The organism is Kitasatospora sp. NPDC015121 (assembly GCF_055562955.1).
On the sequence record NZ_JBVHEH010000004.1, the window covers coordinates 245558 to 355171 of the forward strand.

The window sequence follows — 109614 nt, forward strand, 5'->3', positions numbered from 1 at the left end:
CGCGCAGCGGAACCTCACCGCGCCCGCACCCCGCGCATGATCGCGCGGTCCAGCGCCGCCGTCCCCTCCCCCGTCCCCCGCCGCGCAGCGGAACCTCACCGCGCCCGCACCCCGCGCATGATCGCGCGGTCCAGCGCCGCCGTCCCCTCCCCCGTCCCCCGCCGCGCAGCGGAACCTCAGCGCGCCTGCAGCCTGCTCATGATCGCGTGGTCCAGCGCCGCCGCCGTCTCCGGCACGCTCAGGTTCGAGTTGTCGATGATCGGGAGGCCCGAGGTGCGCCAGCCCGCCATCCGGCCGTGGATGCGGGCGACCTCGTCGTCGGAGAGGCGGCGGTTGCCGGAGCGTTCGGCGTTGCGGGTGAGGACGCGGTCGAGGCCGGGGAGCAGGACGACGGGGATCATGCCGGGACCGATGTGGCGCTTCCAGCCGCCGAGGCCGATCGCGGGTCGGTCGGGGAAGACGGCGTCGTCGATGATGCAGGAGATGCCGTTGGCGAGGTAGTTGCGGCAGGCGAAGCCGCAGGTGCGGCGGGCCAGCCGGTACTGGGCCTCGGAGGCGGTGTTCCAGCCGGACTGCGGGTTGGCGAAGCCGGCCTGGACCCATTCGCGGACGTCGTCGAGGCTGATGTGCGCGGTGGGGGTGGGGCGGCGTTCGGCCCAGTACCGGGCGACGGTGGTCTTGCCGGCGCCGGCCGGGCCGATCAGCAGGACGGCGAGCGGACCGGTGGGCAGCGGGGCCGGGAACGCGGGTTGCGGCGGCGGGGCCGGGAGTTGGACGGTGCCTCCGGTGGGGAGCAGGAAGTGACCGGTTCCGCCGGGGACGACCGGGGCGACGGCCTTGAGCGGGACGGTCGGCCGGTCCGAGCCGGGGGCCGGGGCCGGGGCCGTCGGTCCCAGCGTCGGGATCGCCTGGGTGCCGCCGTGGTACGGCGGTTGAGGACCCGTCGGCTGCGGGGACACCACCGGTCGGGGCGGCACCTGGCCCCCCGCGTGCTGGCTCTGCGCGTACTGGCTCACCGTCACCTCCCTGCGCCGAATGTACACGTCGGCCCGGTGGCGGGCACAAGTCCGCCACCGGGCCGGAGGGCCGCTCAGCGGGTGGTCAGCTGCTCGGCGAGGGCGCGCAGCGCGAGTTCGTACGAGCCGAGGCCGAAGCCGGCGATGGTGCCGGAGGCGACGGCGGCGATGACCGAGGTGTGGCGGAAGGTCTCGCGGGTGTACGGGTTGGAGATGTGCACCTCGACCAGCGGCGCGGTGCGCTGCGCGGCAGCGTCCCGCATCGCGTACGAGTAGTGCGTGAACGCGCCGGGGTTGATCACCACGGGGGTCTTGGCGTCCGCCGCTTCGTGCAGCCAACCGACCATCTCCGCCTCGGAGTTGGTCTCCCGCACCTCGACCTCCAGACCCAGCTCGGCGCCGAGCTCCCTACACCGCTCGACCAGTCCGGCGTACGAGGTGGAGCCGTACACGTCGGGCTCGCGGGAGCCCAGCCGGCCCAGGTTGGGGCCGTTCAGGACGAGGACGCGGGTGCTCATCCGGAGACCTCCCCGTAGGCGGCGACCAGCACGGACGGGTCGGGGCCCTCCAGGATGGAGGTCTTGGCCAGGCCGTCCAGGACGACGAAGCGCAGCAGGTCGCCGCGCGACTTCTTGTCGATCTTCATGGCGTCGAGCAGCTTCGGCCAGGCGTCCGCCCGGTAGGTCAGCGGCAGCCCGACGGAGGCCAGCACGGTGCGGTGCCGGTCGGCCGTGGCGTCGTCCAGCCGCCCGGCGAGGCGGCCGAGTTCGGCGGCGAACACCATGCCGATGGAGATCGCCGCGCCGTGCCGCCACTTGTAGCGCTCGTTGCGCTCGATGGCGTGGCCCAGGGTGTGGCCGTAGTTGAGGATCTCGCGGCGGCCGGACTCCTTGAGGTCGCCGGAGACCACGTCGGCCTTGACCTGGATGGCGCGCCGGATCAGCTCCAGGGTGTGCGGGCCGGCCGGGCCGGTGGCGGCCTCGGGGTCGGCCTCGATCAGGTCGAGGATGACCGGGTCGGCGATGAAGCCGGCCTTGATCACCTCGGCGAGGCCGGAGACGTAGTCGTGCTTGCCGAGCGTCTCCAGGGTGCCCAGGTCGGCCAGCACGCCCGCGGGCGGGTGGAAGGCGCCGACCATGTTCTTGCCCTCGGCGATGTTGATGCCGGTCTTGCCGCCGACGGCCGCGTCGACCATGCCGAGCAGCGTGGTGGGCACCGAGATCCAGCGCACCCCGCGCAGCCAGGTGGCCGCGACGAAGCCCGCCAGGTCGGTGGTGGAGCCGCCGCCGAGACCGACGACCACGTCGCTGCGGGTGAATCCGGTCTGGCCGAGCACCGACCAGCAGTACGCGGCGACCTCGGCGCTCTTGGCGTCCTCGGCGTTCGGCACCTGGAGGGCGATCGCCTCGTAGCCCTGCGCGGCGAGGTCCTCGCGGACCGCCTCGCCGGTGGCCTCCAGCGCCTCCGGGTGGATGATCGCGACCCGCTTGGCCTTCGGGCCGATCAGCGGGGCGAGTTCGCCGAGCAGCTGGTGGCCGATCAGCACCTCGTACGGGGCGTGGCCGTCGCTGCCGGCGACCTGGATCCTGACGATGTCGGTGTCAGACATGGGGGTTCTTCCACTCCAGTGCTTCGAGTACGGCGTCGGCGACCTGCTCGGGGGTGCGGCCCTCGGTGGCGACCACGGCGGTGGCGACCTCCAGGTAGAGCGGGCGGCGGGCCTCCATCAGCTCGCGCCAGCGGGCCCGCGGGTTGACCGCGAGCAGCGGGCGGGGGGCGTCCAGGCCGACCCGCTTGACCGCGTCGCCGAGCGCGACCTCCAGGAACACCACGGGCAGCGGGGCGAGCAGCGCCCGGGTCTCCTCGGCCAGCACGGCGCCGCCGCCGAGCGCCAGCACGCCGGGGTGGCCGGTGGCGGCGGCCCGGACGGCGTCCCGCTCCAGCTGCCGGAAGTGCGGCTCGCCCTCGTCGACGAAGATCTCCGGGATGGGCTTGCCGGCGGCCTGCTCGACGTCGGCGTCGGTGTCGCGGAACGGCAGGCCGAGGCGCTCGGCGAGGACCCGCCCGACGGTGGACTTGCCACTGCCGGGCGGGCCGACCAGCACCACCGCCGGGGTGGCCGGCGTGCTCATCGGACGATCAGGTTCTCGAGGTACGAGCGCACGTTGCGGCGGGTCTCGGAGACGTTGTCGCCGCCGAACTTCTCCGCCACCGCGTCCGCCAGGACGAGCGCGACCATCGCCTCGGCGACGATGCCGGCCGCCGGGACGGCGCACACGTCGGAGCGCTGGTGGTGCGCCTTGGCGGGCTCGCCGGTGCGCACGTCCAGGGTCCGCAGGGCGCGCGGGACGGTCGCGATCGGCTTCATCGCGGCCCGGACCCGCAGCAGCTCGCCGGTGGACAGGCCGCCCTCGGTGCCGCCGGAGCGGCCGGAGGTGCGCTTGACGCCCTCGGGCGTCGGGACGATCTCGTCGTGCGCCTGCGAGCCGGGGACGCGGGCCAGCTCGAAGCCGTCGCCGACCTCGACGCCCTTGATCGCCTGGATGCCCATCAGCGCGGCCGCGAGCCGGGCGTCCAGGCGGCGGTCCCAGTGCACGTGCGAGCCGAGGCCGACCGGCACGCCGTACGCCAGCACCTCGACGACGCCGCCGAGGGTGTCGCCGTCCTTGTGGGCCTGGTCGATCTCGGCGACCATCGCCTCGGACGCGTCGGCGTCCAGGCAGCGCACCGGGTCCTCGTCCAGGCGGGCCTCGTCGGCGGGCAGCGGCAGCACGCCGGCCGGGGCCTTGGCGGCGGCCAGCTCGACCACGTGGCTGACGATCTCGATGCCGCAGGTCTCCTTGAGGTAGGAGCGGGCGACCGCGCCGAGCGCGACCCGGGCGGCGGTCTCCCGGGCGCTGGCGCGCTCCAGGATCGGACGGGCCTCGTCCAGCGAGTACTTCTGCATGCCCGCCAGGTCGGCGTGGCCCGGGCGCGGCCGGGTCAGCGCCTCGTTGCGGGCCAGGCCGGCCAGCACCTCGGGGTCGACCGGGTCGGCCGACATGACCTGCTCCCACTTCGGCCACTCGGTGTTCCCGACCATGATCGCCACCGGGGAGCCCATGGTCTCGCCGTGCCGGACGCCGCCGAGGAAGGTGACCTCGTCCTGCTCGAACTTCATCCGCGCGCCGCGGCCGTAACCGAGCCGGCGGCGGGCCAGCGCGTCGGCCACCATGGCGGTGGTGACGGGCACCCCGGCCGGCAGGCCCTCCAGCGTCGCGACCAGAGCGGGGCCGTGCGACTCCCCCGCCGTGAGCCAGCGCAAGCTACCCACCGAAAGCTCCTTCGTCAGCGGCCCGCCGCGCACCCGCGGCCGACCCGGCCTCGTCCTGCCCGGCCGCTGGGAAGCGGCGGGGTGACTCCGATCTTTTCACGTCCCGCAGGTCAACGGGGCCACGGTCCGTGTGCCGGACAGCCGCCGCCGGCTGGTGGACGCGGCGCCGGCCGGCGGGGCGGTTCAGCCGGCGAGCGCGGCCTCCCCGGCGGCCCGCATCGCGGCCAGCGGCCCGCGCGGCACCCCGGTGAAGTGCTCGAACTGGAGCACCGCCTGGTGCACCAGCAGGTCGAGTCCGCCCAGCACGGTGCCGCCGCGCTCCAGGCAGGCGGCGGCCAGCGCGGTCGGCCACGGGTGGTACAGCACGTCGAACAGCACGCCCGGCGCGGCCGTCAGCCCCGGCGCGAAGCCGTCCGTCGCGCCGACCGGCGTGGTGGAGACGGTCAGCGGCCCGGCCAGCGCGTCCGCGCCCGCCGCCCAGTCGGCGGTGCGCACCGGCACGCCGAGGCGCTCGCCCAGCGCCCGCATCTCGGCGGCCCGCCCGGCACCGCGCACGTACGCGGTGACCTCGCCGTCGCAGACCTCGGCGAGCGCGGCCAGCGCGGAGGAGGCGGTGGCCCCGGCGCCCAGCACGGCCGCCGACTCGACCCGGTCGACGCCGCGCTCGCGCAGCGCGTTGACCAGGCCGGGCACGTCGGTGTTGTCGCCGTGCCGCCGCCCGTCGCGGTCGAGGACCACGGTGTTGACGGCGTCCACCGCGCGGGCGGTGTCGCTGACGGTGTCCAGCAGCGGGCGGATCGCCCGCTTGAGCGGCATGGTCAGCGACAGCCCGGCCCACTCGGCGGGGTCGAGCCCGGCGAGGAACCCGGCCAGCGCCGCCTCGTCGACCTCGTACCGGCCGTACTGCCAGCCGGTCAGCCCGAGCGCGGCGTAGCCGGCCGTGTGCAGGGCCGGGGAGAGCGAGTGGGCGATCGGCGAGCCGAGCACGGCGGCCCGGTGCGGGGTGGTCACGAAACGGCCTTTCCGGAGAGGGGACGGGCGGGGCGGTGCAGGTACACGTCGACCGGGTCCTCGGACTCCGGCGCGAAGCCGTGCCGCTCGTACAGCCGCCGGGCGGGGCTGCCGTTCAGCACGTTCAGCCGGACGGCCAGGCCCTCGGCGTCGGCCCGCTCCAGCGCCGCGCGCAGCACGGCGGTGCCGAGGCCGCGGCCGTGCAGCGCCGGGTCGAGGTAGAAGTGCTCCAGCAGCAGGGTGCCGGGGCGCTCGTCGGGGGCGAGCGCCAGGCAGCCGACCGGTCCGGGCGCGCCGGCCAGCTCGACCACCGAGGTGTACTCGGGCCGGTACGCGTCGCGCAGCCGCTGCCGGACCCGGTGCGGGTGGTAGCGGCCGAGGCGTTCCAGGTCGGGGCGCATCGCGGCGGCCCGCAGCTCGACCAGCGGTTCCAGGTCGGCGGCGGTGGCGGGGCGCAGCGTCCAGGCCGGGGTGGTGGTCACGCGGCGCCCCGGCGGGTGCGGGCGGACCAGCGGCCCTCGCTGCGGGTGATCCGGATCGGGTGCCGGAAGCACTCGGAGACCAGCTCGGTGGTGAGCACCTCGGCGGCGGGCCCGGCCGCGGTGGTCAGGCCGTCGCGCAGCAGCAGGGCGTGGGTGGTGGTCTCGGGCAGCTCCTCCAGGTGGTGGGTGACCAGCACGGACGCCACCTCGGGGTAGCGGGCGCGCAGTTCGTCCAGGCTCTCCAGGAGCTGTTCGCGGGCGGTCAGGTCGAGCCCGGTGGCGGGCTCGTCGAGCAGCAGCAGCCGGGGTTCGGGCATCAGCGCGCGGGCGATCAGGACCCGGCCGCGCTCGCCCTGGGAGAGCGTGGTCCAGGCGTGCTCGGCGCGGTGCCCGATGCCCAGGGTGCGGATCAACTCCTCGGCGTGGTCGAGCTGTTCGGCCGTCGGCTTGTTCCACAGGTCGGGCTCGATGGTCTGCGTGGCGCCGGTCAGCACGACCTGCCGCACGGTCAGCGGGGAGCGCAGCGGGTGCCGCGGGTTGACGTGCCCGAGGTGCGCGCGCAGCTCCCGGACGTCGACCCGGCCGAGCTGCCGCCCGAGCACCTTCACGGTGCCGGCGGTGGGGTGCTCGACCGCGCCGAGCAGCGACAGCAGGGTGCTCTTCCCGGCGCCGTTGGCCCCGAGCACGGCCCAGTGCTCGCCGGCCCGGACGGTCAGCGAGACGTCCCGCAGCAGGTACTGCCCGCCCCGCACCACGTCGACGCCGGCGGCCTCCAGCAGGGCCGGCTCGGATCCGGGAAACGGAACGGTCAGGGGCGGGGTGCTCTCCGGTGTCTCCATCCGGATCACGCTACCCGCCCCACCCGCACCGCCCGCAAAGCCGTATCGTCCAACGGACGCCGCCCGTCCGCGCCCCGGTCAGGAGGAGGCGCAGGTGACGTGCTTGGCGTCGAACTTCAGGCCGCGGCCGGTGCACCACTCCTGGGTGTTCTTGGCGTGCTCCGCACCGGTCGCCGCGAACTTGGTCTCCTGCGGCGAGGTGGCCAGCCAGAACACCCAGTCACCGGGCGTCGGGTTCAGCACGGCCTCGATCGCCTCCTCGCCGGGGTTGCCGATCGGGGTCGGCGGCAGGCCCGGGTTGACGTACGAGTTGTACTTGTTGGAGCCGTCGTTGATCTCCTGGTCGGTGAGCTTGGTGCGGCCCAGCGCGTACTGCAGGGTGGTGTCCAGGCCCAGCCGGTGCTGGGTGGCGTTGGTGGTGAGCCGGTTGGAGATGGCGCGGGCCATCTTGCCGAAGTCCTCCGAGTTGTTGCCCTCGGCCTGCAGGATGCTGGCCTCGGTCACCACCTCGTACGCGTTCTTCAGGCCGAGCTTCTGCGCCGCCTCGTCCAGCTTCAGGTCGCCGTAGCGCTGCACGGCGTTGGCCACCATCTGCTTCAGCAGCTCCTCGGGCTTCATGCCCTCGGCGACCGAGTAGCGGGTCGGCCAGAGGAAGCCCTCGGGGTTGTTGTTGGCGTAGCCGGGCAGGCCGAGGCCGCCGGCCTGGTCCTTGGCGACCTTCGCGGTGGTGCCCGGCGGGAGCTTGAGCTTGCCGTCGATCTTGGTGTAGACGTCGACGGCCTTCAGGCCCTCGGGGATGATCAGCGCGTTGCCGCCGTTGGACTCCACCAGCTGCTTGAGCGCCGCCTCGGCGGACATCTGGTGCTTCAGGGTGTAGACGCCGGGCTGGATGCCGCGGCCCCGGGAGTCCTTCTCGTACGCGGAGCTGAACGCCTTGACGCTCTTGACCACGCCCGCGTCGACCAGCGTCTTGCCGATCGACTCGCCGAGGGCGCCCTCCTTGACGGTGATGTTCACCGAGCCGCTGCCGTCGCCCTTGAAGTCCGGCGGCGGCCCGAAGTGGTCCTGGTAGAAGCCGTAGCCCCACCAGCCCGCGCCGCCCATGCCGCCGAGCAGCACCAGCGCGACCACCAGGCAGGCGCCGCCGTTGCGGCGGCCCGACTTCTTGCCCTTCTCCTTGCGCTTGCGCTCGGCCTCCCGGGAGTCGTCCGGCTCGCGGAGGAACGAGTCGTCCTCGTCCTCCTCCGGGTACTCCTCCTCGGCCCACTCCTCGGCCTCGTCGACCCGCTCGTCGGCCCGTCGCCCGCCGCCCGGGTTCTCCAGCGCGGCGGCCTCCGCCTCCCAGTCGATCCCGTCCGGCCCGGGCCCGCTGACCGGCTCCGGCCGCACCGCGGCCCGCGGCTGCTGGGCCTGCTGCGGCTGCTGGACCTGCTGCGGCGGCACCTGCTGCGGCGCCTGCCCGGCCGGGAAGCCCTGCTGCGGGTACCCCTGCTGCTGCGTCCCGGGCTGCTGCTGGACGAACTGCTGCTGCCCGCCGAACGAGCCGCCCTGCTGCTGCTGCTGCTGCGGGTACCCCTGCTGCTGGGCGAACTGCTGCTGGCCGCCGTACGACCCGTCCTGCTGCTGCGGGTACCCCTGCTGCTGCATCCCGGGCTGCTGGACGAACTGCTGCTGCCCGCCGAACGAGCCGCCCTGCTGCTGCGGGTACCCCTGCTGCTGCATCCCGGGCTGCTGGACGAACTGCTGCTGCCCCCCGTACGAGCCGCCCTGCTGCTGCGGGTACCCCTGCTGCTGCATCCCGGGCTGCTGCTGGCCGTAGTCCTGCTGCCGGCCGTACGGGCCCTGCGGCTGGGGCTGCTCGCCCGGGTACCACGGCTGGTCGCCCTGGGAGCCGTAGCGCCCGCTCTGATCAGTCATCGATCCCCTCACCGGGTGTGTCCAGGGTGCCCGTCGAACCGGCGTGCTATCCGCGCAGCACGTGGTGGGAGACGCTACCGTACCGCAGCGTAGCCAAGGACCGGGACGACCTGGACTCAGGGGGAGGGGGTCGCGGAGCCGTCGGGGGCGGTGGTGGCGTGCTGGGCCCGGTAGGAGTTGAACTCGTCGACGTTCCGGCGCTGCTGCTCCTCGCTGTCGGTGAAGCGGGTGTCGCCGGGCTGGACGGTGACGAAGTACAGCCAGTCACCGTCGGCGGGGTGGACGGCGGCGCGCAGCGCGTCGCGGCCGGGGTTGCCGATGGGGGTGGGCGGCAGGCCGGGGTGGGCGTAGGTGTTGAACGGCGAGTCGAGCCTGGTGTCGGCGTGGGTGGTGGTGAGGGTGGAGCGGCCGAGGGCGTAGTTGATGGTGGAGTCGAGCTGCAGCGGCATCTTCTTGGCGAGGCGGTTGTAGACGACCCGGGCGACCCTGGCCATGTCCTCGGGGTTGTCGGCCTCGGCCTGGGCGAGGCTGGCGACGGCCAGCAGGCCGTACGGGGAGACGCCGTTGGCCGCGGCGGCCTCGGCGACCGAGGGGTCGTCCAGGGCGCCGCCGGCCTCCTTGACCATGTCCCGCAGGAGGGTCAGCGGGGTGCTGTCACCGGTGACGGGGTAGGTCGCGGGGTAGAGGTAGCCCTCCAGGTGGCCGGCCGCTTCGGCCGGGAGGCCGAGGTCGGCGAGGTGCTGCTCGGCGGCGGTCTTGGCGGTGCCGGCCGGCAGGCCGAGCCGGGTGTCGATCGCGCTGAGGACCTGGGTGGAGCGCCAGCCCTCGGGGATGGTCAGGGCGTTGGCGTTGGACGGGTCGAGCAGCACGTTGAGCGCGGAGGCCGCCGACATCCGCTCCTTGAGGGTGTACGTGCCGGGGTGGATCCGGTTGCCCGCCGGGCTCTTGGCGGCGGCCTCGGTGAACGCCTGGGTGGAGGCGACCACGTGCTTGGCGGTCAGCGTCTTGCCGATCTGGGTGAGGCTGGCGCCCTGCGCGACCGAGACCTGCACCTGCCCGGTGCCGCCGCCGGTGTAGTCGGGGGCGGGCTTCTTGCCCTCGGGCCAGAGCACGACCAGCGCGAGCCCGGCCGCCAGCAGCACGCCGAGCAGTCCGGTGACGCTCAGGCAGCACGCGGCGCGGGTGCGCAGCTGCTCGGGGTCGGGCGGTTCGACGCCGTACGGGAGGCCGGGCGGGGCGGCCTCGGGCTCGACGACGGGGGCGCCGAGGTGGCCGGGGGTGAGTCCGGGGGCGGTGTACGGGTCGGTCACGGGGGCCCTTCCGGCGGCGGGCAAGGAGAGAGGGTCCGTGCGGACGCGCGTCCGCACGGACCCTCTACCGGGAAGCTAGCCCGCGCCGATCAGCCGACCGGCTCGACACTCTCACCGGGCGCCCGACCGCTCACCCGTTCGGTCTCAAGGGCCGACTGCAGGATCACCACGGCGGCGGCCTGGTCGATCACCGAGCGGCCCTTCTTGGTCGACCGCCCGGAGGCCCGCAGCCCGGCGGCGGCGGTGACGGTCGTCATCCGCTCGTCCACCAGCCGCACGCCGACGGGGTGCAGCAGGCCGGCCAGCCGGCCCGCGTACTCGCGGACCTTGGCGGCGGCCGGGCCCTCCTTGCCGTTCAGCGAGCGCGGCAGGCCGACCACCACCTCGATCGCGTCGTACTCCTCGACGATCGCCCTCAGCCTGGCCTGCGAGCGGCCCCCGGCGGGGACGGTCTCCACCGGCGTGGCGATCAGCCCGTCGGGGTCGCAGACCGCGACCCCGATCCGGGCGTCGCCCATGTCGACGGCGACCCGCCGGCCGCGCCGGAAGACCTTCTCCTCGGGCTGCTCGGGCTCCATCAGGACGCACGCTCCGCGACCAGCGCCCGGACGGCGGCGATCGCCTCGCCGACCGCGGCCGGGTTGGTGCCGCCGCCCTGCGCGACGTCGTCCTTGCCGCCGCCGCCGCCGCCGAGGGTCTTGGCCGCGGCGCGGACCAGCTCGCCGGCCTTGATGCCGCGGGCGCGGGCGTCCTCGCTGGTGGCGATGACGGTCAGCGGGCGGTCGTTCGCGACGGTGAACGCGGCGACCACGGCCGGGCGGTTGCCGAGCCGGGCGCGGACGTCCAGCACCAGCTTGCGCAGCTCGTCCGCGCCGGTGCCGTCACCGACCCGGGCGGCGACCAGGGCCACGCCCCGGACGTCCTCGGCACCCGCGGCCAGGCCGGCCGCGGCCGCGAGGACCTTCTCCGCGCGGAACTTCTCGATCTCCTTCTCGGCGTCCTTGAGCTTGGCGAGCATCCCGGAGATCTTCTCCGGCAGCTCCTCCGGGCGGCCCTTGACCAGCTCGGTGAGCTGGGAGACCACGGTGTGCTCGCGGGCCAGGAACTTGTACGCGTCGACGCCGACCAGCGCCTCGACCCGGCGCACGCCGGAGCCGATCGAGGACTCGCCGAGCAGCTTCACCAGGCCCAGCTGGGCGGTGTTGCCGACGTGCGTGCCGCCGCACAGCTCCTTGGAGAAGTCGCCGATGGTGACGACCCGCACCGCGTCGCCGTACTTCTCGCCGAACATCGCGATGGCGCCCTGCTTGCGGGCCTCGTCCATCGTCATCACCTCGGCGGTGACGTCGAGTTCGCGGACCAGCACCTCGTTGATCTTCTGCTCGACGTCGGTCAGCACCGAGCCCGGCACCGCGGCCGGCGAGCCGAAGTCGAAGCGGAAGCGGCCCGGCGCGTTCTCCGAACCCGCCTGCGCGGCGGTCGGGCCGAGCGCGTCGCGCAGCGCCTGGTGGGTCAGGTGGGTGGCCGAGTGGGCGCGCGAGACGGCCCGGCGGCGGTCGGTGTCGATGGTGGCGTACGCGGCCGCGCCGAGCACCACCTCGCCGAACAGCACCCCGCCGGAGTGCACGATCACTCCGGGCACCGGCTGCTGGACGTCCCGGACCTCGACGACCGCGCCGGAGTCGAGGCGGATCCGGCCGTGGTCGGCGAGCTGGCCGCCGCCCTCGGCGTAGAACGGGGTGCGGTCGAGGATCAGCTCGACCTCGTCGCCCTCGGTGGCGGCCGGCGACGGCACGCCGTCCACCAGCAGGCCGACCACGGTGGCCTCGCCCTCGGTGTGGGCGTAGCCGGTGAAGACGGACGCGCCGGCCCGGTCGGCGACCTCGCGGTACGCGGCGACGTCGGCGTGGCCCATCTTCTTCGCCCTGGCGTCGGCCTTGGCGCGGTCGCGCTGCTCCTGCATCAGGCGGCGGAAGCCGGCCTCGTCGACCTGGAGGCCCTGCTCCTCGGCCATCTCCAGGGTCAGGTCGATCGGGAAGCCGTAGGTGTCGTGCAGCTTGAACGCCTGCTCGCCGGAGAGCACCGCGCCGCCGGACTGCTTGGTCTCGGTGACCGCGGCGTCCAGCAGGCTGGTGCCGGAGCGCAGGGTCTGCAGGAAGGCGTTCTCCTCGGCGACGACGACCGTCTCGATCCGCTTGCGGTCGGCCTCCAGCTCCGGGTACTGCGGGGCCATCGCCTTGATCGAGACGTCGATCAGGTCCTTGGCGACCGGCTCGGTGGCGCCCAGCAGCCGCATGTTGCGGATCGCCCGGCGCAGGATGCGGCGCAGCACGTAGCCGCGGCCCTCGTTGCCGGGGGTGACGCCGTCGCCGACCAGCATCAGCGCGGTGCGGAAGTGGTCGGTGACCACGCGCAGCGAGACGTCCGACTTGTGCTCGGCGCCGTAGGTGTGGCCGGTGAGCTCGGCGGCGCGGTCGAGGATCATCCGCGAGGTGTCGATCTCGAAGAGGTTGTCGACGCCCTGCAGGACGGCGGCCAGGCGCTCCAGGCCGAGGCCGGTGTCGATGTTCTTGCTCGGCAGGTCGCCGAGGATCTCGAACCCGTCCTTGCCGTCGCCGTGGCCGCGCTCGTACTGCATGAAGACCAGGTTCCAGATCTCCAGGTAGCGCTCGCCGTTGACCGCCGGGCCGCCCTCCTCGCCGTACGCGGGGCCGCGGTCGTAGTTGATCTCCGAGCACGGGCCGCACGGGCCGGGGACGCCCATCGACCAGAAGTTGTCCTTCATGCCCAGGCGCTGGATCCGCTCGGACGGGACGCCGATCACGTCGCGCCAGATCTGCTCGGCCTCGTCGTCGTCCCGGTAGACGGTGATCCAGAGCTTCTCCGGCTCCAGGCCGTAGCCGCCGTCCGCCACCGAGCTGGTCAGCAGCTCCCAGGCGAACTTGATGGCGCCTTCCTTGAAGTAGTCGCCGAACGAGAAGTTGCCGCACATCTGGAAGAAGGAGCCGTGCCGGGTGGTCTTCCCGACCTCCTCGATGTCCAGGGTGCGGACGCACTTCTGCACGCTGGTGGCGCGCGAGAACCGCGGCTTGATCTCGCCCAGGAAGTACGGCTTGAAGGGCACCATGCCGGCGTTGACCAGCAGCAGGGTGGGGTCGTCGGCGACCAGCGAGGCCGACGGTACGACGGTGTGGCCGCGCTCCTCGAAGAAGCGCAGCCAGCGGCGGCGGATCTCTGCCGACTCCATCAGTGGGGGTCCTTCCGATCGGTCGTGCGGCCCGGCAGCTCGCGCTGTCGGGGCTTGGCAACGATGGTCTGGGGGGTGGTGCGGCGCTCGGTGCGCGGGGACGGGGGCAGGGCGGCGGCCGGGGAGCCCGGGGCCGCCGAGATAGCTCGGCCCCCGTCGTCGGCGGCCGCCGGGACGCCCAGGGCGCGGCGGCGCGGCGGCTCGACCACCGAGGTGCCGTCCAGGCCGAGGTCGGCGCGCAGCTCGCGCTCGCGCTCCTCCATGCCGGTCCGGACGTCCCGGGCGAAGCGCTTGGCCGCGTCGCCGAGCTGCAGGGCGCCGCGGGCGGCGGTGCCGGACAGCGAGTCCGGGGTGAGGCGGTGCACCGCCTCGTTGGCCTTGCCCATGGCCCAGACCGCGGCGCCCGCGCCCACGGCCATCCAGAAGATCCTGCGCACCATCGCCGTCAGCCCCTCACGGCCCGGCGGACCCGGGCCAGCAGCCCGCCGCGCGGCGCCGTCGCGGCCCGCACCTCGGCCCGGATCATCCGGGCCAACTCCTCGCGCTCACCGGCCTGCTGGGGCACCCCGACCGGCCCGGCCTGCTGCCGGGCGACGGCCCTGCGCACGCCGTGGCTGAACGCCGCCACCTTCACCAGCGGCCCGCCCAGCGTCGCCGCCACGGTGGACGACAGCGCCTTGGCGTCGGCCGCCGCGTCCTGCACGTTGGCGGTGATCTCGTCGACCCGCTCCAGCTGCTCGTGCGCGCTGCGGACGGCGGTGTGCGCGTCCCGCAGCAGCGGCACGGCCTGCTCGGTGACGGCGGCGACCAGGCCGGTCGCCTCCCGCAGCACCTTGGACAACCGCACCAGCACCACGGCGAGCAGGGTGACCAGGACCGCCCAGAAGACGGCGACCAACAGTCCGGCCAGCTCTCCCACGGACACCTTCGCGCGCTCCCTCGGCAGTGGTCGTTCAAGTCGATGATGTTCAGTCGAACCCTATCGCGCCGGCGGCTCGTTCCCCGACCGGTATATCCGCCGGTGGGCCCGCCCCGGCCCGGCCGGACGCCCGGCCGGAGGCCCGGCCGGGGGTGAGTCCGGGGGTGCGGACACCGCGCGTAACCTACCGTCAGGTCACCTCGTTGGGGGTTTGGCTCGCGGAACGCGGGCCGGCAGGTTGCGGGTTTCCTAGCGACGGGGGCGTCCATGGGCAGCACGTCGGCAGCGCCCGGGGGCCCGGGCGGCCTGCCCGCCGAGGTCAGCAGCTTCGTCGGCCGGGCCGCCGAACTCGACGCGCTGGCCGGGCTGGTGGCCCGGTCCCGGCTGGTCACGGTGACCGGCCCGGGCGGGGTCGGCAAGTCGCGGCTGGCGCTGCGGGCCGCCGCCCGGCTGGCCGACGGCTTCCCGGACGGCGCGCACCTGGCCGAGGTCGCCCCCGTCCGGGACCCGCTGCTGCTCGGCCACGCCGTGCTGGAGGCGCTCCGGCTGACCGACCACACCGCCCGTCCGCCGCTGGACGTGCTGGTCGAGCAACTGGCCGACCGCGAGGCCCTGTTGGTGCTGGACGGCTGCGAGCACCTGGTCGACGCCTGCGCCGGGCTGGTGGACGCGCTGCTGCGCGCCGCCCCCGGCCTGCGGGTGCTCGCCACCTCCCGGCAGTCGCTGCGCGCCGCGGGCGAGCACCTGCTGCCGCTCGCCCCGCTGGCCTGCGTGCCGGCCGACGGCCGGGGCGAGGCGGAGGCGGTGCTGCTGTTCGCCGACCGGGCCGCGGCGGTACTGCCCGGCTTCCGCCTGGAGGGCCGGGTCCGGGACGGCGTGGCGCTGCTCTGCCGCCGGCTGGACGGCATCCCGCTGGCCGTCGAGCTGGCCGCCGGCCGGCTGCGCGCGCTCTCCGTCGAGCAGGTGGCCGCCCGGCTGGAGGACCGCTTCCGGCTGCTCACCGGCGGTGACCGGACGGCCCCGGCCCGGCACCAGACGCTGCGCACCGCGATCGGCTGGAGCCACGAGCTCTGCACCATGCAGGAACGTTCCCTCTGGGCCCGGCTCTCCGTCTTCGCCGGCGGCTTCGACCTGGACGCCGCCGAGTACGTCTGCGCCGGGGACGGCCTGGACGCCGACGACGTGCTGGAACTCGTCGACTCGCTGGTCGACAAGTCCGTCCTGGACCGGCTCGACGGCGACGGCACCGTCCGCTTCCGGATGCTCGACACCCTGCGCGAGTACGGCGCCGGCTGGCTGCGGGCCGGCGGCGACGAGCGGCGGCTGCGGCGGCGCCACCGCGACTGGTACCTCGGCCTGGCCGCCTGGGGCGAGGTCGAGTGGTTCGGCCCCCGCCAGGTCGAGACCGCCGCCCGCACCCGGCTCGCCCACCCCAACCTGCGCGCCGCGCTGGAGTTCTCGCTCGCCGAGCCCGGCGAGGAGCAGCCGGCCCTCGTGCTGGCCGGCACCCTCTGGTACTTCTGGGTCGGCACCGGCCACCTCGGCGAGGGCCGGCACTGGCTCGACCGCGCCCTCGCGCTCGCCCCCGACCCCACCGACGCCCGGGCCAAGGCGCTCTGGGTCACCGGCTACCTGGCCACCCTGCAGGGCGACCTGGACCGGGCCCGCCCCGCCCTGGAGGAGTGCCGCCGCCAGGCGCTGGCGACCGGCGACGACCGGGCCCTGGCCTACGCCGTCCACCGCCAGGGCTGCGCCGCCCTGATCGGCGACGAACCGGCCCGCGCCGCCGAGCTGTTCGAGGAGGCGCTGTGGCACTACGACGCGCTCGGCGAGCTCAACTCCAACGTCCTGATGGCCATGTTCGAACTCGCGCTCGCCCACCTCTTCCAGGGCGACGAGGAGAGCGGCCGGGCCTGGACGGAACGGGTCCGGGAGACCTGCGAGGAGCACGGCGAGCAGTGGGCGTACGGGTACTGCCTGTACGCGATGGCCTTCGCCCGGCGGCAGGCCGGCGACCTGCGGGTGGCCCGGGCCCTCGCCCGCGAGTCGATGCGGCTCAACCACCTGTTCCGCGACCTGCTGGGCATCGTGCTGGCGATGGACCTGCTGGCCCTGCTGGCCACCGAGGGTCCGGACGCCGACCCGCGCGAGGCCCGGGTGCTGCAGGGCGCCGCGCACCGGCTCTGGCGGGCGGTCGGCACGCCGTTCTTCGGCTCCCGCTCCTTCAACGGCCCGCACCTGGAGTGCGAGCGGCGGGCCCGGTCCGGCCTGACCGAGGAGGAGCAGGCGGCGGCCTTCCGGCTCGGCTCCCGGCTCGACCTGGACGCCGCGGTCCGCCGCGCCCTCGACGGCGCCCCCGCCGGCCGGGAACGGGAAACGCCCTCCCGGTCCGAGGACCGGGAGGGCGTTCCGCTCGCGGGTCAGCGCGAGTAGTACTCGACGACGAGCTGCTCGTCGCAGACGACCGGAACCTCGCGGCGCTGCGGCGCGCGGTCCAGGCGGAAGGCCAGGGCCTTCAGGTTGACCTCGAGGTACTTCGGGGTCTGGCCCTCGCCGGCGTTGCCGCCCTCGCGAGCCACCTGGAAGGGGACCTTCTCCTTGGACTTCTCCTTGACCGTGACGACGTAGCCCGGCTTCAGCTGGAACGACGGCTTGTTGACCTTCGAGCCGTTGACCTCGATGTGACCGTGCACGACCATCTGGCGGGCCTGGTAGATGGTGCGGGCGATGCCCGAACGCAGGACCAGGGAGTCGAGGCGGACCTCGAGCAGGCCGACGAGCGCCTCGCCCGTCTTGCCCTCGACCTTCTTGGCGGCCTCGAAGGCACGCGCCATCTGCTTCTCGCTGAGGTCGTACTGCGCGCGCAGACGCTGCTTCTCGGTCAGACGGACCTTGTAGTCAGAGTTCTGCTTGCGGCCGCGGCCGTGCTGGCCGGGCGGGTACGGGCGGGCCTCGAAGTACTTGACGGACTTCGGGGTCAGCGGAACGCCGAGAGCACGGGCGATCTTGACCTTGGGGCGCTTCTGGTTCGCCATGTTTCCTTTTCCTGTTCAGTTACGGCTGTCACCAGGTGTTGACGGAGGACGCTTCTCGCGGTCCGGAGAAAAACCGCCCGTTGCCGGACGGTCAGCCGCTCTCCGCGACCGGGCACTACGTGCTTGCACACGAGGAGCCCACCGACCGACGAGGGTGGTGGGCCGCCCGCGACACCGAAGACCGGTGCGCGCCGCTCCTGGGGGAACTCCCTGTCGGGAGGCCCCCGTTCGGTGCCCCGCTGGTGCGGCCGGTCGTTCCTCGCGGAACCCCGGGCCCGGGACACACCCCACCACTATACGGGAATCCCTACTCGCCCTTGAGCCGGGCCCTGGTCCACTCCGCGATGTCCGCGTACCGGGCCTCGCCGCCCCGCCTGGTCGGCCGGTAGTACTCCTTGCCGTGCACCTCGTCCGGCGCGTACTGCTGGGCGGCGATGCCCTCCGGCAGGTCGTGCGGGTACTGGTAACCCTTGCCGTGCCCGAGCCGCTTCGCCCCGCCGTAGTGCGCGTCCCGCAGGTGCGCGGGCACCGCGCCGGCCAGGCCCTGCCGGACGTCCGCCAGGGCGGCGTCGATGGCCAGGTAGGCGGCGTTCGACTTGGGCGCCAGGGCCAGCGCGATCGCCGCCTGGGAGAGGATGATCCGCGCCTCCGGGAAGCCGATCAGCGCGACCGCCTGGGCGGCGGCGACGGCGGTGGGCAGCGCGGTCGGGTCGGCCAGGCCGACGTCCTCGCTGGCGGAGATCATCAGGCGGCGGGCGATGAACCGGGGGTCCTCGCCGGCCTCGATCATCCGGGCCAGGTAGTGCAGCGTGGCGTCCACGTCGCTGCCGCGGATCGACTTGATCAGCGCGCTCGCCACGTCGTAGTGCTGGTCGCCGTCCCGGTCGTAGCGCACCGCGGCCTGGTTCACCGCGGTCTCGGTCACCGCCAGCGTCAGGACCTTCTCGCCCTGCTCCAGCGCCGCCCCGGCCGCCGCCTCCAGCGTGGTCAGCGCCCGCCGGGCGTCGCCCCCGGCGAGCCGCACCAGGTGGTCCTCGGCCTCCGGGCCCAGCTCCACGCTGCCGCCCAGGCCCCGCTCGTCGGCGGCGGCTCGGCGCAGCAGGATCCGGACGTCCTCGTCGGTGAGCGACTCCAGGGTCAGCAGCAGGGAGCGCGACAGCAGCGGGGAGATGATCGAGAAGTACGGGTTCTCGGTGGTCGCGGCGATCAGCGTGACCCAGCGGTTCTCCACGGCGGGCAGCAGCGAGTCCTGCTGGGCCTTGGAGAAGCGGTGGATCTCGTCCAGGAACAGCACGGTCTCCCGGCCGGTCATCCCGACGGCGCGCCGGGCGCCGTCGATCACCGCGCGGACCTCCTTGACGCCGTGCGTGATCGCCGAGAGCTCGACGAACCGGCCCTCCACCGCCCGGCTGATCACGTGCGCCAGCGTGGTCTTGCCCGTCCCGGGCGGCCCCCACAGGATCACCGAACTGGTCGCCGCCGGGCCCTTCGCCCCGGCGACCAGCCGGCGCAGCGGCGACCCGTCCTTCAACAGCTGCCGCTGCCCGGCCACCTCGTCCAGCGTCCGCGGCCGCATCCGCACCGCGAGCGGGGCGCGCCCCGGCTCGGTGCTCTGGCGTTCCTCGGCGGCGTGCGTGAAAAGGTCGGGCTCGTCCACGCTCCGAGCCTATGCGACGCCGCCGACAGCCCCTCGCCCGCGCCCCGCCGCTACTCGAACCGCTCCGGGTCCCCCGCCCCGTACCGGACGATCTCCGCAGTGCCGTCCGAGAAGTCGACGACCGTGGTGGGCACCGTCCCGCAGTCGCCCGAGTCGACGACGGCGTCGAGGACGTGGTCGAGGCGCTCCTTGATCTCCCAGCCCTGGGTCATCGGCTCGTCCTCGCCGGGCAGCAGCAGGGTGCTGGAGACCAGCGGTTCGCCGAGCTCGGCGAGCAGCGCCCGGGTGACCGGGTGGTCGGGGATGCGGACGCCGACGGTCTTCTTCTTGGGGTGGAGCAGCCGGCGCGGCACCTCCTTGGTGGCGGGGAGGATGAAGGTGTAGCTGCCGGGGGTGGCGGCCTTCACCGCGCGGAAGACGTTGTTGTCGAGCTGGGCGAACCTGCCCAGCTGGGCGAAGTCCTCGCACATCAGGGTGAAGTGGTGGCGCTCGTCGAGCTTCCGGATGGTGCGGATCCGGTCCAGCCCGTCCCGGTTGTCCAGCCGGCAGCCGAGCGCGAAGCAGGAGTCGGTGGGGTACGCGATGAGGGCGCCGTCCCGGACGCTCGCCACCACGGTGGCGATGGTGCGGGGCTGGGGCGTCTCGGGGTGCACGTCGAAGTACTTCGCCATTGCTCGACCCTACTGCCCGCACTACTGCCCGCGCTGCGCCAGCACCGCCGCGGCGTGGTCGAAGACGTACTTCTGGAGGTCGCGCGGGGGCCGCTGGTAGCCGCGCGACGCGGGGCGGGGCGGCAGGGTGACGGCGGGCTTGACCACCTCGTGGTACGGGACGCTGGAGAGCAGGTGGGCGATCATGTTGATCCGGGCGCGGCGCTTGTCGTCGCTCTCGACCACGTTCCAGGGCGACTCGGGGACGTCGGTGTAGACGAACATCTCGTCCTTGGCCCGCGAGTAGTCCTCCCAACGGGTGAGGGACTCGACGTCCATCGGGGAGAGCTTCCACTGCCGCATCGGGTCGTCGAGCCGGTCGCGGAAGCGGCGCTCCTGCTCGACGTCGCTGACCGAGAACCAGTACTTGCGCAGCAGGATGCCGGCCTCGATCAGCATCCGCTCGAAGGTGGGGCACTGGTGCAGGAACTGCCAGTACTCCTCGTCGGTGCAGAAGCCCATCACCCGCTCGACGCCGGCCCGGTTGTACCAGGACCGGTCGAACAGGACCATCTCGCCGGCCGCCGGGAGCTGCTCGACGTAGCGCTGGAAGTACCACTGGCCGCGCTGCCGCTCGGTGGGGGCGGGGAGGGCGGCGATCCGGGCGATCCGGGGGTTGAGGTACTCGGTGACCCGCTTGATCGCGCCGCCCTTGCCGGCCGCGTCCCGGCCCTCGAAGACGATCACCATCCGGACGCCCTCGGTGCGCACCCACTCCTGGAGCTTGACCAGTTCGCGCTGGAGCCGGAGCAGTTCGTCCTCGTAGGCCTTCTTGGGCATCCGCGGCGCCCGCTTGGCTCCCGCGCCCTTCCCGCCCGCCTTCTCACCCTTGCCACCCTTGGCTGCCGCCACTGTGTGCCTCCGCTCAGCGCGCCGACGACGATCCCCCAGGCTAAGCCGCGGCGGGCGTCCGCGCAGGTCGGGCGGCCTTCCCCGGACGGGCACCGACGGACCCCCGTGCCGCCGGTGCCGGTCGCGCCGGGGAAGGCCGGACAACTGTGCGACACCCCGGTGCTCCCGGTCCAATGCATTGGTCCATAACCTGGTGGCATGGATGTGGACACCCGGATGTTGCGCTGTCTCGCGGTGGTCGGCGAGGAGGGCCAGCTGACCTCGGCGGCGGCCCGGCTGGGCGTGAGCCAGCCGACGCTGACCAAGCAGGTGCGGGCCCTGGAACGGGAGCTGGGGGTCGAGCTGTTCCTCCGCTCCCGGGCCGGGATGACGCCGACGGCGGCCGGCGCCGAGCTGCTGGCGCACGCGGCGCCGCTGCTGGCCCGCTGGGAGGAGGCGCTGCGGTCGACCCGGCGGGCGGCGGCCGAGGCGGGCGGGGAGCTGCGGGTCGGCTTCGAGGGCTCGACGATCAACCTGCTGGGCCGGGCCGCGGTCGAGGACTTCTCCCGCCGGATGCCGGGCTGGCGGGTGCGGATGCGGCAGAACAACTGGTTCGACGAGTCCTCCGGCCTGGCCTCCGGCGAGCTGGACCTGGCGCTGTGGCACGCCCCGGCGGCGATCGCCGAGCGGTACGCGTACGCGCTGCTGGGCACCGAGGAGCGCTGGGTGGTGCTGGCGGCCGACCACCGGCTGGCCGACCGGGCCGAGGTGGACGCGGCGGAGCTGTGGGACGAGCCGTTCGTGGCCGTCCCGGAGCAGGCCGGGGCGTGGCGGGACTACTGGCTGGGCGGGCCGGAGCGCGGCGGGCGGCCGGTGCGGGTCGGCGCGGTGGCGCACAACTCCGAGGAGTGGATGGCCGCGGTGGCCTGCGGGCAGGGGGTGGGCTTCGCGCCGCGCTCGGTGGGCCGCTGGGCGGGCCGTCCGGACGTGCGCTGCCTGCCGGTGCGCGGGCTGAGCCCGAGCCTGGTGGGGCTGTTCCGGCTGCCGGGGCGGCCGGCCACGCCGGCCATGGCGGCGTTCGCCGAGTCCTGCCGGCTGCACCTGGAGGTGCAGTTCCGGGCGACCGGTGGCGGCCGGTCCCCCGCTGCGCCGGCCGCTCAGACCTCGGCGAACGGCGCCGGGTAGCGGCACACGCCGTGCGGGACGCCGTCGGCGCCGGGCAGCGGCAGGGCCTGGAAGTACTTCTCGGGGACGTCGAACGGGCCGGTGATCCGGTGCCCGGCGGCCGGGGTGAAGCCGAACCGGCCGTAGTAGCCCGGGTCGCCGAGCACCACCACGACGCGCTCGCCGGCCTCCGCGGCGGCGGCCAGCGCGGCCCGCACCACGGCGGTGCCGACGCCCTTGCGCTGCCACTCGGGGGCGACCGCGACGGGCGCGAGCGCGAGGCCCTTGCCGTTGCCGATCCGCAGCCGGGTGAGCAGCGCGTGGCCGATGACGACCTCGCGCTCGTCCACCGCGACCAGGGAGAGTCCGGGCAGCCAGGCGGCGTCGCGGCGCAGCGCGTCCACCAGGTCCGCCTCTTCGGGGCCTGGGAAGGCCGCCATGTGCACCCGCCGCGTCTCGGCGGTGTCGGAGGGGAGTTCGACTCTGGTTCGTACGGTCATCCTTGACCCTTCTTGCGCTCTGCACCCCGTCGTGCAGCCCACCGGGTGGTGCAGCGTTCCGGCCCCGGGCGGTGGCAGCCTACTCCTGGTGGCCGCGCACCGGCCGGGGCCGGGACGAATCGTGATCTTTGTGATGCGCCGTCAGGATCGGACGGTCACCTGACGGTGGGTCAGGCGCCGGTCTCCGCCTCGGACTTGGCGCTCTCCTTGGCCTTGGGCTGGGCGTCCACGCCGGCCTCCCGGCGCTGGGCCGGGGTGATGGGGGTGGGGGCGCCGGTCAGCGGGTCGCCGCCGGTGGAGGTCTTCGGGAAGGCGATGACGTCCCGGATGGTGTCGTAGCCGCCCAGCAGGGTGACCACGCGGTCCAGGCCGAGCGCGATGCCGCCGTGCGGCGGCGGGCCGTAGTTGAAGGCGTCCAGCAGGAAGCCGAACTGCGAGGCGGCCTCCTCCTCGGACAGGCCGATCGCGTCGAACGCCCGCTTCTGCACGTCGCGCTGGTGGATGCGGATCGAACCACCGCCCAGCTCCGAACCGTTGAGCACCAGGTCGTACGCGTTGGAGAGCGCGCTGCCCGGGTCGGTGTCGAAGGTGGCGAGCGACTCGGCGGTCGGCGCGGTGAAGGGGTGGTGCACGGCGTGCCAGCCCTGGAACTCGCCCTTGTCGTCCTCGATCGGCTCGAACATCGGGAAGTCCACGACCCAGAGGAAGGCCCACTGGGACTCGTCGATCAGGTTGCAGCGGCGGCCGATCTCCAGGCGGGCGGCGCCCAGCAGCTCCTGCGAGGCGGTCTTCTTGCCCGCGGCGAAGAACACCGCGTCGCCGGGCTTGGCACCGGCCGCGGCGGCCAGGCCGGCCAGGTGCTCCTCGGACAGGTTCTTGGCGACCGGGCCGCGCAGCTCGCCGGTCTCGGCGTCCACCAGGACGTACGCGAGGCCGCGGGCGCCGCGGGCCTTCGCCCAGTCCTGCCAGGCGTCGAGCTGCTTGCGGGGCTGCGAGGCGCCGCCGGGCATCACGACCGCGCCGACGTAGGGGGCCTGGAAGACCCGGAACTCGGTGCCCCGGAAGTACTCGGTGAGGTCGGTCAGCTCCTGGCCGAAGCGGACGTCCGGCTTGTCGGAGCCGTAGCGGGACATCGCGTCGGCGTAGGAGAGGCGCGGCAGCGGGTTCGGGATCTCGTAGCCGTGCGTCTCCTTCCAGATCCGGCCGACGATCTTCTCGCCGAGCGCCAGGACGTCCTCCTGGTCGACGAAGGACGCCTCGATGTCCAGCTGGGTGAACTCCGGCTGCCGGTCGGCGCGGAAGTCCTCGTCGCGGAAGCAGCGGGCGATCTGGTAGTAGCGCTCCATGCCGGCCACCATCAGCAGCTGCTTGAACAGCTGCGGCGACTGCGGCAGGGCGTACCAGTGCCCCGGCTGGAGGCGGACCGGGACCAGGAAGTCGCGGGCGCCCTCGGGGGTGGAGCGGGTCAGGTACGGGGTCTCGATGTCGAGGAAGTCGTTCTCCTCCATCACCGTGCGGATGATGTGGTTGACCTTCGAGCGCAGCCGCAGCGCGCGGGCCGGGCCCTCGCGGCGCAGGTCGAGGTAGCGGTAGCGCAGCCGCACCTCCTCGTTGACCGAGCCGGGCTCGTACTCGGCGACCTGGAACGGCAGCGGCGCGGCCTCGGACAGCACCTCGATCGACTCGACGACGACCTCGACGGCGCCGGTCGGGATCTCCGGGTTCTCGTTGCCCTCCGGGCGGACCCGGACCTCGCCGACCACCTTGACGCAGTACTCGGAGCGCAGCCCGTGCACCGACTCCAGGTCGCGGACCACGACCTGCACGGTGCCCGAGGCGTCGCGCAGGTCGATGAAGGCCACACCGCCGTGGTCGCGGCGGCGGGCCACCCAGCCGGCCAGGGTGACGGTGGTGCCGGCGTGCTCCGCGCGGAGCGTGCCCGCGTCGTGCGTGCGGATCACAGCTGCTTCTCCTTCAGGGTGGTGACGAGCGCCTCAAGGGCGACGGGGGTCTGCTCGCCGGACTCCATGTCCTTGAGCTGGACGACGCCCTCGGCGAGGTCCCGGTCGCCGGCGATCACGGCGAACCTGGCGCCGGACCGGTCCGCCGACTTCATGGCGTTCTTGATGCCCTTGACGCCGAACGCGAGGTCGGTGGCCACACCGAGCCGGCGCAGCTCGACGGTCTTGGCGAACAGGACGGTCTTGGCCTCCTCGCTGAGCGCGACCGCGTACACCGCGGTGCTGGAGGGCAGGTCCAGGACGACGCCCTCGGCTTCCAGCGCGAGGTAGGTGCGGTCCACGCCGAGCGCCCAGCCGACCGAGGGCAGCGCCGGGCCGCCGATCATCTCGGACAGGCCGTCGTAGCGGCCGCCGCCGCCGATCGCGGACTGCGCCCCGAGGCCGTTGTGCACGAACTCGAACGTGGTGCGGGTGTAGTAGTCCAGCCCGCGGACCAGCTTCGGGTCGTCGGTGAACTCGACGCCCGCGAGGGTCAGCAGCTCGCGGACCTTCTCGTCGTACGCCTTGCAGTCCTCGCACAGGTAGTCGCGCAGCCTGGGCGCGTCCACCAGCTGGGCCTGCACCGACTCGCGCTTGTCGTCCAGCACCCGCAGCGGGTTGATCCCGGCGCGGCGGCGGGTCTCCTCGTCCAGGTCGAGGCCGGCCAGGAACTCGACCAGCGCGGCGCGGTAGACCGGGCGGCACTGCTTGTCGCCGAGGCTGTTGAGCAGCAGCGAGTAGTCCGACAGGCCGAGCGCGCGGAAGGCGTCGTCGGCCAGGATGATCAGCTCGGCGTCCAGCGCCGGGTCCTCGGCGCCGATGGCCTCCGCGCCGACCTGCGAGAACTGCCGGTAGCGGCCCTTCTGCATCCGCTCGTAGCGGTAGTAGTTGCCGGAGTACCAGAGCTTGACCGGCAGGTTGCCCTGCTTGTGCAGGTTGGCCTGGAGCGCGGCGCGCAGGACCGAGGCGGTGCCCTCGGGGCGCAGCGCGAGCTCGTCGCCGCCCCGGGTGGTCAGGTTGTACATCTCCTTGGTGACGATGTCGGTGGACTCGCCGACACCGCGGGAGAAGAGCTTCACGTCCTCGAAGACCGGGGTCTCGATGTAGCCGTAGCCGGCTCGGCGCGCGGGGGCTGAGATCGCCTCGCGGACCGCCAGGAAGACCGCCGAAGTGGGCGGCAGCAGGTCGTAGGTGCCCTTGGGGGCGGTGAAGGTGCTCAACTTCTCTTCCGTCACATTCCTCGTCGCGGGAAGGCCGGCGCGCCCGGCGCACCGCCCGCCTGCTGGAGGTAGGGGTTGGTGGCGCGCTCTCGGCCGATGGTGGTCTGCGAGCCGTGGCCGGAGAGCACCACGGTCGCGTCGTCGAGGGGCAGGCACACCCGGGCCAGCGAGCGCATGATCGCCGCGCTGTCTCCGCCCGGGAGGTCGGTACGCCCGATGGAGCCGGCGAACAGCAGGTCGCCCGAGAACAGCACCGGAGGGATGTCCGGGGTGGCGGGCGTCCTGAACGTCACCGACCCCCCGGTATGGCCGGGGGCGTGGTCGACGGTGAGGTGCAGTCCGGCGAGCTCCAGCACGCCGCCGTCGGTCAACTCGCGGACGTCGTCCGGTTCGCCGACGGTGATCGAGCCCATCAGCTGCTGTCCGAGCGAGCGGCCGAGGGCCTTCTCCGGGTCGGCCAGCATGTAGCGGTCCGCGGGGTGGATCCAGGCCGGGACGCCGCGCGCGCCGCAGACCGGGACGACCGAGGCGACGTGGTCGATGTGCCCGTGGGTGAGCAGCACCGCGACCGGCTTGAGCCGGTGCTCGCGGATCAACTCCTCGACCCCGGCGGCCGCTTCGTGGCCCGGGTCGACGATCACGCACTCCTCGCCGGCGGCGGGTGCGACCAGGTAGCAGTTGGTGCCCCAGGCCCCGGCGGGGAATCCGGCGACGAACACGCGAGTCCTTACGTTCCATGCGGTGGCGGTCTGCTTTTCCCCCGCAGCCTACCGGCGGCACCGGGCCGCGGGCGAACCGGTTGTCCGGTGCGTTCAGGCCTTTCTCATGTCGCACTGATCCCGTCCTGACGCGCGGGGTCCTTACACTGGGCCGCCTGTGGGTGCGATGATCCGCACACGACAGCAGCAACTCCCCCATCCACACCGTCCAGCAGGAGAAACGTCCGGTGGTCACCAGCGAACAGCGGCGGCGGCAGCTCGCCCGCGAGAAGTACGAGCGCCAGGCCCAGGCCCGCGCCCAGGCCGCCACCAAGCGCAAGCAGCGCAACGCGATCGTGGCCGGTGTGCTGGCCGTCGTGGTGGTGGGCGGCGTGGCGACCGTCGCCAGCGGCGCGTTCGACTCGAAGGACGACAAGAAGGACGTCGCGGCCGGGGCCGCGCCGACCCCGTCGGCCTCCGGCAAGCAGTGGGCCGCCGAGCCGGCCATGTCGATCGACACCGCGGGCAAGTACACCGCGACGATGGACACCTCGGCGGGCAAGGTCACCTTCTCGCTGGACGCGGCGAAGGCGCCGCACACGGTCAACTCCTTCGCGTTCCTGGCGGGTCAGCAGTTCTGGGACGGCACCAAGTGCCACCGCCTGACCACGCAGGGCATCTACGTCCTGCAGTGCGGCGACCCGACCGGCACCGGAACGGGCGGCCCCGGCTACAAGTTCGCCGACGAGAACCTGGAGGGCGCCACCTACCCGGCGGGCACCGTGGCGATGGCCAACTCCGGCGCGAACACCAACGGCAGCCAGTTCTTCCTGGTCTACAAGGACACCCAACTGCCGCCCAGCTACACCCCGTTCGGCAAGATCACCGGCGGCCTCGACGTGCTGCAGAAGATCGCCGACGCGGGCGTCCAGGGCGGCGGCGGCGACGGTGCGCCGGCCACTGCGGTCAACGTCACCAGCATCACCACCGCCAAGGGCTGACCCGCCGCGAAAATCGACCGGCGCCGGATGCGGACAGCACCGGCGCTGGTCGCCTATGTTGCTGTTGTATAGGGTGCCCTGACCGTCGGCCGTCACCCTCGGCGCGACACCACGACGGCTCGGGACGGCGGACTCCATCGGTCCGCCGCACATCAACTGTGGACGACGCTCCCGCCCGTGGGCGTGGCGTCATGTGGAGGAGGCGCTGTGAGCAGCGACCCGTGGGGCCGTGTCGACGAGCAGGGGAACGTCTACGTGAGGACGGCCGACGGCGAACGCCAGGTCGGCTCCTGGCAGGCCGGCTCCCCCGAGGAGGCCCTCGCCTACTTCGAGCGCAAGTTCCAGGGCCTGGAGGCGGAGATCGCCCTCCTGGAGCACCGGGTGCGCAAGACCGACCTGGCCGCCAAGGAGGCGCAGACCGCGCTGGAGCACCTGCGCGCGCAGGTCGTCGAGGCGCACGCGGTCGGCGACCTGGCCTCGCTGGCCGCCCGGCTGGAGACCCTGGCGGGCGAGATCGAGACCCGGCAGACCGAGCGCAAGGCCGCCCGGGCGAAGGCCCAGGAGGAGACCCGCGCCGCCAAGGAGGCGCTGGTCGCCGAGGCCGAGCAGCTCGCCGAGTCCAACCAGTGGCGGGAGGCCGGCGACCGGCTGCGCGCCCTGGTCGACAGCTGGAAGGCGCTGCCGCGGCTGGACCGCAAGAGCGACGACGAGCTGTGGCACCGCTTCTCGCACGCCCGCTCGGTCTTCTCCAAGCACCGCAAGTCGCACTTCGCGGCGCTCGACTCGGAGCGCGAGTCGGCCCGTTCGGTGAAGGAGAAGCTGGTCGCCGAGGCCGAGGCGCTGTCCGGCTCCACCGAGTGGGGTCCGACCGCCGCCGCCTACCGGGACCTGATGACCCAGTGGAAGGCGGCCGGCCGCGCCCAGCGGGACGCGGAGGAGGAGCTGTGGGCCCGCTTCCGCGGCGCCCAGGACGTCTTCTTCCAGGCCAGGTCCGCCGCGTTCTCCGAGCGCGACGCCGAGCAGGGCGAGAACCAGAAGGCCAAGGAGGCGCTGCTGGTCGAGGCCGAGGCGATCCTGCCGATCACCGACCTGAAGGCCGCCAAGGCCGCGCTGCGCGACGTCTCCGAGCGCTGGGAGGCGATCGGCCACGTCCCGCGCGACGCCCGTCCGAAGCTGGACGGCCGGCTGTCCGCGGTGGAGCGCGCCGTCCGCGAGGCCGAGGAGGCCGAGTGGCAGCGCTCCAACCCGGAGGCGCGGGCCCGGGCCACCGGCATGACCGCCCTGCTGCAGGCCGCGGTGGACAAGCTCCGCGCCGACCTGGACAAGGCCCGGGCCGCGGGCAACACGTCCAGGGCCGCCAAGCTGGAGGCCGAGCTGGAGGGTCGCCAGGCCCTGCTCGACCAGGCGCAGAAGTCGCTGCAGGAGTTCACCTCCTGACCGGGTGAACCGCCGCGAGGGCCCCCGTCCGCACCGGGCGGGGGCCCTCGCGCGTCCTCAGACCACGCTGGCGGAGGGCTCGGGCGAGCCGAGCCGGTCCAGGTCCAGGCTCTCGTCGGGGCCGGGGGTGGCGCTGGGCACCGGGGTGCCGAACTCGCTGAAGTCGACCGCGCCGGTGCTCTTCTCCAGCTTCAGCGGCACCGGGTCGCCGGTGGCGGCCACGTACAGGGTGCCGGTGCCGTTGCCGGCGTCGCCGCTGAGCGGGAGCGCCGGGCGGCCCTGGACGGTGGTGGGCTCGCCCTTGGCCAGTTCGCTCCGCGCGCTGCCAAGCTGGTCGGCGAGCGCGTCCAGGTCGCACAGTTCGGCGATCTCGCCGAAGTCGGGGTCGTCGGCGGTGGTCTTCAGGTAGCGGTCGCCGACCAGGTCGGACATCGCCGGGCCGCCGTGGCTCGCCCAGAACGCCGCGTCCGGCTTGACCCACAGGTCGGAACCGGCCTTGACCACCTGGAAGCCGCCGGTGCCGGACTGGCTGAGCGTGCCGGTGCAGTCGCCGGCGGTGTTCATCCGCAGGTCCATCTCGATCCGGCCGCCCTGGCCGGTGACCGCGCCGGCCACCCGCACCGTGCCGGCCGCCCTGAGCGCCGCCACCGAGCGCTCCAGCGCCTCGTCCGCGGTGAGCCGGTCCACGCCGTTGCCGCCGCCCTGCGAGGCCGCCAGCGGGGCCGCCGTCACCGCCGGGGCGGTGGCGCCGGGGTCCGCCCGGTTCGCGGCGCCTCCGGAGCTCCCGCAGCCGGCCGCCAGCACCGCGGCGGCCACCGCGCCCGCCACCGTCGTCGCCACCCGTATCCCGTGCACGCTGCCTCCCGGAAAGCCGACCGCCCCCACCCGGCCAGTGTCGGCGGGGCGGGGGCGGGCGGCGACCCGAGCGGGCGGGGGCGGGCGGGGCGGCGGCTACTTGTTGCGCGCCGAGGTGACCCGGTAGACGTCGTACACGCCCTCGACGCCGCGCACCGCCTTGAGCACGTGGCCCAGGTGCTTGGGGTCGCCCATCTCGAAGGTGAACCGGCTCATCGCGACCCGGTCCCGGGAGGTCTGGACGGCCGCCGAGAGGATGTTGACGTGCTGGTCGGAGAGCACCCGGGTGACGTCCGAGAGCAGCCGGGAGCGGTCCAGCGCCTCGACCTGGATGGCGACCAGGAAGACCGAGGACTGGGTGGCGGCCCACTCGACCTCGATCATCCGCTCGGGCTGCTGCTGGAGGGACTCCACGTTGACGCAGTCGGCGCGGTGCACCGAGACGCCGTTGCCGCGGGTGATGAACCCGACGATCGGGTCGCCGGGCACCGGCGTGCAGCAGCGCGCCAGCTTCACCCAGACGTCGTCCACGCCCTTGACGATGACGCCGGGGTCGCCCTTGGCGCGGCGGCGCATCGCGCGCGGCTGGTGCGAGGGGGTGGCGGTCTCGGCGAGGTCCTCGACCGCGCCCTCCTCGCCGCCCATCGCCTGGACCAGCTTCTGCACGATCGCCTGCGCGGCGACGTGGCCCTCGCCGATCGCCGCGTACAGCGAGGAGATGTCGGGGTAGCGCATCTCGTGGGCGAGGGTGACCAGCGAGTCCCCGGTGAGGATCCGCTGGATCGGCAGGCCCTGCTTGCGCATCGCCCGGGCGATCGACTCCTTGCCCTGCTCGATCGCCTCCTCGCGGCGCTCCTTGGAGAACCAGGCGCGGATCTTGTTGCGGGCCCGGGGCGACTTGACGAAGCTCAGCCAGTCCCGGGACGGGCCGGCGTTCTCCGCCTTGGAGGTGAACACCTCGACGGTGTCGCCGTTCTCCAGGGTCGACTCCAGCGGCACCAGCCGGCCGTTCACCCGGGCGCCGATGCAGCGGTAGCCGACCTCGGTGTGCACCGCGAACGCGAAGTCCACCGGGGTGGCCTGCGCGGGCAGCGCTATCACGTCGCCCTTCGGGGTGAAGACGAACACCTCGTTGCTGGACAGGTCGAAGCGCAGCGACTCCAGGAACTCGCTGGGGTCCTCGGTCTCCTTCTGCCAGTCCAGCAGCTGCCGCAGCCAGGCCATCTCGTTGACCGCGTCGGCCTTGTCGTGCTGCCGCCCGTGGGTGGGCGTGTCGGTGCGCACCTTGGACGCGCCGGCCACTGCCCGCTGCTTGTACTTCCAGTGCGCGGCGATGCCGTACTCGGCCCGCCGGTGCATGTCGAAGGTGCGGATCTGCAGCTCGACGGGCTTGCCCCCGGGGCCGATCACCGTGGTGTGCAGCGACTGGTACATGTTGAACTTGGGCATCGCGATGTAGTCCTTGAACCGCCCCGGCACCGGGTTCCACCGCGCGTGGATGGTGCCCAGCGCCGCGTAGCAGTCGCGGACGGTGTCGACCAGGACCCGGATGCCCACCAGGTCGTAGATCTCGGCGAAGTCCCGGCCCCGGACGATCATCTTCTGGTAGACCGAGTAGTAGTGCTTGGGCCGGCCGGTCACCTGCGCGGTGATCCGGGCCCCCCGCAGGTCGCCCTGCACCTGGTCGATCACGGTGGCCAGGTACTCGTCCCGCTTGGGGGCGCGCTCGGCCACCAGCCGGACGATCTCGTCGTACATCTTGGGGTAGAGGATGGCGAAGGCCAGGTCCTCCAGCTCCCACTTGATGGTGTTCATGCCCAGCCGGTGCGCCAGCGGGGCGTAGATCTCCAGCGTCTCGCGGGCCTTCTTCTCCTGCTTCTCCCGCTTCAGGTAGCGCATCGTGCGCATGTTGTGCAGCCGGTCGGCGAGCTTGATCACCAGCACCCGCGGGTCCTTGGCCATCGCCACGACCATCTTGCGGACGGTCTCCGCCTGCGCGGCCTCGCCGAACTTGACCCGGTCCAGCTTGGTCACGCCGTCGACCAGCAGCGCCACCGAGTCGCCGAAGTCGACCCGGAGCGTCTCCAGGCCGTAGTCGGTGTCCTCGACCGTGTCGTGCAGCAGCCCGGCCATCAGGGTCGGCGCGTCCATCCCCAGCTCGGCCAGGATGGTGGCCACCGCCAGCGGGTGGGTGATGTACGGGTCGCCGCTCTTGCGCTTCTGCCCGCGGTGCCACTTCTCCGCGACGGCGTACGCCCGCTCGATGTCCTTCAGCAGCCCGGGGTCGGCCTTGGGGTCGTTGGCCCGGATCGTCCGGAACAGCGGTTCCAGCACCGGGTTGACCATCGAACTGCGCTGACCGCCCAGCCGCGCAAGCCGAGCCCGCATCCCGCCCTGCGAGGAACGGGAACTGGCGGCAGCGGCCGTGGGCACAACCTCGTCGGGCAAGGACACTCCTACGTCGGATCAACCTTCATCGTACCGACAGCGCGCCCCCGCGCGGCGGCGCGTCCGCCCGGGAGCGCGACCGCCCGGGAACGGATCCGTTCCCGGGCGGTGCTCGAACGGCGGGCCGTCAGACCACGACCAGCGTCTCCAGCGGCGCTCCGTGCAGGTGCGGGACGAGCTTCGCGCGCCCCGGCAGGAAGCCGAGCTCCATCAGCACGACCACGCCGGCCAGCTCGGCCCCGGCCTCCTGGACCAGGTCCAGCGAGGCCGCGATCGTCCCGCCGGTGGCCAGCACGTCGTCCACCACCAGGACCCGCTCGCCCGGCTCGAACGCGTCGCACTGCACCTCCAGCGTCGCCGACCCGTACTCCAGGTCGTACGAGCGGGCGAACACCTCGCCGGGCAGCTTGCCCTTCTTGCGGATCGGGACGAACCCGAGGCCCGCGGCGAACGCGGCCGGCGCGGCCAGCACGAACCCCCGCGCCTCCAGCCCGACCACCTTGGTGGCGCCGAGCTCCCGCGCCCGCCCGGCCAGCGCCCGGGTCAGCGCGCCGAACGCCTCGGCGTCGGCCAGCAGGGGGGCGATGTCCTTGAACAGGACACCCGGCTTCGGGTAGTCCCGCACGTCCCGGATCCGGCTGTTGAGCAGCTCGGACAGGGCGGGGTCGGTGGTGGAGGTCACGGGGGTTCCTTCGCGGAGGGTCAGTGCTTGCCGGACGTCCGTCCCTTGCCGCGGGCGCGGCTGACCGGCTGGTTACGCTGTCCGACCATACCGGCCGCGACCTGCTCCTCGTCGCCGTCCTCACCGTCGGCCCGCTCGCCCGGCACCTCGCCGCGGGCCTCGGCCTCGGCCGCGGCCTTGGCCTCCGAGGCGCGCCGCTGGGCGACCCGCTTGGCCAGCGCCTTCATGTCCGGCGCCTGCTCCTTGAGCTGCGCGAGCAGCGGGGTGGCCACGCAGATGGAGGAGTAGGCACCGGCCGCGAGGCCGATGAACAGGGCCAGCGAGATGTCGTTCAGGGTGCCCGCGCCCAGCAGGCCGCCGCCGATGAAGAGCAGCGCCGAGACCGGGAGCAGGGCGACGACCGTGGTGTTGATGGAGCGCACCAGGGTCTGGTTGAGGCCGTGGTTGGCGGCCTCGCTGTAGGTGCGGCGGGACTGCTTGGTGAGGCCCCGGGTGTTCTCCTTCACGGTGTCGAAGACGACGACCGTGTCGTAGAGCGAGTAGCCGAGGATGGTCAGGAAGCCGATCACGGTGCCCGGGGTGACCTCGAAGCCGACCAGGGCGTAGACGCCGATGGTGATCAGGAGGTCGTGGATCAGGGCGACCAGGGCGGCCACCGCCATCCGCCACTCGAAGGCGATCGCCATGTAGACGGTGACCAGCACCATGAAGACGATCAGGCCGGTCAGCGCCTTCTTGGAGATGTCGGCGCCCCAGGAGGGGCCGATCACCTGGGCGTTGATGTCCTGCTCCTGGACGCCGACGGCCTGCGAGAACTCCTTGGTGAAGGTCGCGGCCGGGATCGACTCCTGGGCGCTGACCTGGACCCGGACGTCGCCCTTGTCCGTGGTCTGCACCAGCGCGGTGTTCGAGCCGATGATCTTGTCGGCGGTCTCCTTCGCCTGCGAGGCCGACAGGCCGGGCTTGTGCACGGTGTAGACCGAGCCGCCCTTGAACTCGATGCCCAGGTGCAGGCCCATGGCCAGGCCGATGCCGGCCACCAGGACGATCACCGCCGAGATCGAGTACCAGATCTTCCGCTTGCCGACGAAGTCGAAGGAGACCTCGCCCTGGTAGAGGCGGTGACCGATGTTGCGGAGCGACATGGGTCAGACCTCCTGGGTCGTGGTGGGACGGCGGCGGGAGCCGCGGATCGGCGGGCGGGCGCCGAGCCGCTTCGGGTCCAGGCCGGACATCGGGTGACCGCTGGCGAAGAACTTGGTGCGGGCGAGCAGGGTGATCAGCGGCTTGGTGAACAGGAAGATCACCACGACGTCGAGCAGGGTGGTCAGGCCCAGGGTGAAGGCGAAGCCCTGCACCTTGCCGACCGAGACCAGGTAGAGCACCGCGGCACAGAGGAAGGACACGAAGTCCGAGACCAGGATGGTGCGCCGGGCCCGCGGCCAGGCCCGCTGCACGGCGGCCCGGAGCTGGGCGCCCTCGCGGACCTCGTCCCGGATCCGCTCGAAGTAGACGATGAAGGAGTCGGCGGTGATGCCGATCGCGACGATCGCGCCGCAGACCGCGGGCAGGTTCAGCGCGAAGCCGATGCCCGCGCCGAGCAGGCTCATGATCGACCAGGTCAGGATCGCCGAGACGACCAGACCGGCGATCGAGATCAGGCCCAGGCCGCGGTAGTAGACCAGCGAGTAGGCGACCACCAGGACCATGCCGATCAGACCGGCGATCAGACCGGCCTTCAGCTGCTCGGAGCCGAGCTGCGGGGAGACGGTGGTGACGTCGCTCTTCACGAAGTCCAGCGGGAGGGCGCCGTAGCTGAGCACGTTCGCCAGCGACTTGGCCTCGTCCGAGGTGAAGGTGCCGTTGATCACCGCGTTGCCGCCGGTGATCGACTCCTGCACGTACGGGTGGGAGACGACCTGGCCGTCCAGCACGATCGCGAACTGGTTGGCCGGGGAGGACTGGGTGGCCAGCTGGCCGGTGGTGGACGCGAAGGCCTTGGAGCCGGTGTCGTTGAACGACAGGTCGACCATCCAGCCCTTGCCGGTCTGGGTGTCGTACACGGCCTGGGCCTTGGTGACGTCCTGGCCGTTCACCGCGACGCCGCCGAGCACGAACTTGTACCAGAGGCCCTGCTCGTCGTCGTAGGAGCAGGCGAGCGCCGGGGCGGCCGGGTCGTTGGTCTTCTGGTAGTTCAGGCGCTGCGCCTTGTCCGTGCAGTCCAGCGCGGCGTACTTCTGCTGGAGCGCGACGGTCTCGGCGTCCGGGGTGGGCGCGGCGCTCGGGTCGGCGGCGGGCGCCGAGGCCGGGGCGGACGGCGAGGCCGGGGCCGAGCCGGACGCGGACGCGGTGGGGTCGGCCTGCAGCGCGCCGGAGAGGGCGCGGCCGGCCTTGGTGGCCGAGGCGGACGCGGTGGCGCTCGCGGAGGCGCTCGGCGAGCCGGCCACGGCCGAGGCGCCGGCGGACGGCGAGGCCGAGGCACCGCCGGAGGCGTCGGCGGACGGGCTCGGCTGCTGGGCGACCGCGCCGGACGGCTCGGCGGCCAGCACCGGACGGAAGTAGAGCTTGGCGGTGTCACCGACCTTGTCGATGGACTGCTGCGTGTTACCACCGTCGGGAATGTTGACGATGATGTTGGCATTGCCCTGGGTCTGGACCTCCGCCTCGGAGACGCCCATGCCGTTGACACGCTTCTGGATGATGTTCACCGCGGTGTCAAGATTGGTCTTGTTGATCGCGGAAGGATCATCCGACTTCGCGGTCAGCGTGACGCTGGTACCACCGGCGAGGTCGATACCGAGACGGGGCTTGGTGTTGTCCGTCCCGAACATGAGGGCCACAAGGCCGACGGTGACCACCAGGATGAGCGCCAGCGCCCGTCCCGGGTATCCGTCGCGCGACCGCGACTTGGGTGTTGCCACCTTGCTCGTTTCTCCCTGTCCATGCCGACCGGCGGCCGGCCTCCGCCCCCGCGCGCGGCGGGGGCGGAGGACGACGGACGCACGGCGGCCCAAGAGGTCCTGTTGGGCTTGCGGCGGGTGCCGCCGGTCGAGGGTCCCCCGACCGTACTACTTGCTCTCGGGAGCCTCGGCGTCGGCCTTCGCCTCGGCCGCCCCGTCCTTGGACAGGCTCAGCGGCTTCTCCTCGGCGTCCGCCTCGACGGCCTCGTCGGACACGTCCTCGGCGGGACGGCCGTTGATGATCGCGTCGTACTCCAGCGGCTCCAGGACGGCCGCGATCGCGCCCTTGGTGTAGTGGGCCACCACACCGGGCGCGACCTCCAGCTCGACGGTCTCGTCGTTGACCGCCTTCACCAGTGCGTACATGCCACCGATGGTCCGCACTCCCGACCCCGGCTGCAGCGCGGTCTGCATGCTCTGCATCTGAGCCTGACGCTTCTTCTGCGAGCGCATCATCATGAAGATGGCGAGGAGCGGGAGGAGGAAGATGATGTATTGCACAGCCAGGGTCCTTTGTAGGCCGCCGGTGCGGCGGCCAGTGCGTGTACGTCGGCCCGTCGGGTGACTGGGGCGGTCCGGCGGAGTCTAGGCGACCCGCACTGAACGGACAACGCCAAGCATGCCAGTGTGCCGCCGAAAGTGGCGAGCCTTGGCATGCACATAAACCCCCGATAAGGCTGCCGAGTTATGCCTGGCCGTCAGCCCATAGGCCGTTCTGCTGAACGTTCCGCGCCGACCTGCCCGCCGCCGGGGTCTGCGGCGGGGTCAGCCCCAGGTGCTGCCAGGCCGCCGAGGTGGCGATCCGCCCGCGCGGGGTGCGGGCCAGCAGGCCCTCCCGGACCAGGAAGGGCTCGGCGACCTCCTCGACCGTCTCGGCCTCCTCGCCGACCGCCACCGCCAGGGTCGAGAGTCCCACCGGGCCGCCGCCGAACAGCTTGAGCAGCGCCTGCAGCACCGCCCGGTCCAGCCGGTCCAGGCCGCGGGCGTCGACCTCGTAGACCTCCAGCGCCCGGGCCGCGATCTCCCGGGTGACCAGGCCGTCGTGCCGGACCTGGGCGAAGTCCCGCACCCGGCGCAGCAGCCGGTTGGCGATCCGGGGCGTGCCGCGCGAGCGGCCGGCGATCTCGGCCGCGCCGGCCGGGTCGATCTCCACGTCCAGCAGGCCGGCCGAGCGGCGCACCACCTGCTGGAGCTCGGCCGGGGCGTAGAACTCCATGTGGCCGGTGAAGCCGAACCGGTCGCGCAGCGGCGGCGGCAGCAGCCCGGCCCGGGTGGTCGCGCCGACCAGCGTGAACGGCGGCAGCTCCAGCGGGATGGCGGTGGCGCCCGGGCCCTTGCCGACGATCACGTCGACCCGGAAGTCCTCCATCGCCATGTAGAGCATCTCCTCGGCGGGCCGGGACATCCGGTGGATCTCGTCGAGGAACAGCACCTCGCCCTCGGTCAGCGAGGACAGGATCGCCGCCAGGTCGCCCGCGTGCTGGATGGCCGGCCCGGAGGTGATCCGGATCGGGGCGTTCAGCTCGGCAGCGATGATCATCGACAGGGTGGTCTTGCCGAGCCCGGGCGGGCCGCTGAGCAGCACGTGGTCCGGCGCCGCGCCGCGCTTGCGGGCCGCCTGCAGGACCAGCGAGAGCTGCTCGCGCACCCGCTCCTGCCCGATGAACTCGTCCAGCAGCTTGGGGCGCAGCGCCGCCTCGACCGCCTGGTCCTCGCCGTCGGCGGACGCCGTCAGCAGGCGGTCAGCGGGGTCGGACTCGTACGGGCTCATCGGGAAACCGCTCTCCATGTCGACTTGGTGACGTGTCGTCACATTTCCTCGGCGCTGTTCAGCGGGCCCGGTTCAGCCCGCGCAGGGCCAGCCGCAGCAGGGCGCCGACGTCCGGCACGGACTGCGCCTCGGCCTCCGGCGTGACCCGGACCACCGCCTCCTCCGCCTCCCGCGGAGCGTAGCCCAGGCCCACCAGGGCGGAGTGCAGCTGCTCGTGCCAGGGGGCCGGGCCGGACGCCACCGGCTTCTGCGCGGGGACGCTGCCGTGCGGGGCGCCGAGCTTGTCCCGGTACTCCAGCAGCAGCTTGGCGGCCTTCGCCTTGCCGATGCCGGGCACCGCGATCAGCGCCTTCTCGTCGCCGCCGGCCACCGCCACCCGCAGCGCCTCCGGCGAGTGCACGCCGAGGATCGCCTGGGCGAGCTTCGGCCCGACCCCGGGCGCCGCCTGCAGCACCTCGAAGGTGGCCCGCTCGTCGTCGTCCACGAAGCCGAACAGCGTCAGCGAGTCCTCCCGGACCACCAGCGAGGTCGCCAGCCGGGCGACCTCGCCCACCCGCAGCGTCGCCAGCGTGGTGGGCGTGCACTGCACCGCCATGCCCACCCCGCCGACCTCCACCACGGCCACTCCGGCCCCCACCACGGCGACCGGACCCTGCACGAAGGCGATCACGGTGAAGTCGTTCCTCTCGATGGTTCCGATGCTTGGTGCGTCCCCGACCCCGTCAGGGGCGCGGGGAACTGCGCGAGCGGCCCGGCGCGCCGGCGCCGTGCCAGGAGCTCCCGCCCGCAGCGTGCGCCTTGACGGCCGCGGTCAGCCGGTTCGTGGTGCCGCCGCGCCAGATGTGGCAGATGGCCAGGGCGAGGGCGTCCGCCGCGTCGGCGGGCTTGGGCGGGGCGTCGAGCCGCAGGATGCGGGTGACCATGGCGGTGACCTGCGCCTTGTCGGCCCGGCCGGAGCCGGTGACGGCGGCCTTGACCTCGCTGGGGGTGTGCAGCGTGACGGGGATGCCGCGGCGGGTCGCGCACAGCACGGCGACCGCCGAGGCCTGCGCGGTGCCCATCACGGTGCGGACGTTGTGCTGGGCGAACACCCGCTCCACGGCGACGAGTTCGGGCTGGTAGCGGTCGAGCCAGGTCTCCAGGCCCTGTTCGATGGCGAGCAGCCTCGGGCCGATCTCGTCCTCGGCCGGCGTGCGCACCACGCCGACGCCGAGCATGTCGAGCCGCCGCCCGGGCAGTCCTTCGACCACCCCGACGCCGCACCTGGTCAGTCCAGGGTCCACACCCAGCACTCGCACGGCCCCGCCTCTCTCCGATCTGCGCAGGTTACCCCCGGCCGCTGACAAGCGGTCCCGGACACGCCTCCGCCCGGCGGCCAGCAGCGGCCGCCGGGCGGGAGGAACGAGGAGCGGGCTCAGGCGTCCAGCTCGGCCATGATCTCGTCGGAGACGTCGAAGTTGGCGAAGACGTTCTGCACGTCGTCGCTGTCCTCCAGCGCGTCGATCAGCTTGAAGATCTTGCGGGCGCCGTCGGCGTCCAGCTCGACCTGCATGCTGGGGACGAAGTTGGCGTCGGCCGAGTCGTAGTCGATGCCGGCGTCGACCAGCGCGGTGCGGACCGCGACCATGTCGGTGGCCTCGGACATCACCTCGAAGGCCTCGCCCAGGTCGTTGACCTCCTCGGCGCCGGCGTCCAGCACGACGTCCAGGATCCGGTCCTCGTCCACGCCGTCGGCCTTGGGGACGATCACGACGCCCTTGCGGTTGAACAGGTAGGAGACCGAGCCCGGGTCGGCCATGTTGCCGCCGTTGCGGGTCATCGCGACGCGCACGTCGGAGGCGGCGCGGTTGCGGTTGTCGGTGAGGCACTCGATCAGGACGGCCACGCCGTTCGGGCCGTAGCCCTCGTACATGATCGTCGAGTAGTCGGCGCCGCCGGCCTCCGCGCCGGAGCCGCGCTTGACGGCGCGGTTGATGTTGTCGATCGGGACGGAGCTCTTCTTCGCCTTCTGGATGGCGTCGTAGAGCGTCGGGTTGCCGGCCGGGTCGCCGCCGCCGGTGCGGGCCGCCACCTCGATGTTCTTGATCATCTTGGCGAAGAGCTTGCCGCGCTTGGCGTCGATCGCGGCCTTCTTGTGCTTGGTGGTAGCCCACTTAGAGTGGCCGGACATCGCCAGCTCCTTTTCGTCGCCAATGGGAAATGAACAGGGGAGATCTTACCGGTGCCGCACCATCGGGTGGCACACGGTCACCGCGCCGCCAGGGGGCTTTCAGCGCCCGGCGGCCTCGACCATCCGCACGAAGTACTCGTGGACGCGGTGGTCGCCGGTCAGCTCCGGGTGGAAGGAGGTGGCCAGCAGGTTGCCCTGCCGGACCGCGACGATCCGGGCGTCCGGGCCGTCCGCGGCGGGGACCTCGGCGAGCACCTCGACGTCCGCGCCGACCGCCTCGACCCAGGGGGCGCGGATGAACACGCCGGTGACCGGGTCGCCGGGCAGGCCCGCGAACGGGATGGCGGTCTCGAAGGACTCGTTCTGCCGGCCGAAGGCGTTGCGGCGGACGGTCATGTCGATGCCGCCGACGGTCTCCTGGTCGTCCCGGCCGTCCAGGATCTTGTCCGCCAGCATGATCATGCCCGCGCAGGTGCCGTAGACCGGCATGCCGGCCGCGACCCGCTCGCGCAGCGGGTCCATCAGGCCGAACAGCACGGCGAGCTTGGAGATGGTGGTGGACTCGCCACCGGGCATCACCAGCGCGTCCACCTCGGCCAGCTCCTCGGGGCGGCGCACCGGGCGGGCCAGCGCGTCGGCGGCGGCCAGCGCCACCAGGTGCTCGCGGACGTCGCCCTGGAGGGCCAGCACGCCGATGGTGGGGATGCTCACGGTCTCACTACCTCTTCGTTCTCGAACTTCGGGGCCCGGACTCCACGCAGCGGCCCGCCGTGCCGGTACCTCGCACGGCGGGCCGGTCGCGCGGGGTGCCTACCAGCCGCGGTTGGCGTAGCGCTCGGCCTCGGGCAGGGTGTCGCAGTTGATGCCGACCATGGCCTCGCCCAGGTTGCGGGAGGCGTCCGCGATGATCTTCGGGTCGTCGTAGAAGGTGGTGGCCTTCACGATGGCGGCGGCGCGCTTGGCCGGGTCGCCCGACTTGAAGATGCCGGAGCCGACGAACACGCCCTCGGCGCCGAGCTGGCGCATCAGCGCGGCGTCCGCCGGGGTGGCCACGCCGCCCGCCGAGAACAGCACGACCGGGAGCTTGCCGAGCTCGGCGACCTCGCGGACCAGCTCGTACGGCGCGCGCAGCTCCTTGGCGGCCGCGTACAGCTCGTTGTTGTCGAAGCCGCGCAGCTTGGCGATCTCGTTCTTGATCTGGCGCAGGTGGCGGACGGCCTCGACCACGTTGCCGGTGCCGGCCTCGCCCTTGGAGCGGATCATGGCCGCGCCCTCGGCGATCCGGCGCAGCGCCTCGCCCAGGTTGGTGGCACCGCAGACGAAGGGGGTGGTGAACGCCCACTTGTCGGAGTGGTTGACCTCGTCGGCCGGGGTGAGGACCTCGGACTCGTCGATGTAGTCGACGCCGAGCGACTGCAGGACCTGGGCCTCGACGAAGTGGCCGATCCGGGACTTGGCCATCACCGGGATGGAGACCGCGGCGATGATCTCCTCGATCATGTTCGGGTCGGACATCCGGGCCACGCCGCCGTCCTTGCGGATGTCGGCGGGGACGCGCTCCAGCGCCATGACCGCGACCGCACCGGCGTCCTCGGCGATCTTCGCCTGCTCGGCGTTGACCACGTCCATGATCACGCCGCCCTTGAGCTGCTCGGCCATGCCGCGCTTGACCCGGGCGGTGCCGACCTGGGGCTGCTCGGCGGAAGTGGGGGTGGTGGACACGTGAAGACCTCACTCAGAAATGAACCGGTGCTATCGATCTATCGTAGGCCCGGGGGCCCCTCGACCCATACGCCACATGGTCCAGGGCCGTACCCGCCATACGACAATCGGGCCAGCGATCCGGCTGGGGCGGGAAACGGGGTTCAGCCTACGCGGGCGCGCCCTCGGGCGTGAGGGCCACCGGGGGCTCGTCGTCCATCTCGAAGGCCATCGGGAACGGCGCCCGGCCCGCGAGCCGGAAGTAGCGCACCAGCCGGTGCTCGCGCACCGCGCGCGCCGCCCGCACCGCGTCGTTGTGGAAACGCCTGGCCATCGGCACCCGGCGCACCGCCTCGACCAGGTCGCGCACCGCCTCCTCGCCGCCCGGCGCGGCCCGCACCTCGGCGACCTGCGCCGGCTCGTCCAGCACGGCGCGCAGCGCCAGGCTCAGCGCGCTCTCCGCCACCTCGCGCTGGTCCGCCTCGGCCTGCCGGGCCTCGTGCGCGGCCTCCAGCAGCAGGATCGACGCGGCCGGGTCGAGCAGCGAGGAGGTGGCCAGCTCCACCGCGACCGAGGCCCGGCGCAGCAGCTGGGCGTCCAGCGAGGCCCGGGCCGCGTCGATCCGGGCGTGCAGCCGGTCGAGCCTGCCCGCCGTCCAGCTCAGGTAGACGGCGAACAGTGCGACGGCCGCAACGGCCCAGATCCAGGTAGCCACGGGGCGCTACGGTACCGGCTCAGCCGAGCCCGAAGGTGGCCGAGCGGTAGGCGAGGCGGTCCAGCTCCTCGACCTGGACGGTGGCCTGCACCGGCCCGGCGACCGCCCCCAGGTAGTCCGGCAGCGCCGCCAGCACCGCCTCGGCCAGCGCCGCCTTGGCCTCGGCCGAACGGCCCGGGAAGATCGCGAACTCGATCGCGACCAGCGCGAAGGTCTCGGCGTCCGCCCCGACCACGGCCTCCTCGGTGCGCCGGAACCGGGTCTTGCAGCCGGCCGCCTTGGCCTCCAGCAGCTTCACCGCCAGCCGGTTCAGGGCCAGGCCGAAGCCCCGCCGGTCGAATGCGCCGGCGAGCCGGTCGGTGTAGTCGACGGTGATCAGCGGCATGCGGGGCTACCTCTTCCTGACGGGACGGGTCAACGATTCGGACGCGCACGGCGGGCGGACGGTTCGACCTCGGCCACCGGCGGACGCCCGTCGGTCACCGTCTCGTACACCGACAGCACCTCGGCGCCGACCGTCTCCCAGTCGAAGCGCCGCACGTGCCGGGAGGCCGCCTCGCGCAGCGCCAGCAGCCGCTCCGGACTGCCGAGCAGCTTCACCGCCGAGGCGGCCAGCGCGTCCGCGTCCCCGACCGGGAACAGCTCGCCGGCCGCGCCGCCGTCCAGCACCTGGCGGAACGCGTCCAGGTCGCTGGCCAGCACCGGGGCGCCCGCCGACATCGCCTCGACCAGGATGATGCCGAAGGACTCGCCGCCGGTGTTCGGCGCCACGTACAGGTCGACCGAGCGCAGCAGCCGGGCCTTGTCCCGGTCCGAGACCATGCCGAGGAACTCGACCCGGGCCCGCGCCTCGGCGGGCAGGCCCGCGACCGCCTCCTCCTCGTCGCCCTTGCCGGCCACCAGCAGCCGCACGCCCGGCCGCTCGGCCAGGATCCGCGGCAGCGCGGCCAGCAGCGTCGGCAGGCCCTTGCGCGGCTCGTTGATCCGGCCGATGAAGCCGATCGTGCCCGGCCCGCCCCCGGCGGCGCCGCCCTGCCACTCCGGGTTCGGCTCGGCGTCCGCGAAGAACCGCACGTCCACGCCGTTCGGGATGACCACCGCGTCGCCGCCCAGGTGCTCCACCAGGGTGCGCCGGGCGTACTCCGACACCGCGATCCGGCCCGACATCTTCTCCAGGCCCGGCTGCAGGATCGGCGAGGCCGCGATCATCGCCCGCGAGCGCGGGTTCGAGGTGTGGAACGTCCCCACCATCGGCCCGGTCGCCGCCCACGCGGCCAGCATCGACAGCGACGGCGAGTTCGGCTCGTGCACGTGCAGCACGTCGAACCGGCCCTCGCGCAGCCAGCGCCGCACCCGGGCCGCCGACAGGAAGCCGAAGCTCAGCCGCGCCACCGACCCGTTGTACGGCACCGCCACCGCCCGCCCGGCCGAGACCACGTACGGCGGCAGCGCCTCCTCGTCCTCCGCCGGGGCCAGCACCGACACCTCGTGCCCGAGCCGGATCAGGTGCTCCGCCAGGTCGCGGATGTGGAACTGCACCCCGCCCGGCACGTCCCAGTCGTACGGGCACACCACGCCGATCCTCATGCCCCGGCCCGCCTCGGGGTCAGGTCGGCCAGCCACAGCTTCTGCAGCATGTGCCAGTCCACCGAGTGCTCCCGGATCGCGCCCGCCCACACGTCCGCCAGCGCCTGGGTCATCGCGGCGGCCTGCTCCTGCCGGGTGCCCTCCCCGGACGGCACCACCTCCGGGTGCACCTCCGCCCGCAGCATCGGCCCGTCGTACCAGAGCGACACCGGGAACAGCGCCGCCCCGGTCCGCTGGGCCAGCGCCGCCGGACCGGCCGGCATCCGGGTCGGTTCGCCGAAGAAGTCCACCTGGATCCCGGCCTCCGAGAGGTCCCGGTCGCCGACCAGGCACACCAGTTTGCCCTCGCGCAGCCGCCGCGCCAGCGTCCCCACCACCGAGACCTGGGAGCCGGTCAGCGCCAGCACCTCCATGCCCAGGCTCTCCCGGTACGCCACGAACCGGTCGAACAGCGACTCCGGCTTCAGCCGCTCGGCGACCGTGGTGAACGGGAGCCCGCCCGCGGAGGCGATCCACGCGCCCGCCAGGTCCCAGTTCGCCATGTGCGGCAGCGCCAGCACCGCGCCCCGCCCGGCCGCCATCGCCTCGTTCAGCTGCTCCAGGTTCTTCACCGTTATGGCGCCGGCGATCCGCTCCCGGCTCCAGGTCGGCAGCCGGAACGACTCCCTCCAGTACCGCATGTACGAGCGCATCCCGGCCCGGGACAGCTCCCGCAGCCGGATCCCGTCCGCGTCCGGGTGGACCCGCGACAGGTTGGCCTCCAGCTGCCGCACCCCCTTGCCCTGCCGCCGCCACGCCACGTCGGCGATGGTGTCGAACAGGCCGCGGGCCACCGGCTCGGGCAGGTGCCTCAGCCCCGCCCAGCCGGCCGCGTACGCGGCGTCGACCAACCGTTCCCTCACTTGACCCCCTCGGCGGCGGCCGCCGCCTCCAGTTCCGCCGACTCCCGGCGCACGGTCAGCATCCGCTGCGCCACCGTCACCAGACTGCCCGCCGCGACCACCCACAGGGCGATCGGCAGCAGCCACTCCACGTACGGCACCCCGAACGTGTGCAGGCCGGCGACCCCGGCCGCGGTCAGGCTGATCACCAGCCGCTCCGCCCGCTCCACCAGCCCCGACACGTTCACCGGGAAGCCCAGCGACTCGCCCCGCGCCTTGGTGTACGACACCACCTGGCCGCTGGCCAGGCAGAAGATCGCCACCGCGCACAGCAGCCCGTCGTCCCCGCCACCGGCGTACCACATCGCCAGACCACCGAAGATCGCCGCGTCGGCGACCCGGTCCAGCGTCGAGTCCAGGAACGCGCCCCACTTGCTGGAGCGGCCCGCCTGGCGGGCCATGTTGCCGTCCACCAGGTCGGAGAAGATGAACAGCGTGACGGTGATCACGCCCCAGAAGAACTCCCCGCGCGGGAAGAACACCAGCGCGCCGGCCACCGAACCGGCCGTGCCGATCAGCGTGACCGCGTCCGGACTGACGCCCCAGCGCAGCAGCAGCGCGGCGAACGGGGTGAGGACACGTGTGAAGAAGGCACGCGCGTACTTGTTGAGCATGGCCTTCCGGTCCGCTCCGCTCCTCGGATTGGCACCCGCGAGCCGCATGCCCGCCGGGCGGCCGCGCGAATGCACCCGCCCGGCCGGACAATGGTATCCACGCTGATCGAGCGGCAGGAGGCCAGCCATGCCGGACCGGACGGCCCACACCCCCGCACCGCCCGCCGACCGCCCCGACCTGCTGCGCGACGTGGCCCTGGTCGGCGCCGGCGGCACCGGGAAGACCACCCTCGCCGAAACGCCCCCGACCTCGCCGCCGAACGCGCCCGCCTGGTCGAGGCGCTGGCCGGCGAGGACGACACCCTGCTCGCCCGCTACCTCGACGGCGAAGGGCTCGACACCGCCGCCCTCGCCGCCGGCCTGCGCCGCGAGGTGCTGGCCGGCACCCTGCACCCCGTCCTCGCCACCGCCCCCGACGGCACCGGCTGCGACGCCCTGCTCGACCTGCTCGCCGACGCCTTCCCCTCCCCCGCCGACCGCACCGACCGGCTCCCGGCCGCCGACCCGGACGCCCCGCTCACCGCCCAGGTGGTCCACACCGGCGAGGACCCCTACCTCGGCCGCCTCAGCCTGCTCAAGGTCTTCGCCGGCACCCTGCGCCCCGACACCACCGTCCACCTCCCCGACGGCACCGAGGAGCACCTCACCGCCCCGCACAGCCCGCTCGGCCACCAGCTGCGCCCCGTCCCGCACGCCGTCGCCGGCGACCTCGCCACCGTCACCAAGCTCACCGCCGCCCGCACCGGCGACACCCTCACCGCCGACCCCGCCGCGGACGCCCTGCCACTCTGGCCGCTGCCCGAGGCGCTGCTCCCCACCGCCGTCCGGGCCCGCTCCAAGGCCGACGACGACAAGCTCTCCCAGGCCCTCGGCCGGCTCTCCGCCCAGGACCCGGCGCTGCGCGTCGAGCAGAACCCCGACACCGGCCAGCTCGTCCTGTGGTGCACCGGCGAGGCCCACCTCGCCGTCACCCTCGACCGCCTCACCACCCGCCACGGCGTCCGGGTCGACACCGTCGACCACGAGGTCGCCCTGCGCGAGACCTTCGCCGCCCCCGCCGAGGGCCACGGCCGGCACGTCAAGCAGTCCGGCGGCCACGGCCAGTACGCGATCTGCGACCTCACCGTCGAACCGCTGCCCGGCGGCGGCTTCGAGTTCGTCGACCGGGTGGTCGGCGGCACCGTCCCCCGCCACTTCGTGCCCTCGGTCGAGAAGGGCGTCCGCGCCCAGCTCGCCCAGGGCCTGCGCGGCCACCCGATGACCGACGTCCGGGTCACCCTCACCGACGGCAGGGCGCACTCCGTCGACTCCTCCGACGCCGCCTTCCAGACCGCCGCCGCGCTCGCCCTCAAGGAGGCCGCCGACCACGGCACCGTCGAGGTCCTCGAACCCGTCGACGAGGTCCGGGTGCTGCTGCCCGACGAGTACCAGGGCGCGGTCCTCACCGACCTGTCCGCCCGCCGGGGCCACGTGCTGGGCACCGAGGTCGGCGGGGAGGGCCTGAGCCTGGTCCGCGCCGAGGTCCCCGAGCTCGAACTCGCCCGCTACCCGCTCGACCTGCGCTCGCTCTCGCACGGCACCGGCCGGTTCACCCGCCGCTACCTGCGGCACGCCCCGATGCCCGCGCACCTCGCCGCCCGGCACGCCCGGGCGTGAACCCGCCTCAGGGCCGATTCAGGAGCGCCTCGGCAGCGCGCACGCCGGGGTCCCGCCCGGCATCCGGTCCCGGTTCCGCGCGACCCAGCGGTAGACCGCGTCCGCCACCGGCCGCACCGGCGCCAGCGCCAGCACCCCGCCGGCCCACGCCCACAGCCCGCCCGAACGCATCAGCAGCCGCGCCACCGCCTGCGCCCCGCCGTACACCCTGCGGTCCGGCGTCACCCACAGCACCTCCCGGGAGGCCCGCTCCGCCGACACCTCCCCGCCGGTGAACTCCGCCAGCGCCGCCAGGTCCGCGAACTGGAACGCCACCGCGTCCCACCCCGCCGAGGAGAGGCTCTGCCGCGGATACCGCTCCGCCCACCGCACGCAGCTCGAACAGAACGCGCAGTCGCCGTCGAAAACCAGCACCGGTCCCGGTGCGTACGCACTCGTCATGGCGCAGATCCTCCACCCCCGCGGCGGCGGCCGACAAACCGGGGGCGTCGAACCCGCCCGCGCGGGGCAACATCCCCCCGAAACCACCGCACGCGGCCGATATGTGACCCGGGATCAGCTGATGATCCGCACGGCCGGGCCGCCGCACGGTAACCTGCCGCAGATCGATCAGGGGAGAAGGAGCTGCACAGGTGACTCAGCTCGACATGACGCCGGGCGCGCAGGTACCACGGACGGACGTCGGCAACCAGACCGCGGTCACCCAGGCGTTCTCCTCCGCCGCGTACCGCACCGGCGAGTTCACGGAGCTGGAGGCCCTCCCCGGGATCGGGATCAAGAAGGGCCGCTTCGCGCTCTTCCGCCCCAGCGCCGGCGAGGCGTTCAGCCGCGCCCTGATCGACCGCACCCTCGGCGGCGGCCGCAAACCGCTCGTCCCCTCGCACGGCACCGACCTCCGGATGGTGGTCGAGCACTGCCTCGCCGCCCAGGACCTGCGCGAGGCCCGGGACCGCAGGCTGGCCGGCATCAGCCTGCTGTTCGGCGTGCTCTTCCTGCCCGGCACCCTGGTCTGGCTGGCCGCCTACCAGGCCCGCGCCTGGCTCGGCGGCAAGAAGTCCGCCGCCCGGGACGGCTTCGTCGGCACCCTCGCCCTGCTGCTCGCCTTCGGCCTGGCGCTGGTGCTGCTGTTCTGGCCGCCGTTCGGCGGCCTGTTCGCGCTGTACTTCCGGGTGGTGATGCTCGGCCCGGCCCTCGGCTGGTACCTCGCCAAGCGCACCGTGGTCGAGAGCGTCACGCAGCAGCGCGCCCGCTGGGGCGACCTGGTCGGCGGCAGCCCGGTCGCCGCCGTCGTCCCCAAGGCCGTCCCCAAGGACCACCTCGACAAGAAGGCCAACGCCCTCAAGGCCGCGCTGGACCGCCTCACCACCGAGCAGAACACCAACGTCCAGCACTACGCGGGCCCCAAGGGCATCCTCGGCATCGGCGCCCGCTGGGCCGAGTGGTCGCTGCGCGAGGACCTCCGCCCCGCCGAGGGCCACCCCGACTTCCGCACCTTCCACGTGGCCGACCTCACCCGCCGGATCGCCGACCGCCTCTCCAGCCTGACCAGCAGCGACGTCCCCAACGGCGGCCTGCCCAAGCCCCGGATCAGCCACTGGGTGGTGCTGGACACCGGCGAGGGCGCCGACGAGATCGGCCGCCCCTCCGGCCCCGACATGGACGGCGACCGGATGCGCGACTTCGCCGTCCAGGAGCTCGCCAGCAAGCAGAGCCTGGGCGCCGACACCCGGCACCGGATCGCCGTCCAGTTCGTCCTGCACAAGGGCCAGTTGGTCTCCACCATCGTCATCAACACGATGGTCCTGGCGCAGAACCTGCAGATCCACGTCACCCCGCACACCCTCGGCCCGATCAACGGCTACTTCACCTCCAAGCCGAAGACCCCCGAGAAGGACGTCGCCAAGACCTTCCGCTTCTGGGAGACCCGCACCGTCCAGCTCCCGGTCGTCACCGACGACGAGGTGGTCCGGCAGGCCGTCCGGGCGCCCTTCCACCGGATCCCCGGCCTGCAGAAGTGGCTCGGCGGCGGCATCTCCTTCCCCGAACCGCTCTGCCTGCGCCAGGCCTGGGCCGACCCGACCTGGAACAGCCGGTACAAGTCGGACGACACCATCTACCTGCCCAGCCCGGTCCTCGGCATCATCCACGCCGCCGTGATCGAGTTCCTCGACGAGCACGACGTCGCCACCGACCGCATCACCAACCGCTCCAACGTCCTGCGCGGCGAGATCCAGGGCTCCCGCCCGTTCCGCGCCGACAAGTACGACGCCGGCTGAGCCGCCCGGCAGCGGGCCGGGACGCGGTCAGGGGCGCGCGGGAGGTCTCCCGTGCGCCCCTGATCGCTGCCGGGGGACCGACTCAAACCGGCCATACCTCGGACAGCATCTTGCGGGTGTCCGCCAGCAGCTGCGGCAGCACCTTGGTCTGCCCCACCACCGGCATGAAGTTGGTGTCCCCGCCCCAGCGCGGCACCACGTGCTGGTGCAGGTGCGCGGCGATCCCCGCCCCCGCGGCCGCCCCCTGGTTCATCCCGATGTTGAACCCGTGCGCCCCCGAGGCCGCCCGCAGCGCCGTCATCGCCTTCTTGGTGAACTCCCCGAGCTCCGCCGTCTCCGGCCCGTCCAGCTCGGTGTAGTCCGCGACGTGCCGGTACGGCACCACCATCAAGTGCCCGCCGTTGTACGGGTACAGGTTCAGCACCGCGAACACCGACTCGCCGCGCTGCACGATCAGCCCGTCCTCGTCGCTCAGCTTCGGGATCGAGCAGAACGGGCAACCGTCGTCCGGAGCCGGGCCGGTGGGCTTGTTCTCGCCCTGGATGTACGCCATCCGATGAGGTGTCCACAGGCGACGGAAGCCGTCCGGCTCCCCCACGCCCCGCTGCAGTTCCGGCTCACTGGTCATGCCCGCCAGCATAAGCGCCGGAGCCCACGAACAGAGCAGTGCGGGGCGGACTCCCGGAGGAGACCGCCCCGCACGTCACACCCGCCGTACCGGGATCAGACCTGCACCCGGCTGCGCACCGCCTCGACGATCTCCGCGATCGCCTCGTCCTTCGGCACGCCGTTCTTCTGCTCGCCGCTGCGGTAGCGGAACGACACCGCGCCGGCCTCGACGTCGTCGTTGCCCGCGATCAGCATGAACGGCACCTTGGTCTTCTGCGCGTTCCTGATCTTCTTCTGCATCCGGTCGTCCGAGGTGTCGACCTCGACCCGGATCCCGTGCTTCTTCAGCTCGGCCGCGACGTCCAGCAGGTACGGCACGTGCTCGTCGGTGATCGGGATGCCGGTGACGGTGACCGGGGCCAGCCACGGCGGCATGGCGCCCGCGTAGTGCTCCAGCAGCACCGCGAAGAAGCGCTCGATCGAGCCGAACAGCGCGCGGTGGATCATCACCGGCCGCTGCCGCGAGCCGTCCGCCGAGGTGTACTCGAGGTCGAAGCGCTCCGGCAGGTTGAAGTCGAGCTGGATGGTCGACATCTGCCAGGTCCGGCCGATCGCGTCGCGCGCCTGGACGGAGATCTTCGGGCCGTAGAAGGCCGCGCCGCCCGGGTCCGGCACCAGCGGGAGGCCCTGCTTCTCGGCCACGCCGGCCAGGACCGCGGTGGCCTCCGCCCAGTCCTCGTCGGTGCCGACGAACTTCTCCGGGTCCTTGGTGGACAGCTCCAGGTAGAAGTCGTTCAGGCCGTAGTCGCGCAGCAGGTCCAGCACGAAGGTCAGGGTGCGGTCCAGCTCCTCGGCCATCTGCTCGCGGGTGCAGTAGATGTGCGCGTCGTCCTGGGTGAAGCCGCGGGCGCGGGTCAGGCCGTGCACCACGCCGGACTTCTCGTACCGGTAGACCGTGCCGAACTCGAAGAGGCGCAGCGGCAGTTCGCGGTAGGAGCGGCCGCGCGCGTCGAAGATCAGGTTGTGCATCGGGCAGTTCATCGGCTTGAGGTAGTAGTCGACGCCCTCGTCCAGCTGCATGGGGGGGTACATGCCGTCGGCGTACCAGTCGAGGTGGCCGCTGGTCTCGAACAGCTTCCCCTTGGTGGCGTGGGGGGTGTAGACGAACTCGTAGCCCTCCTCCTCGTGCCGCTTGCGCGAGTAGTCCTCCATGGTGCGGCGGATGATGCCGCCCTTGGGGTGGAAGACGGCGAGGCCGGAGCCGATCTGCTCGGGGATGGAGAACAGGTCGAGCTCGTTGCCGAGCTTGCGGTGGTCGCGCTTGGCGGCCTCCTCCAGGAAGTCGAGGTGGGCCTTGAGCTCGTCCTTGGTGGGCCACGCGGTGCCGTAGAGGCGCTGCAGCATCGGGTTCTTCTCGCTGCCGCGCCAGTACGCGGCGGCGGAGCGCATCAGCTTGAAGGCCGGGATGTGCCGGGTGCTGGGCAGGTGCGGGCCGCGGCAGAGGTCGCCCCAGCAGAGCTCGCCGGTCTTCGGGTCGAGGTTGTCGTAGATGGTGAGCTCGCCGGCGCCGACCTCGACGTCCGCGCCCTCGCCGGCCGTGGCGGCGGAGCCCTTGAGGCCGATCAGTTCGAGCTTGTAGGGCTCCTGGGCGAGCTCCTCGCGGGCGGCCTCGTCGGTGACCACGCGGCGGGAGAACTTCTGCCCGCGCTTGATGATCTCCTGCATCTTCTTCTCGATGACCTTGAGGTCGTCCGGCTGGAACGGCCGCTCGACGTCGAAGTCGTAGTAGAAGCCGTCCCGGACGGGCGGGCCGATGCCGAGCTTGGCCTCGGGGAAGACCTGCTGGACGGCCTGGGCCATCACGTGCGCGGTGGAGTGCCGCAGGATGTCGAGGCCGTCGGGGCTGGAGATCACGACGGGTTCGACCTCGTCGCCGTCCTGGACGGCGTAGGCGAGGTCCTTGAGCTGGCCGCCGACCCGGGCGGCGATCACGGCGCGGTCGTCGGCGAAGAGCTCGGCGGCCGTAGTGCCCGTGGTCACCACGCGCTCTTCCCGATCGGGTTCGCGGTTGATGATGATCCGGACGTCCGTCACCGGTCTCTCCTGACGTTCTGGCTGTCTTGGCGCAGCGGAACCGCTTGCACCGTGCATGGTACCGAGCCGGGCCGCCTCCCCGTCGCCGAGGCCCGGACGGCGCCCGCGTGGTCGTTCGGTCACGTTCCGCCACGATCCGGCCGCCGGGACGGTTGGCGGGGCGCCGAGTGCGGTATCACTCCAGCACGGTGCGGCCGCTGGCACCGGTCCTCGGTGGCAGCGGCGCCCGGCAAGGACCGTGCGACGTCTGAGGGGGCGTCATGCAGCAGCTGGGTTCCTGGTATCGCGGTCCGCTGGCGTCCTTCGACACCGAGACCACGGGTGTCGACGTCGAGCGGGACCGAATCGTTTCGGCCGCCCTGGTGGTGCAGTCCGCCCCCGGCGGGACGGCCGCCGTCCGGACGTGGCTCGCGGATCCGGGCGTGCCCATCCCGGAGCCGGCCCGGGCGGTGCACGGCATCTCGGACGAGCAGGTGCGGGCGCACGGGCGGCCGCCGCGCGCGGTCGCGCTGGAGGTGGCCCGGGCGCTGGCCGAGCAGTCCCGGGCGGGCGTGCCGCTGGTGGTGATGAACGCCCCGTACGACCTGACGCTGCTGGACCGGGAGTTGCGCCGGCACGGGGCGGGGTCGCTGGCGGAGGCGCTGGACGGCACGGAGCTGCTGGTGCTCGACCCGCGGGTGCTGGACAAGCGGCTGGACCGCTACCGCAAGGGCCGGCGCACGCTGACCGACCTGTGCGCGCACTACGGCGTCGAGCTGGTGGGCGCGCACGACGCGGCGGCGGACGCCCTGGCGGCGCTGGAGCTGGTCCGCGCGGTGGCCGCCCGGCACGAGGCGCACCTGGCCGGGCTGTCGCCGGCCGAGCTGCACCTGCGGCAGGCGGTGTGGCACGCGGCGCAGGCGCGCGGCCTGCAGCACTGGTTCGACCGGGAGGGCACGCCGGAACGGGTGGACACGGCCTGGCCGATGCGTCCGGCCCGTTGCCGCTGCGGTGAGCGCCTGGAACCGGGCCACGCCTGCGAGTTGGCGGCCTGAGCGGCCGTCAGGCGGCACGGGGCCGGAAAACGCCGCAGGCCCCGACGGCGTGGTCGGGGCCTGCGGTTGGTGCTCGGTGGGCGATACTGGGATCGAACCAGTGACCCCTTCGGTGTGAACGAAGTGCTCTCCCGCTGAGCTAATCGCCCGGGCAACGAGAAGAACTGTAGCACCACTTGGGCCCGGGTTCACAATCCGTTCCGCGGCCCGTCCCGCGGACGGTCCCCCAGTTCCCCTTCCGGGAGGGCAGGTTGAATGCACGTCAGAACTCCGGCCGGGGCGCGCGGAAAAGGCGCAGGGCCCCGACCTGATAAACAAGTCGGAGCCCTGCGCCTGTGCATTCCGGTGGGCGATACTGGGATCGAACCAGTGACCCCTTCGGTGTGAACGAAGTGCTCTCCCGCTGAGCTAATCGCCCGGGTGCAGGGAAAACATTACCCCATCCGCACGGGTGCTCCGAACACCCCGGCTCCCCGCTGCGGCCGCCGTCGGCCCCGGGCCCCGGCGGCCGCCCGGCGGCGGCGCCCCGACCAGCGGCGCGGCCGTCCGCCCGGACCGGCCACGCCGGGTGACCGCCCGGCTCGGCGCGGTCGCCGGGGCGGTCCGACCGGGCCGGAGCGGCCCAGGTTCGTGGGTTCCTCCAGTTCCTCCGCGACCCGCCCCGGTGCGACCGCCGGTAATGCCCTGGCGTTACCGGCCCGCCGCCCCGGCGCCCGGACCGGCCGGGGGATTCCGCAATGCGCCGGAAGGGGTACGACTCGCACCGGAATCGGGACAGACGGGTTTACACCGGGCTTTCAGGTGGGATGGTCCGTTCGCCGACGTGCGATTCCCCGAGCGCACACTGAGCGAAAGGCCCTGGCGCTTATGAACACCACGGTCAGCTGCGAGCTGCACCTGCGCCTCATCGTGTCCAGCGAGTCGTCACTGCCCGTCCCCGCGGGCCTGCGCTACGACACTGCCGACCCCTATGCCGTGCACGCGACGTTCCACACCGGAGCAGACGAGACCGTGGAGTGGGTGTTCGCCCGCGACCTCCTCGCGGAGGGGCTGCACCGACCGACCGGTACCGGCGACGTCCGGGTGTGGCCGTCCCGCAGCCACGGTCAAGGCGTGGTTTGCATCGCCCTGAGCTCTCCGGAAGGAGAGGCCCTGCTGGAGGCCCCGGCCCGGGCGCTTGAGTCCTTCCTCAAGCGGACGGACGCCGCGGTGCCCCCCGGCACCGAACACCGTCACTTCGACCTCGACCGGGAGCTGTCCCACATCCTCGCCGAGAACTGAACCCCGAACGAGTACGCCCGCCGTCGCGCGGCGGCGGGAACGCCTCGATGCGCACCGTCCTACTCGGGGGCACGGTCGCAGCTCGCAGCCGCCCCGGCGGCCTCGGGGTCCCGCCCCGGGCGTCCCTCCCAGTCGGAGGGACGCCCGGGGCTCAGTCGCGTCCCGGCCCGCTCCGCCGGTCGCCTCCTGGCGCCGGACCGGCCCCGTCCGGGGCCCGGGCCGGTAGAGTCGGCCCGCGATGACCGACGCGACGGCCCGGTGCCGGCGCCGCGTGAGGAGCCCCCACGTGCTGATCACCCATGACACCGAGTGCGCGCTGAGCATCCTGGTGGAGCTGCTGAACACGGCGCCGGAGGCGTGCGGCAGCGAACAGCTGTCCGACGTGGCGGCGCTGAGCGCGTTCGTGGTCCGGCAGGAGATCAGCGAGATCGACTCGCTCGGCCCGGCCGACCTGGCCGCCGTGCACGAGCTGCGCGCCCGGATGCGCGAGGTCTTCTCGGCCGGATCGGTCGAGCGGGCCGCCGAGCTGGTGAACGCCCTGGTCGCGGAGGCGGGCACCACGCCCCGGCTGACCAACCACGACCACCACGGCTGGCACATCCACTACTTCGCCCCGCACGCCGCGGTCGGTCGGCACCTGGCCGCCGAGCTCGGCATGGCGCTGGCGTTCATCGTGATGGCGGGCGAACTGGAGCGGCTGCGCCGCTGCGAGGCGCCGAGCTGCGCCCGGGTGTTCGTCGACCTGTCGCGCAACCGCTCGCGCCGCTACTGCGACAGCCGCACCTGCGGCAACCGGCTGCACGTCGCCGCGTACCGGGCCCGGCAGCGCTCGGCCGAGTCGGTGCCCGCCACCGGCGGCTGAGCCCGGGTCGGGCCGACCGGACCGGACCCGGCCCGGTCGGCGGGCCGGCGGCGGCCTGGGAGACTGGGCGGCATGAGTGATTCCTCCCCCTCCCCCGCCGTGCTGCCCCGGGTCGAGTTCTGGTGCGACCTGCTGTGCCCCGACTGCCGCACCGCGCTGGACGACGTCCGGGCGCTGCGGGAGCGGTTCGGCGACGCGCTGACCGTCGAGCTGCGGCACTTCCCGCTGGAGAAGCACAAGCAGGCCTACCCGGCGGCCGAGGCCGCGGCGGAGGCGTTCGAACAGGGGCGCGGCTGGGAGTTCGCTGAGGCGGTGCTGGACCGGCTGGAGGAGGTCGAGCGGGGCGGGGCGCGGGCGCTGGTGGAGATCGCGGGCGCGGTCGGGCTGGACGCGGACGAGGTGGACACCGCGCTGATCGACGGCCGGCACATGCTGTGGGTCGACGCGGACGTGGCCGAGGGCCGGGCGATCGGCGTCGAGGGCACGCCGACGTACGTGGTGGCCGGGGAGCGGCTGGACGGCGGGAAGTCGCAGGACGGGCTGCTGGAGCGGATCGTCGGGCTGCTGGAGCGCAGCGGCTGAGCGGTCAGAGCAGGGGCTTGCCGAGCACGTACCGGGTGGGCCGGTAGCCCAGCGACTCGTACAGGCCGATCGCCGCCGCGTTGGTGCTGAACACGTTGAGGCCGAGATGGCGGACGCCGGCCCGCAGGCACTCGCGTTCGGCGAGGCGCATCAGGGTGCGGCCGTGGCCCCGGCCCCGGTGCTCGGGGGCGACCTCGACCAGCATCACCCAGGCGATCGAGCCGCCGTCGGGGTGCCGGTCCTGGTGGAGGGTGATCCAGACGGTGCCGAGGACGGTGCCGTCGGCGTCCTGCAGGCGGCGCAGCACGGTGCCGACGGTGGAGAGGCCGGCCGGGAGGGCGCGGCGGTGGTCGTTCGCGGCCCGGGTGGCGGCCTCCTCGGCGCCGAGGCCGGCGGCGGACAGGTCGGCGCGGTAGCCGTCGACGGCGGCCTGCTGCCAGGCCGGGAACTCCTCGCCGGTCATCGGACGGGCCGTCAACCCGGCGGGCAGCGGCGGGAGTTCGTCCAGGTCCTTGGCGAGGTTGCGCATCTGCTCGACGTATCCGAGGGTGCGGGCGAGGCGCAGCGCGACGGGGGTCCCGGCCGGGACGAGCAGCTGGCTCCGGGCGCAGCCCCAGGAACGCAGCACCTCCTCGGCGGCCAGCACCGCGACGGTGCCGCGGCCCCGGCGGCGGTCGGCCTCGGCGATCTCCAGTTCGCAGATCTCCCCCGGGTACTGCCCGCCGCGGGCCCACCCGTTGGTCCGCAGGCCGCCCACCCGCCGCCCGTTGACCATGACGTGCCAGCGCTGCGTCCGCCCGCCGCCGACGCCCGCCTCCTCGACCCCGTCCGGCCGCAACGTGGTGGTCATCCCGCCTCCCTCTCCCGCCCCTGGCACGCTCCTACCCTTCCCGTGCCCCGGTCAGACCGGGTCGCCGTCCTTCGCGGCGCGCTCCGCGAAGACGCCCATCGCCTCCCGGCCGGCCGGCCCGACCCCCGGCAGCCGGCCCCCGCAGGGCTCAGAGCGGGTCGCCGTCCTTCGCCGCGCGCTCCGCGAAGACGCCCATCGCCTCCCGGGTGACCGGCCCGACGCCCGGCAGCTCACGGCCGTCGACGCGGGTGACGGCCCGGACACCACCCCACCCACCACCCCGGCCCCGGCGCAGCCGGCCCCCGCGCCCGCAGGGCTCAGAGCGGGTCGCCGTCCTTCGCCGCGCGCTCCGCGAAGACGCCCATCGCCTCCCGGGTGACCGGCCCGACGCCCGGCAGCTCACGGCCGTCGACGCGGGTGACGGCCTGGACGTCGCGGAGGGTGGAGGTCAGGAAGACCTCCTCGGCGTCGGCGAGGGCTTCGAGGGGGAGGTCGGCCTCTTCGGCGCCGGTCCAGTCGAGGACGAGGTGGCGGGTGATGCCGGCCAGGCAGCCGGAGGCGAGGGTGGGGGTGAGGAGGCGGCCGTCGAGGACGAGGAAGACGTTGGAGCCGGTGCCTTCGCAGAGCAGGCCGGCGGTGTTGGCGAACAGGGCTTCGCTGGCGCCGGCGCGGTGGGCGGCGGCGAGGGCGATGACGTTCTCGGCGTAGGAGGTGGTCTTGAGGCCGGTGACGGCGGAGTGCTCGTTGCGGCGCCAGGGCACGGTGACGACGGCGGTGGTGTCGGGGCGGCGGCTCGCGGTGCCGAGGGCGACGATCAGGCTGGGGCCGGTGGTGCCGCGTTCGGAGCCGAGCGGGGAGGTGCCGCCGGTGTAGGTGATGCGCAGGCGGCCGAGCGGCAGCGGCTTGGCGGCGAGGACGGCGGCGCAGGCCTCGCGGACCCGGTCGTGGTCGGGGTCGGGCAGGCCGAGGCCGCGGGCGGAGCGGGTGAGGCGGTCGAGGTGCCGGGTGAGCGCGAAGAGTTCGCCGTTCTCGGCCTTGACCGTTTCGAAGACGCCGTCGCCGACGGTGAGTCCGTGGTCGAGGACGGAGAGTGCGGCGTCGTCCTCGGCGGTGAGGGTTCCGTTGACCCAGATCATCGGCGGGTTGCTCCTTCGGGTGTCTCGGGGGTGCCGGTGGAGGCTATCGCCACCAGGCGGGCGGCCTTGAGTTCGGTTTCCCGCCATTCGCGGTCGGGGTCGGAGTCCCAGGTGATTCCGGCGCCGGTGCCGAATTTCAGGACGGGTGCGCCGGGCCCGGTCCGTTCGATCCAGAAGGAGCGGATGCCGACGGCGAGTTCGGCGGCGCCCCGGTCGGCGTCGACCCAGCCGATCGCTCCGCAGTAGGGGCCGCGGGGGGCGGTCTCCAGGGCGCGGATGATGCGCAGGGCGCTGCTCTTGGGGGCGCCGGTGACGGATCCGGGCGGGAAGGTGGCGGCGAACAGTTCGGGCCAGCCGGTGCCGGGGCGCAGGGTGCCCCGGACGGTGGAGACGAGGTGGACCAGGCCGGGGTGCTTCTCGACGGCGCACAGGTCGGGGACGGTGACGCTGCCGGTCTCGCAGACCCGGCCGAGGTCGTTGCGGACCAGGTCGACGATCATCACGTTCTCGGCGTGGTCCTTGTCGAGCAGGTCGTCCTCGGTGCGGCCGGTGCCCTTGATCGGGCCGGACAGGACGGTGCGGCCCCGGCGGGAGAGGTAGAGCTCGGGCGAGGCGGTGGCGATCTCGACGCCGTGGTCGGGCAGGCGGATCGTTCCTGCGTACGGTGCGGGGTTGTGGGCGGCGAGCAGGCCGGTGAGGGCGTCGATGTCGGTGCGGTCGGGGTCGGGCAGCGGTGCGCTGAGCACCCGGCACAGGTTGGCCTGGTAGACCTCGCCGGCGGCGATGTGCTCGCGGATCCGGCGGACCCCGGCGCGGTAGGCGTCGGCGTCGAGGGAGCTGCGCCAGGCGTCGGCGGCGGGGCCCTGCCAGCGGTCGGTGGCGGGCGGGGCCGGGTCGGGGCGGACGTCGGCGAACCGGGCGCAGGTGAGCCGTCCCTCGAAGTCGTGGGCGACGGCCCAGAATCCGCCGTGTTCGAGGGCGGCCGGGTCGTGGGTGACTTCGCGCAGCCCGGTGGCGAGGCGACCGGCGAAGCGGGCCATCGGCTGGTGGGGGCTGGGCGGGGGGGTGCGGCCGGACACGGTTCTCCTGCGCGGATTTCGGTGCTGCCCGCTGCTGGTCCGCGCGGGCGCGGGACGGGCCCCGGGGGATCGCCCCGGTACCGGGAAGTCTAGGTCGGGGGCCTGGGGGAACGCCCGGGCCGGGCGGGGCGGTTCGGTGTTCGGCGGCCACCCCCGCGCCACGCTGCGGGAACGGATTTTTCAGCTGGGCCGGGAATCCGCTAGAGTTCAACACGTCGCCAGGGAGCGCAGCCGGGAAAAACCGGAAAGCCCCCCGGGAGACAGGCGGACGTGGCTCAGTTGGTAGAGCATCACCTTGCCAAGGTGAGGGTCGCGAGTTCGAATCTCGTCGTCCGCTCGATGGAGAACAGGGTAAGATCTTTCTCCAGGAGTTCAGCAGTAGGAGAGCAGTACCAGAAGTTGCCTGGTGGAGTGGCCGAGAGGCGAGGCAACGGCCTGCAAAGCCGTGTACACGGGTTCAAATCCCGTCTCCACCTCCAAGAGGTTCCGTCCGGTCCCGACCGACGGTCCTCCCCGCGCGATTAGCTCAGCGGGAGAGCACTACCTTGACACGGTAGGGGTCACTGGTTCAATCCCAGTATCGCGCACTGGTCTCCGGATCACGATCCTTCGGATCGACCCGCGCGATTAGCTCAGCGGGAGAGCACTACCTTGACACGGTAGGGGTCACTGGTTCAATCCCAGTATCGCGCACTCAGGCCTCCCACCTGCGGAAGGTCCTGGCGCACCCGCGCGATTAGCTCAGCGGGAGAGCACTACCTTGACACGGTAGGGGTCACTGGTTCAATCCCAGTATCGCGCACCACGGTTGAGAGCCGCAGTCCGAACCGGACTGCGGCTCTCGTCGTTTCCCGCCGCGCCGGGGAACGACGAAGGGCCGGGAACGGCACGCCCTCACCGACGTGTCGTTCCCGGCCGTCCGTCTGGCCGGAGCTGCAGCCTGTGCCACTCACTCGGTCCGTCCACGACGGTGAGGGCGGCTCCGGCCGGCGAAGACCCCTACCCCATGCGGGGGTCAGCGCCCGATCAGGTCGGCGACCGCTTTGGTCTGGGTCGCCAGTTGGTCCCACGCGCCGAACAGGGCGAGCAGCAGCACGGCACAGGGCAGGACGATGGCGAGGGCGACGACCGGGTGCCGGGTCTCCGTGGCGGGGAGGTGGCGGCGGCGGAGGGCTCTGCTGAGCGGTGCCATGGTGTGCTGTGCTCCTGCCGGGCTGGATGCTGCTTGGTCGGGTTCGGATGGGTGGGACGGGTGGTGCGGTTCGGCTGGCAGCGGGGGCGGCTTCTCGGGGGACGAGCGGGGCCGCCCTCGCTGGTGACAACGGTATGCGGCGGGCGGGTCGGGGTCCTCATGCCCGCGTACGGTTCCGACCGCCTCCGCTGGGATGAGGCGCCGGGCTCCGGCGTACTCCTGGAGGCGGAGACGGGGTGGTCGGTACCCCTAGACCGGCCCGGGGGCGGCCCCTGAGGGGGCGGGCGGTCCGGCGGCGGGGGCGGGGTCCTGACGGGCCGTCGGCGGCGGGGCGGGGGCGGGCGGGCGGCGGGGGGCGGACCGGTTCGGGGACGGATCGTCGCTGGTGGCCGGCCTGGTCGGGGCGGTCCGGAGGCGTGCGCACGGTGCCGATCCGACAATCGGACCGGCGGTTCGCGTGTTGCGTGTCGACGCGGGGCCGCCGCCTGTCCGTAAGCTGTCCCGAGACAGTCGTCTGACGGTGCCCCGATCCGACGGGGCCTCACTCCGCGGGCGGACGGAACGGAAACGGGTACGGGCAGATGGCAATGATGCGGTTGAGGCGTGAGGACCCCCGCATCGTCGGCCCGTACCGGCTGCACCGGCGGCTGGGCGCCGGCGGGATGGGCGTGGTGTTCCTCGGCTCCGACCGCAAGGGGCAGCGGGTCGCGCTGAAGGTGATCCGCGCCGAGCTGGCCGAGGACGCCGAGTTCCGCACCCGCTTCGCCCGGGAGATCGCCGCCGCCTCGCGGATCCGCGGCGGCTGCACGGCCCGGGTGGTGGGCTCCGACATCGAGGCGGACCGGCCCTGGCTGGCCACCGCGTACGTGCCCGGGCCCTCGCTGTACAAGCAGGTCTCCGAGGAGGGGCCGATGGCCTGGCCGGACGCGGCGCGGATCGGCTCCGCGCTGGCCGACGGCCTGGTGAAGGTGCACGAGGCCGGGGTGGTGCACCGCGACCTCAAGCCGTCGAACATCCTGCTCTCCCCCAAGGGCCCGCGGATCATCGACTTCGGCATCGCCTGGTCCCGCGGCGCCTCCACGCTCACCCACGTCGGCACCGCGGTCGGCTCGCCCGGCTTCCTGGCGCCCGAGCAGGTGCGCGGCGCGGCCGTCACGCCCGCCACCGACGTGTTCGCGTTCGGGGCGACGCTGGCGTTCGCGCTGACCGGCGAGTCGCCGTTCGGGTCGGGCGCCTCGTCCGAGGTGATGCTGTACCGGGTGGTGCACGAGGAGCCGGACCTGACGGGCATCCCGCCGGTGCTGGCACCGCTGGTGCGCGCCTGCCTGGCCAAGGAGCCGTCCGAGCGCCCGCCGGCCGCCGCACTGCACGAGCGCCTCAGCGAGCTCGCGGCGCGCGGCGGCGGCCGGGCCGGACGGGCCTCGGCGGCGGCGGCCGGGCGGACGGACGAGGGGCGGGCCCCGGCGGCCCCGGCCGAGGAGGCGGAGGCGCGACCGGCCCGGCCGCAGGCGGCGGGCGGCGCGGCGGCGGGCGGTGTCCGGCCGGGCCCGGCGGGCGGGCGCCCGGTGGCGGGCGGCCGTCCGGCGGCCGCGAAGGCGGACGGCCCGGGCGGGCCCGGCGCCCGGGCGGTGGCCACGCCCGCGATGCCCCGGCAGGACGCGGCGCGGCCGGACGCCCGCCCCGGCGGACCCGGCGGGCGGCGCCCGGCCCGGGACGGCGACACCGTCCGCGAGCGCCGCCCCGCGCACCCCGGGCAGCGCACCCCCGCGCCCGGCCGCGACCGCACTCCCCCGCCGGGACGCGTCCCGCACACCCTGGGCGGTCGGCCGACCCCCCGTCAGCGGCTGCTGCGGCAGCGGCTGGTGGTGTTCGTCACGGTCACGCTCGGCGTGGCGCTGGCGATCGCCGTCGCGCAGGGCTGCGAGAACCGGGATGCGCAGGGCCTCGGCCCGCGGCCCGGCGCCGTGGTGACCGGCCAGGCCGGACCGGCCGCCGGGACGGCCGCCCTGTCGGTGGACGGCGCGAACGCCGCCGGGCACGGCGACGCCGGACTCGCCCCGTCCCTCGGCAACCCGCCGCAGGTCGACTGGCCCAACCTGAGCTACCCCGACCCGTCCGGCGGCCCGGCGATCCGGCTGCGCGACGGGCGCTCCACCGAGAACGGCCCGCCGGTCTCGCTCGCCGCCGTGCTGCCCGCCCGCTACCGGGACGCGCAGGCCGCGCTGGTGGTGCTGCGCCGGCTGGAGGGCGCGGTGCCGGTCGACCTGGTGCAGCTGTACGGCTTCACCGGCGGCTCCCCCGTGCTGCTCGCCGACCGGGCCTCGGCCGCCAACCCGGAGGCCGGCGCGGTCTGGCGGGTGGAGAACGGCGCGCTGATCCGCGAGGAGAAGGTCGACCGGACGGGCGCGGTCTCCTCCACCCGGTACACCGTCCGCGCGGACGGCGGCCTGGAGGAGTCCTGGCCGGGCTCGGGCGTCTCCGGCTCGGCGAACTAGGCCCTGCCCGGCCCGCGCCCCGTCGGCGCGGCCGGCGCGGGCGGCGGTGACGGCTTGTCAGTACGGGGCGGCAGCATGTGCCGCATGATGTGGACGACCGACGCGATGCACGTCGCGTACTGCCAGTACTTCCTGTACGGACCGGAGTTGCCGGACGGCTGGGACGCGCACGCGCTGGACCGGCTGTTCCACGGGAACGGGGTGGCCGCGGGCTGCCCGGACCACCTGACGGTGCTGTGCGGGACGCACACGGGGCTGATCCGGCTGGGGGTGGAGAGCTCCGGGCGGCGGCCGCCGGAGCCGGGGCCGGAGTGGGAGAGCGTGGTGGAGCTGTCGCTGTACAGCAGCGGCGAGTTGCGGCTGCGGGCCTGGGACGGGGTGGACGTGGCCGGGCCGGGGAACCTGGCGCGGGCCGGGCGCGGCTGGTACCGGGTGCGGGTGCAGACCCGCGGGCGGGACCGGGGGCGGGAGGCGGACACGGCGGCCCGGGCGGTGGAGGAGCACCGGCTGACGGTGTGGCCCGCTCCCCCGGCACCGGACCTGGTGCTGCGGGTCGGCGACCTGACCGGCCGCCGGCACCACGACCCGCGGCGGCCGGCGCCTCGGCCGATCGGTCCGCCGGCGGTGCGCCGGGCCGCGTAGGGGGCGTCGGTTCAGAAGTGGTCCGCGCCGGACCAGCTGTACCAGCCGCCGCCGAGGTCGGTGTAGGAGACGGTCTGCTTGGCGGGCAGGCCGTGCGGGAGGTAGGCGTAGCCGTGCGGGGCGAAGACGCCGGCGCCCGCGACGGTGAAGGTGACGCCGCCGGCGCCGAGTTCGGTCCGTTCGAGGCGGTAGCCGGCCACCCAGGCGGGGTCGGTGGTGCCGGTGGCGAGGGTGTGCCGGGCGTGGGCGGTGAGGGCGTCGCGGGAGGCGGCGAACCGGGCGTCGGCGGGGACGTCGTAGTGGACCAGCAGGGCGCCCGCGGTGAGCAGCAGCGGGACGGCGGCCCAGCGCCACCGGCCGGGGCGCGGGGGCTCCCGGTGGGCCCGGGGGGTCTGCTGCCAGAGCAGCCAGCCGACGGGGAGGGCGAGCAGGGTGAACGCGCCGAGGCCGACCAGGCCGTAGTCGGCGCCGGGCACGCTGAAGCCGAGCAGCAGGGCGGTGACGCCGAGCGCGCAGCCGAGCAGGACGCTGTCGCCGGGGCGGGCGGGCGACCTGAGGCGCTCGCGGTGCCGGACGGCCAGCCAGCCGACGGGCAGCAGGACGGCCGCCAGCAGCGGGAGCGTCACCGGTACGAAGAACGCGACGAAGGGCACCGCGAGGAGGCCCGTCAGCACGAACGCCACCGTCAGCGCGCCGTGCACCGGGCCGTGCGGCAGGCAGAGCGCCGCGGCGAGCAGGGCCGCCAGGGCGAGCGGTCCCCGGTGGCCGGGCAGTCGGGCGAGGTCGCGGAGCCGGGCGAGGACGCGATCCTGCAGGGTGATGATCACACCGCACTGTCTAGCGGAGACCTCGGCGCGGGGGGAAGCCCGGTGCTCCGCCCGTCGTCCGATAATGGGTGCGACCAGTGGGTGCGACCGCGGCCGGTTCCGGCGGCGGTGGACGGCGAAGCGGGAGGTGCGGGGACGATGGCCCTGGTGGAGGGAGAGCGGGTCAGGCTGCTGGAGGACCTGGCGCTGGGCGGCGCGTCCGCCGGGCCGGACGGGCCGCTGGTGGGTTTCCTGCTGCTGGGGGCGGGCGTCGAGGGCACCGTCGTCCGGGTCACCGGGGAGCTGCCGCCGCCCGAGGAGGTCCGCGAGTACGAGCGGCTGCGGGCCCTGTTCGAGGACTACGGGCACACCATGCCCGCGGAGAGCCTGCGCCGGCTGGAGGCGCAGCTCGCCGAGCTGGAGCCGAGCTGGCGGGCGTACGGGGAGCTGGGGCCCCGGTCGACGGTGCGGGTGCGCTTCGACAACGGCTTCGTGCTGGACGACGCGGACGCGGCGGTGTTCGCCGCGTCCTGAGCCCCCAGCCCTGAGCCCCCAGCCCCCGCCGTCAGCCGTGGTTGACGGCGTAGAAGGCGATCGCGGCGGCGGCGCCGACGTTCAGCGAGTCGATGCCGTGCGCCATCGGGATCCGCACCCGCTGGTCGGCGGCGGCGAGGGCCTTCGGGGTCAGGCCGTCGCCCTCGGCGCCGAGCATCAGCGCGGCCTTGGGCAGCAGGTGCGGGCGGGCGGCGGTGAAGTCCTCGGCGCCGGAGGGCGTCAGCGCGAGCAGGTCGAACCCGGCGTCCCGGACGGCGCCGAGCGCGTCCGGCCACGGGTCGAGGCGGGCGTACGGGACGGAGAACACCGCGCCCATCGAGGTCTTGACGGCCCGCCGGTACAGCGGGTCCGCGCAGTCCGGCGAGAGCAGCACCGCGTCCATGCCGAGGGCGGCGGCGGAGCGGAAGATCGCGCCGAGGTTGGTGTGGTCGACCAGCCCCTCCAGGACGGCGACCCGGCGGGCCCCGGCGAGCACCTCCGGCGCGCCGGGCAGCGGCTTGCGCTCCATCGAGGCGAGCGCACCCCGGTGCACGTGGTAGCCGGTCACCCGCTCGGCGAGGGCCGGGTCGACCAGGTGGACGGGGGCGTCCGTCCCCTCGATGACGTCCGCCATCACGCCGAGCCACTTGGCCGTCAGCAGCATCGACCGCATCCGGAAGCCCGCCGCCAGCGCCCGGCGGATCACCTTCTCGCCCTCGGCGATGAACAGCCCCTCGGCGGGCTCCCGGCGGCGCCGCAGTTCGACGTCGGTCAGGTCGGTGTAGTCGCTCAGCCGGGGGTTGGCGGCGTCGGTGACGGTGAGTGGCTCGGACACCGGACGATTTTCGCACGTCGGGCGGGGGGTCCGGGGCCGGGCCGGCCCGTCAGGGGTTCAGGACGTCGACCACGTCGCCGATGACGATGACCGCCGGGGGCTTGACGCCTTCGGCGGCGACGGTGGCGCCGATGGTGGCGAGGGTGGCGTCGACGCGGCGCTGGGTGGCGGTGGTGCCCTCCTGGACGACGGCGACGGGGGTGTCCGCGGCGCGGCCGTGGGCGATCAGTTCGGCGGCGATGGCGCCGATCTTGTCGACGGCCATCAGCAGCACCAGGGTGCCGGTCATCCCGGCGACGGCCGCCCAGTTGGTCAGCGAGCGGTCGCCGGGGCCGACGTGGCCGGAGATGACGGTGAACTCGTGGGTGAGGCCGCGGTGGGTGACCGGGATGCCGGCGGCCGCGGGGACGCTGATCGAGGAGGAGATGCCGGGGACGACCGTGACGGGGACGCCCGCCTCGGCGCAGGCGAGCAGTTCCTCGCCGCCCCGGCCGAAGACGTACGGGTCGCCGCCCTTGAGGCGGACCACGAACTTGCCGGCCTTGGCGTGCTCGACCAGGGTCCGGTTGATCGCCTCCTGGGCCATGTAGCGGCCGTAGGGGATCTTGGAGGCGTCGATCACCTCGACGTGCGGGGGCAGCTCGGCGAGCAGCTCGCGGGGGGCGAGGCGGTCGGCGACGACCACGTCGGCGTCGGCGAGCAGGCGGCGGCCGCGGACGGTGATCAGGTCGGGGTCGCCGGGCCCGCCGCCGACCAGGGCCACGCCGGCGCCTCGGGCGCGGTACTGGCGGGCGGCGAGGGAGCCGTCGCGCAGGCCGGCCACGATGGAGTCGCGCAGCGCGGCGGAGTGCCGGGGGTCGCCGGTGAGGACGGCGACGGTGGCGCCGGAGTCGTGGCCGGAGGCGGGCGTCCAGGCGGTCGCGGCGGCGGCGTCGTCGCTGCGGGAGCAGAACACCCGCAGGCGCTCGGCCTCGGCGGAGACGGCGGTGTTGACGGCCGGGTCGTCGGTGGCGACCAGGGCGTACCAGGTGTCGGCGAGGTCGCCGTCCGCGTAGGGGCGCTGGTGCCAGGTGAACTCGCCGGCGTCGGCCATCGCGGAGACGGCGGGGGTGGTGGCCGGGGATATCAGGTGGATCTCGGCGCCGGCCGCGATCAGCGCGGGCAGGCGGCGCTGGGCGACCTGTCCGCCGCCGACGACGACGACGCGGCGGCCGGCGAGCAGCAGCCCGACCGGGTACGGGGTGAGGCCCTGGGTGGACGGGTGCGGCGTGGGCGCGGTCATGAGGGGGAGCTCCTGGGTGGGCGGCGGTGCTGGGCGGTCCGGCGGCGGGCCGGACGGCCCCGTGGGTGGGAGCCCTGTGCCGGCGCGCCCTTGAGCCGGTACGGGTGGGAGCCCGGCGGTCCCGGCCGCCCCCCTCGCACTGCGGGGCGGCCGAGACCGGCCGGGTCAGGCCTTCTCGGTGACTCCGGCGGAGTCGAAGGTGGCTACATCGTGCATCGCCCGGGCCGCGCTCTGCACCAGCGGGAGGGCCAGCAGGGCACCGGTGCCCTCGCCGAGCCGCAGGTCGAGGTCGATCAGCGGGCGCAGGCCGAGCTTGGCGAGCGCGGTCTGGTGGCCGGGCTCGGCGGAGCGGTGCCCGGCGATGCAGGCGGCCAGCACCTCGGGGGCGATCGCCTTGGCGACCAGGGCGGCCGAGCCGGCGATCACGCCGTCCAGGATCACCGGGACGCGCAGCGAGGCCGCGCCGAGCAGGAACCCGGCGAGCGCGGCGTGCTCCAGGCCGCCGACGGCGGACAGCACGCCGATCGGGTCGGCCGGGTCGGGCTTGTGCAGGTCGAGGGCCTGCCGGATCACCGCGACCTTGCGCAGGTGCGTCTCGTCGTCGATGCCGGTGCCCCGGCCGGTGACCTCGGCCGGGTCGGTCTCGGTGAAGACCGAGATCAGCGCGGCGGACGCGGTGGTGTTGGCGATGCCCATGTCGCCGGTGATCAGCACCTTGTTGCCGGCCGCGACCAGGTCGCGGGCGGTCTCGATGCCGACCTCGATCGCGCGCAGCGCCTCGTCCCGGCTCATCGCCGGGCCCTGGGTCATGTCGTCGGTGCCGGGCTTGACCTTGCGCGGCAGCAGGCCGGTGGTGCGGCCCTGCTGGATGGCGTCCGGCAGCTCGGCGGCCACGCCGACGTCGACCACGCACACCTCGGTGCCGACCTGCGCGGCGAAGGCGTTGACCACCGCGCCGCCGGCCAGGAAGTTGCCGACCATCTGCGCGGTGACCTCCTGCGGCCACGGGGTGACGCCCTGGGCGTGCACGCCGTGGTCGCCGGCGAAGATCGCCACGCAGCCGGGCTCCGGAATCGGCGGCGGGCACTGCCGGGCCAGGCCGGACAGCTGGGCCGCGATCAGCTCCAGCACGCCGAGCGAGCCGGCCGGCTTGGTCATCCGCTTCTGCCGGTCCCAGGCCTCGCCGAGCGCCTTGGCGTCCAGCGGGCGGATGCCGCGCAGGGTGTCGGACAGCAGGTCGTGCGGCTCCTCGCCGGGCAGCGCGCGGTTGCCGTACTGCTCCTCGTGCACCACCCAGGACAGCGGACGCCTCTTCGCCCAGCCCTGCTGCTGGAGCTCCGGCTCGTCCGGGAACGCGTCCACGTAGCCGACGCACAGGTAGGCGACGACCTCCAGGTGCTCGGGCAGGCCGAGCTCGCGGACCAGCTCCTCCTCGTCGAAGAAGCTCACCCAGCCGACGCCCAGGCCCTCGGCCCGGGCCGCCAGCCACAGGTTCTCCACCGCCAGCGCGGCCGAGTACGGGGCCATCTGCGGCTGGGTGTGCCGGCCCAGCGTGTGCCGGCCGCCGCGGGTGCGGTCGGCGGTCACCACGATGTTGACCGGCGTCTCCAGGATCGCCTCGATCTTGATTTCCTTGAACTGCTTCGCCCGGCCCTTGGGCAGCGAGTCCGCGAACGCCTCGCGCTGGCGCTCCGCCAGTTCGTGCATCTTCCGGCGGGTCTTCGCGGAGCGGATCACCACGAAGTCCCACGGCTGGGAGTAGCCGACGCTGGGCGCGGTGTGCGCCGCCTCCAGCACCCGGATCAGCACCTCGTGCGGGATCGCGTCCGGCCGGAAGCCGTTGCGGATGTCGCGCCGCTCCCGGATCACCTGGTGGACGGCCTCCCGCCCGGCCTCGTCGTAGCCGGGTGCGGCGGGCGGGCGCTCCTCTTCGGCGACGGGCTCGACGGGCGCGGCCTCGGCCTCGGCGGCGACGGACGCGGCAGCGACGGCCTCGGGCTGGACGGCCTCGGCGGCGGGCGCGGTCTCGACCTTGGGCTCGGGCGCGGTCTCGGGCGCGGTCTCGACCTCGGACTCGGCGGCGGCGGTCCCGGACGCGGCTTCGGCTTCGACCTCGGTGGTCGGCTCGGCGGCCGGGGCTCCGGGCTGCTCGACCGGCTCGACGGCGGCCTCGGCCTCGGCGGCGGGCGCCTCCTCGACGGCCGCGGGCTCGACGGCCGCGGGCTGCTCGGCGGGGGCCTCCGCGACGGGCGCGGCCTCGGCCTCGACCTCGGCCGCCGGCTCCTCGGCGGGGGCCTCGGCCTCGGGGGCCGCCTCGACGATGGCGGGCTCGACGGTGGCGGGCTCGGTGGGCCCGGCGGCCTCCACGGCCTCGGCGGCCGTCGGCTCGGCGGCCGGGGACTCCGGCTTCAGCAGCGGCAGGCCCGCGGGGGCGGCGAGGAAGGCGGAGATGCGCCGGTGCGCGCCCCGGCCGGACGGCTTCGCGGCCGCGTCGGGGATCGGCTCCACGACGGCCTCGCCGCTCACCGTCTCCGCGTTCACGGCCTCGGCGGGCTCGGCCTCCGTGCTCACGGCCTCCGCGCTCACGGCCTGGGCGGGCTCGGCGACAGCGGGCTCGGCCGACGGCGCGTCAACTGCCTCGGCGGCGACCGGCTCGGCCTCGGCCTCGGCCACCGGCTCGGCGGCGGGCTGGGGTTCGACGGCGGCGGGCACCGCGACGGGGACCGTCTCGGCCACCGGCTCGACGAACACCGGGGTCAGGCTCGCGGCGGGCGCGGCCTCGACCGGCACGGCCGGCTCCGCCTCCACCGGAGCGGCGGCGGGCTGCTCGGCGACCACCGGCGCGACGGCCACCGGCGCGGCGACGGCGGCCGCGGCGGCCTCCACCACCTGCGGCTGCACGGGCGCGGGCACCGGGACGGCCTGCACCGCGACCGGCACCGGCACGCCCTGCGCGGGCGTCGCCTGCGGCTGCACCGGCGCGGGCACCTGCGGCGCCGTTTCGGCGACCGGCAGCGGCACCCCGTACGCGGGCGTGCCGCCGGGCAGGGACGGGCCGCGGTCGGCGAGCGAGCGGACCGGGACCTGACCGGTCATCAGGGACGGGTCCGGGATCGGCGGTCCGGCGTGCAGCGGGCGGCGCGACTGCGACGGCACCGGCTGCTGGACGGCGGCGGGCTGCGCCTGCGGCGCACCGAGGTGCGGGGTGCCGGGGACCTCCCCGGCGGGCGGCTCGACGACCACCGGCTCGACGACCGCCGGCTCGGCGGCGACCGGCTCGGCGAGGGTGAGGACGGGCGGTTCGAGCGGCGGCCAGGACGGCGCGACGGGGGTGCCGGGCGGCTGTTCGGCGGGAGCGCCGGGCGCGCCGGCCTCCGCCGTCCCGGCGCCCTCGCCGGCCTCCCCGGTGCTCTGCACCGCGTCGCCCCAGGCGGTCTGCGGGCCGGGCATCAGCAGGACGTCGTCGTCCTCGTCGCCGTCGGGCTGGTCGAGGAAGGTGTACGCGGGCCGCTGGTCGCCGTGCCAGGGCCCGGCGGGCGCGGCGGGCTGGAGGGGCGCGCCGAGGTGGGGCTCCGGAACGGGTCCGCCGGGCCCGGGTTCGGGCGCGAGGGGACCGGCGCTGGGGGCGTGGCCGCCGTCGGTCATGTCAATGCTCCTTCCAGGCCGCTTGCGCGTCCTTGGCGAGGTCCCCGGAGGCCCCGCCCACTTCGCCGGAACGGAACCGCACCGACCCGTCCCTTACTCCACCGGCCGTCACCCGCACGGGTGGCGCGCCATCAGAAACAACGACGGCCCCGGGCAACCGGCACGACGGCGCGGCCGCTCCGGACCCTCACGGCATTCTTCCGGGCGGGTGCGCACCGCGTCGAATGCCCGCGAAGCGGGCCGTTCGGGTTGCAACGCGTCAAATGGGCCGCAACCGGGCCGGATCGGACACGGTGCTGCTTCGACGGAGTTGGTCCCCGGGGAAACCCTACCGGCCGTGGCCGGACCGATCTCGAAACCGTGTCCGGATGCGACGGGGATCACCGTACCCCGTGGTCCGGACACCGCGCGGGGGCGTGTCGGGAGCGTGAACGGAGCTCAGTCGTACGGTTCGCCCCAGATCAGCAGGGTGTAGTCGCCCCGGCCGAAGGAGGGTCCGGCGCCGTCGTCGGGGTCGGCGCGCAGGAGGGCGGACTGGAGCAGCAGGCCGTCGGTGCGGTAGCCGGCGCCGTCCAGGATGTGCCGGGTCTCGGTGGCCTCGGCGAGGGTGCGGGCGACGGCGACCAGGCGTTCGGGTTTGCGGGCGGCGATGGCGCGGACCATCGCGGGGCCGCCGTGCTCGACGGCGGCGGCGTCGGGTTCGGGGAGGGCGCCGAGGACTTCGGGACCGGAGCCGGCGGCGGTCTCGACCTCGACGCCGGCCTTGCGGGCGTTGGCGGAGATCCGGGCGCAGTCGGCGGGTTCGGCCTCGACGGCGACCACGGCGGCGCCGAACCGGGCGGCCTCGACGGCGAGCGCGCCGTCCCCGGCGCCGACGGTCCAGAGCAGGTCGCCGGGGGCGGGGGCGAGCCGGGCCAGGGCCAGCGCGCGGACGTGCGGCGGGAGTGCGCGGGGGCGCCGGGCGTCGGCGTCCGCTCCGGCGTACGCCTGGTTGGGGAGCGCCCAGCCGCGCTGGGCGCCGGGGTGGTCGAGCGGTTTGCCGGCCAGCCAGCCGGCGGCGGCCTCGGCGGGCGGGACGTTGCCGATCACCAGGACGACGGAGGGGTCGCGCCAGTCGTGGTCGGGGACGCGTTCGGAGGTGAGGACGGTGACGTCCTCCTCGGCGGTGCCGAGCGCCTCGCAGACCACGAAGGTGCGGGGGACGCCGCGCAGCATCAGGGCGAGTTCGCTGGGTCCGGCGCCGCCGGTGGTGAGGACGGCGACCTTGGGGTGGGCCCGGCAGACGTTGGCGGCGCGGCGCAGCCGTCCGCCGTGGGCGGAGACCACCTGGGCGTCCTCCCAGGCCATGCCGGCCCGGGCGAAGGCGGCGGCCACCGAGGAGACGGCGGGCAGCACTTCGAGTTCGAGGCCGTACTCGGGGCGGCGCAGGGTGCGCACCACGCCGAAGAAGCCGGGGTCGCCCTCGGCGACGACGACGGCGGTGCCGCGGTGGTCGGCGATCCGGCGGGCGGCGGCCCGCAGGTCGGCGAGGCCGATGCGTTCGGCGCGTTCGGGGACGGGGAGGGCGGCGAGCTGGTAGCCCGCTCCGGCGACCAGGGTGGCTCCGGCGAGTGCGCCGGCGGCGGCCTGGGTCAGTGGGGTGCCGTCCCACCCGATGACCGTGATCCGGTCAGCCATCTGCGGCTGTTCTCCCTACGCCGTGTTCCGCCCCTGGTGGGGTGCGCCGCTGGCGCTCCCTGGGCAGAGGCTACCGCCTGGGCGGGGTGGTGCGGGGCCGTGGCGCGCGCCGGGGGCGTGAACAGCGGGCGTACGACACGTGGGCGGCGGCGCGGGCGGGGCGGCGCGGGGTCGGGCCGGGGGCCGGGGGCGGGGTCAGCGGGGCAGCGCGTGGTAGCGGTCGTCGGGGTGGACCGGCTCGGGCGGGTCGAGGTCCTCGGGGAGCAGGCTCCACACGATCAGGTCGGTGTGCTCCTCGGGGCCGGGGCCCCACTCGCCGCCGCGGACTATGGCGGCGTTGCGCAGCACGCCCTCGCTGATCGCGCCGGCCTTCTGGGCGACCTGCTGGGCGGCGGTGTTGCCGGCGGCGGTGCGCAGTTCGAGGCGTTGGAAGCCGCGGTCCTCGAACAGCCACTGGGCGGTGCCGAGGACGGCCTCGGGCGCGTAGCCCTCGCCCCGGGCCCAGGGGGCGGTGACGAAGCGGACCTCGGTGGCGCGCAGGTGCCAGTCGGTGCGGTCGAGTTCGAGCAGGCCGACCAGCCGCTGGGTGAGGTGCTCGGTGACGGCGAAAACGATTCCGCGTCCCCGGGCGCGCCGTTCGGGGGCGTGCCGGGCGATCAGTTCGCGGGCGTCGTCCGGCCGGTAGGGGCGGGGGTGGCCGGTCCAGGTCTGGACGAGTTCGTCGCCGAGCATGGCGGCCAGTCCGGGGGCGTCCTGCTCCTCAAGGGCGCGCAGCAGCAGCCGTTCGGTGCTGATCGCTGTCTCGGGGAAGTTCGCAACCATGCCGTCTCTCCTCGCCGGGTCGTGGACACACCGTACGCCCCGCCCTTCGCCGGGCGTGCCAGCGTACCCGCTCCGCACCTCACGGCTCGTCAGCACGGTGCCCCCGGCGGGGAGGCCGGGGGCACCTCTGGGTTCGGACGGCGGGTCAGAACGCCGGGATGACGGCGCCCTGGAAGTTGTCGTCGATGTACTTCTTCACCTCGGCGGAGTGCAGCAGCTCGGCGAGCTTCTGGACCCGCGGGTCGCTCTCGTGGCCCTTCTTGACGGCGAGGATGTTGGCGTAGGGGTTGCCCTCGGCCTTCTCCAGCACCAGGGCGTCGGTGGCGGGCTTGAGGTTGGCGCCCAGGGCGTAGTTGCCGTTGATGACGGCGGCGTCGACGTCGTCGAGGGAGCGCGGCAGCTGGGCCGCCTCCAGCTCCTTGAACTTGAGGTTCTTCGGGTTGGAGGCGACGTCCTGGACGGTGGCGGTGGTGCCGGCGCCGCCCTTGAGGGTGATGACGCCGTTGTCGGCGAGCAGCTTGAGCGCCCGGCCCTCGTTGGTGGCGTCGCTGGGGACGGCGACCTGGGCGCCGTCCTTGAGCTCGCCGACGCTCTTGACCTTCTTGGAGTAGACGCCGAGCGGCTCCAGGTGGACGGTCTCGACCGGGACGATGTCGGTGCCGTTCTTCTTGTTGAAGTCGTCGAGGTAGGGCTGGTGCTGGAAGTAGTTCGCGTCCGCGGAGCCGTCCTGGACCGAGGTGTTGGGGGTCACGTAGTCGCTGACCTCCTTGATGTCCAGCTTGAGGCCGGCCTTGGCCGCCAGGTTGTCCTGCACGAACTTGAGGATCTGCGCGTGCGGGGTGGGGCTGGCGGCGACCACCAGGGGCTTGTTCGGGTCGGCGGCGGCGCCGGAGCCGGAGGAGTCCGAGGAGCAGGCGGCGAGGGTGAGCGCGAGGCCGGCGGCGGTGGCGGTCAGGGCGGTGGTCTTCAGGACGTTACGCACGAAAAGTGCCTTTCTGCGGGATGCGATCGGCCCTGGTGGGGCCGGGGAGCCCGTTCCGTGGTGCGGGACGGGGAGTCAGTGGGAGGAGAGCAGGTCCTCCTCGGTCTCCTCCGGCTTCGCCGTGGCGGAGCGGAAGAAGCCGAGCGGGCTGCGGTAGTCGCCCCGGTGCGAGAGCCGGCGGGCGGCGAAGTCGCCGAGCAGCTGGATCGCGGTGACGATGACCACCAGTTCGGCGACGATGACCCACATGAAGGCGGTCTCGAAGCGCAGGTAGCCGTAGCGGATGGCGAGGTCGCCGAGCCCGCCGCCGCCGACCGTGCCGGCCATCGCGGAGTAGCCGATCAGCGCGATCACCGTGGTGGTGGCGGAGGCGACCAGCGAGGGCAGCGCCTCGGGCAGCAGGGCCTTGCGGACGATGGTGCCGGTGCCGGAGCCCATCGACTTGAGCGCCTCGACCAGGCCGCCGTCGACCTCGCGGATCGAGGTCTCCACCAGCCGGGCGTAGAACGGGATCGCGCCGATCGCGAGCGGGACGCTGGCGGCCTGCCAGCCGAGCGTGGTGCCGGCGACCGCCCGGGTGAGCGGGAGGACCGCGACCATCAGGATCACGAACGGGATGGAGCGGCCGAGGTTGACGACCGTGCCGAGCACCCGGCTGACCGTCAGGTTCTGCAGCAGGCCGCCCCGGTCGGTGAGCACCAGCAGCAGCCCGAGCGGCAGGCCGATCACCAGGCTGGCCAGGCCGGCGATGCCGACCATGCCGAAGGTCTCCCAGGTGGCGGGCCACATCAGTTCCTGCATCTGGTCCCAGGTCATGCCGCCGCTCCGTTCGACAGGTCGAGGACGTCCACCTGGAGGCCCTGTTGGCGCAGGTAGCCGATCGGCACCACGTTGTCGGTGTGGCTGCCGGGCAGTTCGACCCGCATCCGGCCGACCAGGCGGCCGGCGATGGTCTCGACGGCCGCGCCGAGGATGTTGATGTCGATCTGGTAGGTGCGGGCCAGCTGGGAGACGAACGGCTGGGCGGGCGCGTCGCCCTGGAAGGTGATCTCCAGGACGGTGCGCTCGGGGTCCCGGGTGCCGAAGTCGCCGAGCGGGAAGAGGTCCCGGGCGATCCGCGAGTGGCCGTCGGCGAGCAGGTCGGTGAGCTGTCCGGTCTCGACCACCCGGCCGCCGCGCATCAGGGCGGCCGAGTCGCAGACCGACTTGATGACCTCCATCTCGTGCGTGATCAGCAGGATGGTCAGGCCGAGCTGCTGGTTGAGCTCGCGCAGCAGTTTGAGGATCGAGCGGGTGGTCTCCGGGTCGAGCGCGCTGGTGGCCTCGTCGGAGAGCAGCACCTTGGGGTCGCCGGCCAGCGCCCGGGCGATGCCGACGCGCTGCTTCTGGCCGCCGGAGAGCTGGCCGGGGTAGCTGCGGGCCCTGTCGGCGAGGCCGACCAGGTCGAGCAGTTCGGCGGCCTTGCGGCGGCGTTCGCGGCGGTCCAGTCCGATGATCTCCAGCGGCAGTTCGACGTTCTCCTGGGCGGTGCGCGAGGAGAGCAGGTTGAAGTGCTGGAAGACCATGCCGATCCGCTGCCGGGCGGCGCGCAGGTCGCGTCCGGCGCGCTGCTCGCTGCCGGACAGCGCGGTCAGTTCCACGCCGTCGACGGTGACGGTGCCGGAGGTGGGCCGCTCCAGCAGGTTGACGCACCGGATCAGGGTGGACTTGCCGGCGCCGCTGGTGCCGACGACTCCGAACACCTCGCCCTGCCGTACGTGCAGGTCCACGTCGTCCAGCGCCCGGACCTCGCGGTCCTGGGAGCGGTAGACCTTGGTCAGGCCCTTGGTGGTGATCACAGCTGCTTCCGTTGTTCGTCTGCGGACGGCCGCGGGGGCGTCCGCGCCAGTGGCGGGATGGGCACGCGGGTGCCGGGGAAGAGTGGGCGGTCGGCGTCGTTACGATCATGTCCGCCGGTCGGCCGGGCCGCCTGTGGGCGTGGCCCTAACGAGTCATCAGCGGACGGGGCGTCAGCGGGCGCCGGGCGAGTGCCCTCAGCGGCGACACATTCGACGGCCGCACATGCGCGACTCACCTGCCGGCGTCGCGCCGGTGGGGATGCATGTCGTCGTCGTGGTCATGGAACCCAGTAAATCAGACATTTGGTCCACGTCCCAATTCCCGGGACGCGCTGTCCGAACTCCGGACACGACCCTTGCGGCGCAAGCGCAGCGGCGCCCGACCCCTCGTTCGGGTCGGGCGCCGCGGGTGCGTGGCGGGGCGTCAGGCGGCCAGGGTGGCCGGCACCGGCTTGGCCAGCGTCACGATCGACAGCCGGCGCGACACCTCGCGCACCTCGGTCTCGCGGTAGCCGAGCCGGCGGTACAGCCGCAGGTTGCCCAGGCTGCGGTGGCCGGTGAACAGCTCGAAGCCGCCCTCCGCGCCGTCCTCGGCCAGTCGGGCCTCCAGCGCCTCCAGCAGGCGGCGGCCCAGGCCGTGCCGCTGCATCCGGGGGTGCACCACTAGTCGGCCGATCCGGCCGACGCCGTTGTCGTCCACCCAGCCGCGGACGCTGCCCACCACCTCGTCGCCGAGCCGGGCCACCAGGACCCGTTGCTCGGACAGCTCGGCCCTGAGGCTCTCCAGGGTCTGGGTCAGCGGCTCCAGCGTCCAGTCGCCGTACAGCTCCGCCTCGCTCTGGTAGCTGAGGTACTGGAGCTTGAGGATCTGCTCCGCCTCGTCCGGTCGTGCCGCTGCGATGATCACACTCATGCCCATGTGCGGGGGCCTCCATCGTTAAGTGCCCGGCGCGTGCGAGTGAGGGTCTTGCACCGGTTCCTGTTCCGAGGTGTGCCCGGACGGGGATCGGCCCGGCCCGGGAGAAGCGCGACGCGTCCCGCCGGACGGTGGTCCGGGCAGCCGGGACTGACGCGCTCACGCTCAGTATCCGGGCGGCCGGACGGCCGTCAAGAGAGACGTTCGCCACCGCTCTACCCAGCCGCCAGCTGTTCTCAACCTCCCCGACGCCCGACGTGGCGAGCGTCACGCCCCCTCGGGTGGCGCCCTCACCCGCTCGGGCGAATGTTCTGGTTGACCCGGAACAGGTTGGTCGGGTCGTACCTGTCCTTCAGGGCGACCAGCCGCTCGTACTTCGCCAGCCCGTACGCCTCCACCACCCGGGCCGGCCCCTCCTGGCCCATCAGGTTCACGTACGCCCCGCCCGAGGAGAACGGGCGCATCGCCTCCCAGCACTCCCGCACCCACTCCACCTGCGGGCGCGCCGGGCCGTCCGTCCACCGCCCCACCGCGCTCAGCAGGTACGGCGCCGTCCGGTGGGTGTACGCGGTGTCCTCCGGGCCGACCCGGGCCACCGCGCCGCCCAGGAACGCCAGCTGCAGCCGGGACCGCGGCCCCGGCATCGCCGCGACCCGGGCGGCCAGCCGGTCGATCGCCGCGCCGTCCAGCACCGAGAGGAACTCGGAGCGCACGAAGCCGCCCGCGCCCGGGCCCCGGTCCGCGTCCAGCGCCCGCTGCCACAGCGCGTACGGGCGGGTCTGCACGGTGTCCAGCAGCACCCCCGGCAGGGCGCGCAGCGGGGCGACCGCCTCCCGGCCCCGGTCGGCCCGGCCGGACCAGCACAGGCCGATCCGCAGCACCGTCCGGTCCGGCAGCTGCGGCACGCCGTGCGGGCGGCCGAACTCGACGGCGACGGTCAGGCCGTCCGGGGCGTGCGCCGTGAAGTCCCGCACCTCGGCCAGGGTCGGCGCCAGCAGCTCCACCGGCACGTAGACCGCCCCGCACAGCACGTGCGGGCCCACCCGGTGCAGCCGGTACGTGAAGGAGGTGACCACGCCGAAGTTGCCGCCGCCGCCGCGCAGCCCCGCGAACAGCTCCGGGTGCGCGGCCGCGCTCACCGTCAGCAGCCGCCCGTCGGCGGTCACCACGTCCGCCTCCACCAGGTTGTCGCAGGTCAGCCCGTACGCGCGGGCCAGCCAGCCGATCCCGCCGCCGAGCGTCGACCCCGCGATGCCCGCCCCCGAGTACGGCGCGCCGGTCGTCGCCAGGTCGAAGGCCTGCGTCTCGTGGTCGAACGCGCCCCAGGTCACCCCCGGCTGCGCCCGGGCGAGCCGGCGGGCCGGGTCCACCCGGACGCCGGTCAGCCCCGACAGGTCGATCAGGAGCCCGCCGTCGCAGGTGCCGAGACCCGCGAGGCCGTGCCCCGCGCCCCGGACGGCCGCCGCCAGGCCGTGCTCCCGGGCCACCGCGACGGCCCGCAGCACGTCGGCGACGCCCGTGCAGCGCGCGATCACCTCGGGCCGCCGGTCCACCGCCGCGTTCCACACCGCGCGGGCCGCGTCGTACCCGGCGTCCCCGGGCACCACGATCTCGCCCCGGAACCCCTCGGCGAGTGCCATGGCTGCTTTGGCCATGGCACCAGGGTAGGCCCGGGGACGGGCGGCGGCCCGGGGAGCGGCGGCCCCCCGTCGCCGCCCCTCCGGGCTCAGGCCAGCCAGGCCTGCTGGGCGGCGAGGTCCTGCTTGACCTCGGCGAGCTGGACGGCGACCGCCGAGGGGGCGGTGCCGCCGCGGCCGTCGCGGGAGGCGATGGCGCCGTGGACGGACAGCACGGTGCGGACCTCGGGGGTGAGGTGCGGGGAGATCGCGGCGAACTGGGCGTCGGTGAGGTCGGAGAGCTCGATGCCCTCGGCCTCGCAGACCTTGACGCAGGCGCCGGCCACCTCGTGCGCGACCCGGAACGGGACGCCCTGCTTGACCAGCCACTCGGCGATGTCGGTGGCGAGCGAGAAGCCGGCCGGGGCCAGCTCCTCCAGGCGCTCGCGGTGGACGGTCAGGGTGGCGACCATGCCGGTGAAGGCGGGGAGCAGGACCTCCAGGGTGTCGCAGGAGTCGAAGACCGGCTCCTTGTCCTCCTGGAGGTCGCGGTTGTAGGCGAGCGGCAGGGCCTTGAGGGTGGCGAGCAGGCCGGTCAGGTTGCCGATCAGGCGGCCGGACTTGCCGCGGGCGAGCTCCGCGATGTCGGGGTTCTTCTTCTGCGGCATGATCGACGACCCGGTGGAGAAGGCGTCGTGCAGCGTGATGAAGCCGAACTCCTTGGTGTTCCAGATGATGATCTCCTCCGCGATCCGCGAGAGGTTGATGCCGATCATCGCGGTGACGAAGGCGAACTCGGCGACGAAGTCGCGCGAGGCGGTGCCGTCGATCGAGTTGCCGACCGAGCCGCGCTCGAAGCCGAGGTCCGCGGCGACGGCCTGCGGGTCGAGGCCGAGCGAGGAGCCGGCCAGCGCGCCGGAGCCGTACGGGGAGACGGCGGTGCGGGCGTCCCACTGGCGCAGCCGCTCGGCGTCCCGGCCGAGGGCCTGGACGTGGGCGAGGACGTGGTGCGCGAAGAGCACCGGCTGGGCGTGCTGGAGGTGGGTGCGACCGGGCATCGCGGTGTCCGGGTGGGCCTCGGCGAGGCCGACCAGGGCGTGCTGGAGGTCGAGGATCAGCGCGCCGATGGCCTTGCCGTGGTCGCGCAGGTACATCCGGAACAGGGTGGCGATCTGGTCGTTGCGCGAGCGCCCGGCCCGGAGCTTGCCGCCGAGGTCGGCGCCGAGCCGCTCCAGCAGGCCTCGCTCCAGCGCGGTGTGGACGTCCTCGTCGGCGACCGTGCCGACGAACGCGCCGGACTCGACGTCGGCCAGCAGCCGGTCCAGTCCGGCCAGCATGCCGTCGAGCTCGGCGTCGCTGAGCAGTCCGGCCTTGTGCAGGACGCGGGCGTGCGCCTTGGAGCCGGCGATGTCGTACGGGGCGAGCCGCCAGTCGAAGTGGACGGAGGCGGAGAGCTTGGCCAGGGCCTCGGAGGGGCCGTCGGCGAAGCGCGCGCCCCAGAGGCGGACGTCTGCGGGCTGGTCGGCGGTCATCGCGTGGGCTCCTTCGGAGGTGGGTCTGGGTGTGGCGCGGCCCCGGCCGCCGCGGGCGGCCGGGGCGGGGGCTAGCGGTGGATCAGGCCAGGTCGCGGCGGGCGGCGATCTTCGAGGACATGCCGAAGATCTCGATGAAGCCCTTGGACATGGACTGGTCGAAGGTGTCGCCGGTGTCGTAGGTGGCGAGGTTGAAGTCGTACAGCGACTGGTCCGACTTGCGGCCGTTGACCACGGCGCGGCCGCCGTGCAGGACCATCCGGATCTCGCCGGAGACGTGCTGGTTGGCCTCGTTGACGAAGCCGTCCAGGGCGCGCTTGAGCGGGGAGAACCACAGGCCGTCGTAGACCAGCTCGGCCCAGCGCTGCTCGACCTGCCGCTTGTAGCGGGCGAGTTCGCGCTCGACGGTGACGTTCTCCAGGGCCTGGTGGGCGGTGATCAGGGCGATCGCGCCGGGGGCCTCGTAGATCTCGCGGGACTTGATGCCGACCAGGCGGTCCTCGACCATGTCGAGGCGGCCGATGCCCTGGGCGCCGGCCCGCTTGTTCAGCTCCTCGATGGCCTGGAGCACGGTGACCTTGCGGCCGTCGATCGCGACCGGGACGCCCGCCTCGAAGGTGATGACGACCTCGTCGGCCTCGCGCTGGGCGGCCGGGTCCTGGGTGTACTCGTAGACGTCCTCGATCGGGGCGTTCCAGATGTCCTCGAGGAAGCCGGTCTCGACGGCGCGGCCGAAGACGTTCTGGTCGATCGAGTACGGGTTCTTCTTGGTGGTGACGATCGGGAGGTTCTTGGCCTCGGCGAAGGCGATCGCCTTGTCGCGGGTCATCGCGTAGTCGCGGACCGGGGCGATGCACTTCAGGCTCGGGGCCAGCGACTGGATGCCGACCTCGAAGCGGACCTGGTCGTTGCCCTTGCCGGTGCAGCCGTGGGCGACGGTGGTGGCGCCGTGCTTCTGCGCGGCGGCGACCAGGTGCTTGACGATCACCGGGCGGGAGAGCGCGGAGACCAGCGGGTACTGGCCCTGGTACAGCGCGTTGGCCTTGAGGGCCGGCAGGCAGTACTCGTCGGCGAACTCGTCGCGGGCGTCGGCGACCTCGGCCTCGACGGCGCCGCAGTCGAGCGCGCGCTGGCGGATGACCTCCAGGTCCTCGCCGCCCTGGCCGACGTCGACGGCGACGGCGATGACCTCGGCGCCGGTCTCCTCGGCGATCCAGCCGATGCAGACGGACGTGTCCAGACCGCCCGAGTAGGCGAGTACGACGCGATCGGTCACGGCTATCTCCATTCACAAACAGGGTTCCATGCGGCGTTAGGCATAAGTATGCACCACCGCGTATGAGTTCACAAACCAGTACCGCACGCGGGGTCCGAGGAGCCGCGGAGGCTACTGGGACTTGGCCTGGGCGAGTTGCATCAGGTGGTCGGCGAGCGCCTGCCCGCCGGCCGCGTCGCGGCTGATCAGCAGCACGGTGTCGTCGCCGGCGATGGTGCCCAGGATCTCGAAGACCTCGGCGGTGTCGATCGCGGAGGCCAGGAACTGGGCCGCACCGGGCGGGGTGCGCAGCACCACCAGGTTCCCGGAGGCGGTGGCGGAGACCATCAGCTCGCCCGCCAGCCGGGCCATCCGGGCCTCGCTGGCGGACTCGCCCATCGGGGCGCGCGGGGTGCGGTCGCCGCCCTCGGCCGGGACGGCGTAGATGAGCGCGCCGTCCCGGTTGCGGATCTTCACCGCTCCGAGCTCGTCCAGGTCCCGGGAGAGGGTGGCCTGGGTGACCACCAGCCCGTCGTCGGCGAGCAGCTTGGCGAGCTGGCTCTGCGAGCGGACGGGCTGACGGGTCAGCAGGTCCACGATCCGCCGGTGGCGCGCGGTGCGGGTCTGCGGGACCTGCGGCGTGGGGCCGGTGGCGGGGGTCGTGTGCTCGGGGCGGGGTTCGGTCATAACTGATGATTCTCCTGAAGGACGCTCAGCTGGTCGCGTCGGGGGCGGCTTCGCGGACCGTCCGGAGGATCTCGGGCAGCGCCGCGAGGAAGGCGTCGGCCTGTTCCTCGGTGAGCACCAGCGGCGGGACCAGCCGGACGGCGTCCGCGACGGCGGCGTTGACCAGGAAGCCGGCCTCCTGGGCGGCGGCCTGGACCTTCCCGGCGACCGGCGCGGTCAGCACGATGCCCAGCAGCAGGCCCTTGCCCCGGACGTGGTCGACCAGCGGGTCGCCGATCGCCTCGACGCCGGCCCGCAGCCGCTCGCCGAGCTTGGCGGCGTGCTCCAGCAGGCCCTGCTCCTCGATGGTGCGCAGCACGGCCAGGCCGGCCGCGGCGACCACCGGGTTGCCGCCGAAGGTGGTGCCGTGGTGGCCGGGGCCGAGCAGGTCGGCGGCCGGGCCGAAGGCGAGCACGGCGCCGATCGGCAGGCCGCCGCCGAGGCCCTTGGCGAGGGTGACGAGGTCGGGCTCGACGCCCTCGTCCGCCTGGTGGGCGAACCAGTGGCCGGTGCGGCCGACGCCGGTCTGGATCTCGTCGAGGACCAGCAGGGTGCCGGTGGCCCGGGTGATCTCGCGGGCGGCCCTCAGGTAGCCGTCGGGCAGCGGGATGGCGCCGTTCTCGCCCTGGATCGGCTCCAGGAAGACCGCGGCGGTGTCGGTGGTGACGGCGGCGCGCAGGGCCTCGACGTCGCCGAACGGGACGGACGTGACGTCGCCGGGCAGCGGCTTGAACGGGTCCTGCTTGCCGGGCTGGGCGGTGAGCGCGAGGGCGCCCATGGTGCGGCCGTGGAAGGCGCCCTGGAGCGAGACCAGGTGGGTGCGGCCGGTCAGCCGGGAGATCTTGAAGGCGGCCTCGTTGGCCTCGGTGCCGGAGTTGCAGAAGAAGACCCTGCCCGGGCGTCCGGCCAGCTCGATCAGCTTCTCGGCGAGTTCGATCGTCGGTTCGGCGGTGAAGAGGTTGGAGACGTGGCCCAGGGTGGTGAGCTGCCGGGTCACGGCCTCGACGATCGCGGGGTGGGCGGTGCCCAGCGCGTTGACCGCGATGCCGCCGACCAGGTCGAGGTACTCCTTGCCGTCGGCGTCCCAGAGCCGCGCGCCCTCGCCGCGCGCCAGCGGGATCCGCGGGGTGCCGTAGTTGTTCATCAGGCTGTGCGCGTACCGCTCGATGACGGCGTCGTTGCTGCTCATGCCAGGCCCCCCAGTACGGTGCTGTCGTCGTCGGGCACCACCATGGTGCCGATGCCCTCGTCGGTGAAGATCTCCAGCAGCAGGCTGTGCTGGACCCGCCCGTCCAGGACGCGGGCGGTGCCCACGCCGGAGCGGACGGCGCGCAGGCAGCCCTCCATCTTGGGGAGCATGCCGGTGGCCAGGGTGGGGAGCATCTCCTCCAGCTCGCTGGCGCTCAGCTGGCTGATCACGTCGTCGGAGTTCGGCCAGTCCTGGTAGAGGCCCTCGACGTCGGTGAGCACGACCAGCATCTCGGCGCCGAGCGCGACCGCCATCGCGGCGGCGGCGGTGTCGGCGTTGATGTTGTAGACGTGGCCGTCGGTGCCGCGGGCGATCGAGGAGATCACCGGGATCCGGCCGTCGGCGATCAGCGCCTTCACGGCGCCGGCCTCGATGTTGACGATGTCGCCGACCAGGCCGATGTCGACCTGCTCGCCGTCGACCACGGCGTAGCGCTTGGCGGCGGTCATGGTGTGGGCGTCCTCGCCGGTCATGCCGACGGCGAACGGGCCGTGCGTGTTGAGCAGGCCGACGAGTTCGCGCTGGACCTGCCCGGCGAGCACCATCCGGACCACGTCCATGGTCTCGGGGGTGGTGACCCGCAGGCCGGCGGTGAACGAGGACTCCAGGCCGAGCCGGTCGAGCTGGGCGCTGATCTGCGGGCCGCCGCCGTGCACGACGACGGGGTGCAGGCCGGCGAAGCGGAGGAAGACGACGTCCTGGGCGAACGCGGCCTTGAGGTCCTCGTCGACCATGGCGTTGCCGCCGAACTTGATGACCACGGTCTTGCCGTGGAAGCGCTCCAGCCAGGGCAGCGCCTCGATCAGGGTGCGGGCCTTGGGCAGGGCGGCGTTGCTGCGGGCCTGTTCGCCCTTGGGTGCGATCTGCATGGCGGTGGGTCGTCCCCCTGGGGTCAGCTGGAGTAGGCGCTGTTCTCGTGCACGTACTCGGCGGTCAGGTCGTTGGTCCAGATGCTGGCCGAGGCCCGACCGGCCTTGAGGTCGGCGGTGATGACGACCTCGCGGTCCTTCATGGAGACCAGGTCGCGGTCCTCGCCGACGCCGCCGTCGCGGCAGACCCAGACGCCGTTGATGGCGACGTCCAGCCGGTCCGGGTCGAAGGCGGCGGAGGTGGTGCCGATCGCGGACAGCACCCGGCCCCAGTTGGGGTCCTCGCCGTGGATGGCGCACTTGAGCAGGTTGCTGCGGGAGACGGTGCGGGCGACGTCGACGGCCTCCTCCTCGGTGGCGGCGTTGACGACGTCGATCCGGATGTCCTTGGAGGCGCCCTCGGCGTCGCCGATCAGCTGGCGGGCCAGGTCGGCGCAGACGGTGCGCACGGCCTCGGCGAACTCGGCCGGCTCCGGGGCGACCCCGGAGGCGCCGGAGGACAGCAGCAGCACGGTGTCGTTGGTGGACATGCAGCCGTCGGAGTCGACCCGGTCGAAGGTGGTGCGGGTGGCGTCGCGCAGCGCGGCGTCCAGGGCGGCGGAGTCGACCTCGGCGTCGGTGGTGACCACGACCAGCATGGTGGCCAGGCCGGGGGCGAGCATGCCCGCGCCCTTGGCCATGCCGCCGACGGTCCAGCCCGCGGGGGCGGTGACCTGGGCGGTCTTGTGCACGGTGTCGGTGGTCTTGATGGCGATCGCGGCGCTCTCGCCGCCGGTCTCCGACAGGGCCGCGACGGCGAGTTCGACGCCGGGCAGCAGCTTGTCCATCGGCAGCCGGACGCCGATCAGGCCGGTGGAGCAGACCGCGACCTCGATCGCGCCGACGCCGAGTTCGGCGGCGACCTTCTCGGCGGTGGCGTGGGTGTCCTGGAAGCCCTCGGGGCCGGTGCAGGCGTTGGCGCCGCCGGAGTTGAGGACCACGGCGGTCAGCTCGCCGTCGTTCAGCACCTGGCGCGACCACTTGACCGGCGCGGCGTGCACCCGGTTGGAGGTGAACACGCCGGCGGCGGCGCGCCGCGGGCCGTCGTTGACGACCAGCGCGAGGTCCGGGTTGCCGGAGGCCTTGATGCCCGCGGTGACGCCCGCCGCGCGGAAGCCCTTGGCCGCGGTGACGCCGACGTTGCCGGTGCTCTGGTCCTGGGGGGTGGTCACGGTGCGACTCCGTTCAGCGGGAGGCCGAGCTCCTCGGGGAGGCCGAGGGCGATGTTCATGCTCTGCACCGCGCCGCCGGCGGTGCCCTTCACCAGGTTGTCGATCGCGCTGATCGCGATGATCCGCCCGGCGTGCTCGTCCAGCGCCACCTGGAGCACGGCCGCGTTCGAGCCGTACACGGACGAGGTGTGCGGCCACTGGCCCTCGGGCAGCAGGTGGACGAACGGCTCGGCGCCGTACGCCTTCTCGTACGCGGCCCGCAGCCCGTCGGCGGTGGTGCCGGGCCGGGCCTTGGCCGAGCAGGTGGCGAGGATGCCGCGCGGCATCGGCGCCAGGGTGGGCGTGAAGGAGACGGTGACCGGCTCGCCCGCGAGCGGGGTCAGGTTCTGCGCCATCTCCGGGGTGTGCCGGTGGCCGCCGCCGACGCCGTACGGGCTCATCGAGCCCATCACCTCGCTGCCCAGCAGGTGGGCCTTGGCGGCCTTGCCGGCGCCCGAGGTGCCGGACGCGGCGGTGATCACCGCCTCCGGCTCGGCCAGACCGGCCTGGTACGCCGGGTACAGGGCGAGCGTGACGGCGGTCGGGTAGCAGCCGGGCACGGCGATCCGCCTGCTGCCGCGCAGCGCCTCGCGGTGGCCGGGCAGTTCGGGCAGGCCGTAGGGCCACGTCCCGGCGTGCGCGGAACCGTAGAACCGCTCCCAGTCGGCCGCCGACTTCAGCCGGTGGTCGGCGCCCAGGTCGACGACCAGGACGTCCTCGCCGAGCTGGGCGGCGAGCTCGGCGGACTGCCCGTGCGGCAGGCCGAGGAAGACGATGTCGTGCCCCGCGAGCGTCTGCGGGTTGGTCGGCTCCAGCACCCGGTCGGCCAGGCCGATCAGGTGCGGTTGCAGCGCGCCGAAGCGCTGGCCCGCGTTGGAGCCGCCGGTCAGCGCGCCGATCTCCACCTCGGGGTGCGCCTGCAGCAGGCGCAGCACCTCACCGCCCGCGTACCCGCTCGCTCCGGCGACCGCTACTCGCAATACCATGGCATTCCCTCCTCAGGCCCAGCATGAATATACGCAGCCCAGCAAAATCATGCAAGGATGCGGCGGCCCGGGAACCCGTCGCGCCCGCCGCCCGGGGCGGACCCGGGACCGATGTCGCCGCCGCGGCGAGCCCGCCTGCTGAGGACGGCCTCCCCGTGGAGCCGCCCCCCGGGGCCGCGCCGTCAGGCGGTGGCGTCCGCGTCGGTGGAGGCGCGGACGACGAGCTGCGGGGCGAAGCGCTCGACGTCCTCGGCGCGGTCGGCGGCGGGGGCCTGGAGCAGGGCGAGGGCGCGTTCGGCCATCGCGGCGAGCGGGTGCCGGATGGAGGTGATCGGGGGGTCGAGGAGTTCGAGCAGTTCGGTGTCGTCGAAGCCGGTGACGGCGATCTCGCCGGGGACGGACACCCCGGCCCGTTGCAGGGTGCTGACCAGGCCGACGGCGAGGACGTCCGCGCCGCAGACCACGGCGTCGACCTCGGCGCGCCGCTCGGCGATCCGGCGGCCGGCGGTGCGGCCGGCGTCGGTGGTGAAGCTGGGCAGCAGGACGGCGGGGGCGCCGGGGCCGCGGGCGGCGGTGAAGGCGGCGAGGCGTTCCGCGCCGGAGGAGGAGGCCTGGTCGGCGGCGACCACGGCGATCCGGCGGCGGCCGAGGCCGTCCAGGTGGTCGAGCAGCAGGCCCATCGCGGCGGCGTTGTCGAGGGTGACGGCGACCGTGCCGGAGCCGCTCGCCCAGCGGTCGAACAGCACCACGGGCGCGCGCCCGGCGGCGGCCCGGACCGCCGCCCCGGAGGCCGCGGCGGAGACCGGGACGACCAGCAGCCCGTCCACCCGTCCGCTCAGCAGGGTCTCGATCTGCTCGGCCTCGATGGTCGGCGAGTTGGCCGCGTCGGAGACCACCAGCTGCCCGCCGGCGGCCCGGACCTGCTGGGCGATGGCGTCGGCGAGCTGGACGAAGTAGGGGTTGGCGAGCGAGGGGACGACCACGCCGACGGTGCCGGTGGTGCCGGTGCGCAGCGCCCGCGCGGAGTGGTTGGTGCGGTAGCCGAGGCGCCGGGCGGCCTCCTCGACGCGGCGGGCCAGGTCGGGGTCGACGTTGCGCGGCGTGCCGGCCAGGACGCGGGAGGCGGTGGCGCGCGAGACGCCGGCGGCCGCGGCCACGTCGAGGAGTCGGGGCGCTGTCACGTGGGGTCCTCCCCGGTCGGAACGGTGTCGGGTGCGGTGTGGCGCCGTGGTGGCGGCGGCCCGGTGTGCGAGGTGTGGTGCGGTGCGCGGCACCGGGACCGCTCGGCGGCGGGGTGTCGGAACGGTGTCGGCCCGGTCTCGGATCGCGCCGCGCCACCCCGGCCCGCCTGAGCTGGCGGAATGCGCAGCACGAGGGTACTTGACGCTTCGTGAGTGCTGGTCCAGAGTGTGGGAGATCGATCTCCCACGGTTCCTGAGGAGCCCCAGATGCCGTCCATCACCGTCGTCGGTTCGGTCAACCGCGACCTCGTCCTGACCGTCGAGGACCTGCCGCGGCCCGGTGAGACCGTGCTCGCGCGGGGCTTCGTCGAGGGCGTCGGCGGCAAGGGCGCCAACCAGGCCGTCGCGGCCGCCCGGCTCGGTTCGCGGGTGCGGCTGGTGGCCCGGGTCGGGTCGGACGGCGAGCCGATCCGGCGGGCGCTGGCCGCCGAGGGCGTGGAGCTGGACGCGGTGCTGACCGCGCCGGACGCCCGCACCGGGATCGCCTCGGTGGTGGTCGACCGGCTGGGCGAGAACACCATCGTGGTCAACCCGGGCGCCAACGCCGTCCTCTCGGTCGAGGACCTGCCGCAGTGGCTGGCCCGCACCCCCGGCGAGGTGGTGCTGGTGCAGCACGAGGTGGCCGCCGAGGTGGTGGCCGAGGCCGTGCTGCGGACCCGCGGGCAGGGCGGCACGGTCGTCCTCAACCCGGCCCCGGCCCGTCCGGTCGCCGCCGAGGTGCTGGCCGCCGTCGACGTCCTGGTGCCCAACCTGGGCGAGCTGGCCGCGCTGCTCGGCAGCGGGCCGGTGACCGGCCCGGACGCCGCCCGCGCGCTGCTGGAGCGCGCCGAACTGCCGTGCGGGGCCGTGGTGGTCACGCTCGGCGCGGACGGGGCGCTGATCAAGCAGCCGGGCCGCCCGGGCGTCCACCTGCCCGCCCCCGTGGTGGACGCCGTCGACACCGTCGGCGCCGGCGACACCTTCTGCGGCGCCCTCGCCGACGCGCTCGCCCGCGGCGCCGACCTGCCCGCCGCGGCGGCCCGCGCCGTCCGGGCGGCCTCGCTGGCCGTGACCGGGCTCGGCGCCCAGTCCTCGATGCCGTACGCGGAGCAGCTGGACACCGTCCGCTGACCCCCCGTCCGTTCCCCCGCACCGCCTGCCTGTTCAACGGAGAACACCCATGCGCAGCCTCAAGCTCGGCCTGTTCGAGAACGCCCAGACCAACGCCGGCGGCACCGCCACCTGGCGGCACCCCGACAGCCGCCGCCACCTGTTCGACACCCTCGGCTACTGGCGGGAGGTCGCCCGGCTGTGCGAAGACGCCAAGCTGGACTTCCTGTTCCTGGCCGACGCCTGGGGCTGGTCGGAGATCGACGGGGTCCGCCCGCCGATCGCCACCGAGGAGACCCTCGACCTGCCGAGGCTGGACCCGTTCGTGGTCGCCTCGGCGCTGCTCGCCTCCACCACCGACCTGGGCCTGGTGGTGACCGGCTCGGTGCTGGTCGAGCCGCCGTACGCGTTCGCCCGCCGCCTGGCCACCCTGGACCAGCTCTCCGGCGGCCGCCTCGGCTGGAACGTGGTCACCACCGGCACCGCCGACACCGCCGTGAAGGCGTTCGGGATGGACATGGTCGCGCACGACGACCGGTACGCGATGGCCGAGGACTTCCTCGACCTGGTCTACAAGTACTGGGAGGGCGCCTGGGAGCCGGACGCGCTGGAGAAGGACAAGGCCGGCCGGTTCGCCGACCCGGCGAAGGTGCATTTGGTCGAGCACGAGGGCCCGTACTTCCGCTCGCACGGCTACGGCAACACCGCCCGCTCCCCGCAGGGCACCCCGGTGCTGTTCCAGGCCGGCGCCTCCCCCGCGGGCCGCCGGGTCGGCGGGCGGCACGGCGAGTGCATGTTCGTCGGCAGCGGCGGCGTCGAGCAGCTGGCCGGCCACGCGCGGGCGATCCGCGCCGAGGCCGTGCGGTCCGGACGGAAGGCCGACGAGGTCAAGGTGATGTCGGCGTTCTCCTGCGTGGTCGGCGCCACCACCTCGGACGCCGAGCGCCGCTGGCAGCGGGTCCTGGACGCGCAGCGCCCGGAGGTCACCGTCGCCTCGTACGCGATGTTCACCGGCCTGGACCTGTCCTCGTACACGCCGGACACCCCGATGAGCGAGCTGTCCACCGAGATGTCGCAGACCCAGGTCGCCCGGTTCGCCGGCAGGACGGTCGGCGACGTGCTGGCCGACTGGCACACCCACGGCGTGGGGGCCCGCCCGGTGGTCGGCACCGCCGAGGAGATCGCCGACGAGATCTGCGCGCTGGCGGAGGGCGCCGACCTGGACGGCTTCCTGCTCTCGCCGACCGTGCAGCCCGCCTCCACGGTCGAGTTCGTCGAGTCGGTGCTGCCGATCCTGCGCGAGCGCGGCGCGTTCCGCGGCGAGTACGCGCCGGGCGAGTCGCTGCGCGAGCGGCTGACCGGCGCCGACGACCGGGCGCTGCCCGCCAGCCACCCGGCCGCCCGGCACCGTCACTGACCCACCGCTCCCCCGCACCACGAGAGGACGGCGACGGCCATGGCCACTCCCGCCCACCACCCCACCGAACCGAGCGTGCCGTCCGCGCCGAGCGTGCCGTCGGAACCGTCCGAGCTGGACGCGGGCGCGCTGCGGCAGGCGTTCGGGGCGTACCCCACCGGCGTGGTCGCGGTCGGCGCGCTGCGCGACGGCGAGCCGGTCGGGTTCGCGGCCAGCTCCTTCGTGTCCATCTCGCTGGAGCCGCCGATGGTCGCGATCAGCGTGGCCCGCACCTCCACCACCTGGCCGCGGCTCGCCGAGGCCCCGGTGCTCGGGCTGAGCGTGCTCAGCCGCGGCCAGGGCGCGCTGTGCCGCAAGCTCGCCTCCCGGGCGGGCGACCGGTTCGGCGGCACGCCCTGGCGGCCGACCGGGGACGGCGCGGTGCTGATCCACGACGCGGCGCTCTGGCTGACCGCCCGGGTCGGCCCGGTGTACGACGGCGGGGACCACGAAATCGTCCTGCTGGAGCTGCTCACCGCCCGGCTGTTCCCGGGCGTGGAGCCACTGGTCTTCCACACCAGCCAGTTCCGCGAGCTCACCCCCCATGCCTGAGCACCCCCCGGCCCCCCTGGTCGGCACCGTCGTGCACGGCGCCGGCCGCGGGACGGGCCTGGGCTTCCCGACCGCCAACCTCGCACCCGTCCCCGGCACGGCCGTCCCGCCGCCCGCGATCTACAGCGGCTGGCTGGCCCGTCCGGCGACCGGCGGCGTGCACCGGGCGACGGTCAGCATCGGCACCAACCCGACCTTCGGCGACTCGTCCGAGGTGCACGTCGAGGTGCACTGCCACGACACCTCGGACGACCTGTACGGCGAACGGGTCGAACTGTGGTTCGTCGCCCGGCTGCGCGACACCGAGCGGTTCGCCACCGTCGACGACCTGCTCGCCGCCGCCCGCGAGGACGTCCGCCGCTCGGACGCCCTGCTGACCTCCCCCGCCGGCCTGCGCACCCGCCCCACGCCCGCGCCCCCGGCCTGACCCCCCGCCCCACCGACCCGGTCGGCCCCGCCGCTCCCCCGCTTCCCGGCGGGGCCGACCGTTCCCCTCCCCTCCCCCCACCCCACCGCACGCGCCCCCGCCCCCGCTCCACCGCACGCGCCCCCGCCCCCGCTCCACCGCACGCGCCCCCGCCCCCACCCCCTCACCGCGCCCGACGCCCGCGTGCCCGACCGGCCCCCTCCCCCGGAGCCGGTCGTCTCCCCCCACCACCTCGCTCCGCACGAACAAAGGTGTGAGTCATGAGCGCATTCGACTGGCTGAACAGCCAGTTCAGCTTCTTCGGCCTGTTCCCCGTCTACTGGTCCGACTTCCTGGGCAACGTCCTGGCGCTCGCCACCGTCTGGCTGGCCCTGCGCCGGTCGCTGGTGGCCTGGCCGGTGCAGATCCTCGGTTCGGTGTTCCTGCTGATCGCCAGCCTGAACGTGCACCTCGGCGGCAACGCCGCCCGGCAGGTCGTGATCATCGTCTCGGCGGCCTGGGGCTGGGCGACCTGGAAGCGCAGCCGCGAGCAGGAGGGCGCCATCAACGTCCGCTGGGCGAACTGGTCCGAGCGGGCGGTGCTGGCAGCCGCGATGGTGTTCGGCACGATCGCGTTCGCGGCGGTGCTGAAGTGGCAGGACGCCTCGTTCTACCCGGGCGCGCCGATGTGGATGGTGAGCGCGGACGCCTGGATCTTCGTCGGCTCGATCATCGCGATGTACAGCCAGGCCCGCCGCTACATCGAGTTCTGGTTCGTCTGGCTGGCGGTCGACCTGGTCGGCGTGCCGCTGGCGGTGCACTCGAAGCTGTACTTCTCCGGCATCGTGTACTCGGTGTTCTTCGTCATGGTGGTGATCGGCATCCGCGACTGGGCCTCGCGCAGCAAGCCGCAGGAGATCGCCTCGCCGCTGGAGCCGGCCGTCCTGGTCGAGGGCCGCGAGGAGAAGACCGCCGGCTGACCGACTCCCCCGGGGGACCTGCGACGATCGACCCCGGACGGGGCGGTTGCCCCGGCTCCGGCCGCGCCACCGCCCGGCCCGCCGCCCGCGAAAGGACAGCCCGCATGCCCGCCGCCGACCCCGCCGGTCTCCTCGCCCCGCTCGGCGACCCCGTCCTGGCCGCCGCCGACCCGGGCCGCCGCCTGCTCGTCCTCGCCTGCGCGGGGCCGGACGGCGAGGCCCGGACGGTCGGGGTGTTCGACACCGGGGGCGCCGGCGGCTGGGGGTGGCTGCGGCGGCGGCTGGTGTGCGCGGAGCCGGTGCACGCGCTGGCGCTGCACCCGGAGCTGCCGCTGCTGGCCGTCGGCACCGGCGGGTACGACGGCGGGCACCTGTTCACGGGCGAGCTGCTGCTCGTCCGCCCGGACACCGGCCGGACCGTCCCGCTGCTCGCCGACCCGCCCGGCCGGCGGGTGCTGGGCGCCGAGTGGCTGGACGCCCGGCGGTTGCGGCTGCACGTCTCCCCGTCCGGCGAGCACGACGGCCGGGCGCACGCGGAGGCGCACGTCAGCGTCCTCGACCGCCCGGACTGGTCGGCGCCGCCCGCCCGTTCGGTCCCCGCCGCCCTCCTCGACGGCCCGCGCCACCCCGCCCCCGCCCGACCCGACCCGGCGGTGGCCCGCGCCCTGGCGGAGCGCCTGCTGCCGCCCGCGCCGCGGCCCTGACCGGCTCGGCCGGGTGCGGTCCGGCCGGGCTCCCGTGGGCAGCGGCCGCCGCCCGGACCCCCGTGGGAACCCTCCCCGCGGCCTCGCCCCTCCCCCCTCGACCCCGGCGCCCTTCCCTGCCGCATGATCAACCAATCCTGTCAGAAACCTACAAGCCCACCGGGTACGACTCGGTCGCGGCCGGCAGCCCTGCGCGCCCGTCCGCCTTGGCAGAGTGAGGCCCATCGGATCGTCCGGCCGACCGCCGGAGAGTCCGATCATTGTGCTGCCTTCACAACGGGAGTATCGCCATGCGCACCGCACACGACACCGTCGTGGTCACCGGCCTCGGAGCCACCACCCCGCTCGGCGGAACCGCGCCCGCCACCTGGCGGGCCATGTGCGAGGGGCACAACGGCATCCGCGTCCTCGACCGCCCCTGGGCCGCCGAGCTGCCGATCCGGATCGCCGGGCAGCTCGCCGTGGAGCCCGGCACCGTCCTCGACCGGATCGAGGCCCGCCGCCTCGACCGCAGCGAACAGCTCGCCCTGATCGCGGCCCGCGAGGCCTGGGCCGACGCCGGCCGTCCCGGTGTCGACGGCGAGCGGCTCGCGGTGGTGATCGGCACCGGCACCGGCGGCGCGGTCACCATGCTCGACCAGGACGACGTGCTGGAGCGCTCCGGCGTCCGCAAGGTCTCCCCGCACACCGTCCCGATGCTGATGGCCAACGGGCCCGCCGCCTGGGTCTCCATCGACCTCGGCGCCAGGGCCGGCGCCCACACCCCGGTCAGCGCGTGCGCCTCGGGCGCCGAGGCCGTCGCCCTGGGCCTCGACCTGATCCGGCTCGGCCGGGCCGACGTGGTGCTGGCCGGCGGCACCGAGGCCTGCCTGCACCCGCTCCCGCTGGCCGGCTTCGCGCAGGCCCGCGCCCACTCGCTGCGCAACGACGACCCGGCCGGCGCCTCCCGGCCCTTCGACACCGGACGCGACGGCTTCGTCATCGCCGAGGGCGCCGCGATGCTCGTCCTGGAACGCGCCACCCTCCGCCCGGCGCACCGCCGCTACGCCACCCTGGCCGGCGCCGCCGTCACCTCCGACGCCCACCACATCACCGCCGGCCACCCCGACGGCCAGACCCGCGCCGTCCGCGCGGCCCTCGCCGACGCCGGCCTGCCGCCCGAGGCGATCGGCCTGGTCCACGCCCACGCCACCTCCACCCCGCTGGGCGACCTCACCGAGGCCGAGACCCTCACCCGCGTCTTCGGCCCGCACCGCCCGGCCGTCACCGCCACCAAGTCGATGACCGGCCACCTCTTCGGCGCGGCCGGGGCGCTCTCCGCCCTGGCCACCGCCTACTCCCTGCACCACCAGTACGCCCCCGCGATCCGCAACCTCACCGACCCCGACCCCGAGCTCCTCCCCCTCGACCTGGTCACCGTCGCCGGGCCGCACCCCGCCACCGCCGCCCTCACCAACTCCTTCGGCTTCGGCGGCCACAACGCGGCCCTGGTCCTCACCACGGCCTGACCCGCGGCACCCGTCCGCGGGTCCAGCCGCCCTCCCCCGCCCGGGCCCCGCCCGCCCGTCGCCCGCCCTCGTCCAGTGCCACCGCCAGCGCCGCCAGCTCCCCCGCCCGCAGCACCCGCCGGGTCGGGGGCAGCGGCACGTGCAGCGCCGCCAGCCAGTCGGCCGGGATCACGTCCGCCCCGTAGCGGGCGCCCGCGAGCGCCCCGGTGACGGCGGCCGTGGTGTCGGTGTCGCCGCCGAGGTCGATCACCGCCCGCAGCGCGTCGGCGAGGCCGCCGGTCGTCCGCAGCGCCCAGAGCGCCGAGCCGAGGCAGGGCCACACGGCGCCGTTGCCCTCGGTCGCGTGCTCCGGCCGCCAGTGCGCGTCGAGGACGCGCGCCCACCGTTCGCGGTGCTCGGCCCGCACCTCGCGGAGCGTCCGCGGCACGGCCGCCAGGGGGTCGCCGCCGTCCAGGGCGACGCGCAGCAGTTCGTGCAGGATCGCGGTGCCCTCCCAGGCGGCGCCGTCGCCGTGGGTGAAGGCGGTGATCCGGCGGGCGGCGGCCATCGTCGCCGCCCGCCCCTGCGGCGCGAACCACACCGCGCCGGTGACGGCCCGCATCAGCGCGCCGTTTCCGGCGGCCCGGCCCTCGGTCCGGAAGTGCGCGGCCGCGGCGAGGTCCCAGGGCAGGTCGCCGCCGAGCACGACCCCGGTCTGGAGGCCGATGTCCTTTGGGCCGCCGGCCGCCCAGCCGCGGAAGCGCTCGAACATCCCGGGCAGGTCGAGCCCGCCGGCGGCCAGCAGCGATTCGCCGAGGTGGACGGCCAGCTGCGTGTCGTCGGTGGCCTCGCCGGGGTCCCACCCGCCGCCGCCGCACATCGCGGCCGGGCCGGGGAACCGCGCCCCGAACGCCCCGGCCGGCCCGAACTCGAAGGGCGCGCCGAGCGCGTCCCCGACCGCCGAGCCGAGCACCGCCCCGACCACCCGCTCCCGCCGCCCCAGCACGCCCATCCGTCACCCTCCGTAGTCATCCGGGCGCCGTCGCGCCCTCCGCTAGCCTGGGGGCACGATGAACTGTTTCACCACCCCCTGGGGCGAGTTCGAGCTGGCCCGGTTCCCGGAGGACCCGCGCGAGCGGCTGCGCGCCTGGGACGCCGCCGACGAGTACCTGCTGCGGCACCTGCACGAGGAGGCGGTGCCGCTGGACGGGACGGTCACCGTCCTCGGCGACCGCTGGGGCGCGCTCTCGACCGCCCTCGCGGCGGAGGCCGGCGGCCTGACCGCGGTCACCGACTCGTACCTCGCCTCCCGGGCGGTCGCCGCGAACCTCGCCCGCAACGGCCTCGACCCGGCCGCCGTCGAGGTCCGCAGCACCCGGGACGCGCCGCCGGAGCGGGTCGACGTGCTGCTGGTGCGCGTCCCGAAGAGCCTGGCGCTGCTGGAGGACCAGCTGCACCGGCTGGCCCCGGCGGTCCACCCGGGCACGGTGGTGGCCGGCACCGGCATGGTCACCGAGATCCACACCTCCACGCTGAACCTGTTCGAGCGGATCCTCGGCCCGACCCGCACCTCGCTCGCCGTCCGCAAGGCCCGCCTGATCCACACCGCCCCCGACCCGGGCCTCGTCCGCCCGGCGAACCCGTGGCCGCTGCGCTACCGGCTCCCGGAGGGCATCGGCGTCCTGTCGGGCCGCCGGGTCGCCAACCAGGCGGGCGTGTTCTGCGCGGACCGGCTCGACATCGGCACCCGCTTCTTCCTCCAGCACCTGCCCGAACCCTCCGGCGCCCCGCGCCGGATCGTCGACCTGGGCTGCGGCAACGGCGTTCTCGGCACCGCCGCCGCGCTCGCCGACCCGGACGCCGAACTCCTCTTCGTGGACGAGTCGTTCCAGGCCGTGGCCTCCGCCGAGGAGACCTTCCGGGACAACCTCGGCCCCGGCCGCCGCGCCGAGTTCCTGGTCGGCGACGCCCTCGCCGACGTCCCGTCCGCCTCCGCCGACCTGGTGCTGCTGAACCCCCCGTTCCACTCCCACCAGGCCACCACCGACGCGATCGCCCACCGCATGTTCACCGGCGCCCGCCGCGTCCTGCGCCCGGGCGGCGAACTGCGCGTGGTCGGCAACCGGCACCTCGGCTACCACCTCAAGCTGCGCCGCCTGTTCGGCGGCTGCCGCACGGTGGCGGGCAGCCCGAAGTTCACCGTCCTGAGCGCCGTCCGCCGCTGAGCGCCGCTCCTCCCCGCCCTCCCTGGTGTACGCACCGTCCTCGCCGTGCTCTAGGGTGAGCGCCGCTTCGCCGTGGAAGTCCGCCGTGGGGACCCCGCGGCCGAGCACCACCGCCCAGGGGAGGAACCCGTTCATGGCCGCCACGCACCCCGTCCCGGGGGCCCCGGCTCCCGAGCCGCCGTCGCCGACCTGCTTCCGGCACGCCGGCCGGGAGTCGTACGTCCGCTGCACCCGCTGCGACCGCCACGTCTGCCCGGACTGCCGGCGCGAGGCGGCGGTCGGCTACCAGTGCGTGGAGTGCGTCAAGTCCGGCCACCAGAGCGTCCGGCAGGCCCGGACGGCGTTCGGCGGCCGGATCACCTCCCGCCCGTACGCGACCCTCGCGCTGATCGCGCTGAACGTGGCCGTGTACCTGCTCGAACTGGTCCGCCCGGACACCGTCGACCAGCTCGCGATGCTGGGCTCGGGCGGCCTGCTGCCGAAGGGCGCCGACCCCGCCACCTACGTCTACCACCTGTCGGGCGTGGCGGAGGGCGAGTGGTACCGGCTGATCACCAACGCGTTCGTCCACCTCGAACCGACCGAGCCGCCGATCGGCCTGCTGCACCTCCTGGGCAACCTGTACTGGCTGTGGATGCTGGGCCGGGTCGTCGAGAACCGGCTCGGCGTGCTGCGCTTCCTCGGGCTGTACCTGCTGTCCGCGCTGGGCTCGGCCGCCCTGGAGTTCCTGTTCGCCCCGCACGGCCTGTCGCTGGGCGCGTCCGGCGCGGTCTTCGGCCTGGTCGGCGGGTACTGGATGCTCAGCCGCAGCCAGGGCTACGACCCGCTCGGCGGCAACCAGCTGATGGCGTCCTTCGCGGTCTGGATGGTGCTGTCGGCGGGCTTCACCTCCTGGCAGGGCCACCTGGGCGGCCTGCTCACCGGCCTGGCCGCCGGCGCCGCCCTCGGCTACGCGCCCCGCGCGCGGCGCGGACTCGTCCAGGCGATCAACCTGACGGCGGTGCTCGCCGTGGTCGCGGTCGTCGTGGTGATCGCCTACGACCAGGCCGCACCCTTCTCCTGACGGACCGTCAGCCCATCTCCCGGTACGCCGCGCCGAGCAGCGCCGCCGCCTCGCGCAGCCGCTGCTCGGCCACCCCGGCGTAGCCGAGCGTGACGGCCGCCGGCCCGGGCGCCAGCCGCCCGGGTCCGACCGGCGCGACCCGCACCCCGCGCCGCAGCGCCGCCCCGGTCAGCGCCCGCTCGTCCGTGCCGGACGGCAGCTCGGCGTACAGGTGCAGCCCGGCGGAGACGCCGCGCAGCACCGCCCGCGGGAGGTGCTCGCGCAGGGCGGCCGCCAGGGCGTCCCGACGGGCCCGGTAGCGGGGGCGGACCGCGCGCAGGTGGCGGTCGTAGCCGCCGCCCTCCAGCAGGGCGGCGAAGGCGAGTTGGTCGACCGCGCCGGTGCCGAGGTCGGCGTAGCGCTTGGCCTCCCGGAACTCCCCGGCCAGCCCGCCGGGCAGCACCGCCCAGCCGAGCCGCAGCCCGGGCGCCAGGGTCTTGCTGAGCGAGCCCAGGTACACCGTCCGCTCGGGCGCCAACCCCTGGACGGCGCCCAGCGGTTCGCGGTCGTAGCGGAACTCGGCGTCGTAGTCGTCCTCCACCACCAGCCCGCCCGCCCGCGCCCAGGCGGCGAGTTCGCCCCGGCGGCGGGCCGACAGCGCGACGCCGGTCGGGTACTGGTGCGCGGGCGTCACCAGCACCGCCTCCACCCCGGACGCCGCCAACTCGCCCACCAGCAGGCCCTCTCCGTCGACCGGCACGCCCACCGGCTCGACCCCGTGGGCGCGCAGCAGCTCCAGCGTGCCGGGCGAGCCGGGGTCCTCCACCGCGACCCGCGCGCACCCCCGCCGGGCCAGCACCCCGGCCAGCAGCGCCAGCCCCTGCCCGACCCCGCTGACCACCACGACCCGCTCCGGCCGCGCGGCCACCGCCCGCACCCGCCCCAGGTACGCCGCCAACTCCCCGCGCAGCCGCGGCAATCCGGCCGGGTCGCCATACCCGAGCTCCCGGTTCTCGGCCCCCTGCAGGGCCTTGCGCACCGCCCCGGCCCAGGCCGCCCGCGGGAACGCCCCCAGGTCCGGCGAGCCCGGCTTCAGGTCGTACCGCGGTTCGGCCCCCGCCGCCGTCCCGGCCGGCTCCGGGCGCTGCACCGCGACGCCCTCCGCGACCCTGGTGCCCGACCCCCGCCGCCCCACCAGGTAGCCCTCGGCGGCGAGTTGCTCGTACGCCTCGACCACCACCCCGCGCGAGACCCCCAGTTCGGCGGCCAGCACCCGGCTGGCCGGCAGCCGCTCCCCGCCCACCAGCCGCCCCTCCCGCACCGCCTCCCGCAGCGCCCGCACCAACCGCCCGGTCAGCTCCCCGCCGCCCGGCTCCCACGCGACCAGCAACTCCCGCACCACGCCCGCCCCTCCCGCTCCGACTCGACTCCGACTCGACTCCGACCGGGACGGCGAAGTGGTCCTCCCGCCGCCCCTTCAAGTGGCCCTGGGAACCGGACCACCTCCCTCCTAGCGTGACACCCATGGCAGAAACCAGCACCACCCCACCCGCCGCCACCGCACCGTCCGGCACCGCACCGTCCGGCACCGCGCCGTCCGGCAGCGCGCTCCTCCCGGCCGGCACCGCCCGCGCGGCCACCGCGATGGCGGTCCTCGGCGCGTCCACCGGCGTGAGCGCCGCCTTCGCCTCGTACCCGGTGGCCGGCGGCCAGGCCCTGCGCTACGCCCTGGCCTCGGTGGTCCTGCTGCCGCTGGCGCGGCGGCGGCCGAGGCTCGCGCACCGGCTGACGGCGCGCGAACTCGCCCTGCTGCTGGCCCTGTCGGGCACCGGCCTGTTCGGGTTCAACCTGCTGCTGGTCGCCGCGCTGCGGCACACCGACCCGGCGGTGGTCGGCAGCGTGGTGGGCTGCACCCCGCTGCTGCTGGGCGTCGCGGGCCCGCTGCTGGCCGGTCGCCGGCCGGCCGTCCGGATGCTGGTCGCGGCGGCGCTGGTGGTGTGCGGGGCGGCGCTGACCCAGGGCTTCGGGCACGGTGACGCGCTGGGGCTGCTGTTCGCGACCGGGACCCTGCTGTGCGAGGCGGCGTTCTCGCTGCTCGCCGTGCCGCTGCTGCCGCGGCTGGGCCCGGTCCGGGTGTCGGCGTACACCACGCTGCTGGCGGTGCCGCTGTTCGCCGCACTGGCGGCGCTCTCGCCGACGGCGCTGCGGGTGCCGTCCGGCGGCGAGCTGCTCGCCCTGCTCTACCTGGGGCCGGTGCTGACCTGCGGCGCGTTCCTGCTCTGGTACTCGGCGCTGACCGTGCTGCCCACCGAGCGGGCGGGCCTGTTCGGCGGGCTGGTCCCGCTGACCGCGACGCTGGCCGGCGCGCTGCTGACCGGCGCCGTCCCGTCCCCGCCGCAGCTGCTCGGCGCGGCCCTGGTCACCGCGGCCCTGCTGTTCGGCGCCCTCACCCCCGCCGGGCCGCCCGCCTGAACGCCCCTCACCCGACCCCTCCTCCGGCCCCTCCTCCGGCCCCGTCCGGGTGCCCGCCCGCCGCACCGCCCGGCCACTCGTCCGGGCGGTAGCCGTTGCCGCCCCGCCGAGACGTCGGCTTAGGCTGGGCCGCGATGACTGTCGACCGCCGCAGTGTTCTGCGTTCCGCTACCCGCCTGGCCGCGTTGGGTGCCGCCGGCGGCCTCGTCGCCGCGTGCGGCGGCCCGTCCGACGGCCGGGGCGCGAACGGCCCCTCGGTGGCGGCCCGTCCGCAGCCCGCGCACCTGGCCGAGTCGCCCGGTCCGGGACCGAGCCCGTCCCCGAGCACCGCCGCCTCCCCCTCCGCGACCCCGTTCGCGCTGCCCCCGCTCGCCCCGGACACCCCGCAGGAGGTGGTGTCCGGCCCGCACACCCGGCCGCAGCTGGCACTGACCTTCCACGGGCAGGGCGATCCGGCGATCGCCACCGCGCTGCTGACGACGGCCGAGCAGCGCGGTGCCCGGCTGACGGTGCTGGCGGTGGGCAGCTGGCTGGACGAGCAGCCGCAGATCGCGCAGCGGATCCTGTCCGGGGGCCACGAGTTGGGCAACCACACCCAGAACCACCTGGACATCTCGGCGATGCGCCCGGAGCAGGCGCACGAGGAGATAGCGCAGTGCGCGCAGCGGCTGGAGCGCCTGACCGGGTCGATCGGCCGCTGGTTCCGGCCGTCCGCCACCCAGTACGCGAACGCGATGGTGAAGGAGCAGGCCCGGCAGGTCGGCTACGCGCACGTGCTGTCCTTCGACGTGGACCCGCGCGACTACGCGGACCCGGGCGCGGACACGGTGACCCACCGGGTGCTGAGGGCGGCGGCGGCCGGTTCGGTGGTCGCCCTGCACATGGGCCACCCGGGCACGGTGACGGCGCTCCCGGCGATCCTGGACGGCCTCACCGAGAAGGGCCTGCACGCGGTGACCGCCTCCGAGCTCTGCGCCTGACCCGCCTCCCGGCCCCGGCTCCCCGCCCCCGTCGGCCGGTCGCCCCCGTGGCATGCTCGACCCCATGCGCTACGTGATCATCGGCGCCGGCGCGGTCGGCGGCACCATCGGCGGCCGGCTGCACCGGGCCGGCCACGACGTCCTGCTGGTCGCCCGCGGCCCGCACCTGGCCGCGCTGCGCGCCGGCGGCCTGCGGCTGACCGTCCCGGACGGCACGCACCGGCTGGCGGTCCCAGCGGTCGGCGGCCCGGACGAGGTGGGGTTGACGCCGGACGACGTCCTGCTGCTGGCGGTGAAGACCCAGCACTCGACGGCCCTGCTGGAGCAATGGGCGCCCCGCCCGGTCGCGGGCGGCGGGACGGCGGCCGAGCGGCTGCCGCTGGTGTGCGCGCAGAACGGGGTGGCCAACGAGCGCCTGGCGCTGCGCCGCTTCGAGCGGGTGTACGGGATGTGCGTGTGGCTGCCGTCCACCCACCTGGAGCCGGGCGCGGTCTCGGCGGCGGGCTCCCCGCGCTCGGGCGTGCTGCACCTGGGCCGCTACCCGCACGGCACGGACGACACCTCGGCCCGCGTCGCCGCCGACCTGGCGGGCGCGCACTTCGACGCGTACGCCCGGGCGGACGTGATGGCCTGGAAGTACGCGAAGCTGCTCGGCAACCTGGGCAACGCGCTGGAGGCGGTGGCCGGTCCGATCGACGGCGAGCTGCGGATGCGGGCGTGGCGGCGGGTGCGGGCGGAGGGCGAGGCGGTGCTGGCGGCCGCCGGGATCGCCCACCCGTCCGAGGAGGAGCAGCGGGCGGTGCGCGGCGAGCGGGTGACGCTGCTGCCACTGGCGGGCGCGGTGCGCGGCGGCGGTTCGTCCTGGCAGTCGCTGGCGCGCGGCACCGGCGACATCGAGGCGGACTACCTGAACGGCGAGGTGGTCCTGCTGGGCCGCCTGCACGGCGTGCCGACCCCGTTGAACGCCGCCCTGCAGCGGCTGGCCACCGGCTTCGCCCGCGCGGGCCGTCCGGCCGGCTCCCTCCCGGACGCCGACCTGGCCGCCCTGCTCGACGCCTAGGCGGCCGCTCACGCCACCGGGTCGTCCGGCCCGTACGGGCGCAGCCGCAGCGTGCGGGCGTCGGAGGAGCGGATGGCGGCGGCGGAGGCGACCAGCGTCTCCAGGTTGTCGCGCCCGGCGTGCAGGAAGCGTCCGTGCAGCCCGTCGAAGCGGCCCCGGGCGGCGTCGACGGTGACGGCGACCATGTAGGGGACGGAGCCCCAGGCCTTCATGTCGCGGAACATCTCCATGCCGGCGGTCATCTCGGTGGCGACGGCGCCGGGGCTGATGTCGAGCACCACGACGCCGTGCTCGCCGACCGAGTCGGCGATGTTGTCGGAGAGCCGGAGCAGCGCGCCCTTCGAGGTGGCGTACGCGCTGTAGTGGCCGTCGGGGCGCAGCGCGAAGCCGCTGTTGAGGTTGACGACGCGGCCCCGGCGGCGGCGCACCATGCCGGGCAGGACGTGGCGCAGCAGGTTGTAGGGGCCGCGCAGGTTGGTCTCGACGACCTGCCACCACTGGGCGGGGTCGGTCTCCCAGACCGGCACCTCGGCGCGGTCGACCTGTCCGGCGTTGTTGACCAGCAGGTCGACGGGGCCGAGGTCGCGTTCGATCGAGCGGACGGCCTCCCGGACGGCGCCGGGGCGGGTGACGTCGGCGGTGACGGCGACGCCCCGGGCGCCGTGCCGGACGCACTCTTTGAGGGTGGCGGTCAGCCGGTCCTGGGTGCGGCCGACCAGGCCGACGGCCATGCCCTCGGCGGCGAGCCCGATGGCGATCTCGCGGCCGATGCCGCGTCCCGCCCCGGTGACCAGTCCGACCTGTCCGGCGAGTGATCCCGTCCCCATGACCTGCTCCCTCCTCCGGCCGGCCCCTGCTCCGGGCCGGACCTGCGCCGCATTGTGGTCCCCGCCGGGGGGCGCACGGGGGAGCGCGCGCGGCGCACCGTCCACCCTCACCCGTTCGGCCGAGCGCCCGGCGCGCTCGGCGGGCGGGGCGGTCCGGCACGCACCGATGTGAACGGGCGTTAAGGCAGGTAGTACCGTCGTCCGGGCGGACCACGGCGTCCGCGACACCCCGGCCGGGTGACCCCCGGCTCCGTCCCGAAGGGCATTTGTGTGAGCGACATCGCGCGCGTCGGAGTAGTCGGCTGCGGCCTCATGGGGTCGGGCATCGCCGAGGTCTTCGCCCGGTCCGGCCTGGAGGTGCTGATCTCCGAGGCCAGCGGCGAGGCACTGGAGCTCGGGCGGACCAGGCTGACCAACTCGCTGGAGACCGCGGTGCGGCGCGGCAAGCTGTCCGAGCAGGACCGGGACGCGGCGCTGGCCCGGCTCTCCTTCACCACCGAGCTCGCCGACTTCCACGACCGCGACCTGGTGGTCGAGGCGGTCGCCGAGCGCGAGGACGTCAAGGTCAAGATCTTCCAGACCCTGGACCAGGTGGTGACCCGCCGGGACGCGATCCTCGCCTCCAACACCTCCTCCATCCCGATCGTGAAGCTGGCCGCCGCGACCGGCCGCCCGGAGCAGGTGATCGGCCTGCACTTCTTCAACCCGGCGCCGGTGCAGAAGCTGGTCGAGGTCATCCCGACCCTGACCACCTCCGCCGAGACCACCACCCGCGCCGAGCAGTTCGCCGTCGAGGTGCTGGGCAAGGAGCCGATCCGCGCCCGCGACCGGGCCGGTTTCGTGGTCAACGCCCTGCTGGTCCCGTACCTGCTCTCCGCCGTCCGGATGTTCGAGTCCGGCGTCGCCACCGCCGCCGACATCGACAAGGGCATGGAGGCCGGCTGCGCCCACCCGATGGGGCCGCTGCGCCTGTGCGACCTGATCGGCCTGGACACCATCGTCTCGATCGCCGAGTCGATGTACGACGAGTACAAGGAGCCGCTGTACGCGGCCCCGCCGCTGCTCTCCCGGATGGTCGACGCGGGCCTGCTGGGCCGCAAGTCCGGCCGCGGCTTCTACGACTACACCGCGTCTTCCTGACCTGCCGTTTCCTGCCGGTCGGCCCGCTGCGGGAGCGAGTCGACCGGCCCGCCGAGTCTCGTGACACTGGGTCACATCGATCGTCAGTGCGGCTCGTGGGGAGAATCTGGGGAGTTTCGCTGACTCCCCGCGCTGAGCCAGTTATCGACCGCCGCCCGGCCGCGCTGCGCGTCCTCGGGGATGAAGTGGGCGTAGACCCTGAGCGTGATCTCCGGTGAGGCATGGCCCATCCACTTCGACACGGCCACCGGCGCCTCGGTCCGGAGCTGGACGCTGGCGTAGGTGTGCCGGAAGCGGTGGTACATCTCCTCCCGCGTCCCTGACCACCCCCACCCCTCCTCGCCCTTCGCCGGGATCAAGCCGGCTGCGGCGAGCGCCGGCTTGAGGATCCTCTGGTTGTACCCCGAGGGGTTCAGCCGGTGGCGCCACTGCGTCGTCACCAGCAGCTGGGCGGTGGCCGTCTCCCGCTTGCCGTTGCCGGGCCCCTCCCAGGGCAGCGTCGTCTCCACCGGCGGGAAGCTCTCCACGTGCTCCCGGATCAGCTGCAGCAGCCCGGGCGACAGCGGGATCACCCGCTCCTTCCTGCCCTTCGGGAGCTTGAAGTAGGGCCGCGTCCCGTTCGCCCACAGCAGCTGGCGCCGCAGCCGGATGACCATGGCGTCCTCGTCGATGTCGTCCAGGCCGATCCCGATCATCTCGGCCTGGCGCAGGCCGGCGTGCAGCCCAAGGTCGGCGGTTATCCGGTAGCGCTCCCGCATCTGCTCCCGGATCTCGACGAACTCGCGGGCCGACCACGCGCGGGCGGTGCTGCTACTGCCCCCGGCCGGCCGCAGGTGGATGTGGGCGCGGCACGGGTTGGCGGCCAGCCGCTTGCCGACCGTAGAGCCCAGGATCGATCCCAGGTGGATCCAGACCACTTCCAGGGTGCCCTCGCCCAGCTTTGCCTGCTCCCGGCGGCCCTTGAGCCACAGCCGCAGCACTTCCTCATCGATCTGTCGCAGCTGGAGGTCGCCGATCGGGTCGAGGATGTGGTTCCAGATCTTCGACCTCATCGGTCCGGCCGTGTTCGTCGGGTCGGACCGGCCGGGCCACCAGATCGTCTCGACGTACTCCCGCAGCGTCATCTCTCCCTCCCGCGGGTCCATCCAGGTCAGACGGAGCGTGTCGGTCTCGGCCGTCGACTTCCACTTCTTGGCGTCCTCCAGCGTGGCGAAGCAAGCGTCGCGCACGCCGGGGATCCCTCCGACCCGGTACCGCTTGCCCTTCCCGTAGCGGGCGGTGCGGCGTTTCTTGTTCGTCGCGGGGTCGGGCTTCTTCGTCAGCCAGCGGTCTTCGATGTACCCCACTGGGCACCCCCCTGCAGGTCGGCGTGGCGGGCCCGGAGGACCCAGGTGGTGACGCCGAGCTCGTCGGCCAGCTCGTGCTCGTCGGTGGTCCACTGCCGGGCGCGGGCCCAGTCGGAGATCGCGATGAGCTTGCGGGCGGCGCGGATCTCGGCGAGGCGCTCGGCGCGCAGGCCTGCGGCGCCGCCGCAGCCGATGTCGCCGGCCAGGATGTGCTCGATCTCGTGGGCGAGGACGCACTTCTCCTCGCGCGGAGTGAGTCCGTCGGCGATGACGACGGCTCGGTGCTCAGGGGACCAGATGCCCCAGGTGTCCCGCAGCCAGCGGCGCAGGATGGGTATACCCATCCGCTCCAGCTCGGCGGCGGGGTCGTACGACAGCCCCGCGACAACGGCGGCGATGGGCATACGTCTCCCCCTGACTTCAGACAGGTGTGGGAGACGTGTCAGGCGGACAGTTTGGCATATGCGCTGAGGAACTGTGGGGAAAAGACCAGGCAAAGCTACGCGTGTCGCGAGCCCGCTGGGGAGTTACTTGCCCTTGCTGCGGGTGTACTCCTCGAGGGCTTGGCGCACCCGCTCGGCGTCGTCCTCCGGGATCCCGGTGTCACCCTCGGCCCAGGCGTGCGGGCGGTAGGCGGCGAGCCCGTACGAGGACTGCTGCTGCGGCGCCGCAGCACGGGCGGACACGGACTGCAGTAGCCGGTCGGCCACATCCTCCAGGAGGTCCCGCAGCTGCGGATCGCCACCGGCTGCCACCGCAGCCCGGGCGAACCGGCCGACGCCCGGGAACAGCTCCGCCGGGGTGGCGCCGTGGAAGGGCGCGGGAGCCTGGCCAGTCTCGACGGTGCGGGCGGGGGCCACAGTTTCGCCGCCCGCCAGCACGCGTGCGAGCGTGCCCGAAGACCAGCCGAAGAACGTGGCAACCGCGTAGTACCCGTCCGGGACGCGTCCGGGTGCTGGCCGCCGGCCGTTCTCGTAGTGCCCAATCGTCTTGCGATCGAGGCCGAGGATGTCGGCCAGCTGCTGCTGACTCAAGCCCCGGGCGAGGCGTGCTCGGCGAATCTCCTCGCCAAGGTGCGCCCAGTCGAGCTCAGGCTCGGCGGACTTCCCCATGACTGCCCCTCGGCTCCCCCTGTTGGACAACGTTAGGCAACAGCATCGCAGATGGCCCCCGATCGCGCACAGCCGGGTTCGCGCCATTCCTGCAGGTGGGGCACGGTGCCCCATTCATTTCCCCACAAGGCCTTGTCATTCCCCATGGTTACCCATACGGTTGGTCATGTGAGAGCGCGAGGGCAGGACATCCGACGCAAACGCGAACAGGCGGGCTATGGCCTTCGCCGCTTCGCCGGCCAAGTCGCCATCTCTCCCGCCCACTTGTCCCGGATCGAGCGCGGACAAAGAGGTGCCCAGCCAGAGGTGATCAAGAGGATCGCCGACGGGCTGCAGGTGCCCTTGCTGGAAATCGCCGATCCATCGGAATGAGAAACGAAGGGAAATCATGGACGCCATGCAGGTCCCCGTGCCGCCGGTAGTGACGCTGGAACGGGCAGCGGCCTACATCGGCCGCACCCCGAAGGCTCTTCGCCGTCTCCGGGAACGCCGCATCGGACCCGCGAGCTTCCGTGCCGGCGGGCGCGTGCTCTACCGCGTCGCCGAGCTCGACCGGTGGCTCGCCCAGGCCGAGGCCCAGGACTCCCGGTCGAACCCGGAGCTCGACCCCACCCGCCGGGCCCCCGAGTCGCGCCGCGCGAAGCAGCCGCAGCCGCTCGCCGCCTGACACACCCCAGACATGGGTCGGGCCCCCGCCGGCAGACACCCGGGCGCAACCGGATGCCGCAGCAGAGGCCCATCGGCCCGCGATCAACACCATCCCGAGAACGAGAAGGAGCAGGCCATGAGCCAGCTTACCCAACTGCAGTACCAGGCCGGGGCGCTGAGCGTCCTGTCCGACCTGGTGCACCGCGCCGCCACCGCCGGCGTCCCCCAGCACATCACCCCGACCTGGTGCGTCGTCGGCGACCGCATCACCGGCCGGTTCCGCAGCTCGGACGACAGCGCCCTGCGGGCCCTGGACGCCTGGTTCCGCCAGGTCCTGCTCGTCGGTCGCTTCGAGGCGTCGACGGCGGGCGGGGCGGCCGACCCGCGCCGGGTGTGGACGATGACCACCGTGCTCGCCGACGTGACCGTCGAGCTGTCCGCGTCGATCCCCACCGCGACCGCGCCGCGCCGAGAGGCGGTGCCCGCGTGACCGCCTCGCCCCTGGCCACGGTCGCCGCGCTGCACGTCCTGCTGGCCCAACACCCCGAGCTGGCGGCAACACCGTTGCGATGGACGATCGATCGGGACGGCAGCCTGTCCGCCACCCCCGACTACGGCACCGCGGGCGGCCACGACGCCGTGCGGGCGCTGGCGAGGGCCATCGGCGCCGAGACCGAGGAGTACGAGGTCCACTCCCCGAAGACGGGCGACACCAGCGCGTACGTCGGCGTCCTCGGCGCCCAGTTCGCCGGGGCCCGGCTGCGGTCTTCCGCCTACGAGCCCGCCGCCCCGTCGCTGCCCGTCCGGCCGGTGCACACCGCCGCCGAGACCGAGCTGTGCTCGCAGTGGATCGATGAGCACGGCGACCCGGCCGACTGGCCGCAGGACGTCCGTCTCGCCTACGCCGCCGCGATCGCGCAGATGCGGGCGATGGGGACGCTGTGATCGCCCTGATCGCCGCCGCCTTCCTGGCCGTGATGGCCGCCATCGCGGCCAGCCCCCGCCTGGCCGCCGCGCGCCGCCGCCGCCGGGCCCGCGCCGCCCGGGCGGCCGCCGCCCCGCTCTACCTGCCCCGCCAGCGCACCCGAGGAGAGTAGATGAGCACCCCCAGAGTGATCGGCGTGGCCGAGGGCATCGACCACGGCACGCCCCGCGGGTACCGGCAGCACCGGTACCGCAAGGTCAAGTCGTGCGAGCCCTGCCTGGCCGCCTTCCGCGAGGACGCCGCCCGGTACCGGGCGGCGACGAGGAGCCAGACCGGCGTCATCGGGCACCCGCGACAGCGGCGCCAGGACGAGCCGGTGTCGACGGTCCAGGTTCGCGCGGTCCCGGCGCCCTGCACGGAGTCGGCGTGCGGGGTCGTCACGGCCGGGCCGGTGCCGGACGGCTGGACGACCGCCGTGGTCGGCGGCCTCCTGCGGGCGTACTGCCGGTCGTGGTGCGCGACGTACGCCCAGGCCCTGGCCGATGTCCGCTCGATCGGCCGGACGGAGGCCGCCTGATGCCGCTGCTCATCACCCGCCGCCGCTTGGCCGCCCTGCACGCCGAGATTGAACGCCTGCAGGAGCGCGCTGCCGAGAGCGAGCGCGAAGTGCTGCACCTGGGTCGGTCGGCCGGCCGCCTGGCCCGCCGCGCGGTCCTGGCCGAGGCCGCCGCCGCGAACGTGGCCTCCGCGTACCGAACCGGCCGCCGGGACCTGGTCGCCCAGGTCGGCCGGCTGGAGGAGCAGGTGCAGGTGCTCCTCCAGGACCGGGACGACCTGCGCAAGCAGCTCGGCCACTCGCCGCACGGTGGTGCCGTGCTTGCCGCCACCACCCAGAACACCCACCAGGCCACGCGCCCGTACCCGAAGGTCGACGCCCTGTGAAGACCACCGCCGCCGCAGCCGCTCTGCTGCGACTGATCACCCGCACCGCGCCGCACGTCGGCACCGACTCCGAGCTGCCGGCGCTGCACGCGATCCGCATCGAGGCCGACGGCGAGCACCTGTTCGCCGTCGCCACCGACCGCTTCACCTTCGCCGTCGACCGCGTCAGCGCCGACAACACCGGCCCGTGGCACGGCTACCTCTCCAGCACCGACATCGCCACCACGACGACGTGGCTGGAGCACCTCGCACCGGACGCCGAGGTCCGCATCGGGGCCGCCCGGCACCGCAACAGCACCACCCTGACGCTGCGCCACGGCGCACGGACCCTGCGCCTGGCCAGCCCTGTGCACAAGCCGGTGCTCGAGTGGCGCGAGTTCGTTCGCAGGGAGCTCGCCCGGACGGTGGAGCTGGTCCCGCTGACCGGCTTCAACCCGTGCTTCCTGGCCCGGTTCGCAGTCGTCGGCGAGAACCTGCACGCCTGGCAGTCCGAGGCGCGCAAGGCGCTCGTCCTGGCGGCTGACGACGGGTTCCTCGGGATGGTGATGCCCAAGTACCAGAGCGGCGCGGTGCGTCAGAACATCGTCAACGAGTGGTCGGACGCCACGAAGCGCGCGAGCGCCGCCGTCGGGGGGAGCGTCTACGACCTCGGCACCGACTGGTGGGACCAGCAGGGTGACCGCTGGGCCTACAGCGGCCGCGACACCTTCTCCGGCACGCCGCTGATGGACCTGGTCGAGCTGGGCGACGCCGACTCGGTGCCGCTCGACCAGGTGGTGGCGAGCTTCGGGCCCCTCTCCCGCGTCTACGCCTAACCCCTGCACGGCCCGGGGCGGAGCGACACTCCCCCCGCCCCGGGCGACCAGCAGCCCTACCCGCACCGCCCCTTGGAGTACCCCCCGTGGCATCTGACCGACCCGCCGTGCAGTCCGTACGGAACGCGTGGATCAACGCGCTCCGCAACGAGACCCTGCGCATCGGCACGCCGGAGATGGCCAGGGTGGCGCACGTCGGACACATGATCGCGACCTACGCAGACGCGGACGGAAGCAACGCGTTCCCGGGCCAGGAGACCCTGGCCACCCTCGTCGGCGGTACGGATGAGGCCGTGGCCCGCGCGGTGAAGGTCCTGATCGCGGTCGGCGTCCTGGCCAAGCGGCGCCGGCCGAACGCCACCGCGATGTACCAGCTGCTGATGCCAACCGGGCAGAAGCTCGACTGGGCCAAGCACATGCCCCTGTACACCGAGACCCGGCAGAAACGGGCCCGAGCACGGCAGAAAGCGGCAGCCGCCGAAGCCCTGGAACCCGTCGCAGGACGGGTTCCGGAACCCGTCCCAGGCGGGAGTCCGGAACCCGTCCCAGGACTGGAATCCGGAACCCGTCCCAGGACGGCATCCGAAGGTTCGGAACCCGTCCTAGGACGCCCCCGGAACCCGTCGCAGGACGGGTTCCGGAACCCGTCCCAGGCGGGGGGTACCAGTACACCTACCTCCGGTAGGGACCCAGAACCTCACCACACCCTTCCGGACCTCCCACCTCAGCCACAGGTCCGCGCGGGCGCGCGAGGCGAAAACGATCATTTCCCCACCCCGGCCCCGCACCCCGAACGCGCCATCACC

At 74.1% G+C, this 109614-nt stretch carries 104 protein-coding genes, 7 tRNA genes and 2 pseudogenes (1 of these 113 running past the window's edge); 40 read left to right on the forward strand and 73 right to left on the reverse strand.

Going from position 1 to position 109614, the window contains the following annotated elements; genetic code table 11:
- Positions 1-176: 176 nt before the first annotated feature.
- The 14 genes from ACZ3J7_RS07075 to ACZ3J7_RS07140 form a co-directional block, all read right to left on the reverse strand.
- Complete coding sequence (locus tag ACZ3J7_RS07075) at positions 177-1022, reverse strand: AAA family ATPase (protein WP_465617669.1); 846 nt, start codon at positions 1020-1022, stop codon at positions 177-179.
- 68 nt (positions 1023-1090) lie between these two features.
- Positions 1091-1534 carry a type II 3-dehydroquinate dehydratase gene (gene aroQ, locus ACZ3J7_RS07080; RefSeq protein ID WP_465617671.1) on the reverse strand — a complete coding sequence of 148 codons (444 nt, stop codon included), beginning with the start codon at positions 1532-1534 and terminating at the stop codon, positions 1091-1093.
- Positions 1531-2625: a 3-dehydroquinate synthase gene (gene aroB, locus ACZ3J7_RS07085; RefSeq protein ID WP_465617673.1), complete on the reverse strand. Its 1095-nt coding sequence runs from the start codon at positions 2623-2625 to the stop codon at positions 1531-1533. Before aroB ends, aroQ begins: the two co-directional genes overlap by 4 nt.
- Positions 2618-3148, reverse strand: a complete 531-nt coding sequence (locus tag ACZ3J7_RS07090) for a shikimate kinase (RefSeq protein WP_465617675.1) — start codon at positions 3146-3148, stop codon at positions 2618-2620. The genes aroB and ACZ3J7_RS07090 overlap by 8 nt, the downstream gene beginning before the upstream one ends.
- A complete protein-coding gene (aroC, locus tag ACZ3J7_RS07095) occupies positions 3145-4329 on the reverse strand; it encodes a chorismate synthase (protein ID WP_465617677.1) in 1185 nt (394 codons plus the stop codon). The genes ACZ3J7_RS07090 and aroC overlap by 4 nt, the downstream gene beginning before the upstream one ends.
- 183 nt (positions 4330-4512) lie before the next feature.
- Positions 4513-5340 (reverse strand): shikimate dehydrogenase, encoded by an 828-nt coding sequence (locus ACZ3J7_RS07100; RefSeq protein WP_465617679.1) that lies wholly within the window; start codon positions 5338-5340, stop codon positions 4513-4515.
- Positions 5337-5822, reverse strand: a complete 486-nt coding sequence (locus ACZ3J7_RS07105) for a GNAT family N-acetyltransferase (RefSeq protein ID WP_465617681.1) — start codon at positions 5820-5822, stop codon at positions 5337-5339. The genes ACZ3J7_RS07100 and ACZ3J7_RS07105 overlap by 4 nt, the downstream gene beginning before the upstream one ends.
- Entirely contained in the window at positions 5819-6661 is an 843-nt protein-coding gene (locus tag ACZ3J7_RS07110) for an ABC transporter ATP-binding protein (RefSeq protein WP_465617683.1), read from the reverse strand. The genes ACZ3J7_RS07105 and ACZ3J7_RS07110 overlap by 4 nt, the downstream gene beginning before the upstream one ends.
- 78 nt (positions 6662-6739) lie before the next feature.
- A complete protein-coding gene (gene mltG, locus ACZ3J7_RS07115; protein ID WP_465617685.1) occupies positions 6740-8578 on the reverse strand; it encodes an endolytic transglycosylase MltG in 1839 nt (612 codons plus the stop codon).
- A 116-nt stretch (positions 8579-8694) separates the two neighbouring features.
- Positions 8695-9888: an endolytic transglycosylase MltG gene (gene mltG / locus ACZ3J7_RS07120; protein WP_465617687.1), complete on the reverse strand. Its 1194-nt coding sequence runs from the start codon at positions 9886-9888 to the stop codon at positions 8695-8697.
- A gap of 89 nt (positions 9889-9977) precedes the next feature.
- The gene (gene ruvX, locus ACZ3J7_RS07125; RefSeq protein ID WP_465617689.1) at positions 9978-10466 is read right to left on the reverse strand and encodes a Holliday junction resolvase RuvX; all 489 of its coding nucleotides are present in this window, start codon (positions 10464-10466) and stop codon (positions 9978-9980) included.
- On the reverse strand, positions 10466-13135 hold the full coding sequence (gene alaS / locus ACZ3J7_RS07130) for an alanine--tRNA ligase (protein ID WP_465617691.1): 2670 nt from the start codon (positions 13133-13135) through the stop codon (positions 10466-10468). Before alaS ends, ruvX begins: the two co-directional genes overlap by 1 nt.
- Positions 13135-13575: a DUF6167 family protein gene (locus ACZ3J7_RS07135; RefSeq protein WP_465617693.1), complete on the reverse strand. Its 441-nt coding sequence runs from the start codon at positions 13573-13575 to the stop codon at positions 13135-13137. The genes alaS and ACZ3J7_RS07135 overlap by 1 nt, the downstream gene beginning before the upstream one ends.
- A gap of 5 nt (positions 13576-13580) precedes the next feature.
- Positions 13581-14060 (reverse strand): DUF948 domain-containing protein, encoded by a 480-nt coding sequence (locus ACZ3J7_RS07140; protein ID WP_465617695.1) that lies wholly within the window; start codon positions 14058-14060, stop codon positions 13581-13583.
- Between the two features lie 261 nt (positions 14061-14321).
- Between ACZ3J7_RS07140 and ACZ3J7_RS07145 the strand changes: the two genes are divergently transcribed.
- A complete protein-coding gene (locus tag ACZ3J7_RS07145; protein ID WP_465617697.1) occupies positions 14322-16487 on the forward strand; it encodes an ATP-binding protein in 2166 nt (721 codons plus the stop codon).
- On the opposite strand, the gene rpsD is transcribed toward ACZ3J7_RS07145, so the two are convergent.
- From rpsD to ppk2, 4 genes are all read right to left on the reverse strand, one after another.
- Positions 16475-17089 carry a 30S ribosomal protein S4 gene (rpsD, locus tag ACZ3J7_RS07150; RefSeq protein ID WP_176186094.1) on the reverse strand — a complete coding sequence of 205 codons (615 nt, stop codon included), beginning with the start codon at positions 17087-17089 and terminating at the stop codon, positions 16475-16477. The genes ACZ3J7_RS07145 and rpsD overlap by 13 nt on opposite strands.
- A gap of 307 nt (positions 17090-17396) precedes the next feature.
- A complete protein-coding gene (locus ACZ3J7_RS07155) occupies positions 17397-18746 on the reverse strand; it encodes a replication-associated recombination protein A (RefSeq protein WP_465617699.1) in 1350 nt (449 codons plus the stop codon).
- A gap of 50 nt (positions 18747-18796) precedes the next feature.
- The gene (locus ACZ3J7_RS07160) at positions 18797-19417 is read right to left on the reverse strand and encodes an L-threonylcarbamoyladenylate synthase (protein WP_465617701.1); all 621 of its coding nucleotides are present in this window, start codon (positions 19415-19417) and stop codon (positions 18797-18799) included.
- A gap of 21 nt (positions 19418-19438) precedes the next feature.
- On the reverse strand, positions 19439-20236 hold the full coding sequence (gene ppk2 / locus ACZ3J7_RS07165; RefSeq protein WP_465618026.1) for a polyphosphate kinase 2: 798 nt from the start codon (positions 20234-20236) through the stop codon (positions 19439-19441).
- 270 nt (positions 20237-20506) lie between these two features.
- Here ppk2 and ACZ3J7_RS07170 point away from each other — a divergent pair, with 270 nt between their 5' ends.
- On the forward strand, positions 20507-21472 hold the full coding sequence (locus ACZ3J7_RS07170) for a LysR family transcriptional regulator (protein WP_465617703.1): 966 nt from the start codon (positions 20507-20509) through the stop codon (positions 21470-21472).
- On the opposite strand, the gene ACZ3J7_RS07175 is transcribed toward ACZ3J7_RS07170, so the two are convergent.
- From ACZ3J7_RS07175 to ACZ3J7_RS07190, 4 genes are all read right to left on the reverse strand, one after another.
- The gene (locus tag ACZ3J7_RS07175; RefSeq protein WP_465617705.1) at positions 21445-21951 is read right to left on the reverse strand and encodes a GNAT family N-acetyltransferase; all 507 of its coding nucleotides are present in this window, start codon (positions 21949-21951) and stop codon (positions 21445-21447) included. The two genes, ACZ3J7_RS07170 and ACZ3J7_RS07175, sit on opposite strands and share 28 nt — an antisense overlap.
- A 170-nt stretch (positions 21952-22121) precedes the next feature.
- On the reverse strand, positions 22122-23912 hold the full coding sequence (aspS, locus tag ACZ3J7_RS07180) for an aspartate--tRNA ligase (protein ID WP_465617707.1): 1791 nt from the start codon (positions 23910-23912) through the stop codon (positions 22122-22124).
- Complete coding sequence (hisS, locus tag ACZ3J7_RS07185) at positions 23909-25171, reverse strand: histidine--tRNA ligase (protein ID WP_465617709.1); 1263 nt, start codon at positions 25169-25171, stop codon at positions 23909-23911. Before hisS ends, aspS begins: the two co-directional genes overlap by 4 nt.
- 11 nt (positions 25172-25182) lie before the next feature.
- Positions 25183-25890 (reverse strand): MBL fold metallo-hydrolase, encoded by a 708-nt coding sequence (locus ACZ3J7_RS07190; protein ID WP_465617711.1) that lies wholly within the window; start codon positions 25888-25890, stop codon positions 25183-25185.
- A 227-nt stretch (positions 25891-26117) separates the two neighbouring features.
- Here ACZ3J7_RS07190 and ACZ3J7_RS07195 point away from each other — a divergent pair, with 227 nt between their 5' ends.
- On the forward strand, positions 26118-26870 hold the full coding sequence (locus ACZ3J7_RS07195; protein WP_465617713.1) for a peptidylprolyl isomerase: 753 nt from the start codon (positions 26118-26120) through the stop codon (positions 26868-26870).
- A gap of 207 nt (positions 26871-27077) precedes the next feature.
- Positions 27078-28307 carry a DUF349 domain-containing protein gene (locus ACZ3J7_RS07200; RefSeq protein WP_465617714.1) on the forward strand — a complete coding sequence of 410 codons (1230 nt, stop codon included), beginning with the start codon at positions 27078-27080 and terminating at the stop codon, positions 28305-28307.
- A gap of 57 nt (positions 28308-28364) precedes the next feature.
- Here ACZ3J7_RS07200 and ACZ3J7_RS07205 read toward each other — a convergent pair whose 3' ends face one another.
- The 17 genes from ACZ3J7_RS07205 to pgsA form a co-directional block, all read right to left on the reverse strand.
- Entirely contained in the window at positions 28365-29162 is a 798-nt protein-coding gene (locus ACZ3J7_RS07205; RefSeq protein ID WP_465617716.1) for a hypothetical protein, read from the reverse strand.
- 96 nt (positions 29163-29258) lie between these two features.
- Complete coding sequence (locus ACZ3J7_RS07210; RefSeq protein WP_465617718.1) at positions 29259-31550, reverse strand: RelA/SpoT family protein; 2292 nt, start codon at positions 31548-31550, stop codon at positions 29259-29261.
- 187 nt (positions 31551-31737) lie between these two features.
- On the reverse strand, positions 31738-32292 hold the full coding sequence (locus ACZ3J7_RS07215) for an adenine phosphoribosyltransferase (protein ID WP_465617720.1): 555 nt from the start codon (positions 32290-32292) through the stop codon (positions 31738-31740).
- Positions 32293-32312: 20 nt separating this feature from the next.
- A complete protein-coding gene (gene secF / locus ACZ3J7_RS07220) occupies positions 32313-33437 on the reverse strand; it encodes a protein translocase subunit SecF (protein ID WP_465617722.1) in 1125 nt (374 codons plus the stop codon).
- Positions 33438-33440: 3 nt separating this feature from the next.
- Positions 33441-35213, reverse strand: a complete 1773-nt coding sequence (secD, locus tag ACZ3J7_RS07225; protein WP_465617724.1) for a protein translocase subunit SecD — start codon at positions 35211-35213, stop codon at positions 33441-33443.
- Between the two features lie 147 nt (positions 35214-35360).
- Positions 35361-35753, reverse strand: a complete 393-nt coding sequence (gene yajC, locus ACZ3J7_RS07230; RefSeq protein ID WP_465617726.1) for a preprotein translocase subunit YajC — start codon at positions 35751-35753, stop codon at positions 35361-35363.
- A gap of 184 nt (positions 35754-35937) precedes the next feature.
- Complete coding sequence (gene ruvB, locus ACZ3J7_RS07235; RefSeq protein ID WP_465617727.1) at positions 35938-37041, reverse strand: Holliday junction branch migration DNA helicase RuvB; 1104 nt, start codon at positions 37039-37041, stop codon at positions 35938-35940.
- Positions 37042-37081: 40 nt separating this feature from the next.
- Positions 37082-37693: a Holliday junction branch migration protein RuvA gene (gene ruvA, locus ACZ3J7_RS07240; RefSeq protein WP_465617729.1), complete on the reverse strand. Its 612-nt coding sequence runs from the start codon at positions 37691-37693 to the stop codon at positions 37082-37084.
- 52 nt (positions 37694-37745) lie between these two features.
- The gene (gene ruvC, locus ACZ3J7_RS07245) at positions 37746-38321 is read right to left on the reverse strand and encodes a crossover junction endodeoxyribonuclease RuvC (protein WP_465617731.1); all 576 of its coding nucleotides are present in this window, start codon (positions 38319-38321) and stop codon (positions 37746-37748) included.
- A gap of 116 nt (positions 38322-38437) precedes the next feature.
- Entirely contained in the window at positions 38438-39193 is a 756-nt protein-coding gene (locus ACZ3J7_RS07250) for a YebC/PmpR family DNA-binding transcriptional regulator (protein ID WP_033252075.1), read from the reverse strand.
- A gap of 99 nt (positions 39194-39292) precedes the next feature.
- On the reverse strand, positions 39293-39904 hold the full coding sequence (gene pdxT, locus ACZ3J7_RS07255) for a pyridoxal 5'-phosphate synthase glutaminase subunit PdxT (protein ID WP_465617733.1): 612 nt from the start codon (positions 39902-39904) through the stop codon (positions 39293-39295).
- A 99-nt stretch (positions 39905-40003) separates the two neighbouring features.
- Positions 40004-40915, reverse strand: coding sequence for a pyridoxal 5'-phosphate synthase lyase subunit PdxS (gene pdxS, locus ACZ3J7_RS07260; RefSeq protein ID WP_465617735.1), 912 nt, complete (start codon positions 40913-40915; stop codon positions 40004-40006).
- A gap of 148 nt (positions 40916-41063) precedes the next feature.
- Positions 41064-41609, reverse strand: a complete 546-nt coding sequence (locus tag ACZ3J7_RS07265; protein WP_465617737.1) for a hypothetical protein — start codon at positions 41607-41609, stop codon at positions 41064-41066.
- 19 nt (positions 41610-41628) lie between these two features.
- Complete coding sequence (locus ACZ3J7_RS07270) at positions 41629-41994, reverse strand: 5-carboxymethyl-2-hydroxymuconate Delta-isomerase (protein WP_465617739.1); 366 nt, start codon at positions 41992-41994, stop codon at positions 41629-41631.
- A gap of 29 nt (positions 41995-42023) precedes the next feature.
- The gene (locus ACZ3J7_RS07275; RefSeq protein ID WP_465617741.1) at positions 42024-43196 is read right to left on the reverse strand and encodes a glycosyltransferase family 4 protein; all 1173 of its coding nucleotides are present in this window, start codon (positions 43194-43196) and stop codon (positions 42024-42026) included.
- Entirely contained in the window at positions 43193-44098 is a 906-nt protein-coding gene (locus tag ACZ3J7_RS07280) for a phosphatidylinositol mannoside acyltransferase (RefSeq protein WP_465617743.1), read from the reverse strand. Before ACZ3J7_RS07280 ends, ACZ3J7_RS07275 begins: the two co-directional genes overlap by 4 nt.
- Complete coding sequence (gene pgsA / locus ACZ3J7_RS07285) at positions 44095-44751, reverse strand: phosphatidylinositol phosphate synthase (protein WP_465617745.1); 657 nt, start codon at positions 44749-44751, stop codon at positions 44095-44097. Before pgsA ends, ACZ3J7_RS07280 begins: the two co-directional genes overlap by 4 nt.
- A 237-nt stretch (positions 44752-44988) precedes the next feature.
- Here pgsA and ACZ3J7_RS07290 point away from each other — a divergent pair.
- A pseudogene (locus ACZ3J7_RS07290) lies at positions 44989-46407 on the forward strand (elongation factor G-like protein EF-G2); the annotation flags it as partial.
- Positions 46408-46425: 18 nt separating this feature from the next.
- Here ACZ3J7_RS07290 and ACZ3J7_RS07295 read toward each other — a convergent pair.
- Positions 46426-46848, reverse strand: a complete 423-nt coding sequence (locus ACZ3J7_RS07295; RefSeq protein ID WP_465617747.1) for a thiol-disulfide oxidoreductase DCC family protein — start codon at positions 46846-46848, stop codon at positions 46426-46428.
- 191 nt (positions 46849-47039) lie between these two features.
- On the opposite strand from ACZ3J7_RS07295, the gene ACZ3J7_RS07300 reads away from it, so the two are divergent.
- On the forward strand, positions 47040-48683 hold the full coding sequence (locus ACZ3J7_RS07300) for a hypothetical protein (RefSeq protein ID WP_465617749.1): 1644 nt from the start codon (positions 47040-47042) through the stop codon (positions 48681-48683).
- Positions 48684-48765: 82 nt separating this feature from the next.
- Here ACZ3J7_RS07300 and ACZ3J7_RS07305 read toward each other — a convergent pair whose 3' ends face one another.
- Together ACZ3J7_RS07305 and thrS are read right to left on the reverse strand one after the other, a co-directional pair.
- The gene (locus tag ACZ3J7_RS07305; RefSeq protein ID WP_030459110.1) at positions 48766-49323 is read right to left on the reverse strand and encodes an HIT family protein; all 558 of its coding nucleotides are present in this window, start codon (positions 49321-49323) and stop codon (positions 48766-48768) included.
- Between the two features lie 83 nt (positions 49324-49406).
- The gene (thrS, locus tag ACZ3J7_RS07310; RefSeq protein ID WP_465617751.1) at positions 49407-51386 is read right to left on the reverse strand and encodes a threonine--tRNA ligase; all 1980 of its coding nucleotides are present in this window, start codon (positions 51384-51386) and stop codon (positions 49407-49409) included.
- A 269-nt stretch (positions 51387-51655) separates the two neighbouring features.
- Between thrS and ACZ3J7_RS07315 the strand changes: the two genes are divergently transcribed.
- Positions 51656-52420 carry an exonuclease domain-containing protein gene (locus ACZ3J7_RS07315; protein WP_465618028.1) on the forward strand — a complete coding sequence of 255 codons (765 nt, stop codon included), beginning with the start codon at positions 51656-51658 and terminating at the stop codon, positions 52418-52420.
- Positions 52421-52497: 77 nt separating this feature from the next.
- On the opposite strand, the gene ACZ3J7_RS07320 is transcribed toward ACZ3J7_RS07315, so the two are convergent.
- Both ACZ3J7_RS07320 and ACZ3J7_RS07325 read right to left on the reverse strand, forming a co-directional pair.
- Positions 52498-52569: transfer RNA gene (locus ACZ3J7_RS07320), tRNA-Val, on the reverse strand.
- Positions 52570-52766: 197 nt separating this feature from the next.
- Positions 52767-52838, reverse strand: a tRNA-Val gene (locus tag ACZ3J7_RS07325).
- A 449-nt stretch (positions 52839-53287) separates the two neighbouring features.
- Here ACZ3J7_RS07325 and ACZ3J7_RS07330 point away from each other — a divergent pair.
- The 3 genes from ACZ3J7_RS07330 (at position 53288) to ACZ3J7_RS07340 (ending at position 55145) form a co-directional block, all read left to right on the forward strand.
- The gene (locus ACZ3J7_RS07330) at positions 53288-53701 is read left to right on the forward strand and encodes an SsgA family sporulation/cell division regulator (RefSeq protein ID WP_030459107.1); all 414 of its coding nucleotides are present in this window, start codon (positions 53288-53290) and stop codon (positions 53699-53701) included.
- Positions 53702-53987: 286 nt separating this feature from the next.
- On the forward strand, positions 53988-54563 hold the full coding sequence (locus tag ACZ3J7_RS07335; protein WP_465617753.1) for a CGNR zinc finger domain-containing protein: 576 nt from the start codon (positions 53988-53990) through the stop codon (positions 54561-54563).
- A 72-nt stretch (positions 54564-54635) separates the two neighbouring features.
- Positions 54636-55145 (forward strand): DsbA family protein, encoded by a 510-nt coding sequence (locus ACZ3J7_RS07340; RefSeq protein ID WP_465617755.1) that lies wholly within the window; start codon positions 54636-54638, stop codon positions 55143-55145.
- A gap of 4 nt (positions 55146-55149) precedes the next feature.
- Here the strand turns inward: ACZ3J7_RS07340 and ACZ3J7_RS07345 are convergent, their stop codons facing one another.
- The 3 genes from ACZ3J7_RS07345 to ACZ3J7_RS07355 form a co-directional block, all read right to left on the reverse strand.
- A complete protein-coding gene (locus ACZ3J7_RS07345) occupies positions 55150-55995 on the reverse strand; it encodes a GNAT family N-acetyltransferase (RefSeq protein ID WP_465617757.1) in 846 nt (281 codons plus the stop codon).
- Positions 55996-56312: 317 nt separating this feature from the next.
- Entirely contained in the window at positions 56313-57131 is an 819-nt protein-coding gene (locus tag ACZ3J7_RS07350) for an aminotransferase class IV (RefSeq protein WP_465617759.1), read from the reverse strand.
- Complete coding sequence (locus tag ACZ3J7_RS07355) at positions 57128-58171, reverse strand: chorismate-binding protein (RefSeq protein WP_465618030.1); 1044 nt, start codon at positions 58169-58171, stop codon at positions 57128-57130. The genes ACZ3J7_RS07350 and ACZ3J7_RS07355 overlap by 4 nt, the downstream gene beginning before the upstream one ends.
- 303 nt (positions 58172-58474) lie before the next feature.
- On the opposite strand from ACZ3J7_RS07355, the gene ACZ3J7_RS07360 reads away from it, so the two are divergent.
- From ACZ3J7_RS07360 to ACZ3J7_RS07380, 5 genes are all read left to right on the forward strand, one after another.
- A tRNA-Gly gene (locus ACZ3J7_RS07360) sits at positions 58475-58547 on the forward strand.
- Between the two features lie 68 nt (positions 58548-58615).
- Positions 58616-58689, forward strand: a tRNA-Cys gene (locus tag ACZ3J7_RS07365).
- A gap of 36 nt (positions 58690-58725) precedes the next feature.
- A tRNA-Val gene (locus ACZ3J7_RS07370) sits at positions 58726-58797 on the forward strand.
- Positions 58798-58831: 34 nt separating this feature from the next.
- Positions 58832-58903, forward strand: a tRNA-Val gene (locus ACZ3J7_RS07375).
- Between the two features lie 37 nt (positions 58904-58940).
- Positions 58941-59015, forward strand: a tRNA-Val gene (locus ACZ3J7_RS07380).
- A 210-nt stretch (positions 59016-59225) separates the two neighbouring features.
- On the opposite strand, the gene ACZ3J7_RS07385 is transcribed toward ACZ3J7_RS07380, so the two are convergent.
- A complete protein-coding gene (locus ACZ3J7_RS07385) occupies positions 59226-59402 on the reverse strand; it encodes a hypothetical protein (protein WP_014134612.1) in 177 nt (58 codons plus the stop codon).
- 581 nt (positions 59403-59983) lie between these two features.
- Here ACZ3J7_RS07385 and ACZ3J7_RS07390 point away from each other — a divergent pair.
- Positions 59984-61327, forward strand: a pseudogene (locus ACZ3J7_RS07390) (serine/threonine-protein kinase); the annotation flags it as partial.
- Between the two features lie 654 nt (positions 61328-61981).
- Entirely contained in the window at positions 61982-62539 is a 558-nt protein-coding gene (locus tag ACZ3J7_RS07395) for a hypothetical protein (protein ID WP_465617762.1), read from the forward strand.
- Positions 62540-62550: 11 nt separating this feature from the next.
- On the opposite strand, the gene ACZ3J7_RS07400 is transcribed toward ACZ3J7_RS07395, so the two are convergent.
- On the reverse strand, positions 62551-63366 hold the full coding sequence (locus tag ACZ3J7_RS07400) for a hypothetical protein (protein ID WP_465617764.1): 816 nt from the start codon (positions 63364-63366) through the stop codon (positions 62551-62553).
- A gap of 138 nt (positions 63367-63504) precedes the next feature.
- Between ACZ3J7_RS07400 and ACZ3J7_RS07405 the strand changes: the two genes are divergently transcribed.
- Positions 63505-63879 (forward strand): hypothetical protein, encoded by a 375-nt coding sequence (locus ACZ3J7_RS07405; RefSeq protein WP_465617766.1) that lies wholly within the window; start codon positions 63505-63507, stop codon positions 63877-63879.
- A gap of 31 nt (positions 63880-63910) precedes the next feature.
- Here the strand turns inward: ACZ3J7_RS07405 and ACZ3J7_RS07410 are convergent, their stop codons facing one another.
- The 18 genes from ACZ3J7_RS07410 to ACZ3J7_RS07495 form a co-directional block, all read right to left on the reverse strand.
- A complete protein-coding gene (locus ACZ3J7_RS07410; protein WP_465617767.1) occupies positions 63911-64714 on the reverse strand; it encodes a TrmH family RNA methyltransferase in 804 nt (267 codons plus the stop codon).
- Between the two features lie 49 nt (positions 64715-64763).
- Positions 64764-65996: a uroporphyrinogen-III C-methyltransferase gene (cobA, locus tag ACZ3J7_RS07415; RefSeq protein ID WP_465617769.1), complete on the reverse strand. Its 1233-nt coding sequence runs from the start codon at positions 65994-65996 to the stop codon at positions 64764-64766.
- Between the two features lie 165 nt (positions 65997-66161).
- A complete protein-coding gene (gene cobT / locus ACZ3J7_RS07420; RefSeq protein ID WP_465617771.1) occupies positions 66162-69641 on the reverse strand; it encodes a nicotinate-nucleotide--dimethylbenzimidazole phosphoribosyltransferase in 3480 nt (1159 codons plus the stop codon).
- Between the two features lie 438 nt (positions 69642-70079).
- Positions 70080-71318 carry a precorrin-6y C5,15-methyltransferase (decarboxylating) subunit CbiE gene (cbiE, locus tag ACZ3J7_RS07425; protein ID WP_465617773.1) on the reverse strand — a complete coding sequence of 413 codons (1239 nt, stop codon included), beginning with the start codon at positions 71316-71318 and terminating at the stop codon, positions 70080-70082.
- Positions 71319-71513: 195 nt separating this feature from the next.
- Positions 71514-72140 (reverse strand): GNAT family N-acetyltransferase, encoded by a 627-nt coding sequence (locus tag ACZ3J7_RS07430; RefSeq protein ID WP_465617775.1) that lies wholly within the window; start codon positions 72138-72140, stop codon positions 71514-71516.
- A gap of 145 nt (positions 72141-72285) precedes the next feature.
- Positions 72286-73122 carry a MetQ/NlpA family ABC transporter substrate-binding protein gene (locus ACZ3J7_RS07435; protein WP_465617777.1) on the reverse strand — a complete coding sequence of 279 codons (837 nt, stop codon included), beginning with the start codon at positions 73120-73122 and terminating at the stop codon, positions 72286-72288.
- 75 nt (positions 73123-73197) lie between these two features.
- Positions 73198-73938, reverse strand: coding sequence for a methionine ABC transporter permease (locus ACZ3J7_RS07440; RefSeq protein ID WP_465617779.1), 741 nt, complete (start codon positions 73936-73938; stop codon positions 73198-73200).
- Positions 73935-74960, reverse strand: coding sequence for a methionine ABC transporter ATP-binding protein (locus tag ACZ3J7_RS07445; RefSeq protein ID WP_465617781.1), 1026 nt, complete (start codon positions 74958-74960; stop codon positions 73935-73937). Before ACZ3J7_RS07445 ends, ACZ3J7_RS07440 begins: the two co-directional genes overlap by 4 nt.
- 424 nt (positions 74961-75384) lie before the next feature.
- Positions 75385-75879 (reverse strand): GNAT family N-acetyltransferase, encoded by a 495-nt coding sequence (locus tag ACZ3J7_RS07450; protein WP_465617782.1) that lies wholly within the window; start codon positions 75877-75879, stop codon positions 75385-75387.
- Between the two features lie 287 nt (positions 75880-76166).
- Positions 76167-77531, reverse strand: coding sequence for an FAD-binding oxidoreductase (locus ACZ3J7_RS07455; RefSeq protein ID WP_465617784.1), 1365 nt, complete (start codon positions 77529-77531; stop codon positions 76167-76169).
- Between the two features lie 71 nt (positions 77532-77602).
- The gene (gene argH, locus ACZ3J7_RS07460) at positions 77603-79024 is read right to left on the reverse strand and encodes an argininosuccinate lyase (protein ID WP_465617786.1); all 1422 of its coding nucleotides are present in this window, start codon (positions 79022-79024) and stop codon (positions 77603-77605) included.
- Positions 79025-79106: 82 nt separating this feature from the next.
- Positions 79107-80300: an argininosuccinate synthase gene (locus tag ACZ3J7_RS07465; protein WP_465617788.1), complete on the reverse strand. Its 1194-nt coding sequence runs from the start codon at positions 80298-80300 to the stop codon at positions 79107-79109.
- A 111-nt stretch (positions 80301-80411) separates the two neighbouring features.
- A complete protein-coding gene (locus tag ACZ3J7_RS07470) occupies positions 80412-80966 on the reverse strand; it encodes an arginine repressor (protein WP_033211503.1) in 555 nt (184 codons plus the stop codon).
- A gap of 25 nt (positions 80967-80991) precedes the next feature.
- Entirely contained in the window at positions 80992-82194 is a 1203-nt protein-coding gene (locus tag ACZ3J7_RS07475) for an acetylornithine transaminase (protein WP_465617790.1), read from the reverse strand.
- Positions 82191-83123, reverse strand: a complete 933-nt coding sequence (gene argB / locus ACZ3J7_RS07480) for an acetylglutamate kinase (RefSeq protein ID WP_465617792.1) — start codon at positions 83121-83123, stop codon at positions 82191-82193. The genes ACZ3J7_RS07475 and argB overlap by 4 nt, the downstream gene beginning before the upstream one ends.
- Before the next feature lie 23 nt (positions 83124-83146).
- Entirely contained in the window at positions 83147-84334 is a 1188-nt protein-coding gene (gene argJ / locus ACZ3J7_RS07485) for a bifunctional glutamate N-acetyltransferase/amino-acid acetyltransferase ArgJ (RefSeq protein WP_465617793.1), read from the reverse strand.
- Positions 84331-85359 carry an N-acetyl-gamma-glutamyl-phosphate reductase gene (gene argC / locus ACZ3J7_RS07490; protein ID WP_465617794.1) on the reverse strand — a complete coding sequence of 343 codons (1029 nt, stop codon included), beginning with the start codon at positions 85357-85359 and terminating at the stop codon, positions 84331-84333. The genes argJ and argC overlap by 4 nt, the downstream gene beginning before the upstream one ends.
- Before the next feature lie 182 nt (positions 85360-85541).
- Positions 85542-86540, reverse strand: a complete 999-nt coding sequence (locus ACZ3J7_RS07495; RefSeq protein ID WP_465617795.1) for a LacI family DNA-binding transcriptional regulator — start codon at positions 86538-86540, stop codon at positions 85542-85544.
- A 267-nt stretch (positions 86541-86807) separates the two neighbouring features.
- Here ACZ3J7_RS07495 and ACZ3J7_RS07500 point away from each other — a divergent pair, with 267 nt between their 5' ends.
- The 7 genes from ACZ3J7_RS07500 to ACZ3J7_RS07530 all read left to right on the forward strand — a co-directional run bounded on the left by ACZ3J7_RS07500 (position 86808) and on the right by ACZ3J7_RS07530 (position 93295).
- Positions 86808-87710, forward strand: a complete 903-nt coding sequence (locus ACZ3J7_RS07500) for a ribokinase (RefSeq protein ID WP_465617797.1) — start codon at positions 86808-86810, stop codon at positions 87708-87710.
- A gap of 49 nt (positions 87711-87759) precedes the next feature.
- The gene (locus tag ACZ3J7_RS07505; protein ID WP_465617799.1) at positions 87760-89106 is read left to right on the forward strand and encodes an NtaA/DmoA family FMN-dependent monooxygenase; all 1347 of its coding nucleotides are present in this window, start codon (positions 87760-87762) and stop codon (positions 89104-89106) included.
- Positions 89107-89145: 39 nt separating this feature from the next.
- Positions 89146-89697 carry a flavin reductase family protein gene (locus tag ACZ3J7_RS07510; protein WP_465617801.1) on the forward strand — a complete coding sequence of 184 codons (552 nt, stop codon included), beginning with the start codon at positions 89146-89148 and terminating at the stop codon, positions 89695-89697.
- Complete coding sequence (locus ACZ3J7_RS07515; RefSeq protein WP_465617803.1) at positions 89690-90124, forward strand: riboflavin kinase; 435 nt, start codon at positions 89690-89692, stop codon at positions 90122-90124. The genes ACZ3J7_RS07510 and ACZ3J7_RS07515 overlap by 8 nt, the downstream gene beginning before the upstream one ends.
- A gap of 260 nt (positions 90125-90384) precedes the next feature.
- Positions 90385-91083 carry a nicotinamide mononucleotide transporter family protein gene (locus ACZ3J7_RS07520; protein WP_465617805.1) on the forward strand — a complete coding sequence of 233 codons (699 nt, stop codon included), beginning with the start codon at positions 90385-90387 and terminating at the stop codon, positions 91081-91083.
- Between the two features lie 104 nt (positions 91084-91187).
- A complete protein-coding gene (locus ACZ3J7_RS07525; protein ID WP_465617807.1) occupies positions 91188-91787 on the forward strand; it encodes a hypothetical protein in 600 nt (199 codons plus the stop codon).
- A gap of 290 nt (positions 91788-92077) precedes the next feature.
- Complete coding sequence (locus tag ACZ3J7_RS07530; RefSeq protein WP_465617809.1) at positions 92078-93295, forward strand: beta-ketoacyl-[acyl-carrier-protein] synthase family protein; 1218 nt, start codon at positions 92078-92080, stop codon at positions 93293-93295.
- Here the strand turns inward: ACZ3J7_RS07530 and ACZ3J7_RS07535 are convergent.
- Positions 93282-94286, reverse strand: coding sequence for an ADP-ribosylglycohydrolase family protein (locus ACZ3J7_RS07535; protein WP_465617811.1), 1005 nt, complete (start codon positions 94284-94286; stop codon positions 93282-93284). The genes ACZ3J7_RS07530 and ACZ3J7_RS07535 overlap by 14 nt on opposite strands.
- Before the next feature lie 58 nt (positions 94287-94344).
- Between ACZ3J7_RS07535 and ACZ3J7_RS07540 the strand changes: the two genes are divergently transcribed.
- Complete coding sequence (locus ACZ3J7_RS07540; RefSeq protein WP_465617813.1) at positions 94345-95499, forward strand: methyltransferase; 1155 nt, start codon at positions 94345-94347, stop codon at positions 95497-95499.
- Positions 95500-95632: 133 nt separating this feature from the next.
- Complete coding sequence (locus ACZ3J7_RS07545) at positions 95633-96562, forward strand: rhomboid family intramembrane serine protease (RefSeq protein WP_465617815.1); 930 nt, start codon at positions 95633-95635, stop codon at positions 96560-96562.
- 7 nt (positions 96563-96569) lie between these two features.
- Here ACZ3J7_RS07545 and pdxR read toward each other — a convergent pair whose 3' ends face one another.
- Complete coding sequence (gene pdxR / locus ACZ3J7_RS07550) at positions 96570-97943, reverse strand: MocR-like pyridoxine biosynthesis transcription factor PdxR (RefSeq protein WP_465617817.1); 1374 nt, start codon at positions 97941-97943, stop codon at positions 96570-96572.
- Positions 97944-98065: 122 nt separating this feature from the next.
- Here pdxR and ACZ3J7_RS07555 point away from each other — a divergent pair, with 122 nt between their 5' ends.
- The 3 genes from ACZ3J7_RS07555 (at position 98066) to ACZ3J7_RS07565 (ending at position 101053) form a co-directional block, all read left to right on the forward strand.
- On the forward strand, positions 98066-99013 hold the full coding sequence (locus ACZ3J7_RS07555) for a DMT family transporter (protein ID WP_465617819.1): 948 nt from the start codon (positions 98066-98068) through the stop codon (positions 99011-99013).
- A gap of 134 nt (positions 99014-99147) precedes the next feature.
- Positions 99148-99993: a polysaccharide deacetylase family protein gene (locus ACZ3J7_RS07560; RefSeq protein WP_465617821.1), complete on the forward strand. Its 846-nt coding sequence runs from the start codon at positions 99148-99150 to the stop codon at positions 99991-99993.
- A gap of 64 nt (positions 99994-100057) precedes the next feature.
- A complete protein-coding gene (locus ACZ3J7_RS07565; RefSeq protein WP_465617823.1) occupies positions 100058-101053 on the forward strand; it encodes a ketopantoate reductase family protein in 996 nt (331 codons plus the stop codon).
- 8 nt (positions 101054-101061) lie between these two features.
- Here the strand turns inward: ACZ3J7_RS07565 and ACZ3J7_RS07570 are convergent, their stop codons facing one another.
- Positions 101062-101880 carry an SDR family NAD(P)-dependent oxidoreductase gene (locus ACZ3J7_RS07570; protein WP_465617825.1) on the reverse strand — a complete coding sequence of 273 codons (819 nt, stop codon included), beginning with the start codon at positions 101878-101880 and terminating at the stop codon, positions 101062-101064.
- Positions 101881-102150: 270 nt separating this feature from the next.
- Here ACZ3J7_RS07570 and ACZ3J7_RS07575 point away from each other — a divergent pair, with 270 nt between their 5' ends.
- On the forward strand, positions 102151-103020 hold the full coding sequence (locus tag ACZ3J7_RS07575; protein ID WP_465617827.1) for a 3-hydroxybutyryl-CoA dehydrogenase: 870 nt from the start codon (positions 102151-102153) through the stop codon (positions 103018-103020).
- An 83-nt stretch (positions 103021-103103) separates the two neighbouring features.
- Here the strand turns inward: ACZ3J7_RS07575 and ACZ3J7_RS07580 are convergent, their stop codons facing one another.
- From ACZ3J7_RS07580 to ACZ3J7_RS07590, 3 genes are all read right to left on the reverse strand, one after another.
- Entirely contained in the window at positions 103104-104366 is a 1263-nt protein-coding gene (locus ACZ3J7_RS07580; RefSeq protein WP_465617829.1) for a tyrosine-type recombinase/integrase, read from the reverse strand.
- A complete protein-coding gene (locus ACZ3J7_RS07585; RefSeq protein ID WP_465617830.1) occupies positions 104339-104770 on the reverse strand; it encodes a M78 family metallopeptidase domain-containing protein in 432 nt (143 codons plus the stop codon). The genes ACZ3J7_RS07580 and ACZ3J7_RS07585 overlap by 28 nt, the downstream gene beginning before the upstream one ends.
- Positions 104771-104893: 123 nt before the next feature.
- Complete coding sequence (locus ACZ3J7_RS07590) at positions 104894-105478, reverse strand: helix-turn-helix transcriptional regulator (protein ID WP_465617832.1); 585 nt, start codon at positions 105476-105478, stop codon at positions 104894-104896.
- A gap of 144 nt (positions 105479-105622) precedes the next feature.
- Here ACZ3J7_RS07590 and ACZ3J7_RS07595 point away from each other — a divergent pair, with 144 nt between their 5' ends.
- The 9 genes from ACZ3J7_RS07595 to ACZ3J7_RS07635 all read left to right on the forward strand — a co-directional run.
- Positions 105623-105850 carry a helix-turn-helix domain-containing protein gene (locus tag ACZ3J7_RS07595; RefSeq protein ID WP_465617833.1) on the forward strand — a complete coding sequence of 76 codons (228 nt, stop codon included), beginning with the start codon at positions 105623-105625 and terminating at the stop codon, positions 105848-105850.
- Between the two features lie 16 nt (positions 105851-105866).
- Positions 105867-106145 carry a helix-turn-helix domain-containing protein gene (locus ACZ3J7_RS07600; protein ID WP_465617835.1) on the forward strand — a complete coding sequence of 93 codons (279 nt, stop codon included), beginning with the start codon at positions 105867-105869 and terminating at the stop codon, positions 106143-106145.
- A 117-nt stretch (positions 106146-106262) separates the two neighbouring features.
- The gene (locus ACZ3J7_RS07605; RefSeq protein WP_465617837.1) at positions 106263-106616 is read left to right on the forward strand and encodes a hypothetical protein; all 354 of its coding nucleotides are present in this window, start codon (positions 106263-106265) and stop codon (positions 106614-106616) included.
- On the forward strand, positions 106613-107071 hold the full coding sequence (locus ACZ3J7_RS07610) for a hypothetical protein (RefSeq protein WP_465617839.1): 459 nt from the start codon (positions 106613-106615) through the stop codon (positions 107069-107071). The genes ACZ3J7_RS07605 and ACZ3J7_RS07610 overlap by 4 nt, the downstream gene beginning before the upstream one ends.
- Positions 107068-107223 (forward strand): hypothetical protein, encoded by a 156-nt coding sequence (locus tag ACZ3J7_RS07615; RefSeq protein ID WP_465617841.1) that lies wholly within the window; start codon positions 107068-107070, stop codon positions 107221-107223. Before ACZ3J7_RS07610 ends, ACZ3J7_RS07615 begins: the two co-directional genes overlap by 4 nt.
- The gene (locus tag ACZ3J7_RS07620) at positions 107224-107628 is read left to right on the forward strand and encodes a hypothetical protein (protein ID WP_465617843.1); all 405 of its coding nucleotides are present in this window, start codon (positions 107224-107226) and stop codon (positions 107626-107628) included. It abuts the gene before it with no gap.
- Positions 107628-107993, forward strand: coding sequence for a hypothetical protein (locus ACZ3J7_RS07625; protein WP_465617845.1), 366 nt, complete (start codon positions 107628-107630; stop codon positions 107991-107993). Before ACZ3J7_RS07620 ends, ACZ3J7_RS07625 begins: the two co-directional genes overlap by 1 nt.
- Positions 107990-108808, forward strand: a complete 819-nt coding sequence (locus tag ACZ3J7_RS07630) for a phiSA1p31-related protein (protein ID WP_465617846.1) — start codon at positions 107990-107992, stop codon at positions 108806-108808. Before ACZ3J7_RS07625 ends, ACZ3J7_RS07630 begins: the two co-directional genes overlap by 4 nt.
- An 86-nt stretch (positions 108809-108894) precedes the next feature.
- On the forward strand, positions 108895-109614 hold the 5' portion of the coding sequence (locus ACZ3J7_RS07635) for a hypothetical protein (RefSeq protein ID WP_465617847.1). Its footprint extends 126 nt past the window's final position; the window shows 720 of its 846 coding nt (coding positions 1-720); the start codon lies at positions 108895-108897; its stop codon lies beyond the right edge, outside the window.

What these genes read in the sequence shown, in the direction of transcription:
- aroQ (WP_465617671.1), bottom strand. Translation starts at nt 1,534, where the DNA reads ATGAGCACCCGCGTCCTCGTCCTGAACGGCCCCAACCTGGGCCGGCTG.
- aroB (WP_465617673.1), bottom strand. Translation starts at nt 2,625, where the DNA reads ATGTCTGACACCGACATCGTCAGGATCCAGGTCGCCGGCAGCGACGGC.
- ACZ3J7_RS07090 (WP_465617675.1), bottom strand. Translation starts at nt 3,148, where the DNA reads ATGAGCACGCCGGCCACCCCGGCGGTGGTGCTGGTCGGCCCGCCCGGC.
- ACZ3J7_RS07110 (WP_465617683.1), bottom strand. Translation starts at nt 6,661, where the DNA reads ATGGAGACACCGGAGAGCACCCCGCCCCTGACCGTTCCGTTTCCCGGA.
- mltG (WP_465617685.1), bottom strand. Translation starts at nt 8,578, where the DNA reads ATGACTGATCAGAGCGGGCGCTACGGCTCCCAGGGCGACCAGCCGTGG.
- ruvX (WP_465617689.1), bottom strand. Translation starts at nt 10,466, where the DNA reads ATGGAGCCCGAGCAGCCCGAGGAGAAGGTCTTCCGGCGCGGCCGGCGG.
- alaS (WP_465617691.1), bottom strand. Translation starts at nt 13,135, where the DNA reads ATGGAGTCGGCAGAGATCCGCCGCCGCTGGCTGCGCTTCTTCGAGGAG.
- ACZ3J7_RS07135 (WP_465617693.1), bottom strand. Translation starts at nt 13,575, where the DNA reads ATGGTGCGCAGGATCTTCTGGATGGCCGTGGGCGCGGGCGCCGCGGTC.
- ACZ3J7_RS07145 (WP_465617697.1), top strand. Translation starts at nt 14,322, where the DNA reads ATGGGCAGCACGTCGGCAGCGCCCGGGGGCCCGGGCGGCCTGCCCGCC.
- rpsD (WP_176186094.1), bottom strand. Translation starts at nt 17,089, where the DNA reads ATGGCGAACCAGAAGCGCCCCAAGGTCAAGATCGCCCGTGCTCTCGGC.
- ACZ3J7_RS07160 (WP_465617701.1), bottom strand. Translation starts at nt 19,417, where the DNA reads ATGGCGAAGTACTTCGACGTGCACCCCGAGACGCCCCAGCCCCGCACC.
- ppk2 (WP_465618026.1), bottom strand. Translation starts at nt 20,236, where the DNA reads ATGCCCAAGAAGGCCTACGAGGACGAACTGCTCCGGCTCCAGCGCGAA.
- ACZ3J7_RS07170 (WP_465617703.1), top strand. Translation starts at nt 20,507, where the DNA reads ATGGATGTGGACACCCGGATGTTGCGCTGTCTCGCGGTGGTCGGCGAG.
- ACZ3J7_RS07175 (WP_465617705.1), bottom strand. Translation starts at nt 21,951, where the DNA reads ATGACCGTACGAACCAGAGTCGAACTCCCCTCCGACACCGCCGAGACG.
- ACZ3J7_RS07210 (WP_465617718.1), bottom strand. Translation starts at nt 31,550, where the DNA reads ATGCGGGCTCGGCTTGCGCGGCTGGGCGGTCAGCGCAGTTCGATGGTC.
- secF (WP_465617722.1), bottom strand. Translation starts at nt 33,437, where the DNA reads ATGTCGCTCCGCAACATCGGTCACCGCCTCTACCAGGGCGAGGTCTCC.
- ruvB (WP_465617727.1), bottom strand. Translation starts at nt 37,041, where the DNA reads ATGGAGAGCGGTTTCCCGATGAGCCCGTACGAGTCCGACCCCGCTGAC.
- ACZ3J7_RS07250 (WP_033252075.1), bottom strand. Translation starts at nt 39,193, where the DNA reads ATGTCCGGCCACTCTAAGTGGGCTACCACCAAGCACAAGAAGGCCGCG.
- ACZ3J7_RS07270 (WP_465617739.1), bottom strand. Translation starts at nt 41,994, where the DNA reads ATGCCGCTGATCACCGTCGACTACACCGACCGGCTCGCCGGCGCATTC.
- ACZ3J7_RS07275 (WP_465617741.1), bottom strand. Translation starts at nt 43,196, where the DNA reads ATGAGGATCGGCGTGGTGTGCCCGTACGACTGGGACGTGCCGGGCGGG.
- pgsA (WP_465617745.1), bottom strand. Translation starts at nt 44,751, where the DNA reads ATGCTCAACAAGTACGCGCGTGCCTTCTTCACACGTGTCCTCACCCCG.
- ACZ3J7_RS07295 (WP_465617747.1), bottom strand. Translation starts at nt 46,848, where the DNA reads ATGACGAGTGCGTACGCACCGGGACCGGTGCTGGTTTTCGACGGCGAC.
- ACZ3J7_RS07305 (WP_030459110.1), bottom strand. Translation starts at nt 49,323, where the DNA reads ATGCTGGCGGGCATGACCAGTGAGCCGGAACTGCAGCGGGGCGTGGGG.
- ACZ3J7_RS07330 (WP_030459107.1), top strand. Translation starts at nt 53,288, where the DNA reads ATGAACACCACGGTCAGCTGCGAGCTGCACCTGCGCCTCATCGTGTCC.
- ACZ3J7_RS07340 (WP_465617755.1), top strand. Translation starts at nt 54,636, where the DNA reads ATGAGTGATTCCTCCCCCTCCCCCGCCGTGCTGCCCCGGGTCGAGTTC.
- ACZ3J7_RS07345 (WP_465617757.1), bottom strand. Translation starts at nt 55,995, where the DNA reads ATGACCACCACGTTGCGGCCGGACGGGGTCGAGGAGGCGGGCGTCGGC.
- ACZ3J7_RS07350 (WP_465617759.1), bottom strand. Translation starts at nt 57,131, where the DNA reads ATGATCTGGGTCAACGGAACCCTCACCGCCGAGGACGACGCCGCACTC.
- ACZ3J7_RS07355 (WP_465618030.1), bottom strand. Translation starts at nt 58,171, where the DNA reads ATGGCCCGCTTCGCCGGTCGCCTCGCCACCGGGCTGCGCGAAGTCACC.
- ACZ3J7_RS07385 (WP_014134612.1), bottom strand. Translation starts at nt 59,402, where the DNA reads ATGGCACCGCTCAGCAGAGCCCTCCGCCGCCGCCACCTCCCCGCCACG.
- ACZ3J7_RS07395 (WP_465617762.1), top strand. Translation starts at nt 61,982, where the DNA reads ATGATGTGGACGACCGACGCGATGCACGTCGCGTACTGCCAGTACTTC.
- ACZ3J7_RS07405 (WP_465617766.1), top strand. Translation starts at nt 63,505, where the DNA reads ATGGCCCTGGTGGAGGGAGAGCGGGTCAGGCTGCTGGAGGACCTGGCG.
- cobA (WP_465617769.1), bottom strand. Translation starts at nt 65,996, where the DNA reads ATGACCGCGCCCACGCCGCACCCGTCCACCCAGGGCCTCACCCCGTAC.
- cobT (WP_465617771.1), bottom strand. Translation starts at nt 69,641, where the DNA reads ATGACCGACGGCGGCCACGCCCCCAGCGCCGGTCCCCTCGCGCCCGAA.
- cbiE (WP_465617773.1), bottom strand. Translation starts at nt 71,318, where the DNA reads ATGGCTGACCGGATCACGGTCATCGGGTGGGACGGCACCCCACTGACC.
- ACZ3J7_RS07430 (WP_465617775.1), bottom strand. Translation starts at nt 72,140, where the DNA reads ATGGTTGCGAACTTCCCCGAGACAGCGATCAGCACCGAACGGCTGCTG.
- ACZ3J7_RS07440 (WP_465617779.1), bottom strand. Translation starts at nt 73,938, where the DNA reads ATGACCTGGGACCAGATGCAGGAACTGATGTGGCCCGCCACCTGGGAG.
- ACZ3J7_RS07450 (WP_465617782.1), bottom strand. Translation starts at nt 75,879, where the DNA reads ATGGGCATGAGTGTGATCATCGCAGCGGCACGACCGGACGAGGCGGAG.
- ACZ3J7_RS07455 (WP_465617784.1), bottom strand. Translation starts at nt 77,531, where the DNA reads ATGGCCAAAGCAGCCATGGCACTCGCCGAGGGGTTCCGGGGCGAGATC.
- argH (WP_465617786.1), bottom strand. Translation starts at nt 79,024, where the DNA reads ATGACCGCCGACCAGCCCGCAGACGTCCGCCTCTGGGGCGCGCGCTTC.
- ACZ3J7_RS07470 (WP_033211503.1), bottom strand. Translation starts at nt 80,966, where the DNA reads ATGACCGAACCCCGCCCCGAGCACACGACCCCCGCCACCGGCCCCACG.
- ACZ3J7_RS07475 (WP_465617790.1), bottom strand. Translation starts at nt 82,194, where the DNA reads ATGAGCAGCAACGACGCCGTCATCGAGCGGTACGCGCACAGCCTGATG.
- argB (WP_465617792.1), bottom strand. Translation starts at nt 83,123, where the DNA reads ATGCAGATCGCACCCAAGGGCGAACAGGCCCGCAGCAACGCCGCCCTG.
- argC (WP_465617794.1), bottom strand. Translation starts at nt 85,359, where the DNA reads ATGGTATTGCGAGTAGCGGTCGCCGGAGCGAGCGGGTACGCGGGCGGT.
- ACZ3J7_RS07500 (WP_465617797.1), top strand. Translation starts at nt 86,808, where the DNA reads ATGCCGTCCATCACCGTCGTCGGTTCGGTCAACCGCGACCTCGTCCTG.
- ACZ3J7_RS07505 (WP_465617799.1), top strand. Translation starts at nt 87,760, where the DNA reads ATGCGCAGCCTCAAGCTCGGCCTGTTCGAGAACGCCCAGACCAACGCC.
- ACZ3J7_RS07510 (WP_465617801.1), top strand. Translation starts at nt 89,146, where the DNA reads ATGGCCACTCCCGCCCACCACCCCACCGAACCGAGCGTGCCGTCCGCG.
- ACZ3J7_RS07515 (WP_465617803.1), top strand. Translation starts at nt 89,690, where the DNA reads ATGCCTGAGCACCCCCCGGCCCCCCTGGTCGGCACCGTCGTGCACGGC.
- ACZ3J7_RS07520 (WP_465617805.1), top strand. Translation starts at nt 90,385, where the DNA reads ATGAGCGCATTCGACTGGCTGAACAGCCAGTTCAGCTTCTTCGGCCTG.
- ACZ3J7_RS07525 (WP_465617807.1), top strand. Translation starts at nt 91,188, where the DNA reads ATGCCCGCCGCCGACCCCGCCGGTCTCCTCGCCCCGCTCGGCGACCCC.
- ACZ3J7_RS07530 (WP_465617809.1), top strand. Translation starts at nt 92,078, where the DNA reads ATGCGCACCGCACACGACACCGTCGTGGTCACCGGCCTCGGAGCCACC.
- ACZ3J7_RS07535 (WP_465617811.1), bottom strand. Translation starts at nt 94,286, where the DNA reads ATGGGCGTGCTGGGGCGGCGGGAGCGGGTGGTCGGGGCGGTGCTCGGC.
- ACZ3J7_RS07540 (WP_465617813.1), top strand. Translation starts at nt 94,345, where the DNA reads ATGAACTGTTTCACCACCCCCTGGGGCGAGTTCGAGCTGGCCCGGTTC.
- ACZ3J7_RS07545 (WP_465617815.1), top strand. Translation starts at nt 95,633, where the DNA reads ATGGCCGCCACGCACCCCGTCCCGGGGGCCCCGGCTCCCGAGCCGCCG.
- ACZ3J7_RS07555 (WP_465617819.1), top strand. Translation starts at nt 98,066, where the DNA reads ATGGCAGAAACCAGCACCACCCCACCCGCCGCCACCGCACCGTCCGGC.
- ACZ3J7_RS07560 (WP_465617821.1), top strand. Translation starts at nt 99,148, where the DNA reads ATGACTGTCGACCGCCGCAGTGTTCTGCGTTCCGCTACCCGCCTGGCC.
- ACZ3J7_RS07565 (WP_465617823.1), top strand. Translation starts at nt 100,058, where the DNA reads ATGCGCTACGTGATCATCGGCGCCGGCGCGGTCGGCGGCACCATCGGC.
- ACZ3J7_RS07570 (WP_465617825.1), bottom strand. Translation starts at nt 101,880, where the DNA reads ATGGGGACGGGATCACTCGCCGGACAGGTCGGACTGGTCACCGGGGCG.
- ACZ3J7_RS07585 (WP_465617830.1), bottom strand. Translation starts at nt 104,770, where the DNA reads ATGCCCATCGCCGCCGTTGTCGCGGGGCTGTCGTACGACCCCGCCGCC.
- ACZ3J7_RS07590 (WP_465617832.1), bottom strand. Translation starts at nt 105,478, where the DNA reads ATGGGGAAGTCCGCCGAGCCTGAGCTCGACTGGGCGCACCTTGGCGAG.
- ACZ3J7_RS07595 (WP_465617833.1), top strand. Translation starts at nt 105,623, where the DNA reads ATGGTTACCCATACGGTTGGTCATGTGAGAGCGCGAGGGCAGGACATC.
- ACZ3J7_RS07600 (WP_465617835.1), top strand. Translation starts at nt 105,867, where the DNA reads ATGGACGCCATGCAGGTCCCCGTGCCGCCGGTAGTGACGCTGGAACGG.
- ACZ3J7_RS07605 (WP_465617837.1), top strand. Translation starts at nt 106,263, where the DNA reads ATGAGCCAGCTTACCCAACTGCAGTACCAGGCCGGGGCGCTGAGCGTC.
- ACZ3J7_RS07620 (WP_465617843.1), top strand. Translation starts at nt 107,224, where the DNA reads ATGAGCACCCCCAGAGTGATCGGCGTGGCCGAGGGCATCGACCACGGC.
- ACZ3J7_RS07625 (WP_465617845.1), top strand. Translation starts at nt 107,628, where the DNA reads ATGCCGCTGCTCATCACCCGCCGCCGCTTGGCCGCCCTGCACGCCGAG.